Raw genomic sequence first — 111,751 nt, 5'->3', positions numbered from 1 at the left:
AGGTCGGCAGATGTGGTGGGATGTCCGGCCCTGTCCAGATAGGCGGGCGCGGCATAAAGGTGCAGACGATAGTCGCCCAGCCGCCGCACCGTCAGCCGCCCACGCTGCGGGCGCGCCAACATGACCGCCATGTCGGCCTCGCGATTGGACGGATTGAGGAAACCCGATGCCGTCACCAGGTCCAGCCTTATGCCGGGGTGACGCCGGTTGAACGCCCCCATGCCCGGCGCCAGCATCCAGGTCCCGAATCCTTCCGCGACCGACAGGCGCACCTGCCCGCTCAAGCGATGCTCCTGCCCCTTCACCTCCTCCATGGCTGCCAGCGCGGCACTTTCGGCCCCTTCGGCATGGCGCAGCAGCGTCAACCCACTGGCGGTCAGGGCGCGCTCGCCCCCGCCCATTTCGAACAGGTCGGCCCCCAGCGCCTTTTCCAGTCGCGACAGACGGCGCGCGATAGTCGTCGCGTCGATACCAAGCGCTCGTGCGGCAGGGGCGATTTTTCGTGCGCGCGCAACCGCCAGAAACACCCGCAGATCATCCCAGTCGAACATTTTCGCCCCTGCAAATTTGCAGCATATTGATGCACAACTTCCCCATTGCTGGCAAGGATGCGGCATTGCTAGAAGCGAGGAAGACGAAGATCATGGCGCGCAGACCGACATGACGGAACAGGCGCGGAGCTAGGAGAGCATGACCCAATTCGATCTGACAGACGACCAGCGCGCGATCCAGGACATGGCGCAGCGCTTTACGGCTGACGCCATCACACCATTCGCCGGCGAATGGGACGAAAAACATATCTTCCCGCGCGATACGATCAAATCCGCCGCAGAGCTCGGCTTTGGCGGCATCTATGTGTCGGAAGCGTCGGGCGGCATCGGCCTTGGCCGATTGGAGGCCGCGCTCATCATGGAAGCGATGGCCTATGGCTGCCCGTCGACCAGCGCCTTCATCTCGATCCACAACATGGCTGCATGGATGATCGACCGCTTCGGCAGCCAGGCGGTCAAGGACAAATATCTGCCCTCCATGATCCCGATGGACCGCATCGGCAGCTATTGCCTGACCGAAGCGGGATCGGGTTCTGACGCCGCCGCGCTCAAGACGCAGGCCGTGCGTGACGGCGATCATTATGTCGTCACTGGGTCCAAGCAGTTCATTTCGGGCGGCGGCGAGAACGAACTCTATGTCGTCATGGTGCGGACGGGTGAGGATGGCCCCAAGGGTATCAGCTGCCTCGTGATCGAAAAGGATATGGAAGGCGTCAGCTTCGGCGCGCCCGAGCGCAAGCTTGGCTGGCATTCCCAACCCACAGCGCAAGTGAATTTCGACGGCGTGCGCGTGCCTGTGGACAATCTGGTCGGGGCGGAAGGCGAAGGCTTTCGCATCGCCATGATGGGGCTGGACGGCGGGCGGCTCAATATCGGCGCCTGCTCGCTGGGCGGGGCGCAGCGCTGCATCGACGAAGCGGTGCGCTATACCAAGGACCGCAAGCAATTCGGGCAGGCGATCGCCGACTTCCAGAATACGCAATTCATGCTGGCCGACATGCTGACCGAGTTGGAGGCCGCGCGGACCCTGCTCTACGCGGCCGCCGTCAAAGTGACGGAAAATGCGCCAGACAAGACGCGTTTTGCCGCCATGGCCAAGCGGCTGGCGACCGACACCGGATCGTCGGTGGTCGACCGCGCGCTCCAGCTGCATGGCGGCTATGGCTATCTGATGGACTATCCGGTCGAACGCTTCTGGCGCGACCTGCGCGTCCATTCGATCCTGGAGGGCACCAACCAGGTCATGCGCATGATAGTCGCCCGCGACATGCTGCGGCAGGGATGATGGCTGCGCCCACCCACCAGCGGGAGATGGACATGACGGACCCGGTGCTGACCTTCATCGAAAATGGCGTCGGCCGCATCCGGCTAAACCGGCCCAAGGCGATCCATGCGCTCACGCCCGAAATGTGCGTCGCCATCATCGACGCGCTGCTCGGCTGGGCGAAGGACGACAGCGTAGTCGCGGTCATGATCGACCATCTGCCCGCGCCCGATGGCGACCCAAAATTGTCGCGCGGCTTCTGCGCCGGGGGCGACATCGCCCTCATCGCCAACAGCGCAAAGACGGATTGCGTGGAGGCCGAACGCTTCTTCAGCATCGAATATCGGATGAACCATCTGTTGTTCGTCTATGACAAGCCGATCGTCGCCTTCATGGACGGCATCGTCATGGGCGGCGGCGTCGGCCTGTCCCTGCCGGCGCGCTACCGTGTCGCGACCGAACGCACGACCTTTGCCATGCCCGAAACCGGCATCGGCCTGTTCCCTGATGTGGGTGGCGGCTGGTATCTGCCGCGGCTTCCGGGGCGCGTCGGCGCCTGGCTCGCCGCGACCGGGGCGCGGATCGATGGCGCCGATTGCGCCGCTATCGGCATCGCCACCCATTATATGCCGTCCGAAGCATTGGACGCGGTCAAGGCGCGCATCCTGACCAACCCATGGGACCTGACGCTCGTGCTCGACGCCGCCAGCGCCCAGCCGCCCGCGTCAAAGCTCGCCGCGTCGCGCACCGACATCGACCGGATGTTCGCGTCCGACACCGCCGAGGAGATCGTCGCGGCGCTGGAAGCCGACGGGGGCGAATGGGCGCAAAAGCAGCTGTCGACCCTGCGCACCAAATCACCCCAGACGATCAAGGTCGCGCTGCGCCAATTGGTCGAAGGCGCGGCCAAGTCCAGCTTCGCCGACAATATGGCAATGGAATATGGCATCGCCTGCGCCGTCATCCGCCGCCCCGATTTCGTCGAGGGCGTGCGCGCGGTGATCGTCGACAAGGACAATGCGCCGCGCTGGAACCCGGCCACGTTGGAAGAGGTGAGCGAAGCGATGATCGACGCGATCTTCGAACCGCTGCCGGCCGACAAGGGCTGGACGCCCCTGCCCGACTACGCCGACGCCTAACCCCAAGACCATAGAGAGCCATAACCGCAAAGAGGATGCCGACATGACCCAGACGATCGCCTTCATCGGCCTTGGCAATATGGGCGGTGGCATGGCCGCCAACCTGCTGAAAAACGGCTATGCCGTCCGCGCCTTCGACCTGTCGGACGAGGCGCTGGCGAGGGCCGAGGGCCATGGCGCGGTGCGCGCGGCCAGCGCTGCCGACGCCGCAACGGGGGCCGACGCCGTCGTCACCATGCTGCCGGCCGGAACCCATGTCGAGGCGGTCTATACCGGCGAGATATTCGGCGCAGCCACGCCCGGCGCGCTGTTCCTCGACTGCTCCACCATCGACGTCGCCACCGCGCGGCGCGTCAGCGAAGCGGCCGTCGCCGCCGGGTTCGCCATGGTGGACGCGCCGGTTTCGGGCGGCATTGCCGCGGCCAATGGCGGCACGCTAACCTTCATGGTGGGCGGCACGGATGCGGCCTTCGACAGCGCCAGGCCGATCCTGTCCGCCATGGGCAAGGCGGTGATCCACGCCGGCGGCGCGGGCAATGGCCAGGCAGCCAAAATCTGCAACAACATGCTGCTGGGCGCGACCATGGTGGCGACCTGCGAAACCTTTGCCATGGCGCGGAAGCTGGGGCTCGACCCGCAGACCTTCTACGACATCAGCAGCGTGTCGTCGGGTCAGAGCTGGTCGATGACCAGCTATTGCCCAGTGCCAGGCGTCGGCCCGCAAACACCCGCCGACAATGGCTATCAAGGTGGCTTTGCCGTGGGCCTGATGCTGAAAGACCTCAAGCTGGCGAGCGCGGCAGCTGCGTCGGTCGGCGCATCGGTGCCGATGGGCAATGCGGCCGAGGCGCTCTATCAGATGCTCGCCAACCAAGGAGAGGCCGCGCGCGACTTCTCCCTGATGATCGAGATGCTGGAGGGAAAATAGGCGCGAACACGCGCCTATTGGGCTTTCCCGGCCTCCGCCGCCGCCAGCACGCGCAGGACATTGCCCGACCAGATTTTCTGAACGTCCGCTTCGCTATAGCCGGCCTTGAGCAGGGCGGCGGTGATCTTGGGCAGGTCGACCACATCCTCCATGCCGACGACGCCGCCACCGCCATCCCAGTCCGCGCCGATCCCGACATGGTCTGGCCCCACCACCTCTAATGCATGAAGCATATGCGTCATGAAATCGTCAAAGGTCGCCCGGTCGGTCTCCGGGTAGAGCCGGTCGATCTCCCGCCGCTTGGCCAGCAGATCTGCGCGCTTCTCTGCCGTTATCTTCCCGCCCTCGCGCAATGACGCGAACAGCGCGCTCATCGCCTTCTGCCGCTCCGGGTTGGGTTTGGACGCTTTCAGATAGCTTCCATAGGCGTTCATCTGGATGACCCCGCCCTTTGCCGCGAGCGCCTTCAAATGCGCGTCGTCAACATTGCGCGGATGGTCATAGACCGCCTTGCAGCCCGAATGGGTGAGCAGCACCGGCGTCGTCGACAGGGCCAGCAGGTCGTCCAGCACCTGATCGCTGCTGTGTGAGGCGTCGGGCACCACGCCGATGCGGTTCATCTCCTTGAGCAATTCCTTGCCCAGCGGCGACAGCCCGCCAAAGCGCGGCTTGCCGGACGGGTCGGTCGAACTGTCGGCGAACTGGTTATGCGCGAAATGGGCAAACCCCACCACGCGGACCCCCATCGCGTAAAATGTGTCGAGCAACGACACGTCCTCGCCCAGCGGATAGGCGTTTTCGATCGACATATAGACGACGCGCTTGCCCTTTGCGGCGATCGGCGCGGCGTCCTTGGCTTCAAGCGCCAGCGCGAAATTGTCGGGATCGGCGGCGACCATATTGCGGATCGACAGGCCGCGCAGGATCGCAAAGTCGCGCGCCTTGCGGAACCCTTCGAACGTCAGCGGTCCCTGGCTCGTGTAAATCGCCCAGAAGCCGCCATCCAGCCCGCCCTTCTTCATGCGGGGCAGATCGACCTGCGTGAAATCATGCAGCACGTCATGCTCTTCCTCGATCGACCAGCCGGGCAGGTCGAGCGAGGCAGGCGTGTCGAGATGGCTATCGAGCGTCAGCAGCTTTTGATGCAGTTGGTAGGTCTGCTTCGACACCGCCGGCTCTTGCGCCATCGCGGCGGCCGGGAGCAGCGCAACGAGCGCCGCCCCCACCATCATCATCGCGCGCATCAGATTTCCCCCGTCAGCGTGAACTGGAAGGTGCGCGGGCTCAGCGGGCGGAAGAAACCGTCGCCCGTCACGGACGAGGAAATATAGGACAGCGTATCCTTGTCGAACAGATTGTCGATGTTGAACCGCGCCTTCACGCTCTTGATCGGGCCGAAGGTCCAGCCATCGCCAATATCGACATAGGCGCTGAACACGGTGAAGCCCGGCACGCTGGACCCTGCGGCATTGGTGAAGGTCGACCAGCGTTTCGACGTATATTTGCCCGAAATATTGGCCACCAGCCAGCTTGCCGGTTCGATGGTAATGCCGCCGCCGACGATCCATTTCGCGCTGTCGGGAATATATTTGCCCGCAATCTCGATTGGCGTGGCCGCAGGGATGTCATCCTTGAATTTGGCGTTGTTGTAGGTGACGTTGAGGTTGCCATAGGCCAGTCCATTGAGGAAGGCGGGCTTGTAGGTTCCGCTGAACTCGACGCCATAGGCGCGCACCCGGCCGACATTCTGGAAGAATGTTTCCGTCGCCGCCCCGCCGCTGCCCGGAAGGATGGAGGTGATCGACTGAATGCGGTTCTTGAACTTGGTGTAATAGCCCGCAAGACTTGCGTAGAGCTGGCCCTGGTTAGTGCGGATGCCAACTTCCATATTGGTCGACCGTTCGGGCGCGGGCTGTGGCACCAGCGCGCCGCCGGCGCGGATGGCGGAATAAATATCGTCCATCCCCTTGGGCAGCGCCATATTTTCGGCATAGGACGCAAAGACCTGGGTGCGGCCATCAATCTTGTAGAGCAGGCCCGCCATCGGCAGGAACATGTCGCGATATTGGGCGCGATTGACGCTGGGGCCATAGCCCGGCACCGGAACGCCGCCGACCGTCCGATAATAATCGTCGAAATCGCGATAGCCGGTATAGCGGTAATCCATCATCAGGCCCTTGAAGCCGAGATCGAGCACCAGTTGCTCATCGGCGAGCTTGATTGTGTCCTTCAGGAAAATCTGGAGCGTGTCGCGCTTCGAGCGATAATCGCGGCGCAGATAGACGAGTTCATCCAGCAACGGTGCGCCATCGGGGGCGCCATCGACGGTGTTATAGCGCGCCTGCGTGCGGTGATATTTATCGACTTCGGCCCACATGCCGGTTTCGACCGTGTTGACGCCCATTTCCCAGTGCAGTTTGGTGGTGATGCCATAGCGGTCGCCGCCCACGCCAGATCGACCGAACTCCACGCCTTTGGGCGCCGTGACGGGCAGGCCGACCGCGACCTGCCCGGTATAACGCGTCAGGGAATTGGCATAGGTATCGGGCGAAACACCATAACCGCTCTTGTCCTCCCAATAGAGGGTGGATTCGGCCCAGACGCCATCCGCGATCCCGGCATGGAATGTCGCGCCGTACAGCTTGTCCTTCCGCACGTTGATGGCAAGGTTGTAGACCTGCGCATAATTGCTGTTTGAATAATAGACGCCCGGAACGGTCGGTTCGAAGCCCGGCGTCGTGTTGGGGACATTTTCAATATAGGCATAATCGCGCCCGCATGCGCCCGTCAGGCTTTTGACCGTGCAATTATATTGCGCGCGGGTGAGCGTTGGCGAATCATAATCGAAAAAGTCGTTCGACACGAATTTGAACCGCGCCCAGCTGTCGCCGCCCAGGTCGGCGTGGATCTGCCCTTCCCAATGTTCGCGATCGACCGATCCTGGCCCGCGCCACAGGTCGGTGTCCAGCTTGGTGCGGCTGACATAGGCCTTGAACGGGCCGACGCGTCCCGTGCTGGCGCGGATGAAGGTGCGCTTCATGTCAAAATCGCCAAAGCTCTGCGACACGAACAGGCCCATCTCCTCCTGCGGCGCGATGCTGTTATATTGCACCACTGGCCCCAGCGTCGAATAGCTGGGCAAGGACACATCGCCTGCGCCCACGGCCGCTTCCACCACACCCAGATTTTCATTGTCGACATAGCGGAACACCGGGCTGCCGCCAAAGGCGTCGCTGCGACCGGTCGGGATGCCATCAACCACGAACCCGATCTGGTCGAGGTTGAAGGCGCGGGTCTGGACGCTGTTGCCAAACTCATACAGCCCCAGCGCGCCGTCAGTCTGCACATTGAAGCCGGGCAGTTGCTCCAGCATCTTGAGGCCCGAAATGCCCGACGGCGCGGACAGCAGCGCCTCGCGTGTGACCGCGACGACGTTGCTGATCTTGTCCTCGCCGATCGCCTCCGACGCCTGCGAGACGCGGCGGCCCGTCACGGTGATCAGATCTTCGTCGCCAGCGGCCGGCTCCTGCGCCTGGGCCGTGCTCAGTGCACCGGCGGCGCTCGCCAGCAGCAGGGCGGCGCGCGCGGAAAGACGAATGGGCAAACGGACGGACATGAAAAGGCTCCCCTGGCTAATGCGAGCCGATCAGGTGGCGCGGCGATCCGCACCCCCTCTCCATTGGTCGCTGGCCAGGTCTGGACGCACCCACCAGTCGTTTCAGTTGTCTGTTGAAACGAGGTTGGTGCGCCAAGCCGCTATCTGTCCGTCAACAATCTCCCTGTTGTTGCAATATGGCAACAAAAGCGCGTCAACGCCCCTTCCAGACGCCCGCGCGCTTTTCGACAAAGGCGGTCATGCCTTCCTTCTTGTCCTCGGTCGCGGTCAGGATCTGAAACAGGCGGCGTTCGGTAAGCAGGCCCTGCGCCAGCCCGGTTTCGAACGCGATATTGACCATTTCCTTGTTCACCATCGCGGCCATGGGCGGCATGGAGGCGATGAGCGCAGCGTCCTTGAGCGCTTCGTCCAGCAACGTCGCGGCCGGCACGATCCGGCTGACGAGGCCAACACGCTCGGCCTCTTCCGCGCCCATCATGCGGCCGGTGAGGCACATGTCCATCGCCTTTGCCTTGCCGACCGCGCGGGTCAACCGCTGCGATCCGCCCATGCCGGGCGCCACGCCCAGCTTGATTTCGGGCTGGCCGAACTTCGCGCTGTCAGCAGCGATGATATAGTCCGCCATCATCGCCAGTTCGCAGCCCCCGCCGAGCGCAAAGCCATTGACCGCCGCGATCCAGGGTTTGCGCGTGGCAACCACGCCGGTCTGCCAGCCGGAAAAGAAATCCTCCAGGAAGAAGTCGGCGGCGTCCTTGTCCACCATTTCCTTGATGTCGGCGCCGGCGGCGAAAGCCTTTTCCCCGCTGCCCGTCAGCACCGCGCAGCGCTGCGTCGGATCGGCATCATAGGCGCCGAACGCCGCGCTCAGATCAGCGAGCACCCGGCTGTTGAGCGCGTTGAGCGCCTGCGGCCGGTTAAGCGTGATCAACGTTACCGCGTCGCGCTGTTCGACCAGGATCGTTTCATAGGTCATCGCCATCTCCCTTATATCCATTGAGGACCGCTTTATGGCGATGCTCGGTGGATCGCCAGCCCTCCTGCCCTTGCAATTGTGCCAATGTCATCGGCACAGATGCATGAAATCGCGCTCATAGCTTTTGAGGTGCGCACCGCCATCGACGTAGAGCGTCTGACCGGTGACGGCGCTCGCGTCCGTCAGATAAAGGACGGCCTGAGCAATCTCTTCCGCCTGCGGCAGGCGCGCGAGCGGCATCATCTCGCCCAGTCGCTCCATTTGCGCTGCGTCATAATCGGGCGTCGCGATGGTAAGGCCCGGCGCGACCGCGTTGACGCGCACTTTGGGCGCCAGGCTGGCGGCACTCGTCCGGGTGAGACCGGCAAGCGCCAGTTTTGAAAGCGTGTAGGCCAGTTGATCTCCATGGGGATGGTCGATCCGCTGGTCGAGGATATTGATGATGCACCGGTCGACCGCGCCTGCCGGCACGGTCGCGAACGCCTTGGTCAGCATGACGGGCGCCGCGCAATTCACCGCATAATGGCGCATCAGATCATCGGCCGTCACTGTGTCCAGCCGATCCTGCCCAAACATCGCCGCGCTGTTCACCAAAATGTCGGGCGGTCGTCCGAAGCGCTCGGCGACCTTCGCCACCAGTTCCTCAGCGCCCTCGGGGTCAGCGAAATCGACGACGAAACCATCCCATTCCGTCCCTCCCTCCTCCAGCGCCAGCGCCAGGTGGGAATCAAGCCGCGTGTCATGACTGCCATGGATGGCCAGCGAATGGCCGGCGCGCGCCAAAGCGGCGGAAATAATGCCGCCCAGCCGCCGGTGCCCGCCCGTCACCAGCGCGAGCCGCTTGGCGGCCAGGGGCTTGCCCACCGGCTCTGCATCAGCCCGCGCACGCCCCAGCGGACGATATCCCGTCTCTTGCGGCTCGATCATGCGCTGATGAGCTTCAGCACTTCCTCGCGCGACTTTTCATCATCGCGGAACACGCCGAGCATGCGGCTAGTCTTCATGATGACGTTGGGCGTGCGCACGCCCCGGCCGGTCATGCACCCATGGGTCGCCTCGATAACGACGGCGACGCCCTGGGGTTTCAGATGCTCCTGGATGCAGTTGGCGACTTCGGACGTCAGCCTTTCCTGGACCTGCAACCGGTTGGCATAGGCATGGAGCACCCGCGCCAGTTTCGAGATACCCACGACATAATCGCCAGGCAGATAGGCGATATGCGCCTTGCCCACGATCGGCGCCATATGATGTTCGCAATGCGACTGGAACGGAATATCCTTCAGCAGGACGATGTCGTCATAGCCGCCCACTTCATGGAAGATGCGTGAAAGATGATAGGCCGGATCGTCGTCATAGCCGCGGCAATATTCCCGCCAGGCCCGCGCCACCCGCTCGGGCGTCTCCAGCAAGCCTTCCCGTTCGGGCGTATCGCCGGTCCAGCGGATCAACGTGCGGATGGCCTCGCTGACGTCCGCGGGCACCGGTTCCTTGCCGTCGCCAATGGTTTCCGCATCAATGTCACACGCCATGGGCCCTCGCCGCTCCTTTCCTGATCGGCCCCGCATATGGCGATTGGGGGGGACCCTGACCAGTCCTTTCCGCCATGCTGGACACAGCATCGCCCCGGTGGCACATCGCGAAGCAATCGGGATCGCCTCATAAACATGACATTCGCTTCTTCCTATGCGCACTGAACATATCGCCGCCGTCCTGCTTGCCGCCGGTACATCCTCCCGCTTTGGCGAGGAGGACAAGCTGATGGCCACCCTGCGCGGCAAGCCCATGGCGGCCCATGTGCTGGAAACCGTCGCCTCTATGGCCTTTGCCGAACTGGTCGCGGTGACGCGGCCGATTGATGACGCCCCGGTCCTCCATCGCAAGCTCGACCGGCGCGGCTACAGCATCATCGTCAACGACCGGCCACAGGACGGCATGTCGGGCAGCATCGTGCGCGCGGTGCGGCATGTCCTGCCCAACCGCGACGTGCGCGGCATTCTCATTTGCCTGGCCGACATGCCCGACGTGCCGCAGACCCACTATAACCATATCTGCCTTGCGGCCGAGGACATACGGTCCGTCGTGGCATCGACGGACGGCTTTTCCTCCTCACCCCCGGCCTTCATCGGGCGCAAGCATTTCCCCGAATTGCTGGCTCTGCGCGGTGATCAGGGCGCACGCGCGCTGCTGAGCCATGGATTGCAGATCGAAGCGCCCGCCGGCATTCTGCGCGACATCGACACGCCGGATGATCTGGCCACGGCAGGCTGATCAGCTCGATCGCGTCGGATCGATCCAGCCTTCCCCCATTTCCCGCGCGTCGGGCGATCGGCTGAGCGGCAAAGATCCCGTCTGCCGCTCCAGCCGGCGATGCACGACCGGGGGTTCCGGCCGGTCGTGCAGGGCATGAATGGCATCGCTATTGGCAATATCCGCCACGGTGCGCCGCTGATTGTGACGGACATAATCCAGCCATGTCGACACATGATAGCGTTCGACCCACAAATCGCTCTCGCCCAGGTCGCGCAACAATTGCCAGCCATGCGCGCCATCGCGCCTGCGAATCCGCCGCCGCTCGCTCATCGCGGCCAGGAAGGGCACGATCGACCCTGCCGGAATGCGATATTCGATCGTGACGACGATGGGTCCGCTGCGTGGTTCGACCGGTACGGCCGTGTCCGGCTCCTGCCAGTCGCCGCGCGGATCGAGATTGTCGTCGCCAATCTGCGGCAGCGGTCGCCACAGACCCAGCAGGGCCGCGACGAACTGGACCGCTGCTGCGGTATAAAGGGCCGTGACCACGCCATCCTGTTCGGCCACCCATCCAAAGAGCCAGGCCCCGCCCGCCATGCCGCCGAACGCGACCATCTGATACAGGGCGACCGCGCGCGCGACGACCCAGCGCGGCGCGGACATCTGTACCGACACGTTGAATGTCGATAGCGCCAGTACCCAGCCCGCGCCTGCCAGCATGTAGCCGGGAAGGGCCACCCACAGCCACGTGCTGGCGCCGGTCAGCGCCGTCCCGATCGCGAGCGCGAGCGCGGCCGACCGGACGATGGCCTCGACCGAATAGCGGGTGCGCAAACGGCGGCTGGACAACGCACCCAGCACAGCGCCAAATCCGAATGCACCGCTGGTCACGCCGAAGGTCAGGGCGCCACCGCCCAGCAGGTCGCGCGCGACCAGCGGCATCAATGCGGAAACCGCCGCGGCGCCAAGGCCGAATATGCCCGCACGCAGCAGCACCAGCTTGATCTTGGGCGACATGGCGACATAGCCGAGCCCGGCCAGCATCGCGACGCCCAGCCTTTCGCGCGGCAGCAGTTTCGGCGGCAGTTCGGGCCGCCAGCGTGCCAACACCACCAGCAGACCCAGATAGCTGACCGCATTGGTGACAAAAGCGGCCGCAGCCCCCGCCGCTGCGACGATCACGCCGCCCAGCGCGGGGCCGACGCTGCGCGCCAGGTTGAAGCCCATGCTGTTCATCGCAACCGCGCTGGGCAGGATGGAGCGTGGCACCATGTCTCCGACAGACGCCTGCCAGGCAGGCCCGTTGATCGCGGTGGCGCAGCCCAGAAGGAAGGTGAACCCCAGCAGCAGCCAGGGCGTCATCCAGCCTGCCCATGCAGTCGCGGCAAGCAGCGCCGACACCAACAGCATGAACGCCTGGCAGGCGATCATCACCTTGCGCCGCTCCAGATTGTCGGCGACAGCCCCCGCCCACAGCGACAAAAGCATGATCGGCAGGGTCGTCGCGGCGGGCACCAGCGCGATCAGCAAGGGCGACGCAGAAAGGGATGTCATCATCCATGCCGCGCCGACAGACTGGATCAGCCCGCCGAAATTGGACGCAAGACTGGCAAACCAGATCGCCCGAAATACCGGGATGGAAAAGGGCGATGCGGGGCTGGCGGAGGCTTGATCGGGCACAGACGTCATGAAGCGTAATCCGTTGGCGGCGTCAAACCCGGCATTCCTTGGCCTCCTCGTCCACGGGTCGGATAACGAGCCGGCACACATCCGGTTTCCGCGCGCCCACGCTGACGATTCTTTGGCCTAAGGGGTTCAAACGCGCCCCCAAAGGAGTCATTTTCGTCGCCTATCCCCGTTGCGCATCCTGCCGTTACGGCATGGCGGAGGGACGAAGCCACTGGCAATAGACACTTGCACTTTACGTAAACGTAAATACATTCAGGTCCAGATTTCGTTCGTCCAGTGCGACGCCGAGAGGACCCCCATGGAGAGGGAATGACAATGGAAGCCTATATTTACGATGCCGTCCGCACGCCCCGGGGCCGGGGGAAGGCTGACGGCTCGCTGCATGAAATCACACCCATTCAGCTGGCGACGCAGGTGCTGGAGGCTGTGCGCGATCGCAACCAGATCGACACGGCCGATGTCGATGACGTCATATTGGGCTGCGTCAGCCCCGTGGGCGAACAGGGCGCAGACATCGCGCGCGTTGCAGCGCTCAACGCCGATTATGCCCAGACCGTACCGGGCGTTCAGATCAATCGCTTCTGCGCGTCGGGGCTTGAAGCCGTCAACATGGCCGCAGCCAAGGTCTATTCGGGTGAAGCGATGTTCGCGATCGGCGGCGGCGTCGAATCGATGAGCCGCGTGCCGATGGCGTCGGACGGCGGCGCTTGGGCGATGGACCCGGCGGTCGCTTACAAAACCTATTTCGCGCCGCAAGGCATCGGCGCAGACGTGATCGCCACCAAGTTCGGGATCAGCCGGGACGATGCGGACGCCTACGCGGTGGAAAGCCAGAAGCGCGCCAAGCAGGCTTGGGACGAAGGCCGCTTCAAGAAATCGATCCTTCCTGTGAAGGACGTGATCGGCCAGGTCGTGCTTGACCATGACGAACATATGCGTCCCGATGCCACGATGCAGTCGCTGGGCAGCCTGAAGCCCAGTTTCGCCGCGTTGGGCGAGGAGATGCCCGGCTTCGATACGGTCGCGCTGCTGCGCTATCCTGAACTGGAAAAGGTCAATCATGTCCATCATGCTGGCAACAGCAGCGGCATTGTCGATGGCGCGGCGGCCGTTCTGGTCGGCAGCAAGGAAATGGGCGACAAATACGGGCTGACGCCTCGCGCCCGGATCAAGGCCATGGCCTCGATCGGGTCGGAACCGCTGATCATGCTGACCGGGCCGGAATTTGTCGCTGGCAAGCTGCTTGCGCGCGCCGGGATGACCAAGGACGACATCGACCTGTGGGAACTCAATGAAGCCTTCGCATCGGTTGTGCTGCGCTACATGCAGGCGATGGACCTCGATCATTCCAAGATCAATGTGAATGGCGGCGCGATCGCCATGGGCCATCCGCTGGGCGCAACGGGCGCAATGGTGCTGGGCACCGCGCTCGACGAACTGGAACGCTCGGGCAAGGGCACCGCGCTCGTCAACCTGTGCGTGGGCGCAGGAATGGGCACCGGCATCATCATCGAGCGTATTTAAGACCAAAATACCGTTCGCGCTGAGCCTGTCGAAGCCCTGTCCTTCATCAACAGACAGTGCAGCCCTTCGACAAGCTCAGGGCGAACGGATTTGAGAGGTAGCACCACTATGCAGACCATCAATTTCACCACCGACGCCGACGGCATCGCCACCTTGATGATCGACGTTCCGAACCAGTCGATGAACGTCATCGGGCCGGATTTCCTGGCTGACCTGGACGCCGCCATCACGCGCATCGCGTCGGAAGACGCGATCAAGGGCGCGGTCATCGCGTCGGGCAAGGACAGCGGCTTCATGGCCGGCATGGACCTTAAATATTTCGGGTCGATGCTGGTGAGTGGCGAGAGCAAGCGCCCTGCCCCGGCCGACATCTTCGACAAGGTGTTCGTGCTCAACCAGCTGTTCCGTCGCCTGGAGACCAGCGGCAAGCCGGTTGCCTGCGCGATTGAGGGCACCTGCGTTGGCGGCGGGTTCGAACTGGCGCTCGCCTGTCATCGTCGCTTCGTGGGCGACAGCCCCAAGACGCAGCTGGGCCTGCCCGAAATTCTGATCGGCCTCTTCCCCGGCGGCGGCGGGTCGCAGCGTCTGCCGCGCATCATGGGCGTACAGGCGTCGCTGATGTATATGCTTCAGGGCAAGATGTTCCGCCCGGCCGACGCGGCGATGATGAAGGTCGTCGATCAGGTCGTGCCGCAGGGCACCGCGCTCGACGCGGCGCGCGAATGGGTGAAGGCGAACCCCAACGCCCATACCCAGCCCTGGGACGTCAAGGGCTTCAAGGTGCCGGGCGGTGCGGGTGGTTTCAACCCCGCCTTCGTCCAGACCATGGCCGGCGCAGTGCCGATGACATTGAAGCAGACGCAGCGCAACATGAACGCGCCGATCGCGCTGCTGTCGGCCGTCTATGAAGGCATCACCCTGCCTATGGACCGGGCGATCGCGATCGAGAGCAAATATTTCGCCAAGGTCGCCGCCGACCCGCAGGCGAGCAACATGATCCGCACTCTCTTCGTGAACAAGCAGGCGGCCGAACGCGGTGCGCGTCGTCCCAAGGATGAGGCCAAGGCGCCGACGAAGAAGCTTGCCATGCTAGGCGCGGGCATGATGGGCGCTGGCATCGCCACCGTGGCCGCGCAGGCGGGCATGGATGTCGTGCTGTTCGATCGCGACCAGGCCTATGCGGAAAAGGGCAAGGCGCATGTCGAGGCGGTGCTCAAGAAGCGCTTGGGCCGCGGCATGACGCCCGAGAAGATGGCCGAGACGCTGGCCCGCGTCACCCCTACCACAGATTATGCCGACCTCGCCGGCGCGGACTTCGTGATCGAAGCCGTGTTCGAGGATGTCGGCATCAAGGCGGAGGTAACGAAGAAGGTCGAGGAAGTGCTGGGCGCCGACACCATCTTCGGCTCCAATACCTCCACCCTGCCGATCACCAGGCTGGCAAACGCCTGGTCCAAGCCGGAAAATTTCATCGGCGTCCATTTCTTCTCACCGGTTGAAAAAATGCCGCTGGTCGAAATCATCCTGGGCGAAAAGACTGGCCCGGCCGCCATCGCCAAGGCGTTGGATTTCGTGGCGCAGATCAAGAAGACCCCGATCGTCGTGCATGACAGCCGCGGTTTCTATACCTCGCGCAGCTTTGGCACCTATGTGCAGGAAGGCGCGGAACTGGTCGGCGAAGGCGTCAATCCTGCGCTCATCGAAAATGCCGGCAAGCAGCTCGGCATGCCGACCGGGCCTCTGGCGGTTAGCGACGAAGTGTCTATCGAACTGGGCGTCAAGATCATGACCGCGGCGAAGAAGGAACTGGGCGATGCCTATGTCCGCCAGGGATCCGACGACATCATGGTCAAGATGACCGATGCCGGACGGCTGGGCCGCAAGAATGGCAAGGGCTGGTATGATTATCCCGAAGGCGCGAAAAAGCACCTTTCGCCCGCGCTTGGCGAGATGTTCCCGCGCGCGGCCGAGCAGCCCGACGTGGAGGCGGTCAAGGAACGCCTCCTCTATCGCCAGCTCATCGAATGCGCCCGCTGCTTCGAGGAAGGCGTGCTGGAAACGCCAGAGGATGGCGACATCGGCGCGATCTTCGGCTGGGGCTTTGCGCCCTATACCGGCGGGCCGTTCAGCCATATGGACACGGTCGGCATCGCCAATGTCGTCGCGACACTTGATCGGCTGGCGGCGGCGCACGGCCCGCGCTTTGCCCCCACGCAACAGCTGCGCGACATGGCGGCGAGCGGTTCGACCTTCTACAAGGCCGCGTCGATGAAGGCCGCCGCCTGAACGGCCTATAAATCTTAACGCGGTTTCGCTAGGTCTCCCCGGCATCAGCTGGGGAGACCTTTTCTTTATGAGCGACAAGCCCACAGTCATGGTCACGGGGGGCGCGGGTTATATCGGCAGTCATGCCGTGCTGGCGCTAAAGGATGCCGGCTATGGCGTCGTCGTGATCGACAATCTCGTCACCGGCTTCGACTGGGCGGTGCCCGGAGACGTACCGCTGGTGCGCGGCGACATTGCCGACCAGCCGCTGGTGGAAGCGACGCTGCGCGACCATGATGTCCGCGCGATCATGCATTTCGCCGGTTCGGTTGTGGTGCCGGAGTCGGTTGATAACCCGCTCAAATATTACCATAATAATAGTGCCAAGACGCGCGACCTGATCGAAAGCGCGGTGCGCGTGGGCGTACCGCATTTCATCTTCTCCTCCACCGCCGCCACCTATGGCACGCCGGACGTGGAAGCTGTGCGGGAAGATACGCCGCAGCGCCCGATCAATCCCTATGGCATGTCGAAGCTGATGACCGAGCATATGCTGCGCGACGTGGCGGCGGCGCATCCGATGAACTTCTGCGCGCTACGCTACTTCAACGTCGCGGGCGCTGATCCGCAGGGACGCACCGGCCAGTCAACGGCGGGTGCCACCCACCTCATCAAGGTTGCAGTCGAAGCGGCGCTGGGCAAGCGCGAAAGCGTCAGCATCTTTGGCGATGATTTCGACACGCCGGACGGCACGGGCGTGCGCGACTATATCCATGTCAGTGACCTCGCCGCTGCCCATCTGCTGGCGCTAGAAGCATTGATGGCGCAGCCGGATCGCAACCATCTGCTCAATTGCGGCTATGGCCGGGGTTTTTCCGTGTTGGAAGTGCTGGACGCGGTCGATCGGGCGACCAACAATCCGATCAAGCGCATCATGACGGGCCGGCGCGCGGGCGATCCGGGCAAGCTGATTTCGGACAACAGCGCCATCCTGCGCACCTTTCCCTGGACGCCACGCCACGCCGATCTCGACCAGATCGTTGCCCATGCCCTGGCGTGGGAACGCCAGCTTGGGGACCGCCCATGAGCGAAGCGAGCGTCCGCGCCTACTTCGCCGCGCATGCGCCCGATGTGTCGATCATCGATCAGGGCGTCAGCACAGCAACCGTCATGGAAGCCGCCGCAGCGCTTGGCGTCGAGCCAGCGCGCATCGCCAAGACCCTATCGCTGCGCGTGGGGGATCAGGTCATACTCGTCTGCGCGCGCGGTGACGCCCGCCTGTCGAACGGCAAGGCCAAGGCTGCGCTGGGCGGAAAACCGCGCATGCTGGGCGCGCATGAGGTGGAGGAATTGACCGGGCACCCGGTGGGCGGGGTCTGCCCCTTCGGCTTGACGACGCCTCTGCCCGTCTATTGCGACCTGTCGCTCAAGGCGTTCGCCACCGTCTTTCCGGCCGCAGGATCACGCACCGCGTCCGTCGAATTGACACCCGATCGACTCGCGGCCTTGACCGGGGCAAGCTGGGTGGACATCTGCACCCTTCCTGATGACGCGGAGTGACCATGCCGACCGAACATCTATTCGCCACCGGGGCGCAGGCCGCCGCCGACATCGCCGATCGGATCGCCACCATCCTGTCGGACGCTATTGCCGTGCGCGGGATTGCGACCATCGCCCTGTCGGGTGGGCGCTCGCCCCGGCCGGTGCTGGAAGCGCTGAGCCTGGCCACACTCGACTGGAGCAAGCTGATCGTCACGCTGGTGGACGAACGCTGGGTCGATGCGGCCAGCGCGGACAGCAACGAACGACTGGTGCGCGACACGCTGTTGCGAGGGCCCGCCGCGCAGGCGCGCTTCGTGCCGATGAAGACGGATGCGGCGGACGCCTATGCAGGCCAGCCGGACGTGGAACGCGCTTTCGCCGCCCTGCCCTGGCCGCTCGACATCATCCTGCTGGGCATGGGCGATGACGGCCATACCGCCTCACTTTTCCCGGAGGGCAGGGAACTGGCTGAAGGTCTTGCCACCGATGCGCTGACCATCGCCGCCACCCCGCCGGCCGCGCCGCATCAACGCCTGTCGCTGACCGCCAGCGCGATCCTCAAAAGCCGCCATATTTTCCTCCAGATCAGCGGCGCTTCCAAGAAGGCAGTCTATGATCGCGCACTGGCGGGCGGACCGGTCGAGGAATTGCCGATCCGCCTCGCGCTTTTGCAGGACGATGTGCCGGTCGAGGTCTGGATCGCCGAAAACTGACGATTTTTCAGTCCGCCGGATCGTGGCCGGAAATCAGATAGCGCCATACCCCGGTCGCGTTGATGAAGAGCAGGGCGACATTCTGCCAGCCAATGCCTTCGCTATTTGTGTCCAGGAATCCCCAGGCAATCAGCGCGATGGAGCTTGTCACGAACAGCACGAAGGCCCATCCGGTGATGCGGCGGCCAAGGTTGAGCGAGACGATCAGCGCGGCGAGCGTGGCCGCCCCCGCGCCATAATATTGCAGGACGGTCAAGAAGGTCTGGCTCATGCCCTGCCCAACGCAGCAGTCAGGGCCATGTTGCCAAAATTAACGCAGGTGATTCATGCATAACGTCGCCGGTATCGACCCTTTCCACGCCATTGCCATCAGCCGGGAGGCGCACGCGCTGGAGGAACAGGGCCGCTCGATCCTGCACATGGAGTTTGGCCAGCCATCGACCGGCGCGCCGACGCGGGCCATCGCGGTCGCGCATCATGTGCTCGACACCGAACCCATGGGCTACTGGGAAAGCACCGCCTTGAAAGAAAGAATGGCCCGCGATTATCAGCATCGCTACGCCGTCACCGTCGATCCCGAACAGATAATCCTGACCTGCGGCGCCTCGCCCGCGCTGGTGCTGGCGCTCACCAGCCTGTTTGCGCCGGGCGCGCGCGTGGCGACGGCGCGGCCGGGTTATGTCGCCTATCGCAATACGTTGAAGGCGCTCTACCTGAACCCGGTCGAGGTCGCCTGCGGCCCGGCCGAACGCTACCAGATCAGCGCCGACGCGCTCGCCGCACTCGACCCCGCGCCCGATGGCCTGATCCTCGCCAGTCCCGCCAACCCGACCGGCACGATCATCCCGCCCGCTGAACTGGCGCGCATCGCTGCAGTCTGCGCCGACCGGGGTATCCGCACCATCTCCGATGAAATCTACCACGGCCTCAGCTTCGGTGAGCCGGCCCATTCGATGCTGCAATATGCGCCCGACGCCGTGATCGTGAACAGCTTTTCCAAATATTACAGCATGGCGGGATGGCGCCTGGGCTGGGTGGTCGTGCCGCCGGACCTTATCGACACAGCGCGCGCACGGATGGGCAATCTGTTCCTGACGCCCCCCGTGCTGGCGCAGCGCGCCGGCCTTGCCGCCTTCGACTGCGTCGAGGAACTGGACGGTCACGTCGCAAGCTACCGCCGCAACCGGCAATTGCTGCTCGATGCGCTGCCCGCCATGGGCCTTGCCCACATTGCCCCGCCCGATGGGGCTTTCTATATCTATGCGGATATCAGCCATCTGACCAACGACAGCCTGGGTTTTTGCCAGAAACTGCTGCGCGAAACCGGCGTGGCGACCGCGCCGGGGATCGACTTCGATCCCGTCGACGGCCACCGCTTCATCCGCTTCAGCTTTGCCGTGTCCACCGACCGTGTCGAGGATGCGATCGCGCGGATGGCCCCCTGGTTCCAGACGCAGGCAGCGCAGTAGGTCCCGAGCCTGTCCTACAGGGCCGGCCCCGTGCTAGGCCAAGCGATCGGCTCTTTCTCGCAGTCTAGCCCTCGCCCCGCGCGGCCCCTTGTCCGTCGCGGTCGATTTCGCAAAAAATCTCCTATTGCGAAATCGACGCTTCGGGTCTCAATCGACGCAAATGCGTCGGCGCACGACGGTGTGAACTTCGCACCCTTTCCCACCGTTGCAAAACACGCGCAACGCGGCCGCCTTTACCCCCGTGTCCGGTCGAACTCATTCATTTCATAAGCAATGGAAGCTTCGACCAGCCGGTCCCATAGGTCGGCGATGACATCACCGGGCGCGCCCAGCCGTTCCGCCTCCGCCCGGGCATTGGCAATTACCTGCGCCTTGCGCGCTTCGTCGCGCACCGCGCCGCGATCGGGCTTGATCCGGGCAGCAGCGCGCATATGGGCAAAACGCAGGTCGAGCAGCGCAACGATTTGCCGGTCGATTTCGTCCACGCCGGCGCGCACTTCACTCATGCTGGTATAGCTGTCGGGGTTCATGGTGCGAGCACTTAGGCCGCCCGCCCCTACCTGTCGAGGGCTTGACAGGCCAGCCCCTTGGCGTCATAGGCGCCGCTTCGCGATTGGCCCCGCATCCCGGTGAAGCGGCGGCCCTGTCCCTGAAATACGGAAAACAGGCGATACCGGGACCAACGTTGTTAGCATATCGTAAGGAAAGACATATGTCGAAGCGCTCCAGCGCCAAGTACAAGCTCGACCGCCGGATGGGCGAGAATATCTGGGGTCGTCCCAAGAGCCCGGTCAACAAGCGGGAATATGGCCCTGGCCAGCATGGTCAGCGCCGCAAGGGCAAGATGTCCGACTATGGCATTCAGCTGCGCGCCAAGCAGAAGCTGAAGGGCTATTATGGCGACATCACCGAAAAGCAGTTCAAGAAGAACTATGTCGAAGCCGCCCGGATGAAGGGTGACACCGGCCAGAACCTCATCGGTCTGCTGGAACGCCGCCTCGACGCGCTGGTCTACCGCGCCAAGTTCGCGCCCACCATCTGGTCGGCCCGTCAGCTCGTGAGCCACGGCCACATCTATGTGAATGGCGTCAAGTGCAACATCGCCTCGCGTCTGGTGAAGCCGGGCGACGAGATCACCCTGGGCAAGAAGGCGCAGGAAATGGCGCTGGTGTTGGAAGCGCAGAACCTGCCCGAGCGCGACATTCCTGACTATGTGTCGCCCGATGGCGCCGCCAAGGTCACCTATGTCCGCGTTCCCACGCTGGACGAAGTACCCTATCCCGTGAAGATGGAACCGAACCTGGTCGTCGAATTCTATTCGCGCTAAGTCTTCGGACCTGCGAGATACAAAAGGGGCGGCTCCTCACGGGGCCGCCCTTTTTCGTGGCACGATATGCTCTACTGGGCGCTCAGCCCCAGCATCACCGCGATGGCCATGAACAGGATCGTGGCCACCATGACCGCGGCGACCGCTTGCCCGAACCCGGCGAAGCGCCCGATGCGCAATCTGGACGAAAACCAGACTGTCTGCACGCCCAGATACCACAGCGCCGCACCCAGCATCACCACGGCCCCTGCCATTCGCCCGTGCGATGGATGGAAAGTCGGCAGCAGCGTTGCGACCCCCACCATCAGCGCCAGCGGAGCCGTCGTGAAACATTGCCCGTAAAAGGGGCGGCGCAAATTGGAATGGGTCAGCTTCAGCCCCTGCCGACGCAGCATGAACAACGACATCATCAGCGCGAACAGGCTGAACAGCACCAATCGCAGCGCCAGCAGCGCAAGATCCGAATCGACCAGCGCCGCCAGCCCCCTGGTGCCCGTCAGCAGGGGATTGCTTCCAGCAACCAAGGCCTCCAGCCCGTGGGAGATCAGCAGGGTCAGAAACAGGAAAAGCGGCGGGCGGATGGCGTCGTCATACTGCTCGTCAGGCGCATCCGACACCTCGCGGTCGGCATAGGCCATCATTGCCAACGGATGCACCAGCGCGCGCCACAATGTCATGGGGTAAAAGACCAGCCAGCCCATCACCGTGTAGAGCGCTTCGTCCAGCGACTCGATGATCTTCATGAAGTCCATGAACGACCTTCCTGCCCTGCGCCCGACCTGCCGGGCCGCCGTACCCATGGTCTATCGACAAGGCCATGGCAGGGATAGGCCAGATCGTGATAATCAGGGATCAGCCCGTGTTCGCCGCCGCCGCTACCTCGACTGCGCGCGCAAACACCGCGTCGAACATTTCGGCCGTCAGCCGCCCGGTATTCTGGTTGTAGCGCGAACAATGGTAGCTATCGATCAGGATGCGGCCATCGGGCATGCGATGTTCGGCCAGATGCGCGAAACGCGCTTTGGGCAGTTTGCCGCCCAGAACCTTAACCGCCGACTGATGCGCAATCTGGCCCAGCGCGATGAAGGTGCGCGCATTGGGCAGCGCCGCCACGCCATCGGCCAGAAACGGGCGGCAGTTGTGGATTTCCGCTGGCTCCGGCTTGTTTTGCGGCGGCAGGCATTTGACAGAATTGATGATGATCACGTCCCGCAGGACCAAGCCATCGTCCGGCCGCGCCTCATAGCTTCCTTCGGCCAGCCCATGGCGCGCCAGCGTCGCAAACAGCAGGTCGCCGGCATAATCGCCAGTGAACGGCCTGCCCGTGCGGTTCGCCCCCTGCCGGCCCGGCGCCAGTCCGATGATCGCAATCCGCGCCTTCGGGTCGCCGAAGGCGGGGACCGGTGCATTCCACCAGTCAGGATGCTCGGCCCGGCATTCTTCCCGCAAGGCGACAAGGCGGGGACAGCGCTGGCAGTCCTTCGGCGGCTCGGTCGAAGCAAGGGGGCTTTCCACGGTCACGCAGAGCAGATAGGCGCTGGGCCATGGCGGATACAAGGCCCGAAAGCCGCACCCATGTCTATGCGCTGGCGCTGGGATCGAACCGGCAGCTCTCGGCCCGCCGCACGCCGCCGAAACTGGTTGAGGAGGCTGCCGCGCTGATCGGCGCGCGGATGCCGGTGATCGCCATATCGCCAATTTTCGATACCCCGCCGCTGGGTCCATCGCTGCGCCGCTTCGCCAATGCCGCGATGCTGGTGGAAACCCCGCTGCCGCCCCCTGCCCTGCTGCGCATGCTTCAGGCGATCGAGACGCAGTTGGGCCGACGACGCCACCGTCGCTGGGGCGCGCGCAGCATGGATATCGACATCATCCTCTGGTCGGGCGGCACTTGGCGTGAGCGCCGGCTGACGGTGCCCCACGCCGCCTTTTGCACCCGCCCCTTCGTACTGACGCCCCTGTCCCTGATTGCACCCGGCTGGCGTGATCCCCGCAGCGGCCTTGCCATCCGCCATCTGAGCGCGCGGCTCAAAAAAGCGAAACCAAAGCGGCCGACAAGTGGTTGACCATCCGCGCCGCCCCCTTTAGGGCGTCGTCCACCGCTTCGGGGGTCCATAGCTCAGTCGGTAGAGCAACTGACTTTTAATCAGTAGGTCGCTGGTTCGAACCCAGCTGGACTCACCACTTCTTGTGGAGCGCGATGCAGATAATCTCCACTTCGACCCTCTATGAAGGCTGGCTCAACCTGCGGATGGTGCGGTTGCGCGCCGACGATGGCGTGGAGGTCGATCGGCATGTGGTGGAAATGCGCCGGGCGGTCGCCGTCCTGCCCTATGATCCTGATCGTCGCGTAGCCATCACAGTGTCGATGCCGCGCACACCCGTCATGCTGGCAGGCCTGCCCGACATGATGGAGGCAATCGCCGGCATATTGGAAGACAACCCTGCCGATTGCACGCGACGCGAAGCAATGGAGGAAGCGGGTGTTCGGCTGGGCGAGCTGGTCCATCTGGGCCAGATTTGGAGCATCCCCAGCGTCGTTACGGAAAAGATCGACTATTATCTGGCGCCCTACAGCGCACAGGATCGCGTTGCGGCTGGCGGCGGCCTGGTCGAGGAGCAGGAAAATATCAGCGTGCATGAACTGCCGCTGGACACACTCTGGACGATGATGGCGCGCAAGGAAATTGCCGATGGCAAGCTGGCGATCCTGCTGATGGCGCTGCGGCTGCGGCAACCGGCCTTGTTCAGCGTTCCGGTCGACTGACGACAATCGTGCGTGCGGCCACGTCAGCAGCGCCATGGGGCAGGCGAAAGCGACAGGGATCGGATGCGCCGTTGAGGCAGATCGCAAGTCCGCTCGCGCGATAACGCAGGACAAGCCGACGGCGGCCGGGATCTTCCCACTGCGCCACGGTCAGCAGGTTGCCCGCTTCATCAAGCCATTCGACATCGTCGTCCGTCAGTATGTCCGTGCCATGGAGGTCGGTTTCATCTGCCCGCAGCGCCGCCAGGGCAAAGACGTACCGCTCCAGTTCTTTGCTGCGGCCATCCCAGTCGATCCAGCTGATGGCATTATCCTGCGCATAGGCGTTGTTGTTGCCCCGCTGGGACCGGCCGAATTCGTCGCCGGCGCTGAGCATGATCGTCCCGCGTGAGCAGAAGAGCGTGGCAAGCAACGCCTTGGCGTCGCGACAGCGGGCGGCGCGGATAGCGGGGTCGTCGCTCGCTCCCTCGATGCCATTGTTCCAGCTGTAATTTTCGCCATGGCCGTCGCGATTCTGCTCGCCATTCGCTTGATTATGCCGCTCTTCATAGGCCGTCAGGTCAGCCAGAGTGAAACCATCATGCGCGGCGAGGAAATTGACCGTCCGGCTTCGGCCGTTCGGGAATATGTCGCTTGATCCGGCAAGGCGCGTCGCTACGGCCCCGATCATCCCCGCATCGCCGCGCCAGAAACGCCGCATGTCGTCACGATAGCGATCATTCCATTCCAGGCATCCGCCTGGGAATTGTCCAAGCTGATAGCCGCCCGGACCAATGTCCCACGGCTCGGCGATCATGATCCGGTTGGCAAGGACCGGATCGGCGCGCATCTCTTCCAGCAGTGGCGCGCGCGGATCAAAGCCATGGTCCATCCGCCCGAGCGCCGGACCAAGGTCGAAGCGGAAGCCATCGATGCCGGCCTGCTGCACGAAATGCCGCAATGACGCCAGAATAAGCGCACGCATCGTTGGAGCGTTGCAGGCAATGCTGTTGCCGGTGCCGGTATCGTTGATCAGGCTTCCGTCAGCCGCATGGCGGAATGCGCCACGCGGGTCGAGACCGCGCAGCGATAGGGTCGGGCCATGGCAGTCGCCTTCCCCGTCATGATTATAGACCATGTCCAGGATGACGCCGATCCCAGCGTCATGCAGGGCTGACACCGCATCCCTCAATTCCGCCATGCCACCGGGTGCCAGACGGGGGTCGATGGCGAACCAGCTGACCGGGTTATAGCCCCAATAATTTGTGAGGCCGAGCGGCCCCAAATGCCGTTCATCAATCCACGCGTTTATCGGCATGAGTTCAACGGCGGAGACCTGCAGGGCTTTCAGATGCGCGATCACGGCCGGATGACCGAGCGCGGCGATGGTCCCGCGCTGCGCCGGGGCCACTTCGGGATGACACATGGTGAAGCCGCGCACATGCAGTTCGTAGAGGAGGCCGCCGGGCGTAAAGAGCGGCGACCGCGCGGCCACGTGCGGCCGGGGCGCTTCGACGACGCCCTTGGGCAGGAGCGGGGCCGTGTCCCCCGCCTCCCCGCGTGGTGCGGCCAGCGCAGGATCATAGGTAAAAGGGCGGTCGATCGCAGTCGCATAAGGATCAAGCAACAGCTTGTCGGGATCGAACCACAGGCCCGCGGGCGGATCATAGGGACCATCGGCGCGCAGCCCATAACGCGCCCCAGCGCCAATACCCGGCGCCGCAAGCTGCCACACCCCATCGGCCCCTCGCTGCATCGGCAGGCGGGTTTCGCCAGCCAAGGGGTCGAACAGGCAGAGCCATAGTGCGTGGGCGTCGGGCGCATGGACTCGAAACAATGCGCCGCGTTCCGTTAACTGGGGCGCACCTGCGCCCGTGGTCACGCTGCCTCCGCCAGCAAATCGCGATAGAGCGCGGCATAGCGTGCTGCGCTGCTGTCCCATGACACGTTGGCGCGCATGGCGGCCCGCTGCATCGCCTGCCAAATGGGCCGGTTGCCATGCAGTTGAACGGCACGGGCGATCGCGCCATGCAGCGCCAGCGGGTCGGACGGTGCGAAGGCGATGCCGGTCGCCGCGCCAGCGCTTACCGCCGCTTCATTGGCGTCGATGACCGTATCGGCCAGCCCGCCGACCCGCGCCACGACCGGCAGGCAGCCATAGCGCAGCCCGTAAAGCTGGGTGAGACCACAGGGTTCAAAGCGGGACGGGATCAAGATGGCGTCGCCGCCCGCCTGCATCAGATGCGACAGGGGCTCATCATAGCCGATCCGTGCCGCGATCCGTCCGTGATGCCGGTCGGCCGCGGCCAGGAATGCGCCCTCCAGCGCCTGATCTCCCGATCCTAGCAACGCTAACTTGCCGCCCAGCCCGACCAGATGGTCGATGGCGTCGATCATCAGGTCCATGCCCTTTTGCCAGGTCAGGCGGCTGACGATGATGAAGAACGGCGCGTCGTCCTGGTCGAGGCCGAACGCCCTTTCGAGCGCCCGGCGATTGCCCGCCCGTGCGCCCAACGATCGGCCGCTGAACCTGCGGGGGATCAACGGATCGTCGGCCGGGTTCCAGATGTCGGTATCGACACCGTTCAATATGCCATGCAGTCGCGCGATGCGCCCGTTGATCAGCCCGTCCAGCCCCATGCCATGATCGGGCGATCGGATTTCCTGCGCATAGGTGGGACTGACCGTGGTAATCGCGTCGGCGGATATGAGTCCGGCCTTCAAATAACCGACTCCGCCATAATATTCGACGCCATCAACGCCCCAGGCTTCGGGTGGCAGGCCAAGCGCCGGAAAAATGTCCGCGGCAAAACGCCCCTGAAAGGCGAGATTGTGGATCGTCACCAGCTTTGGCACGGCAGCGGCTGAACCAAAGCGCATATAGGCGGCTGTCAAGGCCGCCTGCCAGTCGTGAACATGGACGATGTCCGGTCGCCAGCCCCTGAGCGCGCCTTCGGCAATATCCGCGCCGACACGAGCCAGCGCAGCAAAACGCCGCCAATTGTCGCTCCAGTCCGTGCCATCCGGGCCGCCATAGGGACCGCCGTCACGCGTGAAAAATGCGGGCGCGTCCAGCACCAGAAGATTCAGTCCATCAACTTTCGCCGCCAGCACGGCCCCGCGTTCGCCAAACAGCGCCTCATAGCGGCGTACTGTCTTCGCCTTACCCAGTTTCTTTAGGACTGACGGATATCCAGGGACCAGTGTACGGGTGGCGACACCATGTGCCGCCAGCGCGGCCGGCAATGCTCCGACCACGTCGGCCAGCCCACCGGTCTTGACGAGCGGATAGACTTCCGAGGCGACGGACAAAAGCTGCATCGTCATCGACCGGTCAAACCTCCAACCGGTCGATCATCGGCTGGGTCACCAGGCAGATGCCGCTGTCGGTCCTGCGAAAGCGCTGGGCGTCAAGCACCGAGTCTTCCCCGATGATGAGGCCTGGCGGAATAAGAATGCCCGAATCGACCACGCATTTATGCAGGCGCGCGCCGCGTCCGATCTCGCAGCCCGGCATGATGATGCTGTCCGTCACCGATGAAAAACTATGTGTACGCACCCCCGAAAAGAGCAGGCTGCGGTGCAGCGAAGATCCCGAAACAATGCAGCCGCCCGCCACCAGCGACGATGTCGCCGACCCGCGCCTGCCATCTTCATTATGAACGAATTTGGCGGGTGGCGTGACTTCCGAATAGGTCCAGAGCGGCCAGCTATGGTCATAAAGATCGAGCGAAGGGACAACGTCGGTCAGGTCGATATTCGCCTGCCAATAGGCGTCGATCGTGCCAACATCGCGCCAGTAAGGCTCCAGTTCGCTCTCGGCGCGCACGCAACTGCTGGAAAAGCGATGCGCCACCGCCTTTCCGTGCTTTACGATATAGGGAATGAGATCCCCGCCGAAATCCCGCTTGCTCGTCGGATCATCCGCGTCGCGCCACAACTGCTCTATCAGAAAACGGGTGCGGAAAACATAGATCCCCATGGACGCCAGCGCCGTATCAGGCTGCCCCGGAATGGCAGGCGGATCCTTCGGCTTTTCAACAAAGGCGGTGATGACGTCGGCCTCGTCGACGTGCATGACGCCGAAGCCGACAGCTTCCATGCGCGGCACTTCCAGACAGCCGACAGTGACGTCAGCGCCGCTGTCCACATGCTGCTGGAGCATCAGTTCATAGTCCATCTTATAAACATGGTCGCCAGCCAGAATGACCATATATTCCGGTGCATAGGCTTCGATGATGTCGATATTCTGGAAGACGGCGTCGGCGGTGCCTTCATACCATTGGCTTTCGGAAATGCGCTGACTGGCTGGCAATATGTCGAAACTTTCATTGCGTTCGGGACGCAGGAAATTCCAGCCGCGCTGAAGGTGCCGGATCAGCGAATGCGCCTTATACTGGGTCGCGACGCCAATGCGGCGAATACCGCTGTTAAGCGCGTTGGACAGCGCAAAGTCGATGATCCTGGCCTTGCCGCCGAAATGCACCGCCGGCTTTGCGCGCCGGTCGGTCAGTTCAGCCAGGCGGCTACCGCGCCCCCCGGCCAATACATAGGCCATCGCATCACGCGCTATGGGCTGATATTTCGTCTGCATCCGCCTCTCCATCCACCCGCCCACAAGTCGCCGGTCTGCCGCCCGCAGTTCGTTAAAATTCCAGTTCCAGCATCAGCGTGGCGAAGGGCGGGATTGTGATGTTCACCCATCCTTCTTCATCCGCTGTCACCGCGCCCATATTGCCCGCGCCGCTGCCGCCATAATCCTGCGCGTCGCTGTTCATCACTTCCCGCCAACGCCCGCCAGAGGGCAAGCGCATGCGATAACCGTGGCGCAGCACAGGCGTAAAATGACTGATGACGACAATGGGCAATGCGCTGGGCGCGCGCCGCACCCAGGCGAAGAGTGAATCCGCGCGCGCATCGACCAGCACCCATTCGAAGCCTTCCGCCTCGCAATCGCGGCCGTGAAGCGCCGGCCGGCTGCTATAAAGATGGTTGAGGTCCGCGACCAGCCGCTGCACGCCCAGATGCGGCCCATGGTCCAGCAGGTGCCAGTCGAGCGCCCGCGCCTCGCTCCATTCATCGCGCTGGGCAAACTCCTGCCCCATGAACAACAGCTTCTTGCCTGGATACCCCCACATCAAGCCGTAATAGGCGCGCAGCGTCGCGAACTTCTGCCAGTCATCGCCCGCCATCTTGTGCAGCAGTGACGATTTGCCATGCACCACTTCGTCATGGCTGAGCGGCAGGACGAAATTTTCGTCAAAGGCGTAGAGCAGCCCGAAGGTGATGTCGTCATGATGATGGGCGCGATATACCGGGTCGCGCTGCAAGTAGCGCAACGTGTCGTGCATGAAGCCCATATTCCATTTGAACCCGAAGCCCAGGCCGCCCGCATCGACCGGCCGCGAAACGCCGGGCCAGCTGGTCGATTCTTCCGCGATCGTCATGACACCGGGATGCGCGCCATAGAGCGCCTTGTTCATCTGCTGGAGGAAGTCCACGGCCTCCACATTCTCGCGACCGCCATGATCATTGGGAATCCATTCGCCCGGCTGCCGGGAATAATCGAGGTACAGCATGGAGGCGACAGCATCCACGCGCAGTCCATCGACATGATAACGCTCTGCCCAGAATAGCGCGTTATTGGAGAGGAACTGTGCCACTTCACGCCGGCCATAATTGTAGATGGCGGTGTTCCAATCAGGGTGGAAGCCCTTGCGCGGGTCGGCATGTTCATAAAGCGCGGTGCCGTCAAAATGCGCCAACCCATGTTCGTCGGTCGGGAAATGCGCCGGCACCCAGTCAAGGATGACGCCTATGCCAGCGCGATGGGCGCCATCGACGAACCGCGCAAATCCCTCCGCATCCCCAAAGCGCGCGCTAGGCGCATAGAGGCCGAGCGTTTGATAGCCCCAACTGGGATCATAGGGATGCTCGCTGATCGGCAGAAATTCGATATGGGTAAAGCCCATGCCCACGACATAGGGGATCAACCGATTGGCCAATTCATCCCAGGTCAGGAAATTGCCATCGGCATCGCGCTGCCATGACCCGGCATGGACTTCATAAATCGCAATCGCTTCGCGGCGCGGATCGGCATCGCGCCAATGTGCCCGGTGTCGATCGTCGCCCCATATGTGGCCGGGCGGCTGCGCAACGATAGATGCGGTCGAAGGACGCAATTCGGCCTGGAAGGCGAAAGGGTCTGACTTGAGCGGCAGAAGGTCGCCGTTCGCCCCGATGATTTCGAACTTGTAGGCGCCGCCCGCGCCGACTTCGGGCAGGAAGATTTCCCATATACCCGCATCGGTGCGGCGGCGCATCAGGCCCCGCCGCCCGTCCCACCGATTAAAGTCGCCCACCACTGAGACGCGCAACGCATTGGGTGCCCAGACCGCGAAATGGGTTCCGTCCATGCCTTCGTGATGGATGACATGGGCGCCCATCTTGTCGAACAGCCGCCCGTGCGATCCTTCCGCGAAATAATGATCGTCCATCGGCCCCAACACGGGGCCATAGCCATAGGGATCGACCAGCGCATAATCGCTACTGTCGGAATAGTGCGCAATATAGCGCAGCGGCTGGCGCTTTTTCACCGACACCTTGCCAAAAAACAGCCCGTCGGGATGGATGCAGGCCAATTGCCCTACGGCCTTGCCTTCCAGAGTGACGGCCGTGACGCCTGTCGCGTCCGGCAGCATGACACAAGCGGTGAAGCCCTTGTTCGCCGGATGGACGCCCAAAGTGGCAAAGGGATCATCCTCGCGTCCCGTAACCACCCGGTCGATCTGATCCGGCGTCAGCATCGCCTATCTGCCCCCTCTCATCATGCGGGCAGCTTCCAGATGTCGGTTGCATATTCGCGGATCGTACGATCGGACGAGAACCAGCCCATGCGCGCCACATTGTGGATAGCCTTCTTTGCCCAGAGCGCCTCATCCTTCCACAGGGCGTCGACGGACCGCTGTGCCGCGGAATAGCTGTCGAAGTCGGCCGCGACCATGAACCAGTCATGATCATGGATACCCTGGATCAGCGCCTTGTAGCGATCCGGATCGTCCGGCGAAAAGACGCCGCTGGCAATGGCATCGAGCGCCTGTCCCAGTTCGCGGCTCTGGCCGATCACCTCGCCAGGGTTATAGCCATTGGCACGCCTCTCATTCACCTCCTGCGCGGTGAGGCCGAAGATGATGATGTTATCCTCGCCCACATGATCGCGCATTTCGACATTGGCGCCGTCCAGCGTGCCGATGGTGAGCGCCCCATTGACCGCAAATTTCATGTTGCCGGTGCCCGACGCCTCCATGCCCGCGGTCGAAATCTGTTCGCTCAGGTCCGCCGCCGGGATCATCATTTCCGCCATGGAGACATTGTAATTTGGAACGAATTGCAGCTTGAGAAGCCCCTGCACTGCCGGATCGTGATTGACGGCGCGCGCCACGTCATTGGCCAGTTTGATGATCAGCTTGGCGTTATGATAGCTGGGCGCGGCCTTGCCGCCGAACAGCTTGACGCGCGGCGCCCAGTCGCGTTCGGGGTGAGAGCGAATCTGGTCGTAAAGCGACACCGCCTCAATGATGTTGAGCAGCTGGCGCTTATATTCATGGATGCGCTTGATCTGAATGTCGAACAAGGCGGCCGGGTCGATCCGGGCATTGACACGCTTGCGCAGCAGGTCAGAGAGCGCCACCTTGTTGGCGCGCTTGACCGTCAGGAAACGCTCCTGAAAGGCAGCATCGTCGGCGAAGCGATCCAGCTCGCGCAATGCTTCGGGATCGTCCAGGAAACGATCTCCGATGGCGTCGCGGATCAACGTGGTCAGACCCGGATTGCACTGCATCAGCCAGCGGCGGAAGGTGACGCCATTGGTCTTGTTGTTGATGCGCGCGGGGTAAAGGCGGTGCAGGTCGGCGAAGACCGTTTCCTTCATCAAATCGGTGTGCAGCGCCGACACGCCGTTGACGCTGTGCGATCCGGCAAAGGCGAGATTGCCCATTCGCACCCGGCGGCCGCCATGCTCGTCGATCAGGGAAATCGCGCCGATCGCGCCGTCATCAAAATGCCCGGACCGGCGCGCTTCCGCCAGCAGCCGGCTGTTCACCGCATAGACGATCTGCATGTGGCGCGGCAGCAGCCGCTCGAACAGCGGCACTGGCCAGCTCTCCAGCGCCTCGGGCAACAGGGTGTGGTTGGTATAGCTGAAGGTGCGGCGGGTAATGTCCCACCCTTCGTCAAAATCCAGCCCGTGATCGTCGAGCAAGATGCGCATCAGTTCAGCGACTGACACCGCCGGATGGGTGTCATTAAGCTGGATCGCCGCCTTGTCAGGCAGCGTCCGGATGTCGCCGAAATATTGAATATGCCGACGGACAATGTCCTGTAGCGAAGCGGAGGAGAAGAAATATTCCTGCCGCAACCGCAATTCCTGCCCGGCGGGTGAGGAGTCGGCCGGGTAGAGCACGCGGGTCAGCGCTTCCGCCCGATTGCTTTCTGATAGGGCGCCAAGATGGTCGCCGGCGTTGAACTTGTCGAGCAAAATGGGGTCGATGGGCTGGGCTTCCCACAGTCGCAGCGTATTGACCCGCTTGCCCCGCCAGCCCGCGATCGGCGTGTCATAGGGGGTGGCGATGACGCGTTCGCCCGGCCGCCAGTGCATCTGATGCGGTCCAGCCTCCTCCCCCTCCGCCGGATCGACGCGTCCGCCAAAGCCGACCTCGTAGCTCGCCTCGCGCCGCTCGAACTCCCAGGGATTGCCATGCGCCAGCCAGTTTTCGGGCAGTTCCACCTGCCAGCCATCGCTGATTTCCTGCCGGAACATGCCGTTCACATAGCGGATGCCATAGCCATAAGCAGGCACGTCCACCGTCGCCATGCTTTCCATGAAACAAGCCGCCAGCCGACCCAGGCCGCCATTGCCCAGCGCGGCGTCGGGCTCCAGCGCGGCGATGATGTCAATATCGACACCCAACGACGCCAGCGCAGCCTGAAGATCGTCCAGCATTTCCATGTTGGATGCAGCGTCGCGCATCAACCGGCCAATCAGGAATTCCAGGCTGAGATAATAAACCCGCCGCCCCTGCGCCTCGTAGGTTTTGTGTGTGGATTCGATCCAGGCGTCGATCACCCGGTCGCGGATCGCCAGGATGACGGCATGCAGCCAGTCATGGGGCTTGGCCGCAGCGGCATCCTTGCCGATGCGATAGGTCAGCCGCTCCACGATTTCGCGGGCCAGTAATTCGGGATCCACCTGCCGCGGTGCGGGCCTGGGCAGTTTGGTCTGGCCCTCAAGGTTCATGGCGTGACGTCCCCCTGCTGAATCACCCATGATGATGGCATAGGCGCAAGACCAGCGCCATCAGCATTTCGGCGGTGCAGCAAGAACTTGTCGCGCGGCCTTTTGATCCGTCAGCCGCGTCGCGATCGGACAATCGCCTCAGACACGGCCGCGCGCATTTGCGCCCGCACAGGATAGGCGCTGGATGGCAGAAGCTGGGTCATGAATATCCCGATCAGCCGTTCCACCGGGTCGATCCAGAAATAGGTCGAAAACACACCACCCCAATAATATTCGCCCCTCTCCAACCCCATGGCGAAGCCCAGGCCAAAACCCACATCCTGATAATCCGCCTCGCTGAACATCGCGCTCGACATGCCCGCCAGATCGCTGCCGCCGGGCAACTGGTTGGTCCGCATCGCCGCGACCGTCTCCTCCGACAGCAGACGCGTGCCATCGAGTTCGCCACCGCGCAGCAACATCCGGGCGAACCGATGATAGTCGGCGACGCTCGACACCAGCCCGCCGCCGCCCGAAAAGAAACATCCGGCCCGCCGCCAACCGCTGCGCGCCCCCAGGTCGGCAGGAACCCGCACCCCGCTTTCCTCCAGCCGCCAGGCGTCCGTCATGCGCGCCGTCTTGCTGTCGGGCAGCACAAAGCCGGTGTCTTCCATGCCCAGCGGCGTGAAGATGGCGCGCTCGAAATGGCTTTGCAGGTCCGTTCCCGTCAATCGCTCGATCACGACGCCCAGCGCGTCCGTAGACACCGAATAATTCCACCGCTCTCCTGGAGAAAATTCCAGCGGCAAGGTCGCAAGATCGGCAATGAACTGGTCGGAGGTACGCTTTTGCTGAAACTCGTCCAGCCCCATCTCCCGATAGCGCGCGTCTATCGCGGTCTGCCGCTGCAAACCATAGGTCAGGCCCGACGTATGGCGCAGAAGATCAATCATCCGCATTGACCGCGCTGGCCGGCTTTCGCCTGCGCTGCCAACGCGCAGGTCGGCAAATTCGGGGATGGCGTGCGTGACAGGCGTGTCCAGTGCCACCAGTCCCTGCTCCACCAGCATCATGAAGGCGACCGACGTGACCGGCTTCGTCATTGATGCGATGCGATAGAGGGCATCGGGGTGCAGCGGGGTCCCGTCGACCCGCGCCGCACCGCGCGTCACCGATAGCAGCGGCACCTCATCGCGCGACAGGAAAAACTGCATGTGGGGCAGCTTGCCGCTCTGGATATAGTGGTGGTCGAGAAACGTCACGAGCGCATCCAGTCGGTCCGCATCCATGCCCGCCGCTATCGCTGCCGCCCTGTCCAACCCGTCAAGCATCCGCATCCCTCATCGCCTGGCCTTAGCCTGCCGCGCTAAAGCACGCTCGCGGCAACGTAAACAGCTTGGCGATTGCCAACACCCCGTCGCCCCCTCTATGGCATCCGGCCTGATCGCACGCATTGGACCCAGAACAGGCATGGCCACCGGCCTTTCCGCGATATTCATGACGCACCGCGCCGCGCTGCTGCGCTTTTTGCGCGCGCGCGGCGCGGGCGACGACGCTGAAGACCTGTTGCAGGATATGTGGATGAAGCTGGAGGCCAAGGACCTCGGCCCGGTGGCCGATCCACTGCCCTATCTTTATCGCATGGCCAACAATCTGATGCTCGACCGATATCGATCATCGACACGCCGCGAGCGGCGCGAGCAGGATTGGGCCGGGGGCGCGGGCGGCGTCATGGCTGACCCCACCGATGACGTCCCGGTAGACGACCGGTTGATCCTGACCCAGCAACTGGACGAAGCGCGCAGCGTGCTGCGTGCACTGGGGCCTAGGGTCGAGTTGGTCTTCCGCCGCTTCCGGATCGAAGGAGTCGGGCAGAAAGTCATTGCCGATGAACTGGGGGTCAGCCTCACCACTGTGGAGAAGGACCTGCAAAAGGCCTATCGCGCAATGATCGCGCTCAAGCAGAAAATGGATACGGAATGAGCGGGTCGGCGGCGTCTGGCCTAGCAAGGGGCATAATAGGAACAGGGCTAAAGCCATGGTGAACGAGGAGGCGCTCGCGTGGGTGATCCGCACGCGCGATCCTGGATTTGACGACTGGGAGGCCTTCACCATCTGGCTGGAGAGCGATCCTGCGCGCGCGCTGGCCTATGACGCGCTGATGGCGCAGGACGCGGATTTGGACGCCATCATTCCGGCAGACCCGGTAACGATGCCCTTGGCCGCCAATGATGCTGCGCCGCCGCGCCGTGTGGCATGGCGCTGGGCGGCAGGCGGGGCGGTCGCCGCTGCCCTGGTCGCAACCGTGTCGATCGGTATGATGAATCGCGCTGACATTTACAGCGTCACCACGCGCCCCGGCGAAACCCGCCGCATTGCGCTCGACGACGGCACGATGATCGACCTGAACGGCGACACGCGGCTGCGCCTCGATCGAAACGATATGCGCTTTGCCGCGCTGGACCGCGGCGAGGCCGCCTTTACCGTCCGGCACGACGCCAGTGATCCCTTCCGCGTGAACGTCGGCGATGCCGTGTTCGAAGATGCAGGGACGGTGTTCAACATTGTTCATACGGCGAAGGCGACCCGGATCGGCGTGTCCGAAGGCAAGGTAATCTATAATCCGGAGGCGGAGGCGATCGCACTACCGGCTGGCCGGGCGCTTGCCGACGATGCACAAGGATTGCGCGTCATGGACGTCGCGCCCGCCGCGGTCGCCAGTTGGCGCGAAGGACGGCTGGTCTACAGCAACGCCGCGATCGACGACATCAGCCAGGACATCAGCCGATCGCTCGGCATTCCCGTGACGGCAACTGCCTCTGCCGGAGCGATGCGCTTTACAGGAACGATCCGGCTGGACAGGAATCCGGCACGCTTCTTTTCGGGCGCCGCGCCATTGATGGGGCTTTCGGCCGTTTCCAGGGACGGCGTTTGGGTTTTGAAGCCGGCATCGTCCAGGGAAGGGAATGCGCCGCAGGACTGACCTTCTTTTCGTCACCGCCGCCATTTTGGCGACTACGGCGCCCGCACATGCGGCGGACAGACACAGGATCAGCATCGCCCCCGGTCGGCTGGGCGAGGCCGCGATCGCGCTTGGCCGTCAGACCGGCGTCAGCATCGGCATGTCGGATCAGTCCTTGGCAGGACTGCCAACCAAAGGCCTGAGTGGGAAGATGTCGCTCGACGGGGCACTCAAACGACTGCTGGACGGAACGGGGGTCAAGGCACGCCGCATTGCGGCGAACACATGGCGTCTGGAGCGCGGGAGATCCCAATCACCCTACCGTCCACGCGCTTCGTCCTCCATCGCCGCCAAAGCTGCAACCCAGGCCGATCCGGTCGAGATCATCGTCACCGCGTCCAAGCGCGACACGCCCCTCCCCCGCTATGCAGGGATGGTCGAAGCCCTCGACAACAGTGTTTTCACCAGCGCGGAAGCCGCCAATGGCAGCGCAACGCTGCTCGCGCGGATCGCAAGCCTCAGCTCCACACACGCCGGCAATGGCCGCAACAAGCTATTCATCCGGGCCATCGCTGATTCAGGCGTTGCCGGCCCCACCCAGGCGACAACGGGCCAATATCTGGGCGATATGCGATTAAACTATGCGGCTCCTGACCCCGACCTCAAACTCTATGATGTCGGCCGGGTAGAGGTGCTGGAGGGCCCGCAAGGCACATTATACGGTGCCGGGTCTTTGGGCGGGGTCATCCGCATCATGCCCAACGCGCCCAATCTGGGCGACTATGGCGGCCAGATGTCTGCCGGCGTATCGGTTACCCAGCATGGCGATCTGGGGGGCGATCTTTCAGCGGCACTCAACATGCCGATCGTTGCAGAGAAATTGGCATTGAGGCTGGTGGGCTATGGCGTTCAGGAAGGCGGCTATATCGACGATGTCACTCGCGACATGGATGACGTCAACCGGGTGCGAACCTGGGGCGGCCGCGCGGCGCTGCGCTTCGCGCCGGATGAGAACTGGACCATCGACCTCAATGGCGTCTACCAGCATATTGCGGGCGACGATGCACAATATGCCGACCGATCTGTGGGCCGCCTGGACCGTGCGTCGGCCGTCACCCAGCCCTATTCCTCCGATTACGTGCTCGGCAATCTGCGGATCGAACACCAGTGGGACAGTTTGCGCTTTGTCTCTTCGACCGGCTTTGTCCGGCATGAACTGACAGAAAGCTACGACGCCACCCAACCCGAAGGCGCGCCGGCCCTGTTCCGCCAGAACAACAAGGTCGATATTTTCTCGACCGAGAACCGGCTGGTGCGTGACCTCGACAATGGACTGGGCTGGATTTTGGGCGCGTCCTATCTTCAAAGCACGTCGGACATCCAACGATCGCTGACCTCCTTCGGCACGGCCACGGTCCTGCCGGAAATCATCCCCAACGTGCCGGTATTCGGACGCGGCGTGCCTGCGCCGGCGACGGGGGTACGCAACAAAGTGAAAGAGGCGACCCTTTTCGGGGAAGCCTCGTTCGAGCCCGTTCAGGGCCTGATCGCCACCATCGGCGGGCGGCTGACCAATAGCCGCCTTTCAGGCGCGGCTCTGGACCCGATTGCCGCCCTGTCGTCGGCGGACCTCGCCCGCGCCGAAGCACAGGCGGATCGAAACGAGACAATCTTCCTGCCTTCCGCCTCCCTGCTGACCGACGCCATTCCTGACATTACCCTTTACGCCAGGTTTCAGCGGGGTTTTCGACCGGGTGGCCTTGCTGTCGATGACCAGAGGGTGCGTCGATACCAGAATGACCGCGTTTCCACCTTCGAACTCGGGTTTCGCAAGGGCGCGCCGGGCCGCGACCCGTTCGCGCTCAGCGCCAACGTGGCCTATACCGACTGGCGCGATATCCAGGCCGACGTCACCGACCGGATCGGATTGCCGACGACTGCAAATATCGGGGACGGTCGGATTTATACGATAGAAGGCAGGATCGTGCTGCGACCACTGCCCGCGCTGACCCTTGACGGCAGCTTCATCTACAATGACAGCAAACTCAGCCGGCCCGCGCAGTTTCTACGCGCCTTGTCCTTTGACGGCGAATCCCTTTCCCTGCCCAATGTTGCCAATCTGGGGGGGCGTCTGGCGGCCGATTATCGGATAGCCTTGGCCGGCGACACGGACCTTCATGTCAATAGCGCTGCGCGCTATGTCGGAAAATCCAGACTGGGCGTCGGACCGATATTGGGGCAGACGCAGGGCGATTATATCGACACCAGCCTGACCGCCAGTCTCCGGCGTGGGCCCCTGCAATATTCGCTATCGCTCACCAACCTGCTCGACAGCGATGGCAATCGCTTTTCGCTCGGCACGCCGTTCGATTTGCGGTCAGACTATTACACGCCGCTGCGGCCGCGCACCGTGCGTTTAGGGATCGATTTCGCCTTCTGACGATCGCCTGAATATCCATTCGTCGCAGCGCCGGACGGGAAGCACGGCCCGGCGACGTCCCATGCGCACGCGCGCCTTTCAAAATAATTGCAGCGCGGCACGCAGAGGAGACATCATGCGACATCTTTTGGCCTGTACGGCCATCGCCCCGGTTCTGGCGGCACTAGCCGGCACGGACGCGGCGGCAGAAACCCAGATTACGTCCGCAACCACCGCGCCTGCCCGGACATCGACCGTGGCTAGCGGATCGGCCGACGACATCACCATCACATCCGCCGGGTCGATTACGCTGACCAGCGGGACCGCGGTGACGGTGGACAGCAATAATGACGTTTCGAACGGGGGAACGATCACGATCAACGACGCGGATAACGTCACCGGTATCCTGGTCGCGCCCGGCACGACCGGCGATATCACCAATAGCGGCACGATCACGCTAACGGAGGACTATACCGCCAAGGACGATGATGACGACGGGGACACAGATGGCCCCTTTGCAAAAGGCAGCAACAAAAAGGGCATCTGGGTACAATCCGGCGCGGGCCATAGCGGCGATATCTCCCATAGCGGCACCATCTCCATTGAAGGGAATAATTCGGCCGGCATCCGCTTGGATGGCGCATTGACAGGCGACTGGGCGACCAGCGGCTCGATCACGGTTGTCGGCGACAATAGCTACGGCGTTGTCGCCAACGACGTGACCGGCGACGTGACCTTGCGCGGTGCCATCAGCGCGACGGGCGAAAACAGCATCGGCGCGGCCTTGCTGGGCGATGTGGATGGCGCTGTGAAGATTCAGGGATCGATCGTCAGCAACGGCTATCGCTACACCACCCGGCCCTCGGATACGGAAGATCTGGACGAGGACGACCTGCTTCAGGGCGGGTCGGCTGTCGTGATCGCCGGCAATGTCAGCGGTGGCGTTATCTTCGACGTGCCGCCGGTCGCAGGTGATGATGATGACGAAGATGACACCGACATCGACGATGACGGCCTGACCGATAGCACCGAAGGGTCGGCGTCGATCGTGACGTACGGATCATCCGCCGCCGTGCAGGTCGGCGCGGCTGATACGGACACGATGATCGGGGCTGTAGCTGCGGGCGGATCGGGCTACGGATTGATCGTTAACGGAACCATCGCCGGCTATGGCATCTATGACGGCGTCGACGCCAATGGCCTCGTCATCGGCGGACTGGGAGGCAATGTCGACATTGCGAAGGGCGTTTTGGTCAATGGCAGCATCGGCGCGGTTTCCTATGACAGCAACGCCACCGCCATACGCCTGGGTTCCGGCGCGCGCTCCGATACGATTCAGATCGGTGGGGTCGTCGGCGCCAGCGGATCGTCAAAGGAAGGCACGGCTGCTCGCGGTCTTGTCATCGATTCCGGCGCAACCGTCAGCAATCTTGTGGTCGGTGGGACGGTAGCGGCGGCTGCGCTCGACGATGAAAAGGGGACGGCTATCGCAATCCTGGATTCCTCGGGCACGGTGTCCAGCCTCAAGAATACTGGTGCGATTACCGCCAGCGGCGGCGCGACCAACATCGCAATCGACATGAGCGCCAATAGCAGTGGCGTCACATTGTCCCAGTCGCTTGCCAGCGAAACTGCCAAAGCGCCTCAAATCACCGGGGACATTCGCCTCGGCTCCGGTAACGATAACGTCACGGTCTCGGCTGGCACTATTACTGGCGACCTGGCACTAGGCGGCGGAAACGACGGTCTTTCCCTCTCCGGGGCGTCCAAGCTGACCGGCGACACCAGCTTCGGCACAGGTTCAGCCAGCCTTACCCTGTCTGACACCGCCGCTATTGTCGGCGCAATCGATTTCGGTGGAGGCAGCGGCACGCTGACGATGGAAGGCACATCCAGCCTGTCCGGTGCGATCAACAATGCCGGCGGCATCGACGTGGTGCTGAACGGCGGCACGCTGAACGCCACCAACGGCGGGACGATCGCGCTGAACTCGCTCGCTGCCAATGGCACATCGACCATCGGTGTTACCATTGATGCGGACAAGGGCACCAGCACGCTCTACGACGTATCAGGGGCCGCCAGCTTCGCCAGCGGATCGCAGGTCAAGGTCAACCTGGCGCAGGTCGGCGGGTCGGAGGGCGACTATGTCATCGTCCGGGCAGGATCGCTAAACGGCGCTCCGGCATTCGATACTGAAACCCTGCTGCCCTATATTTTCAAGGGCAGTGTGACTGGCGATAATTCTGCCGGCACCGTCACCCTGTCGATCGCGGCCAAAAGCGTGTCGGAACTGGGGCTGAGCGGCTCAACCGCCCGCGCCTATGACGCCATCTTCAACGCGCTCGATAATGACAGCGACATTGCCGACGCCTATCTCGGCATATCGGACGGCAGTACGCTGAACGCCAATTTGCGCCAGATGCTACCCGATCATGCCGGCGGCACGTTTGAAGCCGTCACGTCGGGATCGCGTGCGACCGCCCGCATTCTCTCCGATCCAAACGGCATCTACCGCACGAAGGACGGGCGGCTAGGCTTCTGGCTGCAACAGGTCGCCTTCGGCAGCGCAAAGAGCGTTGGCAGCACGGCATCCTATGACATCAATGGCTGGGGCGCTGGCGGCGGCGTCGAATATCTGACGGGTCTGGGCGCCTTCGGGGGATCCTTCGCCTATATTCACGGCAGCGATTCCAGCGGCAGTTCGAACAATGCCGTGGACTCCGATCAATATGAGTTGGCGGCGCACTGGCGGGGCCAATGGGGCCCGTTGCTGGCCTTTGCCCGCCTGTCCGCTGCGAAGATCAATTTTTCGGGCACCCGCCATTTCGAAAATGGTGACGTGACGCGCACCGCTGACGGTGAATGGGATGGCGACCTCTACTCGGCGACTGCCGGCCTGTCCTACCAGTTACAGTTCAACCGGTTCAGCCTGCGTCCGGCGGTAGGGATCGACTATTATCGCCTCAAGGAAGATGGCTATGCCGAAACCGGCGGCGGCGATGCCTTCAACTTGACGGTGCTCGATCGCACGAGCGACGAAACCACCGCCAATGGCACGATCACGGCCGGCTATGATTTCGGCAGCCTGAACCCTGCCGACGGCTGGGTCAGGCTGGAGCTGGAAGGCGGCCGGCGTCAGATTATTGGCGGATCCCTCGGCGATACCACGGCCTATTTCAAGGATGGCGACCAGTTCACGCTGGTGGCGGAAGATCGCACCAATGGCTGGACCGGCCGCGCGCGTCTCTATGGCGGCACGGACACGTTCCGCGTCGGCGGAGAATTTGGCGCGGAGGAACAACAAAATCACGTCGCCATCTCATTTCGAGCGACGGTTAATTTCGTCCTGTGACGTCTGACCATTGAAGCGGTGGGCCACACCCCACAGACCCTCCCGGTCCGCCGCTTCCGCTTCGGCAGCAAACCCTCCCCAAGGGCGCCGAACATAAAGAGGGGCGTCGCCGGTCCCCCCGGTGGCGCCCCTTCTTTTTTTGGCCATCCCTATGAACAAAAAAGGGGCGTTCGTCCGAACGCCCCTCTGCCGTCATTTTTTCGAGCGCGCGGGCTAGCCAGCCAGCCCCTTCTTCACCAGTTCGTTGACGACCTGGGGATTAGCCTTGCCCTGCATCGCTTTCATCGTCTGGCCGACGAAGAAGCCGAACAATGCTTCCTTGCCACCCTTATACTGGGCGACCTTGTCCGCATTGTCGGCCAGCACCTTGGCAACCGCGGCCTCGATCGCACCCGTGTCGGACGTCTGCTTGAGGCCCTTTTCCTCGACGATCGCCGGCGCGCGCGCGCCCGTTTCCAGCATGATCTCGAACACCTGCTTGGCGATGGTGCCGCTGATCGTGCCATCCGCCACCAGCGCCAGCAGTTCCGCGCCTTCCTCCGGCCCAACCGGGCTTTCGTCCAGCGACTTGCCCAGGCGATTGAGCGCACCATAAAGTTCCGACAAAAGCCAGTTGGCCGAAGCCTTAGCGACCTCGCCCTCGCTCTTCTTCTGGATGCGCGCGCCTTGCGCCAGCAGCGCCTCGAACCAGCGCGCAGTGTCGGCGTCGGCGGTCAGGGTCGTCGCATTATAGGCGGACAAGCCTAGATCGTTCACATAACGCGCGCGCTTGGCATCGGGCAGTTCCGGCAGCGACTGGCGGCATTCCTCCAGGAAGGCATCGTCCAGTTCCAGCGGCAGCAGGTCGGGATCGGGGAAGTAGCGATAGTCGTGCGCATCTTCCTTCGACCGCATCGAACGGGTCTCGTTGCGATCCGGATCATAGAGGCGCGTTTCCTGCACGATCTTGCCGCCGGCTTCCAGGACGTCGACCTGGCGGTTCGCCTCATGCTCGACCACGGCCATCACGAAACGGACCGAGTTCACATTCTTGGTCTCGGTACGGGTGCCGAATGCCTCGCCCGGACGACGCACGGAGACGTTGACGTCGGCGCGCATCGACCCCTGGTCCATATTGCCGTCGCACGAACCGACATAGCGAAGAATGGTTCGCAGCTTCGAGAGATAAGCCCCTGCTTCGGCAGGCGAACGCATATCCGGCTTCGACACGATTTCCATCAGCGCCACGCCCGACCGGTTGAGGTCGACATAGGAGCTGGTGGGATGCTGGTCGTGCATCAGCTTGCCGGCATCCTGCTCGACATGGATGCGCTCGACGCCGATCACCTTGGTGCTCGCCTCGGGGTTCTTCTCGTCCAGGACGATCTCGATCTGCCCCTCGCCCACGATCGGGTGATAGAGCTGGCTGATCTGATAGCCCTGCGGCAGATCCGCGTAGAAATAATTCTTGCGGTCGAAGCGCGACCATTTGTTGATCTGCGCGTCGATCGCCATGCCGGTGCGGACTGCCTGACGGATGCACTCGCGGTTGGGGACAGGCAACATGCCGGGCATCGCCGCATCGACCAGGCTAACCTGTGTATTCGGCTCTGCCCCGAACGCGGTTGCCGCGCCGGAAAACAGCTTCGCGTTCGACGTCACCTGCGCATGGACCTCCAGGCCGATCACGACCTCCCACTCGCCGGTTGCGCCCTGGATACGATAGGTTGATTCAGTCATTTCGCTTCTTGCCCATCAATTTCTGTCGGAGCGATCCGACCTCTGCTTCGGCGACCCTTGCCCCACAGACTGGTCCTGGGGCGATCCGTTGTCGCTTCCGCGGTAGCAATGACGATCTTCCGCCGCCTGGCTGGTCGATCATCCTTACGCTGATATCGCTGTTTCCCAGAAACAGTGAAGGAACTAAGCAAATCGACAAGTTCCCCCACCAGTTCTAGGAAGGTCATCTTACCACCACTTGTCCGGCCGCGCGGTGAAGCCGGCCCGTTCCTCGATGGCGAGGCTGGCGTTCAGCACGGTCTGTTCGTCCAGCGCCTTGCCGATCACCTGCAGGCCGATCGGCAGGCCCGCCGAATCCAGCCCGCCCGGAATCGCCATCGCCGGCAGACCGGCCAGCGAGGCCGGCACGGTGAAGACGTCGTTCAGATACATGGCCAGCGGGTCGGCCTGCTTCTCGCCCAGCGCGAAGGAGGCACTCGGCGCGGTCGGCGTCAGCAGCAGGTCGCACTTTTCGAACGCCAGCTCGAAATCGCGCGCGATCAGCGCCCGGACCTTCTGCGCCTGAGTGTAATAGGCGTCGTAGAAGCCGGCCGACAGCACATAGGTGCCGATCATGATGCGGCGCTTCACCTCCGGTCCGAAACCGGCGGCGCGGGTCGCGGCATACATGTCCTGCAAGCCCGCCCCGTCGGGCAAATCGCGCTGGCCATAGCGCACCCCGTCATAGCGGGCGAGATTGGACGACGCTTCGGCAGGCGCAATGATATAATAGGTCGGCAGCGCATATTTGGTATGCGGCAGCGACACTTCGACCACTTGCGCGCCTGCATCCTTCAGCCACTCGATGCCGCGATCCCACATGGCGGAGATTTCGGCGTTCAGGCCATCGGGACGATATTCCTTCGGGATGCCGACGGTCTTGCCTTTCAGGTCGCTCGACAGATTGGCTTCCCACTGCGGCACGGGCAGGTCGAGCGACGTCGAGTCCTTGGGATCGAAGCCCGACATCACCTCCAGCAAAATCGCATTGTCGCGCACCGTCCGCGCCATCGGCCCAGCTTGATCCAGCGATGACGCGAACGCCACGATGCCCCAGCGCGAGCAGCGACCATAGGTCGGCTTGATACCCGAAATACCGGTGAAGGCCGCCGGCTGGCGGATCGAACCGCCCGTGTCGGTGCCGGTTGCCGCCGGGCAAAGCCGCGCCGCGATCGCCGACGATGAACCGCCCGAAGAGCCACCGGGAGCCAGCGCCGCATTGTCGCCCCTGCCCCCATCTGTTTTGGCCCGCCGCCAGGGCGAGATGACATTGCCATAATAGCTCGTCTCGTTGGACGATCCCATGGCGAACTGGTCGAGGTTCAGCTTGCCCAGCATCCCCGCGCCCGCCGCCCACAGCTTGCCAGACACCGTCGACTCGTAGGTCGGCACGAAGCCTTCCAACATATGGCTCGCCGCCGTGGTCTGGACGCCCTGCGTGCAGAACAGGTCCTTCATGCCGATGGGCACGCCGGCCAACGCGCCCAGGGAGTCGCCCGCGGCCTTCGCCTTGTCGGCAGCATCGGCCGCCTCCAGCGCCTTTTCAGGCGTCTCGACGATGAATGCGTTCAACGCCTTGGCCGCGGTGACATTGGCATTGAACGCCTCCGCCACTTCGCGCGCCGAAAAATCGCCGCCACGAAAGCCGTTTCGGATTTCAGCTACGGTGAGATCAGTCAGATCAGTCAAAATTCTAACCCCGTTCGGGCTGAGCCTGTCGAAGCCCAGTCCTTCTTGTAGAAACGTGCAGCCCTTCGACAAGCTCAGGGCGGAGGGCAATTCAGGATTGTGCTATTCGATCACCTTGGGCACCGCGAAGAAGCCATGTTCGGCCTGCGGAGCATTAGCCAGCACCTTGTCGCGCACATTTCCGTCGGTGACGACGTCGTCGCGCAGGCGCTGGTGATTGGGGATGACGGCCGTCATCGGCTCGACGCCGGACACGTCCACCTCACCCAGCTGCTCCACCCAGCCAAGAATGTTGTTGAGTTCAGGCACCATCGCCTCCGCTTCGGTATCGGTCACCGAAATGCGCGACAGGCTGGCGATCTTTTTCACGGTCTGAAGGTCTATCGACATGGTCCGCCGCTACCATCGGCACCGCCCGCCATCAAGCGGCTTTCGCGCCTCTTGCGCGGGTGCCGCCATTGCGCCAGACATGAGGCGGCATGGGAACGGCACGTTCCCAAAGGGCGGAGAGAAAAAGGGTGGCGCGTAAATTCCTCTATGTCGTCGCGGCGTTGGTCGTGCTGGCGATCGGCGCGAGCGCGGTCTATGCGCTCTGGGGAAATGCGCTGATCCGCGCCGTCATGGTGCCGCGCGAACCGTTCGAACCGCTCAAGCCGCTGCCCGCCGATGCCTATGCCAACGCGACGATGTGGATCGCGCGCCCGGACATCGTGAAGGACAATCCGGCGCTCTGGACGCCTGCAGGCACCCCCGCCGTGAAAGACATGGGCCAGGCGGCAGTCTTTTTCATCCATCCTACCAGCTACATCACCACCTTCGGCAGCGCGCACTGGAACGCTGCGCTGGACAATGCGGAGGCCAACGCCACCGCCCGCCGCTTCGTCGCCAGCCAGGCCAGCGCCTTCAACGGTGCGGGCGAAATCTGGGCGCCGCGCTATCGCCAGGCCAATTATGGCGCCTTCCTGACCCAGGGGCCGGAAGGCGAAAAGGCGCTGGCGGCGGCCTATGGTGACGTGCGCCAGGCCTTCGCCGCCTTTCTCAAGGCCAATCCCCAAGGTCCGCTGATCCTCGCCGCGCACAGCCAGGGCTCACGTCACCTGCTGGAATTGCTGCGGAATGAAATCGCCGGCAGACCGACCGCAGACCGGATCGTCGCCGCCTATGTGGTGGGCTGGCCGGTTTCGGTGGAGGCGGACCTGCCCGCTCTCGGCCTGCCCGCCTGCGCCCGCCGCGACCAGGCGCATTGCATCGTCAGTTGGCAAAGCTATGCCGAACCGGCTGATCCGTCCGCCGTGGTCGAAAGTTTCGAGCGCAAGGACGGCTACACCGGCCGCCCGCGCAAGGGCACGCACATGCTCTGCACCAACCCCATTACCGGCGCCTTCAACGGACAAGCCCTGGCCAGCGCCAACAAGGGAACGCTCGACGCGCGCAAGGAAGGACAGCTGCCCAGATTGATACCCGGCATCGTGCCGGCACGATGCGACACCAGCGGCGTGCTCATGATCGGCGAACCTGTGGACATGGGGCCATTCACCCTGCCGGGGAATAATTACCATGTCTATGACTACAGCCTGTTCTGGAGCAATGTGCGGGAGGACGCCCGGAAAAGGCTGTCCGCCTTTCGGGGAGAGTGACATTCGCCGCGATCGGTGACACAGGCATCACCATGACCTTGGTGACGATTGATCGCGTGGCTTTCCGGCAGGCGCTGCCCCATGGCGGTCGGCTGATCGGGATGGATGTAGGGACCAAGACCATCGGCCTTGCGCTCTGCGACGCGGCATGGACGATTGCCAGCCCGGCCTACACCGTTACCCGCGGCAAATTCGGCAAGGACAAGATCGGCCTTGCCGCCTTCATCGACCAGCAGCAGGTGAAGGGTGTCGTCATCGGCCTGCCGCTCAACCTCGATGGCAGCTTTTCCCCGCGCGCGCAGGCCAGCCGCGCCTTCGCGCACAATATCGCCGATCTTGGGTTGCCTATCCTGCTTTGGGACGAACGCTGGTCAACACAGGCTGTCACCCGCACCCTGCTGGAAGCCGACGCCAGCCGCGCGCGGCGCGACGAATTGGTGGATAAACTTGCCGCCAGCTACATCCTTCAGGGCGCGATCGACGGGCTGGTCGCAGGACTGGAATAGCCGCCTTACGGGCCGCTCCCATTCCCTCATGCTTCGAACGCCGTGAGGATCGGGCACGGCCCCTCGTTCGTTTCGCGGCACTGCCTGGCAAGCCGCTCCAGCGCGGACCGCGCTTGCTGCAACGCCGTGATCCTGGCGTCCAGCGCAGCGATCCGCTCGGCGGCCAATTCGCGCGCGCGCGCCCGATCCTGCCCGGCGTCCAGTTCCAGCAATTCCGCTATTTCATCGAGCGTGAAACCAGCCGCCTGCGCGGACCGGATGAAGCCCAGTCGCCGTACATCCTCCGCGCCATAGCGCCGCACGCCCTCGCCGCGCGGCGGCGTCGCGATCAGGCCGCGGCGCTGATAATAGCGGACCGTCTCCACAGTGACGCCGGCCGATCGTGCAAGCCCGGAAATCGTTTCACTCATGCCTTGACTCCGTACCATGGTACGGACCCTATATGGGGAGCATCCATCCCCTCTCAATGCAAGGATGCGCCATGGCCCAGCACCAAGACAAAACCGCGAGCCTTTATCGCATGGTGATGCCCAGCCACATTTGCCCCTATGGCATCAAATCCCGCTGGTTGCTGAAACGTCATGGCTATCGGGTCGAGGATCATTGGCTCCAAACCCGCGAACAAACCGATGCCTTCAAGGCGAAGCACGGCGTCAAGACCACGCCCCAGACCTTCATCGACGGCCAGCGGATCGGCGGCCATGACGACCTGCGGCGTTACCTGGGCCTCAAAGTGCGTAGTCCCAATGCCTCAAGCTATGTGCCCGTGCTCGCCACTTTTGCGATAGCGGGACTGCTGACGCTGGCGGTCAATTGGCTGACCATCCTGCCCCTGCTGTCCTCGGTGACGGCCGAACGGTTCATCGCCATCGCCATGGTCCTGCTCGCCATGCTGAAACTTCAGGATGTGGACCGGTTCGCCACCATGTTCCTGAACTATGACCTGCTGGCACGCCGCCTGCCGCCCTATGGGCTGCTCTATCCGTTTCTTGAACTGGGCGCGGGGCTGCTGATGCTCACGCGCCTGCTGGACTGGCTGTCCATTCCGGTCGCGCTTTTCATCGGCGGGGTCGGCGCGCTATCGGTTTTCAAGGCTGTCTATATCGACAAGCGGGAACTCAAATGCGCCTGCGTCGGGGGCAGCAGCCCTGTGCCGCTGGGCTTTGTATCCCTAACCGAAAATCTGATGATGATTGCAATGGCGGTGTGGATGCTGTCCGGCTTGGGCCAATGACCGGCCCTCTTCGCCATTCCCCAAAGGCTGAGCCGCTTATGCGACCACCCAATGCTCCGACGCGATGCCTTGCGCATAGAGCAGCACCGACAAATCCCCATGGACGATTTCGGCCGCAGCGGCCTCCCGCGTCTTGGGCTTGGCATGATAGGCCACGCCCAATCCCGCGCCCTGTATCATCGGGATATCATTGGCGCCATCGCCCACCGCCAGAGTCAGCGCCCGCTCGACGCCCTGCGCAATGGCAGCATCCAGTTCCGCCCGCTTGCGCGCCGCATCGACGATTGGCGTCTCAACCGTCCCCAGCAAAGCCCCGTCGGCGATTTCCAGCACATTGGCGACATGCGCATCGAACCCGATCTCAGCCGCGACCGGGCCGGTAAAGCGCGTGAAGCCGCCCGACACCAGCAATGTCCGCGCCCCCCGCGCTTTCATCGTGCGCACCAGCGCCTTCGCACCGGGCATGACCCGCACGCGCTCCGCACGGCATTGATCGATGGCGCTGTCGGGCAGACCTTTCAGCAACGCCACCCGCTCATGCAGCGCGCCGGCAAAGTCCAGTTCGCCGCGCATCGCCCGCTCGGTAATGTCGGCAATCTGCGGCTTGATCCCCGCATAGTCGGCCAATTCGTCGATACACTCGACCGTGATCATGGTCGAATCCATGTCAGCGATCAGCAAGGCCTTGGCCCGCGTTTCGCTCGCCTGGACGATAAGGTCGATATGGGCGCCCATGCCGGCCAGCGCAGCGCGCGCAGCGGCTGGATCAGCTGCGAAGAACAGGTCGGCCGCCTTGTCCGTGTCTAGCCAGCAGCAATCGCTGGGCGCGCAGCCTGCATCGCGCAGCCGATCGGCAGCTTCGGCAATATCCCCCTGCCCCATCGAGCCACTAGCCACTAAGGTCGCGACGAACATGCTTACTCCCGAACCAAAAACAGGCAGCGGCGAATCCCGCCCACGGGTGGCGCTTATTGCCGGGCCGACCGCCAGCGGCAAGAGCGCGCTCGCCATTCGCCTCGCCCATAGCGCCGATGGCGTGGTCATCAATGCCGACGCCAGCCAGGTCTATGCCGACCTCTCCATCCTGTCCGCCCGCCCATCGCCAGAGGAAATGGCCGATGTGCCTCACCGCCTGTTCGGCCATATCGACGGCGGGGAGGCCTGCTCGGCGGCGCGCTGGGCAGCCGACGCGCGCGCGGAAATCGACGCGGCCCATGATCAGGGCAAACTCCCGATCCTCGTCGGCGGCACCGGCCTCTATCTGCGCACCCTGCTCGACGGGATCGCGCCCGTGCCGGACATTGATCCCGACATTCGCGCTACCGTCCGCGCCCTGCCCGTGGCGCAGGCGCATGAAGCGCTGCGCCAGGAAGACCCGCAGGCAGCAGCCCGTCTGGCGCCGGCAGACACAACGCGCGTCGCCCGTGCGCTTGAAGTGATCCGCTCGACCGGGCGCACGCTCAAGGCATGGCAGGCGCACAAAATCGGCGGCATCGGCGATCGTATCGCCCTCGCCCCTCTCATTCTCCTGCCACCTCGCCCGTGGCTGATCGACCGATGTGATCGGCGGTTCGTTCAGATGCTCGATCAGGGTGCCGTGGCGGAAGTGGAGGCGTTGCTCGCGCGCAACCTTGATCCTGCTTTGCCGGTGATGCGCGCGATCGGCGTGCCGGACATCGCAGCATGGCTGAACGGCGACATGGACCGCGGCACCATGATCGAGCGCGGCCAACGCGCCACGCGCCAATATGCCAAACGGCAATATACCTGGTTCGCGCACCAGCCACCGGGGGGCTGGCAACGTGAAGAACGATATTTAGATGACAATATAATCGATAAATTGGCAACTTTATTACGCAAATAACGCTTGACCGGCCATTTTATGTCCACTAGAGGCAGGCGCCTTGCCATCGCCCGTACCCCGGCGCAAACAGGCGGCTTGCAGCAACAAGAGGAGTTTCATCGTGGCCGAAAAGAGCGGCGCGGACATTTTGGTCGAATGCCTGGTTGATCTGGGCGTCGAAGTCGTGTTCGGCTATCCGGGCGGCGCGGTGCTGCCCATCTATGACGCGCTCTACAATCACCCCACGATCCGCCACGTCCTCGTCCGCCACGAACAAGGCGCGACGCATATGGCGGAGGGCTATGCGCGTTCGACCGGCAAGCCCGGCGTCGTGCTCGTCACCTCCGGCCCCGGCGCCACCAATGCCGTCACCGGCATAACCGATGCGCTGCTCGATTCCATCCCGATGGTCGTCATCACCGGCCAGGTTCCCACGCAACTGATCGGCACTGATGCCTTTCAGGAGGCGGATACGGTCGGCATCACGCGCCATTGCAGCAAGCATAATTATCTGGTGAAGGACCCGGCGAAGCTGGCTGGCGTCGTGCATGAAGCCTTCCACATCGCCACCACTGGCCGCCCCGGCCCGGTGGTCGTTGACATTCCCAAGAATGTGCAGATCGCGACCGCGCCCTATGCACGCCCGGAGCTCAAGGTCCACGCCAGCTATCGTCCGCAGACCAAGGCGGACGCCGCGGCGATCGACGCGGCTGTCGAAATGCTGGCCGCGGCCGAACGCCCCGTCCTCTATACCGGCGGCGGGGTCATCAATTCAGGCCCGCAGGCGAGCGCGCTGCTGCGCGAACTTGCTGCCTTGACCGGCGCGCCGGTCACGTCGACGCTGATGGGCCTGGGCGCATTCCCGGCTTCGTCGGACCAGTGGCTCGGCATGCTTGGCATGCACGGCACCTATGAAGCCAATTGGGCGATGAACCAGGCAGACCTTATCCTGTGCATCGGCGCGCGTTTCGACGATCGGGTGACAGGGCGGCTCGACGCCTTCGCCCCGAACAGCCGCAAGATCCATATCGACATTGACCGCAGTTCCATCAACAAGACGGTCGATGTCGACCTGCCCGTGGTCGCCGACGTCGGCAGCGCGCTCGACGACATGATCGCGCTCTGGAAACAGCGCGGGCATCAGCAGCAGGATCTGTCCGACTGGTGGTCCCGCATTGCGCAATGGCGCACCAAACGCAGCCTCTCCTACCCGGAAACCGGGCCGGAAATCATGCCGCAGCGCGCGATCGCCGACCTGTATCAGGCCTGTATGTCGACTGGCAGGGATGTCATCATCACGACCGAGGTTGGCCAGCATCAGATGTGGGCGGCCCAGCATTTCGGGTTCGAAGCCCCCAATAAATGGCTGACCTCCGGTGGCCTTGGTACCATGGGCTACGGCTTTCCGGCCGCGATCGGCGCGCAGATGGGCAATCCGGACAGCATCACCATCTGTATCGCGGGCGACGCCTCTATTCAAATGAATATACAGGAACTGGGCACCGCGACCCAATATCGCCTGCCGGTCAAGATATTCATCCTCAACAATGAATATATGGGGATGGTCCGCCAGTGGCAGGAACTGACCTATGAAAGCCGCTATTCCAACAGCTATTCCGACAGTCTGCCCGATTTCGTGAAGCTGGGCGAAGCCTATGGCTGGACCGGCATCCGTATCGAAGGGCCGGAGGATCTGGAAAGCGGCATTCGCCAGATGCTCGACACCGCCGGCCCGGTGATCGTTGATTGCCGCGTGGCCAAGCTGTCCAACTGTTTCCCGATGATCCCGTCGGGCGCGGCGCATACGGACATGCTGCTCGATCCCAACCAGATCGCGGGCATCATGTCCGACGAAGCCAAGGCGCTGGTGTAGGGACGGGCATGTGACGCAACATCTAAAGCTCCGCATCCATGTGACGGAGCCCTGGGATTTCGAGCGCCAGGCCGGCACGGCCGAACTGACCGGCTGGACCACCAATCATGCCGATCCCGACAATGAGGAATGGGAAGTGCATCTCGACCATGGCTTCGATTTCAACAAGCGGCATATCGGCACGCTGCTGGTCGGACCTCGCTATGTCGGGGAACGGCTGGAACGGATGTTCGATGCGGTATCGGGCTTTCCCGTACGTCTCGCCCATCGCCAGGACGGCGAGTGGCATTTCGCCTTCGTCGCCATGATTTCGCAGCGGCACGACAAGCCCGCCCCCGACGGGCAGGCCGACGACCATCAGGATCACGGAACCATCTGATGCATATCCAGGAAGAACTCAGCCAGCGGCACGTCCTGTCGCTGACCGTTTCGAACGAAGCGGGCATATTGGCGCGCATCGCCGGCCTGTTTACCGCGCGCGGCTATAATATCGACAGTCTGACCGTGGCCGACATCACCGACGATCATGCGATCAGCCGTATCACCATCGTCACCGGCGGGCCGCCCAAGGTGATCGACCAGATCATTGCCCAGCTCGACCGGCTGGTGCCGGTGCACAAGGTGACGGACCTGACCGACGCCGGCCCCTTCGTCGAACGTGAACTGGCGCTGGTCAAGGTCGCCGGCACGGGCGAGGACCGGATCGAGGCGCTGCGCCTGGCTGATGTGTTCCGCGCCAAGGTGGTCGACACGACAATCGAAAGCTTCATCTTCGAACTCACCGGCACGACCGAGAAGGTGGACAATTTCGTGGCGCTCATGCGCCAGATCGGGCTGGTCGAAGTCGGTCGCACCGGCGTCGTCGGCCTCATGCGCGGGAAAGAGGCGAATTAATTTCCCTCTCCCCATCGGGGGAGAGGGTTGCGAAGACCTGACGGCTTGCCCGCCTGGTCGTAGCTGGAAGAGGGGGCAGCGACGCCACGGTAGCCCGCCCCCTCCTCCTCCACCATCATCTAGGTCCGGCCTCGCCGAACCAAGATTTCATATCCTCTCGCCTGCGGGGCGAGGGCATTTGTTCGAGGGAAGAGACGAGACATGAAGGTTTATTATGATCGTGACGCGGACATCGGCCTGATCAAGGGCAAGAAGGTCGCCATATTGGGCTATGGCAGCCAGGGTCACGCCCATGCGCAGAACCTGCGCGACAGCGGCGTCGCCGAAGTCTGCATTGCGCTCCGCGCCGGCTCGCCCAGCGCCAAGAAGGCGGAAGGCGCGGGCTTCAAGGTGCTGCCCAACGCCGAAGCCGCCGCCTGGGCCGACGTCTTCATGATCCTCGCCCCCGACGAGCATCAGGCCGCCATCTATGCCGCCGATGTCCACGACAATCTGCGTCCCGGCGCGGCGCTCGCCTTCGCCCATGGCCTCAACGTCCATTTCGGCCTCATTGAACCGCGCGAGGACGTCGATGTCATCATGATCGCGCCCAAGGGCCCGGGCCACACCGTGCGCGGCGAATATCAGCGCGGCGGCGGCGTCCCCTGCCTCATCGCCATCCACCAGGACGCGACCGGCAATGCGCATGACATCGCCCTGTCCTATGCCTCGGGCGTGGGCGGCGGCCGCAGCGGCATCATCGAAACCAATTTCCGCGAGGAATGCGAAACCGACCTGTTCGGCGAACAGGCCGTGCTGTGCGGCGGCACCACCGCGCTGGTCCAAGCCGGCTTCGAAACGCTGGTTGAGGCCGGCTACTCGCCCGAAATGGCCTATTTCGAGTGCTTGCACGAATTGAAGCTGATCGTTGACCTCATGTATGAAGGCGGCATCGCCACCATGCGCTATTCGATCAGCAACACCGCGGAATATGGCGATATCAAAACCGGCCCGCGCATCATCACCGAAGAAACCAAGAAGGAAATGAAGCGCGTTCTCGCCGACATCCAGTCTGGCCGCTTCGTCAAGGACTTCGTGCTCGACAACCGCGCCGGCCAGCCCGAACTCAAGGCCAGCCGCATCGCCGCCCAGCGCCACCCGATCGAGGAAACCGGCGCGAAGCTGCGCGCGATGATGCCCTGGATCGGCGCCAACAAGCTGGTGGACAAGGACAAGAACTGAGGGCCACCTTGCTGTCTTAAGGGACGGATCGGCAAGTCAGGCCGGCCCGGAACGGAAACAATCCGTTCGCGGTTACGGCTCTGGAATAATCGGGGGGCGCGGCATATCATTGTCGCGCCCCTTGAGCATTTCGGAGAATCTGTTCCCATGAAAAAAATCCTGATCCCCGCTGCCGCCCTGATCGCGCTTGCCGGCGGCACGGCCCTCGTTGCGCAAATGCCCACCGCCGCGCCCGGCACCAAGGACGCCGCAAAAGTCACCGGCGGCAGCTACAAGGTCGACGGCGGCCATACCCAGGTCGTGTTCGCCTGGGACCATATGGGCTTCACCAACAATATGGGCACCATCGCCGAGCCGACCGGCACTCTGACCCTCGACAAGGCGAACCCCGCCAACAGCAAGGTGTCGGTGGAATTTCAGGTGGCCAACCTGCGCACCGGCGTCACCAAGCTCGACGAGCATCTGATGAAGCCCGACTTCTTCGATGCGGCGAAATTCCCGACCGCTTCCTTCGTGTCGACCAGCGTCAAGCCTGACGGCGCGACCGGTGCCGAAATCACCGGCAACCTCACCTTGCGCGGCGTGACCAAGCCTGTGACGCTCGACGCCGAATTCTATGGCGCCGGCATCCAGCCGATGAGCAAGAAGGAAAATGTCGGCTTCGTCGCCACGACGACGATCAAGCGCAGCGATTTCGGCATGGGCTATGCGGTCCCGATCGTCAGCGATGCGATCGAACTCAAGGTCATCGCTGGTTTCGAAAAACAGTAAGCGCACGACATAAAATGTCCAATAGACAGGGCCGGCTTGCATGCTGGCCCTGTTTTGCGTATGCACCGCGCATCATGCAGAGCGTCGCGCGCCTTCCCCTGCTACGACTTACACGCCCTTAGGCGTGGCTTTTGTGCTGCCTTCCGGCTAAGGGCAGCGTCGATCCGCCTAAGGGCATCCATCACAGTCAAGTCGTTCCACGGGCGCGGATTCGCGTCTGTCGCAGGAAATATATCATCCCATGATGCTGACCGATCCCTCGCTGAAATATCGCCCCTTCCCGCAGGTCGATCTGCCTGACCGCCAATGGCCCAGCCGCGTCATCACCGCGCCGCCCCGCTGGCTCTCGACTGACATGCGCGACGGCAACCAGTCACTGATCGACCCGATGAATGCGGAAAAGAAGCGCCGCTTCTTCGACCTGCTGGTCAAGGTTGGGGTCAAGGAAATCGAGGTAGGCTTCCCCTCCGCCGGCGCCACCGAATTCGATTTCATCTCCGGCCTGGTGCAAAATGGCGCCATTCCCGACGACGTGATGCCGCAGGTGCTGACCCAGGCCCGCGCCGACCTCATCGCCACGACCTTTGAATCCCTGCGGGGCGCCAAGCAGGCGATCGTCCATGTCTACAATGCCATTTCGCCCGCCTGGCGCGACATTGTGTTCCAGATGGAGCGCAGTCAGGTGCGCGAAATCGCCGTCAACGCCGCCAAGCTGCTGCGCGACCATGCCGCCGCCCAGCCCGACACTGACTGGCATTTCGAGTATTCGCCCGAAACCTTCTCCACCGCCGAACTGGATTTCAGCCTGGAATGCTGCGAGGCGGTGATGGAGATACTCCAGCTCACGCCGCAGCGGCCGCTGATCCTGAACCTGCCCGCCACGGTCGAATGCGCCACGCCCAATATCTATGCCGACCAGATTGAATGGATCTGCCGCAACATCTCGCGCCGCGACAGTGTCGTCATCTCGCTTCATACCCATAATGATCGCGGCACCGGCGTCGCGGCGGCGGAGCTGGGCATCATGGCCGGCGCGGATCGCGTCGAAGGCTGCTTGTTCGGCAATGGCGAGCGCACCGGAAACTGCGACCTCGTGACCGTCGCGCTCAACATGTATACGCAGGGGATCAACCCCGGCCTTGATTTTAGCGACATTGACGACGTCATCCAGACGGTTGAATATTGCAACCAGCTGCCGGTCCACCCCCGCCATCCTTATGCCGGCGAACTGGTCTTCACCGCCTTTTCCGGCAGTCATCAGGACGCGATCAAGAAGGGCTTTGCCGCCCAGGACGCCCGTAATGACCAGATTTGGAACGTGCCCTATCTGCCAATCGACCCCAAGGATCTGGGCCGTGACTATGAAGCGGTCATTCGCGTAAACAGCCAGTCGGGCAAGGGCGGCGTCGCCTGGGTGCTGCAACAGGACAAGGGCTACAAGCTGCCCAAGCGAATGCAGGCGGACTTTTCGCGCGTGGTTCAGGCCCTTGCCGACAGCTCCAGCCGCGAACTCAACGCCGCCGACATCAGCGAAGCCTTCGACGCCCATTATTGCCTGACCGGCGATCAGCCCTATGCCCTGATCGACTATCAGGAAGGCGGCCAGGCAGGCGACCGCATCTTTACCGGCAAGATCAGCCACAAGGGCGGCGAGCGTTCCATTTCCGGCCGCGGCAACGGCCTGCTCTCGTCCATCCTCGCCGCACTGCGTGACGAATTTGGCGTCCAACTGGAAATCGCGGATTATAGCGAACATGCCATCGGCGCGGGCAGCGATGTCAATGCCGCCGCCTATGTCGAATGCCGCACGCCCGACGGTCGCACCGTCTTCGGTATCGGCACCGACAGCGACGTGGCGACCGCTTCGGTCAAGGCGATCCTGTCAGCCGCCAACGGAATCGCGGTCCGGGGGTAAAGCAAAGCCTTTCCACATCCGTTCGGTTCGAGCTTGTCGAGAACTGTTCTCGACAAGCTAGAACCGAACGGGGGTAAGAGGATAAGCGCCTACTTTGCCAACGCCCGGACTACCCGGTCCCATTGCTCCAGCGATTCCCGGATGCCCGCGACCGGCACGCGCTCGTTCAGCCCATGGGCAAAGCCGTCCTCTGCGCGCATGAAGAGGCTGGACACGCCATAGCTCGGCACGCCCAGCGCGCGGAAATGAACGCTGTCTGTCGCTCCGGCCGACATGCCTGGCATGATCGCAATGCCCGGCGCGCGCGCCAGTACGGCATCGCGCACCGCCTGCATGACGTCCTCGCGCAGCGGCGACGCATCGCTGCCGGTCGGATCCCCCAATGTCGTGATCGTGGCGCTCGGGTCGTCGACAACCTTGGTCAGCTGCGCCTTCACGTCATCAATCGCCACGCCGGGGAAAATCCGACAATTGACGCTGACTTTCGCGCTTTGCGGCAAGGCGTTGAGCGCATGCCCCGCCTGCGCCATGGTCGCGACGCAGGTCGTGCGCACCTGCCCGACAAATTCCGGGTGGCCCGACAATATCTCCGCCGCCGTCGGATCGCCGGTCTCTGCAAAACGGCGCATGGCTTCGCCCACATCGCCCCCCATGCGGTCCGCCGATAGGGTCAGCGACGCCTTGGTCAATTCGTTGCGCATCGGGGGAAACGTGAAGGCCGCGATCCGGTCGATCGCCTTCGCCAGCCGATAGATGGGATTGCCCGGTGTCGGCGCGCTGGAATGACCGCCCGCATCGGTAAAGCCGATCTCGAAATCGGCATAGGTCTTCTCGCCGGCCTGCAACTGATAGAGGACGGGCTTCCCCTCCTCGCTCAGCAGCCCGCCGCCGCCGTCCCCGTTCAACAGCATTTCAGCGTCCTGATATTGGGACGCCAGCGCTCGCGTCGTTGCCATGTCGGTCTCCTCGTCACCCGACAAAAGCAGCGTCACCGTTCGGCGGGGCCGCCAGCCTTCCTTCTTCAGCTGCGCCAGAGTCGCGACCATCATCGCAACATCATATTTATTGTCCTCCGCGCCGCGGCCGAAGATATAGCCATTTTCCTCGACCGGGACGAACGGATCACGCGTCCAGTCCTTGGGATCGGCCTCCACCACATCCATATGCCCGATCATCAGCAAGGGCTTGAGTGCCGCATCCCGCCCCTTGATGGTCGCGGCGAATGTCGCCGTCTCGCCCATCGGCGTGATGACCACATCGGCGTCGGCAAAGCCCGCCTTCTTCAATATGTCGGCATAATAGGCCGCCAGCTTGGGCACCTGCCCCGCCCCCTGGACCGTGCGATAAGCGACGGACCGCATCAATATGTCCTTGGCCGCGCCGGCATCCGCCGCCGCCTGCGCCATCTGCGGCGCGATCGCCAGCGCCAGCCCCAGACACGCCTTACCCAATCCCATATATCTGCTCCCCGAAATGATCAGGCCTGTCTGGCACAGCCATCGGGTCCAGCCAATCACCCAGCTTCACCCCCCTGAAAGAATTGCTTGCGCGCAATCCCCCCGTCCCCGACCGATATAAGCGCCCGTTCGTCCCAAGGAATGCATGCGTCATGGCCCTCAATTTTCGCAGTTTCGGGTTTCAGGTTCTGGTCGGCATGGTTGTCGGCCTGCTGCTGGGCCTCGTCGCGCGTCAGATGGGGGTCGGCCCCGGCGGCGATCTCAACTGGCTGGCAACCGCGTTAAAGACGACCGGGTCCATCTTTGTCTCGCTGCTGAAAGCGGTGGTGCCGCCACTCGTCTTTGCCGCCATCGTGGCATCAATCGCCAATCTGCGCGCGCTGGACAATGCCGCCCGCCTGGCGGGACAGACGTTGCTCTGGTTCGCCATCACCAGCCTGATCGCCGTCAGCATCGGCCTCGCCATCGGGCTGCTGCTGGAACCGGGCGCGGGTCTGCGCGGCACCGCGCTCGCGGTTGGCAAGCCCGACAGCTATGGCGGCTGGCTGGATTTTCTCAAAGCCCTGGTGCCCGGCAACAGCCTGGCCCTGACCGGCAGCACCAGCATCACCGACGGCGCGGCGACCACCAGCCTGTCCTTCAACATCCTCCAACTGCTGGTCATCTCCATCGTCGTGGGGCTCGCCACGCTGAAGGTCGGGGACAAGGCTGATCCCTTCCTTGCCTTCGTGCGCTCGCTGCTCGCTGTCGTGCGCGCGATCCTGGGCTGGATCATCCGCCTGACGCCGATCGGTTCGGCCGCGCTGATCGGCACTGCGATCGCGACCTATGGCTGGAGCGCGCTGGCGCAGCTCGGCGTGTTTACCGCCGCCATCTATCTTGGCCTCGCCCTGGTACTGCTGGTCGTCTACCCGGCGTTGCTGCTCGCCAACGGCCTGCGCCCCGGCCCCTTCTTCGCCAAGGCGTGGCCAGCCATCCAGCTCGGCTTCGTCTCCCGCTCTTCGGTCGGCACCCTGCCCGTCACTGAAACCGTCACCGAACGGATGGGCGTGGACAAGGGCTATGCCGCCTTCGCGATTCCCCTCGCATCCACCACCAAGATGGATGGCTGTGCCTCCATCTATCCGGCGCTCGCCGCGATCTTCGTGGCGGGCTTCTACGGCATCCCGCTGCACTTCATCGACTATGTGCTGATCGTCTTCGTCTCTGTCCTGGGATCGGCTGCCACGGCGGGCCTGACCGGCGCGATCGTGATGCTCACCCTTACGCTCTCGACGCTTGGCCTTCCGCTCGAAGGCGCCGGCCTGTTGCTCGCCATCGATCCGATCCTCGACATGGGCCGCACCGCCGTCAATGTCGCAGGCCAGGTGCTCGTCGCGACCCTCGTCGCCAAGCGCGAAGGCATATTGGACGAAGCCGCCTATGACGGGAAAGCCACTCCCGTTACGGCTTGAGGCATTCGACGGCCGCATTTGTTCATTCAATTTCATAAGTACCGGAACGAGCCGTTTGCCGGACGGAATTGATGAGCGATGAAGATGATAGCCGCGCCCTGCCGCCAGAAAGCGTTAAGTTCGCGTCGCCTCTGCCGCGTTTGGCACGCCCGCTTTCTCGCTGCTTCCGCGCGTCGATACGGTGGGCGACCGACTATCAAACGCCGGCCGCAAAATGGGCCTTTTCACCCTGATGCTTACGCTCGGCGTCTTCATCGCCGTTGACGGGATTTGTCCCGTGCGGGGCAGTCGCAGCAGCCACGCGGACCACCTCCATTAACGCAGCCATGCTGACCGGATGAGCATGCCGCTCTCCAGCTTGCCTTGCCTGGGCCGACGAGCGTTTCGCACGAGCGGAACCCGCTTCACATGTCGGCTGAACGACATAGCCTGAACCAGGCAGGGCGTTTTCCCTCCGCTGCCGCACCCAACCCAGGTCCTTGCTTGGCCCTGCCGGCTAGAAATTGACGTCGGCTAGAAATGGACCGCAGGGCAGTCAAATCGGGCAGCACTCAAGGCCCATTCGCGCGCCACCAGTCGTGACGCCGCGCGCCTCGCCCCGTTTCGGCCAGCACGCTAAAATCGTTGCGATAACAAAAAAGGGCCGGTCTTTCGACCGGCCCCTCTTTTTGCCGTCCATCCCGAAGGAAGGACGATCCGATTACATGCCTGCGCCCGGACCGTAGGTGATTTCCACGCGACGGTTCTGGACTTCACGGACGCCGTCAGCGGTTTCAACGCGAGGACGCGATTCACCGAAGGCTTCGGTCGTCATCACGCCGTCAGGGATACCCTTCGACGCGAGGTAGGCCTTGACCGAGTCAGCGCGACGCTGCGACAGACCGACGTTGTACGACGCCGAACCCGACTTATCCGCGTGACCGGCGAGCATGACCTGGGCGCTGCCACAGCTGCTATAGGCCGAAACCGCGTTGTCCAGAATGGTGGCGGCATCAGGCGTGATGTCCGACTTGTCCCATTCGAAGAACACGATGTACGGTCCCGGCTGGCACTCTGCAACCGGCGGGGGCGGCGGAGGCGGCGGCGGGGGCGGCGGGGGCGGCGGAGGCGGAGGCGGCGGAGCCGCTTCTTCCGGCGCACCGAAGTTGTAGGTCAGGCCGAGCAGCAGGCTGTGCGTGCGCAGCTTGGTTTCGGCGTTCGACCCGGCCTGGCCGTAGATGCTCTGATAAGCCGGGATCAGCTTAATATCGTCCTGGTTGAAGAAGCGATACTTCAGCGAAACGTCGACATTGTTGGTGACCGGGTAACGAACACCCGCGATCGCCTGCCAGGCGAAACCGGTGTCGCTGTCGTTCACGATGTCCGAAGCGAGCTTGCCGCGCGAAACGCCGACACCGCCGCCGACGAAGCCCTGCAGGCCGTCATCGGGACCGAAGTCCAGCAAACCGTTCAGCATGAACGACAGGGCCGAAGCAGCGCCGCCGAAGCCGCCGCCGGTCTTGTCGAAATCGATCTTCGCACGCTTGTAGGCAGCTTCGGCTTCGAGGCGGAAGCCACCGAAGTCGTAACCGATGTTAGCGTCGAAGTCGTAGCCCTTGTGGTAGTCGATCGACGGGACCGCCGCACCACCGGGAGGGACGGCGTCGAAGGTCAGGTCCTGATCTTCAACGAGCAGCACGCCGGCGTCCACGCCAACATACCAGCTATTATCACGCGCCAAGGCCGGAGTGGCCAGGGCACTGGTCGCAAGCGCAGCCGCGAGGGCAAGCTTCCGCATATGGATTCCCCTTTCAAAAGTGTCACGAAGGACTGCTGAAACCCTGTAGCTACGGGAAGGTTTCATGGCAAGTCCACAATTAGTGAAACCGTTGCAAAAATAACGCACTAGCCTCTTTAACGCGAAGGGATCAGGCTAATGTGCAGAAATCCTAGACTATTGACGCACCCTTGCAACAAGAAATGAGCAGTTCAGTAATATTATGCAACAATCAGGCCGTGGGAACCCAGTCGGTCGAGAATGGCGGCGATGGTTGATCGCGCCTCGGCGTCAATCACGCTCCCGCCGGCCGGGGCGGCAATAGGCGGCTGGCGTTGCGCGACCACTCTTTCCTCGCCCAGATAAATGCCATCGGGGCGGATCGGTCCGGCGCGCCACTGACTCCCGTCATGCATACGCGTCAGCCCCTCGTCGGCCACGGCAACGGCGAAACCCGCATGGGGCGTCAGGAACCGCCAGCCGCCATCGGTCCAGCAAGCGACGGATCCGCTGCGGCCTTCCCACGCGCCTTGCCCTGCGTTCGCGACGATCCAGCATTGCCCGGGCGCCGGGTCTTCCGGCGGCGCGTTGATGGCCGCGCTTTCGACCCGGCCGTGCAACAGCGCATCGATCAGGACCAGGGCTTCATTATGGGCAAGTTCCTTGTGCGCCTGTCCCGCGAACAGCAGCGGCAAGCCCCATCTGGGCGTAGCATCCATGATTTATGTCCTTCCTCGTTCCGGCGTGATCGCCGTCCTTTGTCACAGGATCAGGGGCAGGCTCGCCGCCCGCCCCAACGCATAGGTGCCCCGCTGCCGCACGCAGATCGTCACGCTGCGTCCCGCCATGCCGTCCGCCGCGATCATGTCGGCGGTATAGGTCCAGCCGGGACTGGTCCTGTCCTGCGCCCGCACCAGAACGGTCCCGTCCATGACCTGCACCGCGTAGCTCTCGCTTTCCTCCGCCATCGGCACATCCGTTCCGCTCAGCCAGCGCCATCCGTCGCGGCTGCGCCGGGTCCATGCGATCGCCCAGCCCCCCGCGCCATCGCGACGCGCGCGCATATGCACCGGCGCCAGCGGCAACAGCGCCTCGCCGCTGATCGTCAGGGTCGCTTCAGCCGGTGCCACATCGCCAATGCCGACCGCCGAAAGCCGCAGCACGCTCCCGGCCTCTGCGTCCGCGCCCTGCATCGACAACGGCTCGACCAGCCGTCCTTCCTCGATCAGCAGGAACCGCTCGCCCGCGCCATGATCCGCCATCGCCCAGTCCGTGCCCCGCAGCCCCCGCCGCAGGCCTGTCAGCCGATAGGTCGCGGCGCCGGTCCGCTCCGCCGTCTCGAACTGGATCAGCTCGCGACCAAGCAACGCCAGGTTCCGCCCCTGGTCCAGCGCAGCCTCGTCCGCGCTCGGCAGCATCATATCCTCCGCCAGCAGCGTCACAGACACGGATTGCCGGCGATCCACCAGCTGCGCGCTTCCAGCGCTCAGCGCCGTGTCAGCCACGCCCATCACCGCGCGCCCGGCACTCCGGCCGATCGGCGACGCCTCACCGCTCGCGCCCGTGACGAACAGCGCCGCGCTGCGCCAGCCGGCCCCACCACTCGCCGCCGCCACGACCAAAGGCGCGTTCGCCACCCCGTCGGTGATGCGCGGCAGGTCCGCCAGCATCAGCGTCGTCGGCCCGTGCGGCGCATCCACCGGCCGCACGATCGCGCCTGACCCTGCCCCCGCTGGTGGTGCGCCGCCGCCGCCGGGCAATCGCCGCAGCGCCAGCCGCACCGCCATCGCTTCCCATTCGCACTCCTCAATCCGCCACAGCCCCGACGCCTGGTCCACCGCAACGACGTCGCCCGCCGCTAGCCCGAGCGCGCGCCAGTCGCAGCGCACCGTCATCCGCGCCCGCCCGGCCCATGCCGTGCGCAGGCGCTCGCTCGCCAACGCCCGCGCCGCATCGGGGTCCAGCACGGCGGGCAGGTCGATCCCGCTTTCGGCCCGCCCCGCTCCCGGCCGCGTCACCCGCTGCACCCCGGCCTGATAATCGCGCGCCGCATCATGATAGCGCAGGCTCAGCGCCACCGGCACGCCATCGGCGGACCCGCCACTATGCTCAATCGCGTCGATAGCGCGACCATTGATCCGCTGCGCCAGCATGTCGTGCAAAATGGTCCCGGCCGCCACCCCGGTATCCACCAGCGCCAGTCCCCCCGCGCCGGATCGCAAGCCTAATCCGTAGGCGCTGACCAGCGGCATCACCGCCTCGCGCATGTCGGCTCCGCTCGCGGCAAAGCCTCCAACGCTGATCTGTGCCGGCCCCGCCAGCCGCCCCGCGCTCAGGTCAGACGCAATCCGGTCCAGCGACACCGCCCCCTCATCCGCCTCCACCTCGAACGTCAGCGACGGGATGCGATTGCCATAATCAGCCAGCGCCAGATCCTCGAACACGACATAGGCCGTGCCGCGATGCGCCGGCGTCGCGCCGATGCCCTGCGCCGACGCGATCAGCGGATCGGGCGATTGCCCCTCATCGCCAGGATGCACCCGGAACGCGCCAACCTCGGTCTTGAAATCGCCCGCCACGCCGCGCAACAGGTTGCCGTCCGCCCATATCCGCCGGATCGCCCGGACCGGCCGCGACGAAAGCGCCACCGCGATGCTGGCCGAATAGCTGTAGCTGGTAACGCTAGGCCGTCCCTTGCCGCCGCCGCTGCGGCTCGACGTCTCCTGCAAGTCCGTCGCCCAGATGACCGTGCCCGCAACCCGCATGGTCCCGAACAGCGCGGGCACCTGCGTGCCATAGCTGGACGTCTGCACTTGCAGGTCGGTCAGGCGCGCACCCTGCCGCCCCTTGGGCTTGAACAGCACTTCATTGTCGAAAGCGTTACCGATCAGGCCGCCAATCGCCCCGCCGATCGGCCCGCCCAGCACAGTGCCCACCGCGCTCAGCACTATCGTCGCCATGCTCGCCCCTCCTTCATCCCCGCCACCAGCCGATGATCGGCCAGGGCGATTCCCCCGGCATTTCCACCACGCGCCGCAATCCGGCGTGGGCGTGGACGAAGCCCGCGCCGGTCCCGACCATCAGATGCAGCTGCAACGGCCCCGGCCGCACCAGCGTCAGGTCGCCCGCTCCGCCCTCCACCACCGGCCTCAGACCCGCCGCCTTCAGCCAATCCGCCGCCTTGGCCGTGTCTCCGCTGCGCAATCCGTAGCCGCGCGGCGCGGCCCGCCCCAGCGCCAGCGCCGCCACGCCGACGCAATCCAGCCCGTCCCGATCGCGCCCATGCAGCCGGAACGGCACGCCCACCAGCGCCCGCGCCGCCGCGACGACCTCCGCCGCGCGCTCCTCCCCGCTCATGCGCCGGGATAGCGGGTCAGAAGGTCCATGCCCGGCAGGAACGGCTCCCCCCGGAAATTGGCGATATTGCCAAAGCGCCCGCCACAGGTCGCGGCCTGCCGGTCACAGCCTTCGGTCAGCTGCGCCAGCGTCCCCACCTCCACCGCAAAGGCGGGCGCGTCCGCCAGCGTCAAGCCGGACGCATCATTATCCAGCACGGCCTGCGTCAGCCCCGCGTTACGCCCCGTCATCCATCGCAGCGCGCCAAAGGCATAGGCCCCCGCCACCAGCCCGGCGACGGCGACCTCCGCTCCCTCCACGCCGTCCACCGCCACGATCCGCCGCCGCCCTGCCATATCGACCCGGCATGCCCGGTCGCCCAGCCGCGCCCGGCAGTCGGGCGATGTGCTCGGGGCCACCGGCGCGCTCAATAGCGCCGCAGCGCCCACCAGTTCGGCGGAAAATTCCTGCCCCTTGCGCGACACCGCACCCATCTCGCCCCGCGCCAGCAGCAGCCACAGCGCGCCCGGCGCTTCCCATTGCGTCACCCGCAGCTCCAGCGCCGCACCGTCCCAGCGCCCCGCCATCAGGTCCGCCTCGCTGATCGCCTCGCTCGACAAGGCGCCCGCCACATCGCTGTCTTCGCCATCCAGCGTGATGCCGCTGCGCACCGCCGCCGGCGTCATGCCGGGCGCTGCGCGATAGAACAGCCCTCCAATCTCCAGGTCGCGGTCATGGCTGGTCAGCCCGATCGTCACCCCGTCGCGCCGCGCGATCCGCCAGCAAAAGGCCAGCGTGCACAGCGTCTGATCCAGCCCGCCGCTCATTCGCGTATCTCCACCAGCGGCACCGACACCGCTTCGCCCGCGGCAAAGGTCGCGCGGCTGATCTCCAGCCGATCCTCGGCAAAACGCACTGGCACATCGAACCGGTAACCGGCAGTCAGCACCACCCCCGCCCCCGGCGCCTCGTCGAACGCAATCACGCCCAGCCCTTCATGGCTCCAGCCGTCGATCATCTCGACCCCGTCTGCCGCGACGCGGATGCTGCCCGCAACAGGCCGGGTGATCCGCCGCACCTGCGCCTCCTCGCCCGCGCCATAATGGCGCATCAGTGGGAATTGCGACCGCACGCCATCGCCCACGCCCAGCCGCTGATCGATCGGCGACGGCGCCGCGCCCGCCGGACCGCTGCGGTCATCATAGGGGTCGGTAAAGCGAAAGCCCCGCGCCGCCCCCCGCCGCGCCCGGAAAAAGTCGATCAGCACCATTATGTCCGCATCCGATCGCACGCCCGGCCCGGCATCATAGGACAGCCGCGCATCGGCCCAATCGCTCGACCGCCGCTCATGCCCCGACGGGCTTTCGACAATCTGCGTGGAAAAGGCGGGGCTCAGGCTCGCCTCGCGCCCGATCGCCAGCGGAAAGCGTATATCGTCAAAGGCTTGCACCGCATCCTCCCCTTCTATGCTGAAACAGGTAAAGCCGTCGCGGCACACCTGCGGCAGCGCCCAGATAAAGGTCGCCGCCGTCCCGCGCGCGAGCGACGCGTGCGCCGCCGCCATGATCGCCCGCCATTGCCCGGATTGTTCGGGCAACAGGACGAAGCCGGCCAGATAATGCTGCTCTTCGACCGGATAGCCCAGCCGCGCGGTCGCCAAAGCGATCCCGCGCGCGGTCAGGTTGGGCCGCCCCTCCGTCACCCAGTCATAATCTTCCAGTTGCAGCACATCGAACGCCGGGGCGGCCCATCCGACCGGCATGTTCGCGCGCTTCGCTTCCGGCGCGCGCGGGTCCAATATGGTGGGCAGATAGGCCAGCAGATGCGTCACCGCGCCCGGCGCAGCCGCCTTCACCGCCTCGCACAGTGCCGCCGTCGACGCCGCCAGCAAAGCGCCCGCTGCATCCAGCAGCGCGCATTGCGCTGCGTCCAGTTCGCCCCACACACTCGGTATCGACACCGGCGCGCCGCCCAACGCCGCCCGCGCGGCATCATCATACAGGCAGATGCGCCCGTCGCCCGGCATCACCCACCACCATGGCTCGCCCACCTGAAACAGGATCGGCAAGTCCGCATCCAAGCCGATGGAAACAAAGGCCGTCGCTATCGCCTGCAAATAGGCCATCGCCCCGCCATGGGCGGGCGACAATAATGTCGATGGCGGCTCCCATCCGGTCAGCGCCGGGTCGCCATTGTCCGCCCGCTGCTTCCAGTCGTTCCAGCAATGGGCGTTGAACAATTCATAGGATAGCGACCAGATGACGCCGAACCCCAGCGCCTTGGCCCGCATCGCAAAATCCCGGTGCCATGCCGCGCAGGGCGCATTCAGCGCCCCACCCGCCAGGCTCACATACAGGTCGCTGCCCAACCGTTCGAGCCGGAAATAATGGCTCATGCCGACATAATGGTTGATCGCCCCGCGATAGCCCAGCGCATGGATCGCCGCGACCACCCGCTCGGGCGTCTGGTTGAAACAATCGTCATAGCCCGTCGCCATGCTCAGCCCATGTTCGGGCAGCATGACGTCACCCACCGCCAGCACCGATCCCGCGCCCTCGCACGCGATGGCGCTCAGCTCGGCCCAGCCTTCCTGCGCCTGCGGGAAAGGCGTATCCCCTTCGTCATAGCCGGGCGGCACCAGCGAAATGAACATCCGGTCGACATCGCCCGCCCATACCGGGTCCGCCTCCTCCGGCATGTCATATCCCGCCACCAACGCTGCAAAATCCAGCCGGATGACAGCATCTTCCGGCCCGCCGCTCGCATAATTCCACAAGCGCACATACCAGGCGCGCGGTTTGCCCGCCGCATCGCGCCCCTCGATCGTCAGCGTCGGCCCATGCGTTTCATCCAGCCGCCGGAGCCCGCCACTGCGCCAGCGAAAGGACAGGGTGCAGTGCCGAAAGTCCCGATCCGTCTCATACGCCAGCAGCGGATGGCTCCATCTGTCCTCCGCCTCCCAGATGAGGCCCGCCAGATCCCCCGACCCATAGAAAACCGTATCCACCCGCAGGCCCGGTCCCGAGCCTGTCGCAGCGGCGTCTGGGGCAATCGTAACCACGCTTGCCATCATCGGCCGGGGAAAGTTCACCGTCCAATGGGTCGCCGCGAAGCGCTTGAGGAACCCCGCCTCCTGCCCTTCCCGCGCGTCCGCCAGCCAATATCCCATGCTCATTGCTCCAGCGCCCCCCTGACCGCGCGCGCCACCTGCCGCGCGCTGCGCGCCAGCAATCGCGGCTCGCTCTCCCGGCCACGCCCATTGACCGCGATGCTCACCCGCACGTCGCGCCCGCCGCCGCCATGGGCGATCACCTGACCGCTCGTCGTGGGCACGAACATTTCCGGCCCGCGCTCGCCGACCATATAGGCCCGCCCCGGCGCCACCGGTCCGCCCGTCGCCCGCCCCGGCAACCCCAACACCGACGTCAGCAGGTTCGCGCCCAGGCCCACCAGCCCGCCACCGCTTGACCCTCCGCTCCCCAGCGCCGATCGCAGGCTGCTCGCGGCAATCTGGTCCAGCGTGCTCAGCGCCAGCCGCTTCAGATCCTCAAAGCCGAATTTCCCCGTCCGCACCGCGCGCAGCAGCCCCTGCTCGATGCGCAGTCCCGCCCGCTCCGCCCCGCTCGCCAGCGGCCCTTCCAGGCTCGCTCGCATCGCCTCGACATCGCGGCCCAGCCCTTGCGTATCGGCCCGCACCCGCACCACCAACGTCTCGACATCCTCGTCCATGTCGGCCACTCCTGACTAACTGTCTCCGTCATTCCCGCGACCCGAAGGGCAACCGCTCAGCGCACAGTCCGCGCCTGATCCGGCATCGCGCCCATCAGCCGCGCCAGTTCCGCGCCATCCACGCCGGCCGCGCCATCCGCCTCCTCGCCCTTCGCCGCCTTCAGCACGCTCACCAGTTCGGCCGGGGTCGCGCGCCAGAACTCGTCCGGCCGCCATCCCAGCAGCCAGCCGGCCAATCCCGCCAGCCGCCCGGCCCCGTCGGCAAAGCGCGTCATTTCCCCGCCAATATCTGTTGCAGCACCGCGCGCAGCACTGGCGTCACCCTGGCCAGGCCCAGCGCCAGCACCGCCTCGCCCAGCGCCTCGCGGCTCAATGCATCGCGATCGACCAGGCAGTGCCACAGCAACGCCACCAAATCGCCCAGCGACAATTTCCCGTCGGCCGCCCGCTCGACCAGATCGAACAGCGGCCCCAATTCCTGCTCGGCTTCCACCAGCGCGGCAAAGCTCGGCCGCAGCGCCAGATGTTCGCCGCCCACGACCAGCGCCGTTTCCCCACGCTCCGGGTTGGCGCCACCACTCACAGGCTTACCACCGCGCCGGAGCTTTCCAGGCTCAGCGCATAGTTGCGCTCGCCATTATAGTCGCCGGCATAGTCCAGCCGCGTGACCAGGAACCGCCCGCGCATCCGCTCGCCGCTCTCGAAACTCAGCTCATAATCCTCGATCGTGCCGCCCAGCGCATGATTGCGCACGCGCACCTCCGCGTCCGACCCGGTGAACAGCCCGGCCGCCGACACGCTGACCGACCGCACGCCCGCGCCCGACAGCAATTCGCGCCAGCCGCCCGAATCCTTGCTGGTGATGTTCACCGCCTCGCCATTCACGGACAATTGCGTGGTGCGCATGCCCGCCACCGTCGCATATGTTGCCGGCACATTGCCGTCGCCCACCTTCAGCAGAAACGCACTTCCCTTTTCGACGCCCATGGCGCATTCTCCCGACAAGCGACGCCCAGGATCGAAGCCCGCTGCTTCGGCCCGGAAAATCGCGGAAAAACAGATAGATTGGGCGGTGTCTGGCCGACCCGTCACAACAATGGCTCAGGGTTTCAAGGAGAGGTCCCGATGATTGTTGCCGCTTCGTTCATGATGATGCTCGCCGCCGCCCCATCCGCCGATCCTGTCGGCACGGGACGCCGCGACTTTTCAAAATGCCTCAGCGCCCAGATGCAGCCCGCGCTCGACAAGAAAATGCCGCTCGGCGACTTTGTGTCGATGATCAAACAGACCTGCGCCACCCAGCAATCCGCCTTCCGCGCCGCCATCATCGCGCAGGACAAGGCGGACGGCATGTCCGACGCGGAAGCCAGCGCCGACGCCGACGACCAGATCGCCGAATATGTCGACAAGATCACCAGCGAATATGAGGAAAACAGCCAACCCGGCTGAGTTGGGGAGCGCCCATCCACCCCCTATGCCCCGTCATCCTGCCCTCTTAAGGGGAGGTGGCAGCACGCGGTGCTGTGGGATGGGTGTCACCTATCGCCCGCCTCCTACTCACCCCGCTCGCACCACGCGCAGCCGATAATCCATCACCGCCCGCCACCCCGCGCCCGCGCCGCCTCCCGTCCGCGCGACGCGCGACCGCAGCAGCCGCGCGCTCACGATCCGCCAGCCATCGCGCCCGGCCGCCGCGCCCAGCGCCGGTTCGACCCGCGCCATCATCCCCGCCAGCCGCCCCGGCACCTCCTCCGCCACGGTCAGCCCGATGGTCAGCCGCAATTCGCGCCCCTCGACATCCTTGCCGCCCCAGTCTGAACCCAGGCATTCGCCCACATGCGCATAAGGGGCCGCCGCCCGCCCCGGCTCGCCATCATGCACGCCCTGCGCCACCGCCATCATCGCCGCATCCTCCCGCAGCGCCGCGATCACCGCCACCCGTATCGCTACTTCCGCGCTCATTGCCCGTTCCTCCCTCGCCCCGCCTCCCGCAGCGCCAGGTCGCGCCACCAGCGCGCGCGCAGCCCCGGCGCGGACAGTTCGACCGTCTCGCCCTCCACCCGCGCCGCCACGCCTTCCGCCCTGATCCGCGCCGCGATCCGCGCCCGCACCGTCGCCGCCCGCGCCGCCACGCGCCGTTCCAGCCCCGCCCTCATGCCAGCCCCCTCATGCCAGCCGCATCCGCCGATAGGGCCGCCACAGCGCGCTCACCACCGCGGGCGGCGCCGCATCCTCGCTGCCGCGCGCAAGATAATGGTCCGCCGCCAGCCGGATGATCCCCTGCCGCAGCGCTTCGGGCAGGCCGTTCATCTCCGCCGCCATGCCCGCGCGATAGTCGATCGCCAGCACGCGCCCGTCGCCCGGCCGCGTCGATCGCACCCATCCGTCGCCCGCCGCGTCGATGTCGATGGCATAGGCCTCGACCGGCAGCGCCGCGCTGGTCCCGTCCGCCTCGACCGCCCGCACCTGGCTCACCGCCAGCACCGGCCGCGCCGACAGCCGCTGCCACCCGCCGCCGCCCCCCACCGTCTCGCGCGCATCGCGTGCGATCAGCCATTGGCCGACAAATTGCTCGCACAGCGCGCTCGCCCCGCGCAGCAGCCCGGCCAGCACGGCGTCCTCGTCGTCATGCGCGATCCGCAGATAGGCCTTTAATTCCGCCAGTGGCGCCGCCAGTGCCCCGCTCTCCTGCTGCGCCAGCATCAGCGTTCCTCCACCCGCATCGTCACCGACCGCTCATCCGCCTGCCCATCGGACAGGGTCACGCGATTGGTCAGCCGATAGACCTGGCCCGCCCGCCCGCCGGCCACCCGCGCGCTGCTGCGCTGCGCCTCGAACGCGCTTTCCTCGACGACCATCCCGCCGGCTTCCTCCGGCTCGACCGTCCAGTCACTGGCGATCAAACTCTGCCCGGCCAGATAGGCGGACCAGTCGATCGCATGGTCGACCCGCGCCTGCGGGTCCTTCAACAACAGGCTCATCTGATCTTGCTCCCCATCCTCGCCGCGACCCGGATCGCCGGCGCGCGCGCGTCGACCCGCACGCCCAGCCCCGGCCGCACGCCCATGCCCCATGGCCCGCTCCATCCGGGCCGATCCGCGCCGCCATCCCCGATCGGCTGCGCCCCCAGCGCCTCGCCCTGCATCATGCGCTCGTCTCCAGCGCCGCGATCCGCGCCTCCAGCCGCGCGATACGCCGTCGCTGCGAGGCCGCCTCCAGCGCCAGACACTCCTCATAGCGCAGCCCCCAGCGGTCGCCCGCCGCGCGCGCCGGCGTCACCTCGCCATCATCGTCTGTTTCCGCGTCCCGCGCGTCCCAGCGGTCGTGGCACAACAGCCCCAGCCGCACCGCCGCGCCTGTGCCCAGCCGCGCGTCGATCGCATCGCGCACTTCCTGCGCCACCAGCCCTATATGCGTGCGCGCAGCGTCGCCCTTGGCCGCCACCGCGTCGCCAAAGCGATATTGCTGCCAGTCCACCGCCTCCCAAGCGTCGATCAACGCCTCGTCAATATCCGCCAGGTCCTGCTTCACCCGCGCGTCCGATGTGCTGATCGTCCCGCTCGCAGCGTAAATGGCTGACCATCGCGCCGCCCCGCTTCCCAGCGCAAAGCCATTGTCAGCCGATGGCGCGACCGCGCCGAATGCGGTGATCGCCTGATGCTCCAGCCGCAGCGTTTCCTGCATCGCCGATGATCCGGTCCGCCCGATATAGAAATTCATCCGCGACGCCAGATTATTGGTGGCGGGCGCCGCGCCGACATAGGTGGTGCGCACCCGCGACAGTTCGACGAAATCGCCGCCAATCTGCCCCCACACATTATAGTCGCCAATGACGTCGCCGCTTACAATATCGGCCCGCGCCGCCAGCGTGCCATTGGCGCGATAAAGCCGGTTGTTCGCCAGCGCGCCGGTGCCGACCACGCGAAAACTGCCCTGGCCGCCATCCATCACCACGGACACCGCCGGCCCCAGCACGCTGACCCGCCCCATCCAGCCTTCGGTGGGATAGGCCTCGCCCGTCATCGTATTGATGTGCAACTCGGCGTCACCCATGCGCTGCACGCCGCTCGCGCCCAGCGCGCCGATGCGTGCGCGCACGCTCCCCGCATCGCCCTGTTCCAGTAGCGACCGCCCGAACGCCGTGGTCGATAGCGCCGCGATGGCATCCAGCTGCCCGCTCGCCGCCTGCTTGCCCGCCAGCGCCCCGCTCAATCCATCGATCGCCCGGGCGGCCGCATCCACCGTAGCGCCCAGCTGCTCCATGTTCGCCAGCGCTTCGGCCAGCCCGGCAATTTCGGCCATGGCATGACCATGATCTTCGACCGCCGCGATCCAGCCGGCATGTGGGGTCAGCGTCACGCGCTTTTCACCCGGTCCGAAATCCACCGCCGCGCCGCCCGCCGAAGAGGCCAACGGCGTCCGCACCAGCCGCCCGCCCTCGTCCAGCAAACCGCGGCCCGCCTCCCATTGCGGCGCGTCGCCTGCGCCCACAATGACATAGGGAAAGGCCGCGCCCGCCCCCACTGCGTCGGCAAAGCGCCTATATCCCGCCGCCGCCCCGCTCAGCGCCAGCGGTCCTGTCCCCTCGTCATGGCACAGCTCGCGCACCAGCTCTGCCATTTCCAGCCCCGTGATCGCCACGCCCCGCTCCCCTGCCAGTCTCGACACAAAAAAGGGGGGAAGGCACATGCCTCCCCCCACCAAGTCATCCGCTTGCCGTCTCGCCGTTTACGACGCGGCGAACTTCATCAGCTTGATCGCCTCGCTATTGGCCACGCCGCCGCCGATCCGCTTGACCGCGTAGAAATGGACGAACGGCTTGTTGCTGAACGGATCGCGCAGGATGCTTGTCTCGCTGCGCTCCGCGATGACATAACCCATGGCGAAATTGCCGAAGGCGATGGACAGGCTGCCCGCGGCAATGTCGGGCATATCCTCGGCCTCGACCACCGGATAGCCCAGCAGGGTCGCCGGCTGCCCGGCGCTCAGGCCCGGCTGCCACAGAAACGCGCCATCGCTCGTCTTCATCTTGCGGATGACCGACAGCGTCGCCGAATTCATGACAAAACACGCCCCCTGGCGGTATGGCGCGCGCAGGCTCTGGATCAGGTCGATCAGCCGGTCCTGCGGGTTGCTCGCCGCAAAGCCGCCCGCCGCGCCCGACGCCACATATTGCAGCGATCCGAACGCGCGCACGCCATCGCCCTCGTTGGTGGTCGTATAGGTCAGGAAGCCCTTGGGCTTGTTCGTACCATTGCCGCTCACAAAGGCCGCGCCCTCGGCCACCGCGAACTCGCGGGCAATCTCGCTTGCCAGCCAGCCTTCGACATCGAACTGCGCGTCGTCCAGCATCGCCTGGGATGCCGCCGGGTTGGCGAACAGTTCCCCGCCCGGCGGCACGATCTCGTTGAAGCTCGGCGTCCCCGTCTCGCCCCGCGCGCCCGTCTCGCTCGCCCATCCCGACACGATGCCGCCGGCACTCACCAGCTTGCGGTATCCCGCGCTCCCCGTGCGGACCACATTGGCGATGGCGCGGATCGGCGACATGCCCTTGAGCGTCGATCCGATCAGCTGGTCGATCTCGCGCGGCACCGCATAGCCGCCCGCCGCGCCCGACGCGCCTGAAAAGCTCTTCAGTTCCACGCCCGCTTCCTGCCCATGGCGCAGATATCGCTCGACAAAGGCCGCCCGCGCCGGGTCCTCCATCCCACCTTTGACGCCATCCAGCGCCGGCCGCTGCGCGCTCAGCAACGCCCCTTTCAGCGCCGCCACCTCCTGCGCCAACCCTGCAATCCGCTCCCCCTGCGCCACCATGTCCAGGCTCGCTTCCAACTGATCCGTCATGCACATTCTCCCGCTTGAAAAACAAAAAAGGCGGCCCGGATTGGACCGCCTGAAAGCAACCGTCTTTGCCGCTGGCATTGATAATGCGCTTCGCTTATATTCGGGACTGGAGGTTGTTCACATGTCTCGAAAAGGTCAGCACGTCGTCCCGACGGAAAGAGGCTGGAGCGTCAAAAAGGCTGGATCAGCCAAATCCACCAGCGTCCATGCCACGCAGGCCGAAGCGATCGCCGCTGCAACACTCATTGCACGTAACCAAAAGACTGAATTATATATTCACGGCAGGGACGGCCGCATTCGCGAACGCAACTCCTACGGTTCAGATCCACATCCGCCAAAGGGCTGAGCTTGGCGATTCCCTTTGATCGCTCGGTTTTCGTCAATTGTCCTTTCGATGACGACTTTGCCCCGATCCTTCAGGCAATAGCATTCTGCATTACCGATCTCGGCTTTATTCCCCGACTTGCGCCCGAAAATTCCGACAATGCCACGCACCGTCTGGACCGGATTGTTCACCTTATCCATTCGTCCAGATATGGCATTCACGATCTCAGCCGCTGCAAATCGGCTGCGGCTGACGAATATGCTCGCATGAATATGCCATTCGAACTGGGCATGGATTATGCCACCCGCTTTGGTGCAGATCCCGATCATCAGTCCAAGTCAATCCTCGTGCTTGAACACAGCCGTTATGATTATCAGAAAAGTCTATCCGATATTTCCGGCTGGGACATATCCGCACATAATGGCGATCATATCGCGGCCGTTCGTATCGTAAGCGCATGGCTCATTCGGCAATCCGGCATCGCCCGCGTCGGACCTTCCCGCATCATGGGGAATTATGCAGCCTTTCAGGAATGGTATTGGGAACGAGAATTATCGCAAGGCGCGTCAGAAGACGATATCAAGGCCTACCCGACGATCGAGATGGTCGATGCCATGCGCGACTGGGTCAATATGGGTCGCCCAACCTAAATCACCCCTCCACCGCCACCACCCGCGCCAGATCCTGCATCGGGTGCGTCACCACGCTCACCTCCACCAGTTCCAGCGCCAGCAATTCGCGCGGCCTTGCCCCCCGAGCCGTCTTCACCCGATATCCGAAACTCAGCCCATCGACCGCGCCCTGCGCGATCGCCGCCGCCGCCTCGCGCCCGGCCGCGCTCGCGCGCGACACGCGGCCGATCACGCGCAGCCCGCGCGCATCCTCCCGCGCGCTTTCCACCATGCCGATGACGCTTGCCGGCCCATGCTGCCACAGCAGGGGCACGCCCGCCGCCGCCACATCGCCAAACGCCCCCGCCCGCACGACATCGCCGCCCCGGTCCACACGGTCGAAGATCGCTGCATAGCCCGCAAAGCGCAGGTCGCCTGTCGCCCCCCCTTCCGTTCGCTTCGAGCGAAGTCGAGAAGTCGCCAGCACCGCCTCGCCACTCATGCCTTCACCAACCCGACCAGCCCAACCTTCACCGCCACCCCCGGCAGCACCAGCGCCATGCCGATCCGCACGATCCAGCCGATCACCGCCCCGCGCGCCGCCTTCTTCGCGTCGCGCCAGGCGGACAGCAATTCGCGCAGTTCGCGCACATCCGTCTCCGCGCCCCGATCGCTCAGCCCCAGCCGCTCCAGCGCCCGCCCCGCGCCCAGATCGCTCGCCTCCTCGATCAGCGCGCGGATCGTCACCATGTCCGCGACCTGCCCCTGCGCCTGCGCGACCAGCCGCGCCAGCATCTCCTCCTTCATCGCCCCCTCCTTTTCATCGGCGCCCAACGCGCCTATCTCCCGCGCCATGAAGCGCCCCACCCGCAAAATCCTGATCGTTCTCGTCATCGCCGCGCTCGGCCTTGCCGGCTGGCATTTCGGCCTCGACCGCGCGGGCGACTGCCTGCTTCAGGGCGGCCGCTGGAACTGGGACGGCGGCTTCTGCCGCCTCGACAGCCTCGCCCACGCTGGCTAAACTTTGCATCCAGACCATGAGATGGTCGAGATTTGGCTCAGGCCGAGGCGAAAATGATGCATTTCGAGAACCTCGAAGCGAGCCACGTGTCTCGCTTCGACGCAGCGTGCTTAATGCACGTGAGCACCGGAAGCGCAGAAAGGTGTCATTTGCAGACCGGCTTGGGCCAAATATCGGCCATCACATCCCCAGCATCGCCTTCTTTTCCTCCGCACTCAGAAAATCCGCGCTCGCCACCCGCTCCCACAGCGCCGCACGCTCGTCCGACAGCGCCGGCACCGCGTCCAGATCCGGCTCCAGTTCCAGCCCCGGCCACCAGCCCGCCAGCCCCTGGGCCAGTGCCGCGCCGATCTTCGTCACCAGCGGCAAGATAGCCTGCCGCCACAACGCCTTGTTGGCCTCGCGATAATTGGCGTAGCTATTGTCGCCCGGCAGGCCCATCAGCATCGGCGGCACCCCGAACGCCAGCGCGATCTCGCGCGCCGCCGCCGCCTTCAATCCCACGAAGTCCATCTCGGCCGGCGTCAGGCTCATCGCCTTCCAGCTCAGCCCCCCTTCCAGCAGCATGGGCCGCCCGGCATTGGCCGCGCCGGCAAAGGCCGCCTCCATCTCGCGCTTCACCCGCTCAAACTGTTCGGGGCTCAGCACCGACCCGTCGCCCGGCTCATAGACCATCGCCCCGCTCGGCCGCGCCGCATTGTCGAGCAGCGCCTTGTTCCACACGCTCGCCGCATTGTGGACCGCCACCGCGCCCGCCGCCGCGCCGACGCAGCCCAGCCCATAATGATCGTCCAGCGGGTGCAGCGCCTTCATATGCAGCACGCTCGTCCGCCCGGCCGCGTCTTCGGGGCTTAGCCGTGTCACGCTTTCGCCCACGCGATACAGATAGGCCGCCGGCCATCCGCGCGCATCCGCCTCCACGCTGACCCGCTCGGGCCGCAGCGCAAACAGCTCGGCCGGCATGCCGTCCGCGCCCGCCATCACCTGCACATAGCCATTGCCGTGCAGCAGCAAATGGCAGGCCAGCGTCTCGATCAGGCCCTGACCCGCCGACGCCCGGCCGACCAGCGCCCGCACCCGCGCATCCTCCGCGATCCCCCGCACCTTGATCGCACAGGCCCCCGCGCCTTCGGACACCAGCCGCATCGCCCGCTGCGCCACCGGATTGCCCATGACGCCCGCGCGCAATTGCGCCTCATAACTGGCGGGCCACTCCCCCAGCGCCACCGCGCCCGTCCCCCAGGCACGCGCCAACACCGGCCGCGCATCCCCCTGCGCGGCCTTCGTCCCGAACCATTTCATGGATTGCTCTCCAAAAGCAAAACCCTCTCCCCACAAGGGGGGAGAGGGCTAGTGAAGATTAGCGGCCCCGCCGCTTACCGAAACTGGGAGAGGGGTCCTGCGCACCCGACCCGATATTCAGGGATTACGTGCCAGCACCCGGTCACATTCCGAATTGGTGCCCTCGCTCTTGCCGATCACTCGGCCAGCCACGGCACCCGCCGCGCCCGCCAGCAGGCTTTCGCCCAGGCTGCCGCCCGCCAGAGCGCCGACGCCGGCACCACCGGCCGCGCCGATCACCGTGCCCTTGTCGCGCCCTTCCTTGCCCTTGAGCAGGCAATAGCGCACATCGTCCCGATCGCGCGGAGCCGCCCGCGCGACCCGCGCCCGATCCTTGCTATTAAGGCTCGCCGCCATCACCGGACTCGCCACCACGCAAACGCCGACGATCGCCGCCAGCATCGAAACCTTCTTCATCGCACTAGCTCCATTGAAACAGACATGGATCAAGAACGACAGGCCCAGACACCAGTTCCGCACCTTCTCCCCACGGGGGAGAAGGATACGAAGCCTTGCCGCAAGGCGGCTAGGCGAACTTGGATGAGGGGGACAGCGCACCACCGCAGCTGCTCCCGTATTTCCCGTCGCGCCAGCCCCCGAGCCGAGATTCCGCTTTTCCAGGCAATCAGAAACAAGCCGGATGCCTGGTCAGGCCCAGCATGATGAAGGGGGTACTGAGATCGACTGATCGTCGCCATCCCTGCCTCAATGAGCTAGGCGCAAAACTGGACGCAAGGGCGGTCAGATACGATGCACCGATTCGCTGCACTTCGCGCGTTATCAGATGGTCATCGTTTCGAAGGAGAACAATATGGATAGGGAGAAATGCCCGTTTGGGCCTCCGCAAATCAGCTTATCACATGACGACCTTGCGGCAATCGGCCAAATCGCGATGTTGGAAGCCCGTGCCAAGGCTTCGACATTGGCCGCGCTAAAAGGCCTTGCTCGCCTGTCGTCCGATGAGTGGGAAGATTACCATAACCAGCAGTTCAAGCAGATAACGATCAAACTGATCGCCGCTGCCGAGAAGGTAGACGCGGACCTTCACAGCAAAGCCTTGCGACTTGAAAGGCTTCGCGGGATCTCTCAAGACGATCGGCACAAAATTGTTCACGCAGGATGGGGACAATCTCCCGACGGGAAGCCTGCCGCGTACGACGTAAAGAGAAAAAGCTGGCTAAGCCGCGCTGAAATTCAACGGGCGATCACATCAAATGAGCAAACCGATCGCCTCGCCTTCGTGTGCCTTTGGGATACTGCCAAGCTAGTAGAGGAAGGAATCATCCCTCAGCGAACAGTCGGAGCGGGACCTGCTATGCGGCTCAACTCCGGCCTTTGGAAATGGTGATCGCAATATTGCGCAGCTATCTGCCTGCTCGCCTTTACCCCGACAATGCCTTTCCCTCCAATCCAGTGTGATTCAAAGCCGCCATTCAACTCACCCCCTCACATCCCCCGAACCCGCGCCTCCCGCATCTTCCCCAGCATAAGCTCACTCATCGCCCACACCAGCGCGTCGGCGCGATCGGGCGATCGTCCCGGCCCGACATAGCCGCCGCCCGCCAGCAATCCGCACATCTCGTCCTCCAGCTCCGGGAAAGCCCCGCGATGCGCCACCCGGCCCGCTTCATACAGCGCCGCCACCGGCTCCGCCCGCGCCGCCTTCCCCCGGCTCGCATGGACCAGTTTCACCGGCAGCGTCTTTTCCGCCGCGCGCAGCACGCTTTCCACCATCGCGCCGCCATTATTCGCCTCGGCCACCACCCGGTCGGCGCCATGGACCATCGCGGCGGCCGCGACCGCGCGCGCCCAGCCTTCGGGCCGCGCGCCCGAAACGCTTGCGTCGGCGATCACATAGGCGCGCCCGTCTCCGCCCATGCCCGCCACCACGATGCCGCACGCGTCGCCGCCAACGCTCGCGGGCGGATCGACCGCCACCACCACGCGGGTCAGCACGCCCGGCACATGCACCACCCGGCATTGCTCGATCAGCGCCCGCGTCCACAGCGCGCCCTCCACCTCCTCGATCAGTTCGCCGTCCAGCTCCTGCCGCCCCAGCCGCGTGCCGCCATAGCCCGCCGTCATCGCTGCGACGAAGCCGGGCGCCAGATTGGCTTCATTGTCCGCCGTGCGCCCCCGCGTCACCACCACATCATCGCCGTCCCGCGCCACGAGGCTGCGCACCAGCGGCACCGGCCTTGGCGTCGTCGTGACCAGCACGCGCGGGTCACGCCCCAGCCGCATTCCCATCATCAGGTTATGCCAGGCCGCTTCCCCGCTCGCCCATTTGGCGATCTCGTCGGCCCAGCCATGGCTGAACTGCGGGCCGCGCAGCCCTTCGGGGTCGGCCGCGCCGAACAGCATCGCCACCGCGCCATTGGGCCAGGTCAGCCGCCGCAGCGCCGGGGCGTAGGCCGGCCGCGCCCAGTGCGGCGCGATGGCCAGCAGCCCGCTCTCTCCCTCCACCATCACGGATCGCGCCTCGCCCAGGCTCGCGCCAACCAGCGCGATCCGCGCCGCCGGGTCTGCCTCCGCAATACCACGCACCCATTCCGCCCCGGCCCGCGTCTTGCCGAATCCGCGCCCCGCCATCATCAGCCAGATGCGCCAGTCGCCCGCCGGCGCGCGCTGCCCCGGCCGCGCCAGAAAATCCCAGTCCGCCGCGATCCGCTCCGCTGCGCCCTGCGTCAGCAGCTTGAGCATCGCCCCCTGCTGCGCCGCGTCGGCGCGCGCCAGCCACTCCCGGTCCGAAAGCTGCATCGCGCCCCTCCATCCTGCACGCCACCGCGCTGCAACAAAATCTTACAGAAACGAGCGGGAACGCTCAGGCAGAATCGCCATTCTGACCTACGCATCCGCAGCAGAAAGGACAGATATGGAATCCCCTTCCCGTGAAAGCTCCGGCCAGCGATCGACCCAGCGACCGACACTGTTCGCGATCCTTGGCATCGCCGCCATCGTCGGCGGCGGCATGATCGCTGCCAGCGCACTCACTCACCGCCCGGCCACGGTCAAGCCCGCCACCGGTACGGCGAACGCCATGGCGCTGGCGGGCGCGAAACCCGTCAGGGACTGATCGCGTCCCGGCCGCCCCACATGGGGCGGCCATGCCCTGTTCTTATTTCCGCGGCGCCATCCCGCCAAAGGTGACGATGCTTTCCGCCCCGTCGCTGGCCACCGCCGCCACGCCGATGAAATGATCGTCGACGACGACATCCTTGAGCAGCGTTTCGGTCGCGCCCGTCACGACGCGGCTGTCGGTCCAATCCTGCGCGTCCGCGCGCCGCCAATAAACCTTATAGGCCGCAGCGCCCGGCACCGCGTCCCAGAACACCCGCGTATCCATGGAAAGCGCCCCGTCCAGCGATACGCTGGCGGGCGCGGCCGGCGCATCGGCCAGTTCGCGCAAAGCCGCGACATTGAGCGCCGTCACCTTCGCCAGATAGGGAAAGTCCATCGCGTTCACCGTATCGCCATAGACGCGGCCATTTTCGGTCCGCAAATCCTGATGCTGCCGATCGTAATTTTCGATCCCCACCGAAAAGCGCACCGCGGGAAAGCCCAGTTCCAGGAAGGGCGAATGGTCGCCGCCGCGCCCGAACCGGTCCAGCCGCCGCACCGCGAACACGTCCAGCCCGACCTGCGGATTGGCCTCGGCAATACCGTCGATCTTCTTGGCGAGCGCGCGCGAAGGCCCGTCATCCTCCCCGCCAATCGCCCGGCGGGTCCGCGCCGCCTTCTCATCCTCGGCAAAGCGGATGCCTTCGGAAAACACGCGCACCCGGTCGGCGACGATCTGGCCATTCTGGCCCAGCGTGTTGCCGACGATATCGTTGTTCAGCATCGCGCGCACCTGCCAGCCGCGCGCCTTGGCCGTGGCCGCCAGCAGCTTGCCGCCCCACAGCCCCTGCTCCTCGCCCGACAGCAGCGCATAGACGATCGTCCCGTCAAATTTTTCGCCCGCCAGCACCCGCGCCGCCTCGATCACCAAAGCCGTGCCCGACGCATTGTCATTCGCGCCCGGCGCATCGCTGGTGGCGTCCATCACGTCGCTCACCCGGCTGTCGATATGCCCGGCGACGATCACCACCTGGTTGGGGTCCCCCGTCCCCTTCTGGATCGCCAGCACGTCCACCACCTCGACCTCGTTCGGCGCGCGCGGCCCGGTGAAGCGATCCGCGATCGTCTCGACGGTCAGGCACCCGCCACAGCCCTTGGCAATCTTCTCGAACTCCGCCGCGCCCCAGCGCCGCGCCGCGCCGATCCCGCGCTTGGGATCGCTCGCCGAAGACAGCGTATGGCGCGTGCCGAAACGCACCAGCTTCTCGACCGTCGCCTTCAACCGCGCCGGATCGGGCGCGCGCGTCTGCGCGCTGGCGGACGTCGAGAGGGCGGAAGCGGCGGCAAGCAGGATCAATGTTTTCATGGGGCCAAACCTTATCGGCTATTTGACGACTGTAAAGCCACCCCGGCGCATGTCCGGGATACCGACCCATGTCCGTGCTTGTTTCACGCTGGCTACAAACCAAACATTCCCCCGCAGCATTGCCGCCCTCGTCATGCCCCTGTCAGCGGCACCACGCAGTCCCCCTCTGCGCCGCTGATCCTCCCTGAACCTCGACCCCCGGCGCCAAGCCGGGGGTTCTTTTTGGGCGGACCGCCTGCTTGAATACTCCCAAAATCATCCTCCCCTAAAAGGGGCAGGATTGTCTGGGAGCGACCATTTTCAGCCGTTCGCTGATGATTTACCCCACTCTAATAGCAGCTGTTCCCCAGCACCAGCTTAACAACTATCTCAACGTGCGACGTTCGCGCCGCACCGCTTACCGGCTGCCGCTGCCACCAAATCAACAGCGCTAATGCCTCGTGATGCCATAATGACTCCGTTGTTATCAAGCTGTCCCCAGCTGTATTCATCAGCAGATGGAGGATCGCCATCTGGGGGTGTCACCAACCACCATGCATCCTTCGCCCTGTAATGGATTGGCCGCATTAAGGTTTCATAGTTTGAAGGCGTAAAACCATCTTCTAAATATGATGTATCGAGGGGCGATGCTATCGGCCATACAAGCTTCCCTCTACGGTCATATACGAGCTGATAATTCATCTCCTGCAAAGAATATTTCCCGCCATTTTCCAACTTTAGAAAAAGTAGAAATTGCTTAATGGCAGGGTTGAACCGAGTATGCAGCGATGTTCGAACTTCGATATCAGAGGACTTGATTGCTCCTACAATCACCTGTTTGACTGCGAACCGAATTGAAACGGACGATCTGATAATAATTTCGTCAGGCTCGCTCTCCACCGGCTGCCACCGATAGCGAGGGCTTGTCGCAATCAAAGCGACGTCGAAACATGACTTATCGGCTTCGACGGTTTCGGCACTCGCTGTCGATATAGCTGTCATCGTCAATACAAGTGCCAAGCTATAGGTCCAGATTTTCGACATGCTGCAGAGAAGGCACGACGGCTTAATGTCGTCAAGATCGAAGTTTCACCCGAAGCGGACTGTCGCCTAACCACCCCTCTTCGTCATTCCCGCGAATGCGGGAACCCATTTCTCGACCATAGCCCATGTGCCGTGCTGGCAGACGGATCCCCGCCTTCGCGAAGATGACGATAGGAAACACATGGCGCGCAAACCACCCCATCCCGTCCTCCTCGCGCCCCGAAGGGCGGCCACAGGCCAACCAGAGCATCCCCCGTCTTCCGCTACCGCCCCCTCACGCCGCGACCGGCCGCGCCGTCACCTTGCGCACCAATGCCGTCATCGGCGACAGGATCATGTGGCGGTGCCAGTAGAGCGAAATCTGGTCGGGCCGGATGCAGATCTGACGCCGCGCAGCCATATGCCCCAGCGTCGTCGCCAGTTCGTCCGCGTCCACGCCCTCCAGCATCAACTGCCGTATCGGCCCTGCGCCAAGCTGTTGTAAAATCCGGCTTTCCAATGTCATGGCGGTCGAATGCCGCAACGGCTGGGTCCGTTCCGGTGAAAAAAGGGTTAACGCACCGCCCATCCCGCGCGCGGCCCGCTTCGTCGGCCCCGTCACAAACCCATGGCGCGCCCGCGTCATTCGCCCGCCGCCGCGCGCCGCCGCCGGATCTCCTCCAGCATCGCGCGCACCCGCGCCTTGGCATCGGCACTGTCCGGCCCGCTTCGCTTGCGCCCCTTGGCCGCGCGGATCTGCGTCACGCGGGCACGATGATGCTGCAACAGCCGCAGCCCGACGGCCAGGTTCGGTGCGCGCTTGACCTTGCGGCTTTTCACCACGCCATCGCCATCCATGACGATTTCCTCGCTCTCGCTGCCGAACAGCGACGCACGCATCAGCATCATCTCCAGCTCGCAATAGCCTTCCTCCAGCGCCGCGTCCTAGGCGCGGGCAAAGCCGATCCGGCGCTTGCGCCGCGCATAGGCGCCCTGCCGGCATTTGCCGATCGACCGCGCCGCCTCGCTGACATTGCAATATTCCGCCAAAGCCAACAGGAAGTCGCGCTCCTCTTCCAGCGTCCAGCTGTCCTTGCGCGCCTGTCGCTGCTGCACGCGCGCGCCGTCCGCCCTCGCCTGCCGCTGCGGCACCAGCCGCCTTTCCTGCCCCGCTTCCGTCGCCGTCCCCGTCATCGCCCGTTTCCCCCGCCCGGTTCGCCAGACACGAAAAAGGCCGGCCCCGCTTTCGGAACCGACCTGCCCTCGCGCCGCCTTGGCGACTCACATTTTCCCAATATCGACTTATCTGACAGATCAGCGTGACGATGTCAAGCAGAAAGTGCCATATGGGTTAATTTCCTGTCATGGCTTGAACCGCCGGCGCTTCTTCCTCCAACGCCGCCGCCATGCTCGGCCGCGCCTTCACCGCCGCCAGCCACGCCGCGACCCTGGGCCAGCGCGCCGCGTCCAGCCCGTCCGAACAATAGCCCACATTGATGATCGGGCACGCCGCCGCCAGGTCCGCCAGGGTGAAGCGATCTTCCACCAGCCAGCCGCTCTCCGGCAGCACCTTCTCCAGATAATCATAGATTTTCGGCATTTCCTCGGCCTCTGCCAAGTCCGCCGCCGCCAGGTCCGGCTCGCGCTTCAATCGCTTCGCCACCGCCCGGTTGAAGAATATCTTCTGCCCCGCCTGCTGCGCGATCGTGTCGCCGAATTCCTCGAACCAGATGGTGCGCGCCCGCGCTCTGGCTTCGGTCGGGATCAGATTGGGCTCAGGATGCAACGCATCCATATAGGTTATGATCGCAGTCGAATCGCACAGCAGAAAGTCGCCATCCTCCAGCGCCGGAATCTTGCCAAAGGGCGATCCTTCCAGATAGCCCGGATCGCCGCGCCCGAAACCGGCCATCCGGACCTCCGTCTCGATCCCCTTTTCGCTAGCGAAAACAAGCACTTTTCGCACGAAGGGCGATACTCTGGCGCCATGAATGATCATCGGTCCGACTCCTCTCTTGCCTGGAGCTGGACCATGTCACATCAGTAGCAGAATGCAACCCTGTTCAATGCGGCACGACGCCCATCTCCACCCCGGTCTTGTCGTGCAGCGCGAACCGGTCGATGAGGTCCGCGCTCGCCCGGTTATAGCCGACCACCTCCACCGCCATGCCTTGCGCGCGCAGCTTCGCCACCACCTTGTCCAGCGCGCCCACGCCCGAAATGTCCCAGAAATGCGCGGCTGACACGTCGATCAACACTGCTTGCGTCCCGCTCTCGTCCTGAAAGGCGCGGGTGAAGCGATCGACCGACGCGAAGAATATCTGCCCCGTCACCCGATAGGTCGCCCGGCCTGCATCCTCGCTCCGCTCCACGCCGAACATCCGCTGCACCTTGCCGGCAAAGAAAATGCCCGACAGCAGCACGCCCGCCAGCACGCCCAGCGACAGGTCGCGCGTCGCCACCACGACCACCACCGTCACCAGCATCACCACTGACGATGTCGGCGGATGCCGCCGCAAATTGGGAATCGAATTCCAGCTGAACGTGCCGATCGACACCATGATCATCACCGCGACCAGCGCGGGCATCGGCACCCGCCCGACCCACGGCCCCAGCACGGCCAGCAGGAACAGCAAAAACGCGCCCGCGACGAATGTGGACAGCCGCCCGCGCCCGCCAGACGTCACATTGATGACCGACTGGCCGATCATCGCGCACCCGCCCATGCCCCCCAGCATGGCCGACACGATGTTCGCGCCCCCCTGGCCGAAACATTCGCGCTTCTTGTCGCTGTCGCTGTCGGTCATGTCATCGACGATCTGCGCGGTCAGCAGCGATTCCAGCAGCCCCACCGCCGCCATCGTCACCGAATAGGGCGCGATGATGCGCAGCGTTTCCCAGGTCAGCGGGACTTGCGGCAGCGCCAGGCTCGGCAGCCCTTCGGGCAGCTTGCCCATGTCGCCGACCATGTTGACCGGCAGGCCCAGGGCAATGCTGATCGCGGTCAGCACCAGAATCGCGACCAGCGGCGACGGCACCGCCGTCGTGATCCGCGGAAACCCATAGATGATCGCCAGCCCGCCCGCGACCATGGCGTAGGTTTCCCAGCCGACATTGGTCAGCTGCGGCAGCTGCGCCAGGAATATCAGGATCGCCAGCGCATTGACGAAGCCGGTGATGACGGATCGCGAAACAAACTGCATCAGCAGGTCCAGCCGCAACAACCCGGCAACCGCCTGCACGATGCCCATCAGGATCGTCGCGGCAAACAGATATTGGACGCCATGCTCGCGCACCAACGGCGTCACCAGCACGGCGACGGCGGCGGTCGCGGCCGAAATCATGCCCGGCCGCCCGCCGATCAGCGCGATCGTCATCGCGATCGCGACCGAGGCATAGAGGCCGACGCGCGGATCGACGCCCGCGATGATGGAAAACCCGATGGCTTCGGGGATCAGCGCCAGCGCGACGACAATGCCCGCCAATATGTCGCGGCGCGCGCCCGCGCCGCTGCTGAACCACTCCTGCCGGTAGCGGATGAGATTATCTGTCATTTTGTCTGAATGTCCACAACAAGGCACATGACGCGGATCGCCCGCGCAGTCTGAAAAATCATGTGTGATGTTGTCCGGCGGATCGGCGGCCGGAATAGCCACCCGGAATTGCACCGGGTCCATGCGAATGCGCGCCCCTTAACCCAGCGCCCCGCCGCAGGCAAGCCCGCCTTATCGCGCGTAACGCCCTTCCTCGATCCACTTGGCCGTCAGCGCCTGCGCCGCTTCCACATCCTGGGGAAAATCGACCTCCTGCCACTCCAACCCCTCGATCGACACGGTGCCCACGCGATTGCCCTTGGCGATGATGTCGATCGCGCGCAGATACCAGCGTTCGACGCCCTCGGGCGTGCGCATCATCTGGTCGATCTGGTTGCGGAATATCGCCGGGCCTTCGCCGGTGAAGGCCAGCATGCCGATCGATTCCGCATTGGTGTCGGGTGGCAGCAACCGCTTGCCGATGGCGTGCAGCCGCCCATCCGCGTCGCGGCTGACCTTCATGTCATCGTCGTCATAGTCGCCCTGCGGCTTCACATCGACGGTGACGGTGATCGCGTCCTTCGCGCCGGTGACCAGCTTTGCGACGATCTCGTCCGACACGATGGTGTCGCCATTCAGGATGATGAAGTCCCGGTCCATCTCCTCCCGCACGATCCAGCAGGTGCCCAGATTATCGGCCACCTGGAAAAAGGGGTTGAACACGGTGCGAATGCGCGCGCCTGTGTCGCGATACAGCTGCAACGCATGGTCCTCGACACGCTCGGTGCGGAACCCTGTCACCACCACGATATCGGTGACGCCATTGGCGACCAGCGCGGCGACCTGCCAGCTGATGAGGCTGCGGCCATTGAAATCGATCATGCATTTGGGCACGTCGCGCGTCAGCGGCAACAGGCGCGATCCCTGGCCGGCGGAAAGGATGATGGCTTTGCTGATCGTCATGGCGCGCGGCTTTAGCCCGCAATTGGGCCGAAAAAAAGGCGGCTTCAAACCGGCCGCCTCAGCCCCTAGATAGGCTCCGCCGGACGACCGGCTGGGGACAGGAAGGGCCGGCACTCAAGTGATATTCAAGCGCGGATCAGGCGCGGCGGCCGACGCCTTCGCCCGCATCCTGGCCAATACCGGCTGGCTGCTGGGCGGCAAGGGCGTGGGCGCGGTCTTGAGCCTCGCCTATCTCGCCATCGTCACCCGCACGCTGGGCGTCGCCGATTTCGGCCGTTTCGCCCTGGTCTTGAGCGCTGCCAACGTCATCAAGACGCTGGTCAGCTTCGACAGCTGGCAGATCGTCGTGCGCTATGGCCAGCCGCATCTGGCCGCGGGCGATGGCGACGCACTCAACCGCGTGCTGCGCTTCTGCATCCTCATCGACCTGGCCTCGGCGGCGGCGGGCGCGGCCATCGCGGCGGGCGTCATCCTCTTTGCCGGCCCGCTGCTGGGGCTGGAGCCGGACATGGGGCTTCAGGTCTGGCTGTTCGCACTTTTGATGATGATCACCATCCGCTCCAGCCCGACGGGCGTGCTGCGCCTGTTCGACCGCTTCGATTCCGCCGCCTTTGCCGAAACCATGATCCCGGTCGGTCGCATGGTCGGCGCATTGGTCGCCTGGGCGGTCGCACCCGGCATCACCGCCTTCCTGCTGGCCTGGGCTTTTGCCGAACTGCTTTGCGCGGCAAGCTACTGGTTCCTTGCCCTGCGCGTGGGGGGAGCCCAAATCGGAAGCTGGCGCGCCGGCCGGGCGCTGGACGCGCGCGCGGAAAATCCCGGCATCGTCGGCTTTCTCACCGCCACCAATCTCCAGACGAGCCTGTCCTCGGTCGGGCAGCAGGTGGCGGTGCTGATCGTCGGTGCCTTTGTCGGCCCGGCGGGCGCGGGCCTTTATCGACTCGCCAACCAGCTCGCCAATTCCCTGACGAAGATTTCCAGCCTTCTCTCGCGCAGCATCTTCGTCGAACTCTCGCGCACCACGGCGCAGGGGACCGAAGCGCTGGGCGCGCTGTTCCGCCGCACCAACCGGCTGGCGCTGATCGCAGGCGCGGTGATCATCGCCATCATCCTCACCATCGGCCGCCCGTTGCTCGGCCTCATCGCGGGCGAAGAATTCCTGCCCGCCTATCCGCTGCTGCTGATGCTGGGCGTTGCGGCCTGTATCGATCTTGCCGGGGTCAGCTACCGCCCGCTGCTCATGGCCACCGACCGCACCGGCCTATCGCTGCGGATCAGCGTCGTCGCGACATTGCTTCTCCTTGGCCTGCAATCGGCGCTCCTGCCCCTCTACGGCACGCAGGGTGCGGCGATGGCGAACATCCTCTCCTCGCTCGCCGCCTTCACGATGATGAGCCTCGCCAGCCGCCGCGCAGTCGCTACCAAAGATTAGCGCGCGGCCAGGATCGCCTCGATCAGCGTCACATCCTCGGCCTTGTCCGCGTCGATGCACGCCTCCGGGCTCGTCATCGCCACCAGCCGCGCCTCCAGCCCCAGCCGGCGGCCCGCCCGCGCCATGCCGCCGCGCAGCGTCGATATCCGCAGCAATGCGCCGATCAGCGCCAGCGGTCCGAACGCCGCCAGGATCTTCCACCCCTTCTTGCGGTCCTGCTCCACCTCCTGCCACAGCGCGATCGCGCGGCGCGCCCGATCGCTGCCGATCCAGAAGAGGTTCGCGCCCGACCATCCGCCATCCCGGAATTTGAGCCAGGTTCGCCGCGACTGCGGATAGCGCGCCACCAATGTCGCCCGCTCGACCATGGCGACGGCGATGTCCGCCCCCTGCGCCTCCCCGACAAACTGGTCCAGCATCGCCCGGTCCAGCAGCACATGGTCCGCCGTCGTCAACAACGCGGGAAAGGCCAGCGCCCCTGCATCCATCATCGCCAGCAACGACGATGCGATCCCCTGACCGCCCGTCTCGAACCGCACGCGCGGATGATCCGCCAGCCACGCGGTCGCCGGCTCTGCGGCATAGGCATCGGGCCGCTGCGTCAGGATGATGACCTCGCCGATCGTAGGATGGTCCAGCAAAGCCCGCGCTGGGCGATTGATCATCGGTTCGCCCGCCACCGGGACCAGCGGCTTCACCGCAACACCCGCGGCCTTGGCCAGCGGATCGGGAATGGGACGCGCGCCTGCAAGCAGGATGGCGCTAACGGTGCCTGTCATCCCCGCCCGTTAGCGGAAGGACGCATCGGCGAAAAGATCAGATTACCGGCCCCTGCCCACTGGCGCGGCAGCCTCCGTTGCGGCCTGCGACGCACCTTGCGCGAAGCGTTGATGCGCACCGACCGCCAGCTCCTTATAGGCCGCCAGCTGCGCCCGGAACGCCGTCAGCTCGCGGCCCGCCAGCTGCGCCGTCGTCGTGAACTTCACCGACAGTGGATTGACCGTCTGGCCATTGCGATACAGCTCATAATGCAGATGCGGCCCGGTCGACAGGCCGGTCGATCCGACATAGCCGATCACCTGCCCTCGCCGCACCCGCTGCCCGGATGCCGCCGCGATCCGGCTCATATGCGCATAGCCGGTCGCCAGGCCGCCGCCATGCTGGATGCGCACATAATTGCCATGCCCGCCATGCCGCCCGGCAAAGGATACGACGCCATCGGTCACGGCATAGATAGGCGATCCGTAGCGCGCAGCGAAATCAACGCCGGCATGCATCCTTGTATAGCCCAATATCGGATGCCGCCGCTGGCCATAGCCCGACGACATGCGCCCGGCGACCGGCGCCGACAACACGCCGCGCCGCTCGCCAACGCCCGACGCCTCATACCATTCGGTGCGGCCGTTGGTCGTCCATCTCACCATATCGACATCCTTGCCCCGCGCGCGCTTCAGACCCGCATAGAGCAATTCGCCCACTTCCACGTCGCCGGTTTCGGCCTGCCGATATTCGGTGACGATATCATAGCGGTCGCCCGCCGCGATGGAGCCGAGATCGACCTGCTTGGCGATCACGCGCAGGAACGCCTGCACCGCCTTGGGCGGCGCGCCGGCCGCGCGGGCAGAACGATAGATGCTGTCCCCCACCACGCCCTGAATGCGCAGCGGCGTATTGTCGACGCGAATCGGCACGCGCTGCACCGACAGCACGCCGCCCAGCCGCTCGAACGTCATGTCCAGGTCCAGCCGCGCGCGAAACGCCAGTTTGTCCAGCGGTCGCGGCCGATCCCGGCTCGCGCGGCGGCCCAGCACGATATTGAGCCGCGTCCCCGGCTTTACCCCGCCCGCAATATCCGCGCCCGCCATCCCGACGACGGCGGCGACATCGGCGCTGCTGACGCCCGCGCGCGACAAGGCGCGCGCCAGCGTATCGCTGCTGCCGACCTGGGCGCTCAGCTCAATCTGGGGTCGTTCGGGCGTCTCGCGCAGCGGCTGCACCGCGTCCGTCGATCCCATGCGATGGCCGCTGTCGCCGCCCAGCGCCAGCGGCGTGATCATCTGGCTGCGCACCTCATCATATTGCGCATCGCTCAGCGTCGGGCCGGGTGCGCCGGGCACGGGCTGGAAACCGGGCGAGAGGTATAGCGCGCTGGCGCAAAGCCCGAAACAGGTCGCAAGGCCGCGAAACCAGGTGCGGCTCCCGATCCGCTGGCCAAGGTCGGGGACCAGTTCCACATCCTCGGCCCAGTCGCGCAGGCGCATGCGCCAGTCGCGCGTCGGGATGGGCACGCCGCGCCGCAGCGATTCCGCCATCCACAGCGACATGGGCGCGCCGCCCTGCTGAAACCCGACCTGGTTATCCTGAAACAAACCCGCGACCCCCAAGGGCATCTGTCCGCCGCGACGCCCGCCAACCGCATATGCGCCCGCACCGCCCTTGTGAAGCAAGTGAGGTTAAAGCCGCCTTAAGATGCCATGACCCGGCCCGCATCCGCGACGAACGGCGCTTGAAACGGTCTTTTCCGGTTAGTCAACGCTCGGGCGTGATCGCCTGCTCATAGGGCGGCTGGCCATCGATGCTGATCCTCAGGCGCGCCGTTCGAAACTGGTTGACCCGCAACGTCACGAATGTCGCGGGCCTGTTCGCGGCCAGGTAAATACGCCCCTTCTGCACGGCATGATTGCCCGACCGGGCGCCTGACACCACGTCCAGTTCATACGAGCCCGAAACCGCGACCGCCGACAGGCCGCGCACCGTCAGCACGTCCGCACCATCCGCCGCCGTCAGCACCGCTTCGACCGGGTGATCGGCCATGTCCTGCGCCTGCATCGGCGTCCCTCCCATCGCAGCCAGCATCATCATCAGGCTTCCTGGCATCACCACCCCCGTCATCGCGGCGTCAGGATGTCGACGACCGCGCCGATCGCCGCATTCTGCAATGCCTCGGCCTGCGCGTCCTTTTCCTCATCCACCGGCTTTTGCGCAGCACTGGCGGGCGCGTTCTGCAAGGCAGCGGCGGCGGCAATCCGCTGATAGTCGGGATCGTCTGCGTCGGATCGCGTCGCGATCCGGCGATCCGCAGCGACCGGCTCGCCACGAATGCGCCCGTCGACCAGCAATTTCTGCTCGGGCGACAAGGCGGTGGGGGACGGCTTGGCAAATTCGGCCGATCGCGTCTCGATCACCTGCGCGCAGCGCCCCGGCGTCTCCCTATCGGCCGCGCCAGGATCGCAACGGTCCTGCCCATCAACCGCCTCGACCGCCCCGGTTCGACCTTGCGCCGGCGAAGACAAAGGCGCGCTGGGCTGGGCTGTCCGCCCGCCGCGATACAATTGCACCACCGGCTCATCATCCTGCACTGGGGCGAGCTGGCGTACGGATTGCACCGAATCCCGGCGGTCCTCCGTCCGCACCGGGTCCGCCAGCACGCCCGCCCCCTCATCACGCCATGTCACGATATCGTCGGGCGGCAGCAGCGGCCCCGCCCGCGCATCCTTGTCCCCGATCTGCTCGACGTCTCCGGCCGCCCGCGCGGGTTCGCCATCGATCACGCTCACCTGCGCGGCCACGCCAGACCCAAGCAGCATCAGCGGCGCGATCAGCATCCCGGTTCTTATTCGACAGCCCGTCATCGCCGCCTCTCCATGGCGTTATTTGCCGCCGACGCCACCGCTTTGATGGATGGCGATGGCGCTGCCGCCTTGTTGCTGAACGCCCAGGTCCGCATTGTAATTGCCCTCCTGCGTCCAGGTCAATTGATTGCCCGCGCCGTTCTGGCTGGCGGTCATCGCATTATTGTCGCCGGTCTGCGCCAGCGTAGCCTGATTGTCGCCGCCATCCTGCGTCAGCGCCACCTGATTGCCATTGCCCGTCTGCGCGATCGTCGCCTGATTGCTGCTCGCCGCCACCGCACGCTGCTGCACCACAGCGCTGTTGCCATGGCCGATCTGCGCCAGCGCCAGCATATTCTGTCCTGCGCCCTGCTGCGTCACCCGCGTAGCATTGTCGTCGCCCCGCTGCGTCACGGCTGCGGCGGCCGCTTCGCCGCGCTGCTCGACATGGGCGATATTACGTGCGCCATCCTGCGCGATCCGGGCCGCCGCGCGCGGCGCGCTCTGCACGGCCGTGACGCGATTATAGGAGCCAACCTGCTCGATATAGACGTTGCGGCCACTCGTTGCCGGCACCTCCAGCATATAGGGCAGGCTGGGGGCAGGGATGCCGGGTTGCGCTTCGCTGGCCTGCGCGGCCATCGCGCCTGCTAAAGCCAGCGCCAGCAGCGCCGCCATGCCGAATTTGCCCATCATCGCCTCCTTCACACAAAAAGATACCCGCCGGCCCGCCCGTCTGGGGCGGGCCGGCGGGCCGTGCGCTTACATCGCGCCGGTCGAACCCTGGACGACCGTGGCGCTGTGGCCATTGCCGCTCTGGTTGACGAAGCTGTTGTTGAGGTCGCTCGTCTGGGTGACGGTCGCGCTGCTGCCGCTGCCCGACTGGATCACCGACGAATAATTGTCGGCGCCATCCTGCGTCACTTCAGCCAGATGATCCGATCCCGACTGGTCGATGAACGACTCGTTGGACAGACCGCCCTGCGTCAGCTCGGCCCGCTGATCCTGGCCGCGCTGGGTGATGGTCGACATGCCATCGTCGCCATTCTGCGCCACCGACGCATATTGGTCCGATCCATTGAGCGCGGTGCCCTGGTCGATCGAGGACGTGTTGCCATCGCCCACCTGGTCGACATAGGCGGCCTGGCTCCAGCCATATTGCGTCACGGTCGAGCTGTTGTCGTTCCCGCTCTGATCGACATCGGCCAGATGCGATCCCAGCACGCCCTGCGTGACCGTCGAACCATTGTCATTGCCGCTCTGATCGACCAGCGCGTCGGACAGCGCGCCCGCCTGGCTGATGACCGATCCGTTGCCATTGCCGCTCTGGTCGACATCGGCATAATGCGCCGCGCCCAGCGATCCGCCCTGGGTGATCTGCGAATCATTGTCGTCGCCGGTCTGGCGCACCGCCGCATCCTGCAAGCCGCCCGACTGGCTGATCTGCGAACTGTTGCGGTCGCCGCTCTGGAACACGCCGCGCACGGTCGCATCATCGCCCGCGTCATTCGCGATCCCGCCCTGCGTGATCTGCGAATCGTTATCCTCACCGGTCTGCTCGACATTGGCGGTGTTGAGGCCAAGGCCGTTCTGCAAAATCGACGATTCGTTAAGCGATCCTTCCTGCGTCACGATCGCGACGTTGGCGCCGGAACTCTGGATGATGCCCGACTGGTTGGTATCGCCGCTCTGGCTGACATTGGCGTCATTGCTGTTGCCCGACTGCGCGATGGTGGACGTCAGGTCGCTGCCCTGCTGGTCCACGAATGCGTCGTCATTGTCGCCGGTCTGCAAGATGTCGGAGCTGTTGCCATCGCCATTCTGCGTCACCTGAGCGTCGGCATTGTCATTATACTGGCGGACGCGCGACCAGGAGTCGCCGGTCTGGTCGACGGTGGCGCTGTTATTGTCGTCGCTGGCATTGCTGCCGCCGCCGGTGCCATTGTCCTGCAGGACAATGGATTCAGCGCCATTGCCCGACTGGGTCACGGTCGCGGCATTATTGTCGCCGCCCTGGGTCACGGTGGAGGCCGCGGCGGAACCGGATTGGGTCACGGTCGCGACGGCGTCCGTGCCGGTCTGCGTGACGGTGGAGTCATTGTCCTGAGCCAGGGCCGGAACCGCGGCCAGGAAGGCAAGCGCCGACGCGCTCGCAAGAAGGATGCGCTGCATGATCTTATCCCTTTATTGTGTGCGAAAGGGGGACCAGCGCCGCCGTGAAGCAGCGCTGATCCCCTTTCCAATCACATGCCCTGCGTGACAGTAGCCGTGTTGTTCATGCCGGTCTGGTTGACGACCGAATTGTTCATGTCGCTGCTCTGCGTGACGGTGGCGGAGTGACCCGAACCGGCCTGCGAGACCCAGGACTCGTTGCCGTTACCGCTCTGGTCGACCATGGCCTCGTTCAGCGCGCCGTCCTGCATCACCGTCGAGATGTTGTCGTTACCACCCTGGTCGACGCTGGCGAAGTTACCCGAGCTTGCACCCGTAACCAGCGTATTGGTCTGCGAAATCGTGCTCTGGTTGTTGTCGCCGCCCTGGCTGCTGCTCGCTTCCATCAGACGCGCGCTGATGGTGGCGCTGCCGCCGAATTGGTCGATTGTGCTGCTGTTGTTGCTACCATCCTGCGAGATGGAAGCGGTGGCAACGCGCGGATCGGGACCGCCCGGAGGGTTGGGCGCATTGCCGACGCTCTGATCGATCGACGCATAGTTGTCGTCGCCGATCTGGTCGATCATGGCATCGGACAGCTGGCCCGCCTGGGTCACATAGGCTTCGTTGCTGTTGCCCTCCTGATTGACGCCGACCATGCCGGTATTGTCACCGGCCGAATTGTCAAAGCCCGACTGGACCACATCCGACAGGTTGTTGTCGCCTGACTGATTGACATTCAGGTCGCCCGACGAGCCGCTTTGGGTCGCATAGGACTGGTTATTGTCACCGCCCTGCGTGATCAGCGCCTGCTGGCCATTGGTCTGGAACGGATTGCCGTCATTCCGGCCCTGGTTCAGCACCGACAGATTGTCCGAACCGCTCTGGTCGACGGTCGCGATCGAACCGTTCGACGTCTGATTGACGGTCGAATCATTGCTGTCGCCGCTCTGCGTGACGGTTGCCGTGCCACCAGCGTCGTCAAGCTGAGACACATCCGACGTGTTGAGATTGCCGCTCTGCGTCACATCGGCAATGCTGTCGGCGCCTTGCTGATTTACCGACGAATAGTTGACATAGCCGCTCTGAGTAACGGTGGCGTCATTGCCGCCGGTGCCGCCCTGCGTGACATAGGAGGTATTTTCATAAGTGGTGCCGGCCGAACCGCCTTCAGGCGCGCCGTCGACGCCCTGGCTCACATTGGCGATATTGTTGTCCGACGTCTGGTAGAGGCTGGAAAACTGGCCATCATCCGCCTGCGACACCGCCGCGACGTTGCTGCTGCCCGACTGGACGACCGTCGAATCGTTGGTCGTGCCCAGGAAGGACGAGGTCTGCGTCTGCGTGACGGTCGCATCATTGTCGCTGCCGGTCTGCTGGACTTCTGACGTCTGCGTCGGCGCTACGCCAGTGCCATCGTCATCCTGCGTCACCGAAGCGGTGTTGCCCGCGCCGGTCTGTAGGACGTTTGAATAGCTGCCGGTCGCCCCGGCCTGCGACACGGTGGCGTCGTTATCCGCGTTTTCCTGCGTCACGAACGACACGTCGTTGGCGCCGCTCTGCGTCACCGATGCGGTCTGGCTGTCACCCGACTGGGTCACGGTCGAATCGTTGCTTTGCGCGAAAGCCGGGGCTGCTGCCAGCAGCGCCAGGGCCGAAACCGAAGTATAGATGGTCCGTTTCATGGTTGTCATTCCTTTTGAAAAGGGCGATAACCATGCTGTCCCGAAGTAAGCTTACTTCAGGGCCGCATGATTGGTGGCACATTCATTCACTCATGCTCGCCCGTCGGAGCTTCCACCTCCGGCGGGCGACTGTTCGCCTGGTTCTTATCACGGGTCCGGGGAACACCAGGCGGTCCTCCGAACCTTTTGAAACGCTGACTGCCTGATGGCGGTCAATCGTTTCGTTTAACGACCCACGCCCGGCCCTCCCTGCTTGGCTTTGCTGGAGGATTTGGGCATTTCCGTCATTGGCACCGCGCGTGGCTTCATCTTCATGGGCGCAGCCTTGCGCGCGGTATCCATTGCCGCTTCCACCTGCTTGGGCGTGAAGACGCCATCGCGCTCCTGACGGTAGCGCCACAGCATCGGCCAGCCCGCCTGGGTGTCCGCGAAATTCCACAGGTTCAGGTCAATGCCCTCCATCACGAGGCCATAGACCGCCTTCTCAATCGCCTGTTGCAGGGCGATATGATCCGGCTCGTTCGTCGTCATGCCGACTTCCGCCTCCAGCAGCTCCTTGAAGCCGACAAAGCGGAAGGCCGACGCGCCCAGCGACTGGGACGCGATCGTCTTGGACGCAGTGACGGTGGTCAGCACCTCGCCGGTGCGCACCGAAATGGCGCGCAAATAGACCGTCACCGTATCCTGCCGATATTGCGTGCTGGCGCCGATCCCCAGGAAGGATGCACCCGCACCGCCCGTCACCGTATTGGTGTCGAAACTGATGATCCCGCCTTCCAGCAGAACGCCGGCAAACAGCATCGCCGGCAAAGCCTGCGGGTTGACGTTATTTTCGCCCAGATAGCGTTCGCGCATTTCGCGGATGATCTGCCGTTCGTTCAGCAGGTTGCGCAGCTGCTCGCGCTCGACGATCGTGAACCATTTGCGGTTGCCCGCATCCTGCAACGCCCGCACCAGGATCGACGCCGCGCCCTGCGTCACCGCGCGCGACAGCGTCTGCGTTCCCCCTTCGCCAACGCGATACTGGCCGGTCTGGTCGGAGAAATTATAGACGGCGATCGCCACCGGCCGCTGCGGCGGCGGCAAGTCCATCAACTGCCGCTGGGCCTGCGTATAGCGGGGATAGACCGCCATCGGGTTCATCGAGGGGATATCGTCCCGCCCCGTCGTCGCCAGCGAATTGCATCCGCCCAGCAGCAGCGCCGCGCCCGAAGCCAGGAAAATCTGCCGTATCATGCAAAGAGCCCCCGCCCCTTCTTCAATTCACATCGACGAAGGTCGGCACCACGATCGTCGTGGTTTCGCCTGTCGCCTCGGTGAAGATGTTGATCGTCACCTCTTCCAGCCCGCGCACGAAATCGATCGTCTGCCCGCCAAAGCTGATCGTCCCGCTTTCCTGCGGGTTTTCGCCAAAGATCGCATCGACCAGTTGCGAAGACAGGGCCGACAACAGCCGGGACTGCAACTGGCGCGCGAAAATATCCGCCTGTGACGAGGATGATGTCGCCTTTGGATCGCGATAGTCATTCTGCGCGTTGGCCGTGCCCAATATATGAGCCGAATTGAACGGATTACCCCCGAAGGTTGGGCTGATGGGCGAATGAACCAGATCCTGTGCGAAAGACACACAAGGATACCCCAGGCACAATAGTGCCAGTGTCGAGACTACTACCTTATACACGCCCCACTCCCACGAAAGGCTATGAAGTAACTCGACCCTGTTATTAAGGCTTCGTTAAGCCTCTGCGGCGCGAGTCGCATCTCCCATTTGGTATATCCCCCTCGAAATGTGGCTGGCTGTTTCAGCTTGGGGCAGTTTGTTCCCAGATATTTAACTTTTCTCGGTTTTGCGGGGCGGGCAGATGATCGGGATGGACAGAATGCGCCGGACGATGTCGATCTGCCGCGTGCAATCCATCTTGGCGGCGATCGACTTCACCTGATTACGGACCGTCCCGATGCTGGTGACGCGAAGCTCGGCAATGGCTTCCAGATCCAGGCCCTTCGCCAGCGCGACAGCAATCTCCGCCTCCGCCCGGCCCAAGCCATATAATTCGCGCAGCATGTCGCCGGCGACCGTCACGCGCTGGTCAGGATCGCTCACCAGCGCAACCAGCGCCTCGTTGCGTCCCAGCAGACATCGCGTCAGCACCATCACATAGGCCGACCCACCCTGCCGCTCGATGCGCGTCATGCCGACGGATTGCACATCCGCCGACGCCATACGCGCGAAGAGATGGCTGATGCGCGCGACATTATCGGGCCGACTGGCCGACAATTTGCCGCCTCCGATCTGCAAGTCGCCGCCTTCCGCCAGCATGTCCTCCCCATAGCGATTGGCGAAGACCAGATGGGCGTCGATATCAAATATGAACATGCCCACGCACGTCATGTCGAGTATGCCCAGCAATGCCTCATGGCCTTGGCAGATCGCCTCAAGGCCCTCCAGGACCGGTGCCCAGTCTTCATGACCCGGTGCCATGCGCCCCCCAGTGTCCTCAGCCCCGCCATCCTCGATCGGCATCGCCAGGGGCAAGGCCATCGGATCGGGTGGCACGCGACCGAAGAAAAGCCGGTTGATGCCGCGCGGTTCGCTTACATATTTGCTGTCGACCGAAGGCCTGTCGGCGGCGGTGTTCCCACGCCGAGCCGAAAATTGATGCTCCAGCAAATCTGTCAGATCGCCAATACCAAAATGCGCCTTGTTCGCAGACGCCGCGCGCGCAGACGCGTCCGCCAAAAGGCGCCCGACCCTCGACATGTCAGGCACGCCCACTTCTCCCCTATATCCGGATCAAGACTTGTCTGCCACCTGCGCCCACAGCGGAAAGTCTTGACGAGAACCGACCCCACCGGCCCCTCTACTGTCGAAATCTTCTACATCGCCAAGACGAATCGTCAATTGTTCCTTTCGACAGCACGATTTTACTGATCGGGAACCATTGTCGCTCATCCGTTTGCGGCCACGGCCATATTGCCGGCCGCACCTGCATCTATCAGGACGCCGCGCCGGTGCGTGATCCCAGCAGGCGGTGTCGGATCCCTGTCAGCAGCAGGGATGGCAAAAAACGGAAACGGCTTTCCCTATTTCTCGGGCAGCAGCAGGCTCGAATCGCCATAGCTGTAGAAACGATAGCCCTGCGCGATCGCATGGGCGTAGATCGCCTGCATCCGCTCGCGGCCCATCAGCGCGCTGACCAGCATGAACAGGGTCGACTTGGGCAGGTGGAAATTGGTCATCAGCCCATCGACGGCCCGGAACCGATAGCCCGGCGTGATGAAGATACGGGTTTCGTCGGCAAAGGGGCGGATCACCCCATCCTCCCCCGCCGCGCTTTCCAGCAGCCGCAGCGACGTGGTGCCCACCGCGATCAGCCGCCCACCCGCCGCGCGCGCGGCGTTCAGCCGATCGGCCGCCGCCGCGTCGATCCTTCCCCATTCGGCGTGCATGCGATGATCGTCGGTATCCTGCGCCTTGACCGGCAGGAATGTGCCCGCCCCGACATGCAGCGTCAGCGTCTGAGTCAGCACGCCGGCCGCCGCGATCGCGTCCATCAGCTCTGGCGTGAAGTGCAAAGCCGCGGTCGGCGCCGCCACCGCCCCATCCTCGCGCGCGAACATCGTCTGATAATCGCTGCGATCCTGCTCGTCGGTCGGTCGCTTGCTGGCGATATAAGGCGGCAACGGCATGGTCCCTGCGCGTTCGAGCAGGATTTCGACGGGCTCATCGCCTTCGAATTCCAGCGTCACGCCGCCATCCTCGTCGCGCGCGCCGGCGATCGCCGTGACGCCAGCGCCAAATTCGATCCGGTCGCCTTCCCGCACCCGCTTGGCGTTGCGCAAAAAGGCCTGCCATTGCCGCAGCCCGATTCGCTTGTGCAACGTCGCGCCGATCCGCGCCTCGCCCCGGCGCCCTTCCAGCTGCGCCGGGATCACGCGCGTGTCGTTGAACACCAGCATGTCGCCAGCCCGCAACAGCGACGGCAGGTCGCGCACGGTGCGATCCTCAATGCCGCTCGGTCCCGCCGCCGCCAGCAATCGCGCCGAATCGCGCGGCGACGCGGGCCGCAGAGCGATATTGTCCGGCGGCAAATCGAAATCGAACAGGTCTACGCGCATGGGAACGCCTCAGGCGAAGGCGTCGCTTATTGCGCCGGCGGCGTCAGCGCGCCGGACGGCAGCGCGTCGGGTGCTGCTGGCGCGGCTGGCGCAACCGGCGCCGTCACCGGCGGCTTGCCGTCGCTCTCAATCGACGCCTGCAGGATCACTGTTGGATTGGCGGGCGGTTCGCCCTGCGCGATCGCATCGACATATTGCATGCCTTCGATCACCCGGCCGAAGACGGTATATTTCTTGTCCAGCTGCATGCGCGGCAACAGCACGATGAAGAACTGGCTGTTGGCGCTGTCCTCACTCTGCGCGCGCGCCATCGACACGGTGCCACGCAGATGCGGCATCGGATTGAACTCGGCCTTCAGGTCGGGCAATTGCGATCCGCCGGTGCCATCGCCCTTGGGGTCGCCGCCCTGCGCCATGAAGCCGGGGATGACACGATGGAATTTCAGGCCATTGTAAAAGCCCTCCCGCGTCAGCGTCTTGATCCGTTCGACATGGTTGGGCGCGATATCGGGGCGCAGCTGAATGCGCACCCGCCCGCCGCTCGACAGGTCCAGGTCCCACACATTCTGCGGGTCCACCGGCACGGTCGCGGGCGGCAATTGCGGCGTGTCCGACCCTTCCAACGACTTGGCATTTTCCTGCGCGCGCGCAGCGGTTTCGGCCTTCTTGAAATCCTCGCCCTGGCCCCCGCCGCCGCCTTGGGCAAAGGCCACGCCGGACGCGGTCAGTGCGACAGTGATCGCCACGGTCTTGAGCGCGCAAGTGAAACGCATGAGGCAGAACTTCCTTGATCGTGTGAGCCGAAACGGGGCTGTCATTTCCCGCCCTGATAGCGCGCTGATCGCGATTGGCAACTGAACCCAGGCTGAAACGACGCCGGGATGGCCGCGTCAGCCCGCGCCCTTGCGGCCATTGCGCGCCACGCGCGCCTCCACTTCGTCGCGGACGCAAGGGCTGACGAATTTATGGATCGGCCCGCCATAAAGCGCGATTTCCTTGACCAGCCGCGATGCGATCGGCTGCAGGGACACGTCTGCCATCAGGAAGACGGTTTCGACCCTGCTGTTGATCTGCTGGTTCATCCCCGCCATCTGATATTCATATTCGAAGTCCGCGACCGCGCGCAGCCCGCGGATGATGACGCTGGCGCCCTGCGATTCGGCGAAATCCATCAACAACGAATTGAACCCCACCACGCGGATGTCGCTGTCGATGTCGGCGCATTCGCGGCGCACCATCTCCAACCGTTCCTCGTCGGAAAACATCGGCGACTTGGCGATATTGGTGGTGACGCCGATGACCAGCGTATCCACCAGCGTCGCGCCGCGCCGGATGATGTCCATATGCCCCAGCGTGATGGGATCGAACGTGCCGGGATAGACGCCGATGCGCTGCTTGCTCATGATATTAGCGGTCCCTCTCCACGATATAGTCGGCGATCGCGCGCAACAGGTCGGCCTCCGCCCCATGGCTGCGCAAATGGTCCTTCGCCTGATCGACCAGCATATGCGCCCGTTCGCGCGCGGCCTCGACGCCCAGCAAAGACACGAACGTTTCCTTGCCCGCCGCCGCATCCTTGCCCAGCGCCTTGCCCGCCAGCGCCACGTCGCCCTCTACGTCCAGCAGATCGTCGGCAATCTGGAAGGCCAGGCCGATGTCGCGGGCATAGCCGTGCAGACCCGTGCGCGCCTCCTGCGGCAGCCGCGCCATGATCGCCGCGGCCTCGACGCAGAAACAGATTAGCGCCCCGGTCTTGAGATTCTGCAATCGCGTGACCGTCGCCAGGTCGAACCTTGTGCGTTCGGCTTCCAGGTCCATCATCTGTCCGCCGGCCATGCCCGCCGGCCCGCTGCATGTTGCCAGCGCCTTCACCAGTTCGATGCGCACGAACGGATCGGGATGCGTTTCCGCGTCCGCCAGCACCTCGAACGCCAGGTCATGCAGGCAATCGCCCGCCAGGATCGCCGTTGCCTCGTCGAACGCCTTGTGCACCGTGGGCTTGCCCCGGCGCATATCATCGTCGTCCATCGCCGGCAGATCGTCGTGAATCAGCGAATAGACATGGATGCATTCGATGGCGAGCCCGACGCGCAGCGCCGATTCGCGCGAAATGTGGAACAGATCGCATGCCGCCTGCACCAGCAACGGGCGCAATCGCTTGCCCCCGCCGATCGCCGCATGACGCATCGCGTCATACAGCCGCGCGCGCGCATCGTCGGGCACGGCCAGCAACCGGTCGAAGCCCATATCTATATGCGCCGCAACATCGCGCGCCCGCGCCAGCATGTCCGTGACCGCGCCCCCGCTTCCGGTCATCAATCTCAGTCCGCGCCGAACGGCTGGGCGCCGGTGACGGCGCCATTGGCGTCAACCGTCAGCTTGGCGATGCGCGCTTCGGCCGCCTGCAATCGGTCGGCGCAGCGCTTGCGCAATTCCTCGCCCTTGGCATAGAGCGCGATCGATTCGTCCAGCGGAACGTCCCCGCTTTCCAGCCGGCGCACAATCTGCTCCAGCGCGCGCAGGGCATCCTCGAAGGACAAAGACGACGGATCGGGGGACATTTCCTCAGCCATGGCCCTGCATTGGCCGCGCCTAACGCCCCGGTCAAGTGCGCAAGGGCCTGCGGGCTGCACAGCACCGCTTTCGACATCCTTGTCATCACCGCGTCATGACGTCATTTCAGGGCACATGGCGGTTATCCCGCGCTTTTGCGTTGACGGGACATGTTGCACATGCACATAAAAGGATCGCTATGAAACTTCATCTCCCCATGATCGCCCTGGCCGGCGTCGCCCTGCTGTCGGCCTGCAACAAGAATGACGAACCCGAAGTCGTGGGCGGCCCCGCCGACCCGATGGCTGACCAGCTCGCCAACGCCGCGCCGGTCGAACTGCCGCCTTCGGTCAAGGCGACCAAGCAGTATCGGTGCAAGGACAACAGCCTCTATTTCGTCGACTTCATGACCGACGACAAGACCGCCAATTTCCGCACGAAGAAGGGCGGCGAACCGACCCAGCTGAAGGTGGCCGAAGCGGGCCAGGCTTTCACTGCCGAGGGCGGCTATGAAGTGTCGGGTCAGGGCGACGAAGTGCAGATTGCCGTTCCCGGCAAGAAGGCGCAGAGCTGCCACGTCTGATCGCCTGACGATCCAGTTTCGAAAAATTCAGGGCCGGTCCTCGCAAGAGGCCGGCCTTTTCCTTGTCTGGCTTCGCCTAGCCCTATGTGGTGCCTTCGCCCACTTCGACCGGGTCGAGACCAAAGCGGTTCGGCCCGCGCGTGCCGCCGATGATGAAGAAGATCAGCAGCACCAGGCCGCCCAGCAGCGGCAGCAATCCCAGCAGCAGCCACCAACCGCTGCGATCGGTGTCATGCAGCCGCCGCACCATCACCGCCAGATGGGGAATGAGGATGCCCAGCGCAAACAGGCCGGTCAGCGGCCCGCCATGGGTGCGATAGATCGCACTTGCGCCCCATGGCCCGGTGCGCACCCATTGTTCCGTCACAGCAAGACCCAATGCCGTCTCCAGGATCGACAGCGCGACAAGTGCCAACACCACCAACAGCACGAACATCCAATATTCGCGTGGCCGCGCCCGCCCGTTGAACCGCGCATAGCGACGCAGCGGTAATATCATCCAGTCCAATATGGTCATGGGCGCTCCTCTTTGCGGCCTCCGCCGCGACCCTAGCATGAAATGCAACCGGCGCAGCCTTCCCATTGTGAATCCGCGACGCCCTCGCTAAAGGCGCGGGCATGTCCAGCACCGCCACCCAGATCACCCCGGAAGTCGTCGCCGAACATGGCCTCAGCCCGGAAGAATATGACCGCGTGTTAAAGGCGATCGGCCGCGAGCCGAACCTGACCGAACTCGGCATCTTCTCGGTGATGTGGTCGGAACATTGCAGCTATAAAAGCTCCAAGATCCACCTGATGAAGCTGCCGACCAAAGGCCCGCAGGTCATCTGTGGCCCCGGCGAAAATGCGGGCGTCGTCGATATCGGCGATGGTCAGGCCGCCATCTTCAAGATGGAAAGCCATAATCACCCCAGCTACATCGAACCCTATCAGGGCGCGGCGACGGGCGTGGGCGGCATCTTGCGCGACGTCTTCACCATGGGCGCGCGTCCGGTCGCGAACATGAACGCGCTGCGCTTCGGCCGGCCCGACCACCCGAAGATGAAGCATCTCATCGCCGGCGTCGTTCATGGCATTGGCGGTTATGGCAATTGCGTGGGCGTGCCCACCGTGGGCGGCGAGGTGAATTTTCACGCCGCCTATGACGGCAATATCCTGGTCAACGCGATGACCGTGGGCGTCGCCGATACCGACAAGATTTTCTACAGCGCGGCTTCGGGCGTCGGCAATCCGATCGTCTATGTCGGGTCCAAGACTGGCCGCGACGGCATCCATGGCGCGACCATGGCCTCGGCCGATTTCGGCGAGGACAGCGAGGAAAAGCGCCCCACCGTCCAGGTCGGCGACCCCTTCACCGAAAAGCTGCTGATCGAGGCTTGCCTTGAGCTGATGGCGTCGGACGCCATCGTCGCCATTCAGGACATGGGCGCGGCCGGTCTCACCTCCTCCTCGGTCGAAATGGCGTCCAAGGGCGGCGTCGGCCTCCACCTCAAGATGGACGATGTGCCGCAGCGCGAAACCGGCATGACCACCTATGAAATGATGCTGTCGGAAAGCCAGGAGCGCATGCTCATGGTATTGAAGCCCGGGCGCGAAGCCTTTGCCGAAGCGATCTTCAAAAAGTGGGAACTCGACTTCGCCGTCATCGGCCATGTCACCGACACTGGCCGCATGGTGCTGGAGCATAAGGGGGAGGTCGTTTGCGACATCCCGCTCGCCCCGCTGGCCGATGACGCGCCGCTCTATGATCGCCCGTCCATGCCGAAGGACGACTATAAGGCATGGGCGAAGGTCGAACCGCTCGGCGACCTGCCGACAAGCGCCGACCTCGGCGCGGACCTCGTCACGCTGATGGGCAGCCCCGACATCGCCAGCCGCCGCTGGATCTGGGAACAATATGACCATATGGTCGGCGCCGACACGGTGCAGCGCCCCGGCGGCGACGCGGCCGTCGTGCGCGTCCATGGCACGCAAAAGGGCATCGCGATCAGCACCGACTGCACGCCGCGCTATTGCTATGCCGACCCCTATGAAGGCGGCAAGCAGGCGATAGCAGAATGCTATCGCAACCTCTCCGCCGTCGGCGCCACCCCGCTCGCCGTCACCAACTGCCTCAATTTCGCCAATCCGCAACGCCCCGAAATCATGGCACAGCTGACCGGCTGTCTGGAGGGGATGGGCGACGCCTGCCGCGCGCTCGACTTCCCGATCGTCTCAGGCAATGTCAGCCTCTATAATGAATCGAAGGCGACGGGTGGCGGCTCCGCCATCCTGCCTACGCCTGCCATCGGCGGCATCGGCCTGCTCGCTGATGTGGACGTCATGGCGACCGTTGCGTTCAAAAATGAAGGCGACGCGATCTGGCTGATCGGCGGCGAAGGCACGCATCTGGGCCAGTCCATCTGGCTGCGTGAAGTCGCTGGCCGGGAAGCCGGGGACGCGCCTGTCGTCGATCTCGCCGCCGAACGCGCCAATGCCGACGCCGTGCGCGGCCTCGTCGCTGCCGGCACGATCAACGCCGTCCACGACATTTCCGATGGTGGCCTGCTCGTCACGCTCGCCGAAATGGCGCTCGCCGGCAACACGGGCGCGGCGCTCGACATCACCCTCACCACCGCCTCGGCCTTCGGCGAGGACCAGGCCCGCTACGTCGTCACCGCGCCTGCCGGGACCGACATCCCCGGCGCGACGCGGATCGGCACGGTCGGCGGTGACACTGTCGCAAACGTCGCCCTCGACATGCTCCGCAAAGCCCATGAAGGCTTCTTCCCCGCCCTCATGAACAACGAACTTTAACCATCGTCACTGCCGTGACGAATAACGCACCCTGACCCGATCCGTCGTCCCCGCGCAGGCGGGGACCCAAGCCCGCGCCAGGCGCCTTTCCCGCGAAATCGCGCGACGCGACCGCCGCCAACTACCCCCGCCGATAGATGAACTCCGCATCTGTCCAGTCGCCGACCTTGAAGCCATAGTCGCCGACCTTCTCAAAGCCGCGCTTGGCATAGACTGCCTGCGCTTGGCTATTGCCGGACCACACGCCCAGCCATTGCGGGCCGGGAAAGGTCTGCGCCAGCCAATCGAGCGCCGCATCCATCAGCGCCCGGCCAACGCCCTGCCCTTGCGCAGCCTTCAGCGCATAAAGCTGATATAACTCCCCCTGCGCCGCCGACGCCTGCGGATGCGGCAATTTGCACGGTCCAGCATGGGCATAGGCGACCAGCCGCCCGTCCCCCTCTACCGCCACCCAGCTCGCATGATCGGGCGCGGCCAGTTCCGCCGCCACCGTCGCTTCGCCATAGCTTTCGACCTCGAACCGCGCCAGGTCGGCGGGCGGATAGGGAATGGCGAACCCATCGAGAAACGTCTCGCGAAACGCGGCGAGCTTGAGCGCGGACAGGGCGGCGGCATCGGCCGGCCCAGCGCGCCTGATCGTCAGATTATCATGCACCATGGCCCGTGGATGGCATCCCCCGCGTCGCCGCGCAACCTCAGCGCTTATCACCCGCGCGCGTGATCCGCCCGAACAGGATCTGATAGGCATCCGCGCCGCCGGTCGCCTCGAACACCGCCATCACGCTGCGCAATTGCGCAGGCGTCAGCGGCCTGCGCCCCGCCCCCGGAACCACGGCGCCAATGCCCTTCAAATGCGTGGTCAACCCACGCGCACCGCCACTGTCCAGCGCCACCGTCTCGTCAAAGGCGAAACTGTCGTCATACGCCGCCAGCATCGCCCGAACCGCCGCCAGCGAGGGATAATCCGGCACGCCGACCTCCAGCCCGCACGCAGCATGCGCCGCGCGCCATTGGCCAAAACTCCCCTCCCCCATGGTCGAGAAAATGAGGCTGCCGCCCGGCGTCAGCAGATTCACCAGCTTTCGGATCGCACCGGGCAAATCATCGAACCACTGAAAAGCGAGACTCGACAGGATAAGGTCGAACCATGCGCCTTCGAACGGCGGCGACTCCCCGTCCATCGCCAGGAATGTGCCGCCGACCAGCCCCTGCGCCGCCGCCCGGTCCAGCATTGCAGGCGACAAGTCGGTCACGACCAGTTGCGCGCCCGGCCAGCGCACCTGAATGTCGCGCGTCAGCAACCCGGTGCCGCAGCCAATCTCCAATATGCGCGCAGCATCGCCCGGCCCCTGCCGCTGCGCCAGGTCCGCGACCAGCCGCGCGGCGAAGCGCTGCGGCCCGGCATGATCGTCATAATGCGCCGCCGCCGCGCCGAATGCGTCGCTTATCCGTTGCTTGCGGCCCTCGTTCATGGCTAGGCCCCTTGGCAGAGCCGTTCGCCGCTGGCCAGCATCTTCAAGGATTTTCCCATGCCCCCCTCCTCCCGCATTCCCGCCATGGACGTTCTGCGCGGCTGCGCGGTCATGGGCATATTGTGGATGAACATCACCGCCTTCGCCCAGCCGCAAAGCGCCTATATCAATCCGGCCGCCGCTGGGCCGCTCGCGACAGGCGACATCGCTTTCTGGGCGATCAGCCTCATCCTGGTCGATGGCAAGATGCGCGGGCTGTTCGCGATGCTGTTCGGCGCGTCGATGCTGCTGCTGATCGACCGGGAGGAAATGGCGGGGCGCGATGGCACCCGCACCCAGATGGTCCGCGCCGGCTGGCTGTTCGCCATCGGCGCGGCGCATTATCTGCTGCTCTGGTGGGGCGACATATTGACGCTCTATGCGCTGGTCGGACTGGCCGCGCTGCGCTTTGCCCATCGCGATCCGATGCAGCTGGTCAAGGCGGCCTTCCTGTTCTTCCTGCTGCATTTCCTGCTGGTCGCCGGCTATGTCGCGTCCTTCTACGCCTGGAGCCACGCCAGTGGCGGGGCACAGGGTTTCGCATCCTTCGCGGCCAGCCTGTCCGATCCCGCCAGTCCCGCCATCCAGCGTGAAATCGCCCTCTATCGCAGCGACTTCCTCTCCATCCTGCTGCACAAGATCGTCGATCTGCCGCGCAACTGGTTTCTGGGCTTCACGCTCAGCGCGCTCGAATCGCTCGGCTTCATGCTGCTCGGCATGGCGATGCTCAAAAGCGGCTTTCTGACCGGGCGGTGGGATGCGGAGCAATATCGCCGCACCGCCCGCCATTGCTTCCTGATTGGTGTGCCGCCGATGGGCGCGCTGGCGATCTGGGTCTGGGCCAGCGGCTTTGCGGCTCTCCCCGCGCTGGGCACCGCACTTGCCTGGTCCTTCCCCTTCCGCGTGCCACTAAGCGTGGGCTGGGCCGCGCTCATCCTCTGGCTCTTCAACCGCAATCCGGGCCACCCGCTGGCGTCGCGCCTTGGCGCTGCGGGCCGCCTCGCGCTCAGCAACTATCTGGGCACCAGCCTTGTCATGACCGCCATCTTCTACGGCTGGGGTCTTGGCAATTTCGCGCATGTCCCGCTCGGCGCACTGCCGCTGTTCGTCGCTGTGGGCTGGGCGGCCATGCTGCTCTGGTCACAGCCCTATGCCGATCGATTCGCGACTGGCCCGGCCGAATGGGTCTGGCGCAGCCTCGTCCGGGCAAAGCCGCAAAAGATTCGCAAGAGCAGCTGATTACTATTGCGACCTATTATCATATCGACTATCTCTGCAAGGGACAGGAGAGCGTCGCATATGGTCGTCTGCGTTTGTAATGCCATTCGGGAAAAGGACGTGCGGGAAGCCGCGCGCAACGGTGCGGATACGCCCTGCAGCGCCTATGCCCATTATGGTCGCCGCCCCAAATGCGGCCAGTGCGTGTCCTTCGCGCGCACGATTATCGCGGCCGAACGCGCCTCCGCCTGACAAGATTGCAAATCATGCGCAGCCCCTGCGCGCGACCCCGAAGCAATAGCAGAGCTATAAATGGCTGATTTCAAGGGTTTTCGCGCTTAACAGCCGCCGCCCTCGTCGCTATACTCCGCCCGTTCCCGCAATCCGGAGTATAACGCCATGAAGGGCGACCCAAAGGTCATCGATTATCTGAACGAGGTCCTCAAGAACGAGTTGACCGCGATCAACCAATATTTCCTCCATTATCGCATGCTCGACCATTGGGGCGTCAAGAAGCTCGCCAAGTTCGAATATGAAGAATCCATCGACGAGATGAAGCATGCCGACAAGCTGGCGGAACGCATCCTGTTCCTCGACGGCCTGCCCAATTTCCAGCTGCTCGGCCGCCTCAAGATCGGCGAAACGGTAGAGGAAATCCTCAAGTCCGACCTTGAACTCGAATATGAAGCGCTACCGGTCCTGCGTGACGCGATCGCCTATTGCGAATCGATCCGCGACTTCGTCAGCCGCGACCTGTTCGACTATATCCTCAAGAGCGAGGAAGAGCATGTCGACACGCTGGAAACCCAGTTCGAAATGATCGAGCGGATGGGCATCCAGAATTATATCCAGCTGCAAAGCCAGCCCGCGCAGGACTGACGACACGCAGTGGCGCATGGACAAGGGGGCGTTCCTGATGAAGGAGCGCCCCCTTGTTCGTCATAGCAGCGCGTCGAGCAGTCCGATCAGCGGCAAATCAGCGGGCGGCATGTCAAGCGCATACATTTGCGCGGGCCGCTTCCAAGCCAGCGCGGTTGCATGGCGCGCTTCCGGCACCCCGCGCCATTTGCGGCAGACATAAAGCAGCAGCAGCAAATGCCTATCGCCCAGCGCTTCGCTGGCGAAACTCGCCGGTGCCAGGCAGCTTTCCTGCGTGGCAATGCCCAGTTCCTCTTCCAGCTCGCGCACCAGCGCCGCTTCGGGCGTTTCCCCCGCCTCAACCTTGCCACCGGGAAATTCCCACAGTCCCGCCATCGGCTTTCCCGGCGGGCGCTGCTGCAACAACACCCGCCCCTCGGCGTCCACCAGAGCGACCGCGACCACCAGCAGGGGAGAAAAAGACGTCATTTCAGAAGGCACCGAGGGCTATTTGTTAACCCTCCCCGCTTTACACATCTGCCCGGGACTGTCTGTAGCGAACTGGGGAAGCGCATGCGCGGGCTTATCGACATCATCGCCCGACAGGGGCTTATCAAATGCGAACGCGGGGCAACGGCGGTCGAATATGGCCTCATCCTCGCGATGATCGTGCTCGCCATGCTGGTCGCCTTATCGAACGTGGCTGAACGCACCATCCATATGTGGGACGATGTCGATAATAAGGTTACCAATGCTTAACCATAAGTTTTTTACAGTCGGTTCGACCATTAAGCAAATTTCAACCGAACGACGGTAAATCCATTTTCGCTGACCACGAACAAGTCAAACGGGGGCGGCGGGGTAGTTTTAGTGCGTATGTCCATCAAGGAGACATGAAATGCAGTTCGTCCGTAAGATGCTGAAGAATGAAAAGGGTGCCACCGCGATCGAATACGGCCTGATCGCCGCGCTCATCGCTGTCGCCGCCATCGGCGCCATGACCAGCCTGGGTGGCAATCTGAAGAACACCTTCAACAGCGTTAGCGACAATCTGGACCAGTAAGTCGCGACACTGACCGATTGAAAAAAGGG

General features: G+C 64.3%; 115 protein-coding genes, 1 tRNA gene and 1 other annotated feature (1 of these 117 running past the window's edge). Of the genes, 43 read left to right on the top strand and 73 right to left on the bottom strand.

Going from position 1 to position 111,751, the window contains the following annotated elements:
- Positions 1–551, bottom strand: the 5' portion of a protein-coding gene (locus SKA58_RS05040; RefSeq protein ID WP_009821287.1) for a LysR family transcriptional regulator. Its footprint begins 343 nt before the window's first position; only the first 551 of its 894 coding nucleotides appear in the window; the start codon lies at positions 549–551; its stop codon lies beyond the left edge, outside the window.
- A 139-nt stretch (positions 552–690) separates the two neighbouring features.
- Here SKA58_RS05040 and SKA58_RS05035 point away from each other — a divergent pair, with 139 nt between their 5' ends.
- Genes SKA58_RS05035 through mmsB form a run of 3 tightly spaced genes read left to right on the top strand, consistent with a single transcriptional unit; the run spans position 691 to position 3,882 of the window.
- Positions 691–1,836 carry an acyl-CoA dehydrogenase family protein gene (locus SKA58_RS05035; protein WP_009821285.1) on the top strand — a complete coding sequence of 382 codons (1,146 nt, stop codon included), beginning with the start codon at positions 691–693 and terminating at the stop codon, positions 1,834–1,836.
- A 32-nt stretch (positions 1,837–1,868) separates the two neighbouring features.
- Positions 1,869–2,954 carry an enoyl-CoA hydratase/isomerase family protein gene (locus SKA58_RS05030; RefSeq protein WP_083784877.1) on the top strand — a complete coding sequence of 362 codons (1,086 nt, stop codon included), beginning with the start codon at positions 1,869–1,871 and terminating at the stop codon, positions 2,952–2,954.
- Between the two features lie 43 nt (positions 2,955–2,997).
- Positions 2,998–3,882, top strand: coding sequence for a 3-hydroxyisobutyrate dehydrogenase (mmsB, locus tag SKA58_RS05025; protein ID WP_009821283.1), 885 nt, complete (start codon positions 2,998–3,000; stop codon positions 3,880–3,882).
- Positions 3,883–3,896: 14 nt separating this feature from the next.
- On the opposite strand, the gene SKA58_RS05020 is transcribed toward mmsB, so the two are convergent.
- The 5 genes from SKA58_RS05020 to folE all read right to left on the bottom strand — a co-directional run bounded on the left by SKA58_RS05020 (position 3,897) and on the right by folE (position 10,000).
- Positions 3,897–5,126, bottom strand: coding sequence for a dipeptidase (locus SKA58_RS05020; protein ID WP_009821282.1), 1,230 nt, complete (start codon positions 5,124–5,126; stop codon positions 3,897–3,899).
- Positions 5,126–7,498: a TonB-dependent receptor gene (locus SKA58_RS05015; protein WP_037542144.1), complete on the bottom strand. Its 2,373-nt coding sequence runs from the start codon at positions 7,496–7,498 to the stop codon at positions 5,126–5,128. The genes SKA58_RS05020 and SKA58_RS05015 overlap by 1 nt, the downstream gene beginning before the upstream one ends.
- Positions 7,499–7,691: 193 nt before the next feature.
- Complete coding sequence (locus SKA58_RS05010; protein WP_037542601.1) at positions 7,692–8,471, bottom strand: enoyl-CoA hydratase-related protein; 780 nt, start codon at positions 8,469–8,471, stop codon at positions 7,692–7,694.
- Between the two features lie 87 nt (positions 8,472–8,558).
- The gene (locus tag SKA58_RS05005; RefSeq protein WP_009821279.1) at positions 8,559–9,398 is read right to left on the bottom strand and encodes an SDR family oxidoreductase; all 840 of its coding nucleotides are present in this window, start codon (positions 9,396–9,398) and stop codon (positions 8,559–8,561) included.
- The gene (gene folE / locus SKA58_RS05000) at positions 9,395–10,000 is read right to left on the bottom strand and encodes a GTP cyclohydrolase I FolE (RefSeq protein ID WP_009821278.1); all 606 of its coding nucleotides are present in this window, start codon (positions 9,998–10,000) and stop codon (positions 9,395–9,397) included. The genes SKA58_RS05005 and folE overlap by 4 nt, the downstream gene beginning before the upstream one ends.
- 154 nt (positions 10,001–10,154) lie before the next feature.
- Between folE and SKA58_RS04995 the strand changes: the two genes are divergently transcribed.
- Positions 10,155–10,739: a nucleotidyltransferase family protein gene (locus SKA58_RS04995; RefSeq protein WP_009821277.1), complete on the top strand. Its 585-nt coding sequence runs from the start codon at positions 10,155–10,157 to the stop codon at positions 10,737–10,739.
- Here SKA58_RS04995 and SKA58_RS04990 read toward each other — a convergent pair whose 3' ends face one another.
- Complete coding sequence (locus tag SKA58_RS04990) at positions 10,740–12,410, bottom strand: MFS transporter (RefSeq protein WP_037542142.1); 1,671 nt, start codon at positions 12,408–12,410, stop codon at positions 10,740–10,742.
- A gap of 315 nt (positions 12,411–12,725) precedes the next feature.
- Between SKA58_RS04990 and SKA58_RS04985 the strand changes: the two genes are divergently transcribed.
- The 5 genes from SKA58_RS04985 (at position 12,726) to pgl (ending at position 18,454) form a co-directional block, all read left to right on the top strand.
- Positions 12,726–13,934 carry an acetyl-CoA C-acetyltransferase gene (locus SKA58_RS04985; protein WP_037542140.1) on the top strand — a complete coding sequence of 403 codons (1,209 nt, stop codon included), beginning with the start codon at positions 12,726–12,728 and terminating at the stop codon, positions 13,932–13,934.
- Positions 13,935–14,042: 108 nt separating this feature from the next.
- A complete protein-coding gene (locus SKA58_RS04980; protein ID WP_009821273.1) occupies positions 14,043–16,220 on the top strand; it encodes a 3-hydroxyacyl-CoA dehydrogenase NAD-binding domain-containing protein in 2,178 nt (725 codons plus the stop codon).
- A 67-nt stretch (positions 16,221–16,287) separates the two neighbouring features.
- Positions 16,288–17,286: a UDP-glucose 4-epimerase GalE gene (galE, locus tag SKA58_RS04975; RefSeq protein WP_009821272.1), complete on the top strand. Its 999-nt coding sequence runs from the start codon at positions 16,288–16,290 to the stop codon at positions 17,284–17,286.
- Entirely contained in the window at positions 17,283–17,759 is a 477-nt protein-coding gene (locus SKA58_RS04970; protein WP_009821271.1) for a YbaK/EbsC family protein, read from the top strand. The genes galE and SKA58_RS04970 overlap by 4 nt, the downstream gene beginning before the upstream one ends.
- A gap of 2 nt (positions 17,760–17,761) precedes the next feature.
- A complete protein-coding gene (gene pgl / locus SKA58_RS04965; RefSeq protein WP_009821270.1) occupies positions 17,762–18,454 on the top strand; it encodes a 6-phosphogluconolactonase in 693 nt (230 codons plus the stop codon).
- Positions 18,455–18,461: 7 nt separating this feature from the next.
- Here the strand turns inward: pgl and SKA58_RS04960 are convergent, their stop codons facing one another.
- Complete coding sequence (locus SKA58_RS04960; RefSeq protein ID WP_009821269.1) at positions 18,462–18,725, bottom strand: hypothetical protein; 264 nt, start codon at positions 18,723–18,725, stop codon at positions 18,462–18,464.
- A gap of 55 nt (positions 18,726–18,780) precedes the next feature.
- Here SKA58_RS04960 and SKA58_RS04955 point away from each other — a divergent pair, with 55 nt between their 5' ends.
- Complete coding sequence (locus tag SKA58_RS04955; protein ID WP_009821268.1) at positions 18,781–19,923, top strand: pyridoxal phosphate-dependent aminotransferase; 1,143 nt, start codon at positions 18,781–18,783, stop codon at positions 19,921–19,923.
- Positions 19,924–20,156: 233 nt separating this feature from the next.
- On the opposite strand, the gene SKA58_RS04950 is transcribed toward SKA58_RS04955, so the two are convergent.
- Entirely contained in the window at positions 20,157–20,453 is a 297-nt protein-coding gene (locus SKA58_RS04950) for a chorismate mutase (protein ID WP_009821267.1), read from the bottom strand.
- Positions 20,454–20,635: 182 nt separating this feature from the next.
- Between SKA58_RS04950 and rpsD the strand changes: the two genes are divergently transcribed.
- The gene (gene rpsD / locus SKA58_RS04945) at positions 20,636–21,250 is read left to right on the top strand and encodes a 30S ribosomal protein S4 (RefSeq protein WP_009821266.1); all 615 of its coding nucleotides are present in this window, start codon (positions 20,636–20,638) and stop codon (positions 21,248–21,250) included.
- 71 nt (positions 21,251–21,321) lie between these two features.
- Here the strand turns inward: rpsD and SKA58_RS04940 are convergent, their stop codons facing one another.
- Positions 21,322–22,002, bottom strand: a complete 681-nt coding sequence (locus SKA58_RS04940; RefSeq protein ID WP_009821265.1) for a hypothetical protein — start codon at positions 22,000–22,002, stop codon at positions 21,322–21,324.
- Between the two features lie 100 nt (positions 22,003–22,102).
- Positions 22,103–22,771 carry a uracil-DNA glycosylase gene (locus SKA58_RS04935; RefSeq protein ID WP_009821264.1) on the bottom strand — a complete coding sequence of 223 codons (669 nt, stop codon included), beginning with the start codon at positions 22,769–22,771 and terminating at the stop codon, positions 22,103–22,105.
- A gap of 23 nt (positions 22,772–22,794) precedes the next feature.
- Between SKA58_RS04935 and folK the strand changes: the two genes are divergently transcribed.
- The 3 genes from folK to SKA58_RS04920 all read left to right on the top strand — a co-directional run bounded on the left by folK (position 22,795) and on the right by SKA58_RS04920 (position 24,017).
- Positions 22,795–23,316 (top strand): 2-amino-4-hydroxy-6-hydroxymethyldihydropteridine diphosphokinase, encoded by a 522-nt coding sequence (gene folK / locus SKA58_RS04930; RefSeq protein ID WP_009821263.1) that lies wholly within the window; start codon positions 22,795–22,797, stop codon positions 23,314–23,316.
- A gap of 42 nt (positions 23,317–23,358) precedes the next feature.
- A tRNA-Lys gene (locus SKA58_RS04925) sits at positions 23,359–23,434 on the top strand.
- A gap of 16 nt (positions 23,435–23,450) precedes the next feature.
- On the top strand, positions 23,451–24,017 hold the full coding sequence (locus tag SKA58_RS04920; protein ID WP_037542139.1) for an NUDIX domain-containing protein: 567 nt from the start codon (positions 23,451–23,453) through the stop codon (positions 24,015–24,017).
- On the opposite strand, the gene glgX is transcribed toward SKA58_RS04920, so the two are convergent.
- The 6 genes from glgX to SKA58_RS04890 form a co-directional block, all read right to left on the bottom strand.
- Complete coding sequence (gene glgX / locus SKA58_RS04915) at positions 23,998–25,878, bottom strand: glycogen debranching protein GlgX (protein ID WP_009821261.1); 1,881 nt, start codon at positions 25,876–25,878, stop codon at positions 23,998–24,000. The two genes, SKA58_RS04920 and glgX, sit on opposite strands and share 20 nt — an antisense overlap.
- Positions 25,875–27,323 carry a glycogen synthase GlgA gene (gene glgA / locus SKA58_RS04910; RefSeq protein ID WP_009821260.1) on the bottom strand — a complete coding sequence of 483 codons (1,449 nt, stop codon included), beginning with the start codon at positions 27,321–27,323 and terminating at the stop codon, positions 25,875–25,877. The genes glgX and glgA overlap by 4 nt, the downstream gene beginning before the upstream one ends.
- A 7-nt stretch (positions 27,324–27,330) precedes the next feature.
- Positions 27,331–28,590, bottom strand: a complete 1,260-nt coding sequence (glgC, locus tag SKA58_RS04905) for a glucose-1-phosphate adenylyltransferase (RefSeq protein WP_037542138.1) — start codon at positions 28,588–28,590, stop codon at positions 27,331–27,333.
- 52 nt (positions 28,591–28,642) lie between these two features.
- The gene (gene glgB, locus SKA58_RS04900; protein WP_009821258.1) at positions 28,643–30,802 is read right to left on the bottom strand and encodes a 1,4-alpha-glucan branching protein GlgB; all 2,160 of its coding nucleotides are present in this window, start codon (positions 30,800–30,802) and stop codon (positions 28,643–28,645) included.
- 20 nt (positions 30,803–30,822) lie between these two features.
- Positions 30,823–33,291, bottom strand: a complete 2,469-nt coding sequence (locus SKA58_RS04895) for a glycogen/starch/alpha-glucan phosphorylase (RefSeq protein ID WP_009821257.1) — start codon at positions 33,289–33,291, stop codon at positions 30,823–30,825.
- A gap of 110 nt (positions 33,292–33,401) precedes the next feature.
- Entirely contained in the window at positions 33,402–34,607 is a 1,206-nt protein-coding gene (locus SKA58_RS04890) for a serine hydrolase domain-containing protein (protein WP_009821256.1), read from the bottom strand.
- 133 nt (positions 34,608–34,740) lie between these two features.
- Here SKA58_RS04890 and SKA58_RS04885 point away from each other — a divergent pair, with 133 nt between their 5' ends.
- The 4 genes from SKA58_RS04885 (at position 34,741) to SKA58_RS04870 (ending at position 42,003) form a co-directional block, all read left to right on the top strand.
- Positions 34,741–35,253, top strand: a complete 513-nt coding sequence (locus SKA58_RS04885) for an RNA polymerase sigma factor (protein ID WP_037542137.1) — start codon at positions 34,741–34,743, stop codon at positions 35,251–35,253.
- A 55-nt stretch (positions 35,254–35,308) separates the two neighbouring features.
- Positions 35,309–36,253 carry a FecR family protein gene (locus SKA58_RS04880; protein WP_009821254.1) on the top strand — a complete coding sequence of 315 codons (945 nt, stop codon included), beginning with the start codon at positions 35,309–35,311 and terminating at the stop codon, positions 36,251–36,253.
- The gene (locus SKA58_RS04875) at positions 36,237–38,672 is read left to right on the top strand and encodes a TonB-dependent receptor domain-containing protein (RefSeq protein ID WP_009821253.1); all 2,436 of its coding nucleotides are present in this window, start codon (positions 36,237–36,239) and stop codon (positions 38,670–38,672) included. Before SKA58_RS04880 ends, SKA58_RS04875 begins: the two co-directional genes overlap by 17 nt.
- A 115-nt stretch (positions 38,673–38,787) precedes the next feature.
- Positions 38,788–42,003, top strand: coding sequence for an autotransporter outer membrane beta-barrel domain-containing protein (locus SKA58_RS04870; protein WP_009821252.1), 3,216 nt, complete (start codon positions 38,788–38,790; stop codon positions 42,001–42,003).
- Positions 42,004–42,216: 213 nt separating this feature from the next.
- Here SKA58_RS04870 and gatB read toward each other — a convergent pair whose 3' ends face one another.
- The 3 genes from gatB to gatC form a co-directional block, all read right to left on the bottom strand.
- The gene (gene gatB, locus SKA58_RS04865; RefSeq protein ID WP_009821251.1) at positions 42,217–43,722 is read right to left on the bottom strand and encodes an Asp-tRNA(Asn)/Glu-tRNA(Gln) amidotransferase subunit GatB; all 1,506 of its coding nucleotides are present in this window, start codon (positions 43,720–43,722) and stop codon (positions 42,217–42,219) included.
- Between the two features lie 228 nt (positions 43,723–43,950).
- The gene (gene gatA / locus SKA58_RS04860) at positions 43,951–45,450 is read right to left on the bottom strand and encodes an Asp-tRNA(Asn)/Glu-tRNA(Gln) amidotransferase subunit GatA (RefSeq protein WP_009821250.1); all 1,500 of its coding nucleotides are present in this window, start codon (positions 45,448–45,450) and stop codon (positions 43,951–43,953) included.
- Between the two features lie 102 nt (positions 45,451–45,552).
- Complete coding sequence (gene gatC / locus SKA58_RS04855) at positions 45,553–45,840, bottom strand: Asp-tRNA(Asn)/Glu-tRNA(Gln) amidotransferase subunit GatC (RefSeq protein WP_009821249.1); 288 nt, start codon at positions 45,838–45,840, stop codon at positions 45,553–45,555.
- Between the two features lie 128 nt (positions 45,841–45,968).
- On the opposite strand from gatC, the gene SKA58_RS04850 reads away from it, so the two are divergent.
- Entirely contained in the window at positions 45,969–47,087 is a 1,119-nt protein-coding gene (locus tag SKA58_RS04850) for a DUF3089 domain-containing protein (RefSeq protein WP_009821248.1), read from the top strand.
- 38 nt (positions 47,088–47,125) lie between these two features.
- Positions 47,126–47,593 carry a Holliday junction resolvase RuvX gene (gene ruvX / locus SKA58_RS04845; RefSeq protein WP_198005942.1) on the top strand — a complete coding sequence of 156 codons (468 nt, stop codon included), beginning with the start codon at positions 47,126–47,128 and terminating at the stop codon, positions 47,591–47,593.
- Between the two features lie 26 nt (positions 47,594–47,619).
- Here ruvX and SKA58_RS04840 read toward each other — a convergent pair whose 3' ends face one another.
- The gene (locus SKA58_RS04840) at positions 47,620–48,003 is read right to left on the bottom strand and encodes a MerR family transcriptional regulator (RefSeq protein ID WP_037542135.1); all 384 of its coding nucleotides are present in this window, start codon (positions 48,001–48,003) and stop codon (positions 47,620–47,622) included.
- Positions 48,004–48,074: 71 nt separating this feature from the next.
- Between SKA58_RS04840 and SKA58_RS04835 the strand changes: the two genes are divergently transcribed.
- A complete protein-coding gene (locus SKA58_RS04835) occupies positions 48,075–48,827 on the top strand; it encodes a MauE/DoxX family redox-associated membrane protein (RefSeq protein ID WP_009821245.1) in 753 nt (250 codons plus the stop codon).
- 36 nt (positions 48,828–48,863) lie between these two features.
- Here the strand turns inward: SKA58_RS04835 and serB are convergent, their stop codons facing one another.
- Positions 48,864–49,742, bottom strand: a complete 879-nt coding sequence (serB, locus tag SKA58_RS04830; protein ID WP_009821244.1) for a phosphoserine phosphatase SerB — start codon at positions 49,740–49,742, stop codon at positions 48,864–48,866.
- Between serB and miaA the strand changes: the two genes are divergently transcribed.
- From miaA to leuA, 7 genes are all read left to right on the top strand, one after another.
- On the top strand, positions 49,741–50,691 hold the full coding sequence (miaA, locus tag SKA58_RS04825) for a tRNA (adenosine(37)-N6)-dimethylallyltransferase MiaA (protein ID WP_009821243.1): 951 nt from the start codon (positions 49,741–49,743) through the stop codon (positions 50,689–50,691). The genes serB and miaA overlap by 2 nt on opposite strands.
- A 100-nt stretch (positions 50,692–50,791) precedes the next feature.
- Positions 50,792–52,543, top strand: coding sequence for an acetolactate synthase 3 large subunit (locus SKA58_RS04820; protein WP_009821242.1), 1,752 nt, complete (start codon positions 50,792–50,794; stop codon positions 52,541–52,543).
- 10 nt (positions 52,544–52,553) lie between these two features.
- On the top strand, positions 52,554–52,922 hold the full coding sequence (locus SKA58_RS04815) for a hypothetical protein (protein ID WP_009821241.1): 369 nt from the start codon (positions 52,554–52,556) through the stop codon (positions 52,920–52,922).
- Positions 52,922–53,437, top strand: coding sequence for an acetolactate synthase small subunit (gene ilvN / locus SKA58_RS04810; RefSeq protein WP_009821240.1), 516 nt, complete (start codon positions 52,922–52,924; stop codon positions 53,435–53,437). Before SKA58_RS04815 ends, ilvN begins: the two co-directional genes overlap by 1 nt.
- 201 nt (positions 53,438–53,638) lie before the next feature.
- Positions 53,639–54,658, top strand: a complete 1,020-nt coding sequence (gene ilvC, locus SKA58_RS04805; RefSeq protein ID WP_009821239.1) for a ketol-acid reductoisomerase — start codon at positions 53,639–53,641, stop codon at positions 54,656–54,658.
- Positions 54,659–54,805: 147 nt separating this feature from the next.
- On the top strand, positions 54,806–55,429 hold the full coding sequence (locus SKA58_RS04800; protein ID WP_009821238.1) for a YceI family protein: 624 nt from the start codon (positions 54,806–54,808) through the stop codon (positions 55,427–55,429).
- 241 nt (positions 55,430–55,670) lie between these two features.
- The gene (leuA, locus tag SKA58_RS04795) at positions 55,671–57,344 is read left to right on the top strand and encodes a 2-isopropylmalate synthase (RefSeq protein ID WP_009821237.1); all 1,674 of its coding nucleotides are present in this window, start codon (positions 55,671–55,673) and stop codon (positions 57,342–57,344) included.
- Between the two features lie 89 nt (positions 57,345–57,433).
- Here the strand turns inward: leuA and SKA58_RS04790 are convergent, their stop codons facing one another.
- Entirely contained in the window at positions 57,434–58,801 is a 1,368-nt protein-coding gene (locus SKA58_RS04790; RefSeq protein ID WP_009821236.1) for a M20/M25/M40 family metallo-hydrolase, read from the bottom strand.
- A 152-nt stretch (positions 58,802–58,953) separates the two neighbouring features.
- Here SKA58_RS04790 and SKA58_RS04785 point away from each other — a divergent pair, with 152 nt between their 5' ends.
- Positions 58,954–60,255: a dicarboxylate/amino acid:cation symporter gene (locus SKA58_RS04785; RefSeq protein ID WP_009821235.1), complete on the top strand. Its 1,302-nt coding sequence runs from the start codon at positions 58,954–58,956 to the stop codon at positions 60,253–60,255.
- A 196-nt stretch (positions 60,256–60,451) separates the two neighbouring features.
- On the opposite strand, the gene SKA58_RS20470 is transcribed toward SKA58_RS04785, so the two are convergent.
- The 11 genes from SKA58_RS20470 to SKA58_RS04735 form a co-directional block, all read right to left on the bottom strand.
- Positions 60,452–60,583, bottom strand: a complete 132-nt coding sequence (locus SKA58_RS20470) for a hypothetical protein (RefSeq protein ID WP_269572085.1) — start codon at positions 60,581–60,583, stop codon at positions 60,452–60,454.
- Between the two features lie 372 nt (positions 60,584–60,955).
- On the bottom strand, positions 60,956–62,032 hold the full coding sequence (locus SKA58_RS04780; RefSeq protein ID WP_009821233.1) for an OmpA family protein: 1,077 nt from the start codon (positions 62,030–62,032) through the stop codon (positions 60,956–60,958).
- 200 nt (positions 62,033–62,232) lie between these two features.
- Positions 62,233–62,730, bottom strand: coding sequence for a DUF2793 domain-containing protein (locus SKA58_RS04775; RefSeq protein ID WP_009821232.1), 498 nt, complete (start codon positions 62,728–62,730; stop codon positions 62,233–62,235).
- 42 nt (positions 62,731–62,772) lie between these two features.
- Positions 62,773–64,971: a phage tail protein gene (locus tag SKA58_RS04770; RefSeq protein WP_009821231.1), complete on the bottom strand. Its 2,199-nt coding sequence runs from the start codon at positions 64,969–64,971 to the stop codon at positions 62,773–62,775.
- Positions 64,972–64,984: 13 nt separating this feature from the next.
- Positions 64,985–65,368, bottom strand: coding sequence for a hypothetical protein (locus tag SKA58_RS04765; RefSeq protein WP_009821230.1), 384 nt, complete (start codon positions 65,366–65,368; stop codon positions 64,985–64,987).
- On the bottom strand, positions 65,365–66,174 hold the full coding sequence (locus SKA58_RS04760) for a DUF2163 domain-containing protein (RefSeq protein WP_009821229.1): 810 nt from the start codon (positions 66,172–66,174) through the stop codon (positions 65,365–65,367). Before SKA58_RS04760 ends, SKA58_RS04765 begins: the two co-directional genes overlap by 4 nt.
- Positions 66,171–68,516, bottom strand: a complete 2,346-nt coding sequence (locus SKA58_RS04755; protein ID WP_037542133.1) for a DUF2460 domain-containing protein — start codon at positions 68,514–68,516, stop codon at positions 66,171–66,173. Before SKA58_RS04755 ends, SKA58_RS04760 begins: the two co-directional genes overlap by 4 nt.
- Before the next feature lie 2 nt (positions 68,517–68,518).
- The gene (locus tag SKA58_RS04750) at positions 68,519–69,076 is read right to left on the bottom strand and encodes a hypothetical protein (protein WP_009821227.1); all 558 of its coding nucleotides are present in this window, start codon (positions 69,074–69,076) and stop codon (positions 68,519–68,521) included.
- 56 nt (positions 69,077–69,132) lie between these two features.
- Complete coding sequence (locus SKA58_RS04745) at positions 69,133–69,351, bottom strand: phage tail assembly chaperone (RefSeq protein WP_009821226.1); 219 nt, start codon at positions 69,349–69,351, stop codon at positions 69,133–69,135.
- Complete coding sequence (locus tag SKA58_RS04740) at positions 69,348–69,659, bottom strand: gene transfer agent family protein (protein WP_009821225.1); 312 nt, start codon at positions 69,657–69,659, stop codon at positions 69,348–69,350. Before SKA58_RS04740 ends, SKA58_RS04745 begins: the two co-directional genes overlap by 4 nt.
- Positions 69,656–70,063, bottom strand: a complete 408-nt coding sequence (locus SKA58_RS04735; RefSeq protein ID WP_009821224.1) for a phage tail tube protein — start codon at positions 70,061–70,063, stop codon at positions 69,656–69,658. The genes SKA58_RS04740 and SKA58_RS04735 overlap by 4 nt, the downstream gene beginning before the upstream one ends.
- Positions 70,064–70,201: 138 nt before the next feature.
- Here SKA58_RS04735 and SKA58_RS04730 point away from each other — a divergent pair, with 138 nt between their 5' ends.
- Positions 70,202–70,525, top strand: coding sequence for a hypothetical protein (locus SKA58_RS04730; RefSeq protein WP_009821223.1), 324 nt, complete (start codon positions 70,202–70,204; stop codon positions 70,523–70,525).
- Between the two features lie 108 nt (positions 70,526–70,633).
- Here SKA58_RS04730 and gp17 read toward each other — a convergent pair whose 3' ends face one another.
- From gp17 to SKA58_RS04700, 7 genes are read right to left on the bottom strand one after another with little or no spacing between them, the layout of a single operon-like run.
- Positions 70,634–71,038, bottom strand: coding sequence for a tail completion protein gp17 (gene gp17 / locus SKA58_RS04725; protein WP_009821222.1), 405 nt, complete (start codon positions 71,036–71,038; stop codon positions 70,634–70,636).
- Positions 71,035–71,232 (bottom strand): hypothetical protein, encoded by a 198-nt coding sequence (locus tag SKA58_RS04720; protein WP_009821221.1) that lies wholly within the window; start codon positions 71,230–71,232, stop codon positions 71,035–71,037. Before SKA58_RS04720 ends, gp17 begins: the two co-directional genes overlap by 4 nt.
- A 10-nt stretch (positions 71,233–71,242) precedes the next feature.
- The gene (locus tag SKA58_RS04715; protein WP_009821220.1) at positions 71,243–71,779 is read right to left on the bottom strand and encodes a head-tail connector protein; all 537 of its coding nucleotides are present in this window, start codon (positions 71,777–71,779) and stop codon (positions 71,243–71,245) included.
- On the bottom strand, positions 71,779–72,057 hold the full coding sequence (locus SKA58_RS04710) for a phage fiber-tail adaptor protein (protein ID WP_009821219.1): 279 nt from the start codon (positions 72,055–72,057) through the stop codon (positions 71,779–71,781). The genes SKA58_RS04715 and SKA58_RS04710 overlap by 1 nt, the downstream gene beginning before the upstream one ends.
- Positions 72,054–72,224 (bottom strand): hypothetical protein, encoded by a 171-nt coding sequence (locus SKA58_RS19805; protein WP_009821218.1) that lies wholly within the window; start codon positions 72,222–72,224, stop codon positions 72,054–72,056. Before SKA58_RS19805 ends, SKA58_RS04710 begins: the two co-directional genes overlap by 4 nt.
- Positions 72,221–73,744, bottom strand: a complete 1,524-nt coding sequence (locus SKA58_RS19105) for a tail fiber domain-containing protein (RefSeq protein ID WP_232209366.1) — start codon at positions 73,742–73,744, stop codon at positions 72,221–72,223. Before SKA58_RS19105 ends, SKA58_RS19805 begins: the two co-directional genes overlap by 4 nt.
- A 60-nt stretch (positions 73,745–73,804) precedes the next feature.
- On the bottom strand, positions 73,805–74,920 hold the full coding sequence (locus tag SKA58_RS04700; RefSeq protein ID WP_009821216.1) for a phage major capsid protein: 1,116 nt from the start codon (positions 74,918–74,920) through the stop codon (positions 73,805–73,807).
- Between SKA58_RS04700 and SKA58_RS20265 the strand changes: the two genes are divergently transcribed.
- Both SKA58_RS20265 and SKA58_RS04695 read left to right on the top strand, forming a co-directional pair.
- Complete coding sequence (locus SKA58_RS20265) at positions 74,919–75,266, top strand: DUF2188 domain-containing protein (protein WP_232209365.1); 348 nt, start codon at positions 74,919–74,921, stop codon at positions 75,264–75,266. The two genes, SKA58_RS04700 and SKA58_RS20265, sit on opposite strands and share 2 nt — an antisense overlap.
- A gap of 2 nt (positions 75,267–75,268) precedes the next feature.
- Positions 75,269–75,895 carry a hypothetical protein gene (locus SKA58_RS04695; RefSeq protein WP_009821214.1) on the top strand — a complete coding sequence of 209 codons (627 nt, stop codon included), beginning with the start codon at positions 75,269–75,271 and terminating at the stop codon, positions 75,893–75,895.
- A 1-nt stretch (position 75,896) separates the two neighbouring features.
- Here SKA58_RS04695 and SKA58_RS04690 read toward each other — a convergent pair whose 3' ends face one another.
- Both SKA58_RS04690 and SKA58_RS04685 read right to left on the bottom strand, forming a co-directional pair.
- Entirely contained in the window at positions 75,897–76,358 is a 462-nt protein-coding gene (locus tag SKA58_RS04690; RefSeq protein WP_009821213.1) for an HK97 family phage prohead protease, read from the bottom strand.
- Positions 76,355–76,663, bottom strand: a complete 309-nt coding sequence (locus SKA58_RS04685) for a DUF6127 family protein (RefSeq protein WP_037542592.1) — start codon at positions 76,661–76,663, stop codon at positions 76,355–76,357. The genes SKA58_RS04690 and SKA58_RS04685 overlap by 4 nt, the downstream gene beginning before the upstream one ends.
- A gap of 46 nt (positions 76,664–76,709) precedes the next feature.
- Between SKA58_RS04685 and SKA58_RS20010 the strand changes: the two genes are divergently transcribed.
- The gene (locus SKA58_RS20010) at positions 76,710–76,877 is read left to right on the top strand and encodes a hypothetical protein (protein ID WP_009821211.1); all 168 of its coding nucleotides are present in this window, start codon (positions 76,710–76,712) and stop codon (positions 76,875–76,877) included.
- A gap of 180 nt (positions 76,878–77,057) precedes the next feature.
- On the opposite strand, the gene SKA58_RS04680 is transcribed toward SKA58_RS20010, so the two are convergent.
- A complete protein-coding gene (locus SKA58_RS04680) occupies positions 77,058–78,179 on the bottom strand; it encodes a phage portal protein (RefSeq protein ID WP_009821210.1) in 1,122 nt (373 codons plus the stop codon).
- A 117-nt stretch (positions 78,180–78,296) separates the two neighbouring features.
- The gene (locus tag SKA58_RS04675) at positions 78,297–78,635 is read right to left on the bottom strand and encodes a hypothetical protein (protein ID WP_009821209.1); all 339 of its coding nucleotides are present in this window, start codon (positions 78,633–78,635) and stop codon (positions 78,297–78,299) included.
- 367 nt (positions 78,636–79,002) lie between these two features.
- Here SKA58_RS04675 and SKA58_RS04670 point away from each other — a divergent pair, with 367 nt between their 5' ends.
- The gene (locus tag SKA58_RS04670; protein WP_009821208.1) at positions 79,003–79,566 is read left to right on the top strand and encodes a hypothetical protein; all 564 of its coding nucleotides are present in this window, start codon (positions 79,003–79,005) and stop codon (positions 79,564–79,566) included.
- Between the two features lie 98 nt (positions 79,567–79,664).
- On the opposite strand, the gene SKA58_RS04665 is transcribed toward SKA58_RS04670, so the two are convergent.
- Complete coding sequence (locus SKA58_RS04665) at positions 79,665–80,978, bottom strand: DNA-packaging protein (protein WP_009821207.1); 1,314 nt, start codon at positions 80,976–80,978, stop codon at positions 79,665–79,667.
- Between the two features lie 115 nt (positions 80,979–81,093).
- On the opposite strand from SKA58_RS04665, the gene SKA58_RS04660 reads away from it, so the two are divergent.
- Complete coding sequence (locus SKA58_RS04660; protein WP_009821206.1) at positions 81,094–81,294, top strand: hypothetical protein; 201 nt, start codon at positions 81,094–81,096, stop codon at positions 81,292–81,294.
- Positions 81,295–81,336: 42 nt separating this feature from the next.
- Here the strand turns inward: SKA58_RS04660 and SKA58_RS04655 are convergent, their stop codons facing one another.
- From SKA58_RS04655 to SKA58_RS04620, 8 genes are all read right to left on the bottom strand, one after another.
- Complete coding sequence (locus SKA58_RS04655) at positions 81,337–82,644, bottom strand: M28 family peptidase (protein ID WP_009821205.1); 1,308 nt, start codon at positions 82,642–82,644, stop codon at positions 81,337–81,339.
- Positions 82,645–83,013: 369 nt separating this feature from the next.
- Complete coding sequence (locus SKA58_RS19800; protein ID WP_232209364.1) at positions 83,014–83,667, bottom strand: hypothetical protein; 654 nt, start codon at positions 83,665–83,667, stop codon at positions 83,014–83,016.
- Between the two features lie 274 nt (positions 83,668–83,941).
- On the bottom strand, positions 83,942–84,292 hold the full coding sequence (locus tag SKA58_RS04645; RefSeq protein ID WP_037542128.1) for a hypothetical protein: 351 nt from the start codon (positions 84,290–84,292) through the stop codon (positions 83,942–83,944).
- A complete protein-coding gene (locus SKA58_RS20260) occupies positions 84,289–84,555 on the bottom strand; it encodes a hypothetical protein (RefSeq protein ID WP_009821203.1) in 267 nt (88 codons plus the stop codon). The genes SKA58_RS04645 and SKA58_RS20260 overlap by 4 nt, the downstream gene beginning before the upstream one ends.
- 36 nt (positions 84,556–84,591) lie before the next feature.
- On the bottom strand, positions 84,592–84,840 hold the full coding sequence (locus SKA58_RS20255) for a hypothetical protein (protein WP_009821202.1): 249 nt from the start codon (positions 84,838–84,840) through the stop codon (positions 84,592–84,594).
- 157 nt (positions 84,841–84,997) lie between these two features.
- Entirely contained in the window at positions 84,998–85,645 is a 648-nt protein-coding gene (locus tag SKA58_RS04630) for a glutathione S-transferase family protein (RefSeq protein ID WP_009821201.1), read from the bottom strand.
- Between the two features lie 64 nt (positions 85,646–85,709).
- The gene (locus SKA58_RS04625; protein WP_037542590.1) at positions 85,710–87,200 is read right to left on the bottom strand and encodes a SulP family inorganic anion transporter; all 1,491 of its coding nucleotides are present in this window, start codon (positions 87,198–87,200) and stop codon (positions 85,710–85,712) included.
- A gap of 68 nt (positions 87,201–87,268) precedes the next feature.
- Positions 87,269–87,324, bottom strand: a sequence feature (sul1 is cis-regulatory element that is thought to sense ions involved in sulfur or methionine metabolism; They are found in Alphaproteobacteria).
- Positions 87,325–87,371: 47 nt separating this feature from the next.
- Positions 87,372–88,142 carry a phosphocholine cytidylyltransferase family protein gene (locus tag SKA58_RS04620; RefSeq protein WP_009821199.1) on the bottom strand — a complete coding sequence of 257 codons (771 nt, stop codon included), beginning with the start codon at positions 88,140–88,142 and terminating at the stop codon, positions 87,372–87,374.
- Between the two features lie 118 nt (positions 88,143–88,260).
- Between SKA58_RS04620 and SKA58_RS04615 the strand changes: the two genes are divergently transcribed.
- Positions 88,261–89,574, top strand: coding sequence for a lipopolysaccharide biosynthesis protein (locus SKA58_RS04615; RefSeq protein WP_009821198.1), 1,314 nt, complete (start codon positions 88,261–88,263; stop codon positions 89,572–89,574).
- Here the strand turns inward: SKA58_RS04615 and SKA58_RS04610 are convergent.
- The 15 genes from SKA58_RS04610 to SKA58_RS04540 form a co-directional block, all read right to left on the bottom strand.
- On the bottom strand, positions 89,571–90,353 hold the full coding sequence (locus SKA58_RS04610) for a nucleotidyltransferase family protein (protein ID WP_009821197.1): 783 nt from the start codon (positions 90,351–90,353) through the stop codon (positions 89,571–89,573). The two genes, SKA58_RS04615 and SKA58_RS04610, sit on opposite strands and share 4 nt — an antisense overlap.
- Before the next feature lie 42 nt (positions 90,354–90,395).
- Positions 90,396–91,964 (bottom strand): M23 family metallopeptidase, encoded by a 1,569-nt coding sequence (locus SKA58_RS04605; RefSeq protein ID WP_009821196.1) that lies wholly within the window; start codon positions 91,962–91,964, stop codon positions 90,396–90,398.
- 139 nt (positions 91,965–92,103) lie between these two features.
- Positions 92,104–92,436, bottom strand: a complete 333-nt coding sequence (locus tag SKA58_RS04600; RefSeq protein WP_156784136.1) for a hypothetical protein — start codon at positions 92,434–92,436, stop codon at positions 92,104–92,106.
- Between the two features lie 26 nt (positions 92,437–92,462).
- Complete coding sequence (locus tag SKA58_RS04595) at positions 92,463–93,206, bottom strand: hypothetical protein (RefSeq protein WP_232209363.1); 744 nt, start codon at positions 93,204–93,206, stop codon at positions 92,463–92,465.
- Between the two features lie 18 nt (positions 93,207–93,224).
- Positions 93,225–93,881, bottom strand: coding sequence for a hypothetical protein (locus SKA58_RS04590; RefSeq protein ID WP_009821193.1), 657 nt, complete (start codon positions 93,879–93,881; stop codon positions 93,225–93,227).
- Positions 93,882–93,947: 66 nt separating this feature from the next.
- Positions 93,948–95,357, bottom strand: a complete 1,410-nt coding sequence (locus tag SKA58_RS04585) for a hypothetical protein (protein ID WP_009821192.1) — start codon at positions 95,355–95,357, stop codon at positions 93,948–93,950.
- 71 nt (positions 95,358–95,428) lie between these two features.
- A complete protein-coding gene (locus SKA58_RS04580) occupies positions 95,429–97,021 on the bottom strand; it encodes a beta strand repeat-containing protein (protein WP_009821191.1) in 1,593 nt (530 codons plus the stop codon).
- A 225-nt stretch (positions 97,022–97,246) separates the two neighbouring features.
- Positions 97,247–98,257 (bottom strand): CsgG/HfaB family protein, encoded by a 1,011-nt coding sequence (locus SKA58_RS04575; protein ID WP_009821190.1) that lies wholly within the window; start codon positions 98,255–98,257, stop codon positions 97,247–97,249.
- Positions 98,258–98,279: 22 nt separating this feature from the next.
- The gene (locus SKA58_RS04570; protein ID WP_269572084.1) at positions 98,280–98,702 is read right to left on the bottom strand and encodes a curli assembly protein CsgF; all 423 of its coding nucleotides are present in this window, start codon (positions 98,700–98,702) and stop codon (positions 98,280–98,282) included.
- Between the two features lie 150 nt (positions 98,703–98,852).
- A complete protein-coding gene (locus tag SKA58_RS04565) occupies positions 98,853–99,791 on the bottom strand; it encodes a helix-turn-helix transcriptional regulator (RefSeq protein WP_156784135.1) in 939 nt (312 codons plus the stop codon).
- Between the two features lie 314 nt (positions 99,792–100,105).
- Positions 100,106–101,140, bottom strand: a complete 1,035-nt coding sequence (queA, locus tag SKA58_RS04560) for a tRNA preQ1(34) S-adenosylmethionine ribosyltransferase-isomerase QueA (RefSeq protein WP_009821187.1) — start codon at positions 101,138–101,140, stop codon at positions 100,106–100,108.
- A gap of 26 nt (positions 101,141–101,166) precedes the next feature.
- The gene (locus SKA58_RS04555; protein ID WP_009821186.1) at positions 101,167–101,913 is read right to left on the bottom strand and encodes a peptidylprolyl isomerase; all 747 of its coding nucleotides are present in this window, start codon (positions 101,911–101,913) and stop codon (positions 101,167–101,169) included.
- Positions 101,914–102,030: 117 nt separating this feature from the next.
- Positions 102,031–102,543: a pantetheine-phosphate adenylyltransferase gene (gene coaD, locus SKA58_RS04550; protein ID WP_009821185.1), complete on the bottom strand. Its 513-nt coding sequence runs from the start codon at positions 102,541–102,543 to the stop codon at positions 102,031–102,033.
- A gap of 4 nt (positions 102,544–102,547) precedes the next feature.
- A complete protein-coding gene (locus SKA58_RS04545) occupies positions 102,548–103,456 on the bottom strand; it encodes a polyprenyl synthetase family protein (protein WP_009821184.1) in 909 nt (302 codons plus the stop codon).
- Between the two features lie 5 nt (positions 103,457–103,461).
- Positions 103,462–103,713 carry an exodeoxyribonuclease VII small subunit gene (locus tag SKA58_RS04540; protein ID WP_009821183.1) on the bottom strand — a complete coding sequence of 84 codons (252 nt, stop codon included), beginning with the start codon at positions 103,711–103,713 and terminating at the stop codon, positions 103,462–103,464.
- A gap of 179 nt (positions 103,714–103,892) precedes the next feature.
- On the opposite strand from SKA58_RS04540, the gene SKA58_RS04535 reads away from it, so the two are divergent.
- Positions 103,893–104,276, top strand: a complete 384-nt coding sequence (locus tag SKA58_RS04535) for a hypothetical protein (protein WP_009821182.1) — start codon at positions 103,893–103,895, stop codon at positions 104,274–104,276.
- A gap of 82 nt (positions 104,277–104,358) precedes the next feature.
- Here the strand turns inward: SKA58_RS04535 and SKA58_RS04530 are convergent, their stop codons facing one another.
- Positions 104,359–104,793, bottom strand: coding sequence for a DUF805 domain-containing protein (locus SKA58_RS04530; RefSeq protein WP_009821181.1), 435 nt, complete (start codon positions 104,791–104,793; stop codon positions 104,359–104,361).
- A gap of 101 nt (positions 104,794–104,894) precedes the next feature.
- On the opposite strand from SKA58_RS04530, the gene purL reads away from it, so the two are divergent.
- Positions 104,895–107,072 carry a phosphoribosylformylglycinamidine synthase subunit PurL gene (gene purL / locus SKA58_RS04525; RefSeq protein ID WP_009821180.1) on the top strand — a complete coding sequence of 726 codons (2,178 nt, stop codon included), beginning with the start codon at positions 104,895–104,897 and terminating at the stop codon, positions 107,070–107,072.
- A gap of 121 nt (positions 107,073–107,193) precedes the next feature.
- Here purL and SKA58_RS04520 read toward each other — a convergent pair whose 3' ends face one another.
- Both SKA58_RS04520 and SKA58_RS04515 read right to left on the bottom strand, forming a co-directional pair.
- Positions 107,194–107,730 (bottom strand): GNAT family N-acetyltransferase, encoded by a 537-nt coding sequence (locus SKA58_RS04520; protein WP_009821179.1) that lies wholly within the window; start codon positions 107,728–107,730, stop codon positions 107,194–107,196.
- Between the two features lie 37 nt (positions 107,731–107,767).
- Positions 107,768–108,544, bottom strand: a complete 777-nt coding sequence (locus tag SKA58_RS04515; protein WP_009821178.1) for a methyltransferase domain-containing protein — start codon at positions 108,542–108,544, stop codon at positions 107,768–107,770.
- A 57-nt stretch (positions 108,545–108,601) separates the two neighbouring features.
- Here SKA58_RS04515 and SKA58_RS04510 point away from each other — a divergent pair, with 57 nt between their 5' ends.
- The 3 genes from SKA58_RS04510 (at position 108,602) to bfr (ending at position 110,680) form a co-directional block, all read left to right on the top strand.
- A complete protein-coding gene (locus tag SKA58_RS04510) occupies positions 108,602–109,822 on the top strand; it encodes a DUF418 domain-containing protein (RefSeq protein WP_232209362.1) in 1,221 nt (406 codons plus the stop codon).
- A gap of 60 nt (positions 109,823–109,882) precedes the next feature.
- Positions 109,883–110,053, top strand: a complete 171-nt coding sequence (locus tag SKA58_RS04505; protein WP_009821176.1) for a (2Fe-2S)-binding protein — start codon at positions 109,883–109,885, stop codon at positions 110,051–110,053.
- A 147-nt stretch (positions 110,054–110,200) separates the two neighbouring features.
- On the top strand, positions 110,201–110,680 hold the full coding sequence (gene bfr, locus SKA58_RS04500; protein ID WP_009821175.1) for a bacterioferritin: 480 nt from the start codon (positions 110,201–110,203) through the stop codon (positions 110,678–110,680).
- A 60-nt stretch (positions 110,681–110,740) separates the two neighbouring features.
- Here bfr and SKA58_RS04495 read toward each other — a convergent pair whose 3' ends face one another.
- Positions 110,741–111,148 (bottom strand): (deoxy)nucleoside triphosphate pyrophosphohydrolase, encoded by a 408-nt coding sequence (locus SKA58_RS04495; RefSeq protein ID WP_037542120.1) that lies wholly within the window; start codon positions 111,146–111,148, stop codon positions 110,741–110,743.
- Positions 111,149–111,232: 84 nt separating this feature from the next.
- Here SKA58_RS04495 and SKA58_RS04490 point away from each other — a divergent pair, with 84 nt between their 5' ends.
- Positions 111,233–111,418 carry a Flp family type IVb pilin gene (locus tag SKA58_RS04490; RefSeq protein ID WP_009821173.1) on the top strand — a complete coding sequence of 62 codons (186 nt, stop codon included), beginning with the start codon at positions 111,233–111,235 and terminating at the stop codon, positions 111,416–111,418.
- Positions 111,419–111,557: 139 nt separating this feature from the next.
- A complete protein-coding gene (locus SKA58_RS04485; RefSeq protein WP_009821172.1) occupies positions 111,558–111,722 on the top strand; it encodes a Flp family type IVb pilin in 165 nt (54 codons plus the stop codon).
- Positions 111,723–111,751: the final 29 nt, after the last annotated feature.

The organism is Sphingomonas sp. SKA58 (genome assembly GCF_000153545.1).
GTDB lineage: Bacteria > Pseudomonadota > Alphaproteobacteria > Sphingomonadales > Sphingomonadaceae > Sphingobium > Sphingobium soli.
This window is presented reverse-complemented; position numbering and strand designations above follow the sequence as displayed.

Excerpts from the sequence above, each read along its gene's own strand:
- coaD (WP_009821185.1), bottom strand. The coding sequence starts at position 102,543 with ATGAGCAAGCAGCGCATCGGCGTCTATCCCGGCACGTTCGATCCCATC.
- SKA58_RS05030 (WP_083784877.1), top strand. The coding sequence starts at position 1,869 with ATGACGGACCCGGTGCTGACCTTCATCGAAAATGGCGTCGGCCGCATC.
- SKA58_RS04890 (WP_009821256.1), bottom strand. The coding sequence starts at position 34,607 with ATGCGGATGCTTGACGGGTTGGACAGGGCGGCAGCGATAGCGGCGGGC.
- SKA58_RS04700 (WP_009821216.1), bottom strand. The coding sequence starts at position 74,920 with ATGACGGATCAGTTGGAAGCGAGCCTGGACATGGTGGCGCAGGGGGAG.
- SKA58_RS04505 (WP_009821176.1), top strand. The coding sequence starts at position 109,883 with ATGGTCGTCTGCGTTTGTAATGCCATTCGGGAAAAGGACGTGCGGGAA.
- rpsD (WP_009821266.1), top strand. The coding sequence starts at position 20,636 with ATGTCGAAGCGCTCCAGCGCCAAGTACAAGCTCGACCGCCGGATGGGC.
- SKA58_RS04545 (WP_009821184.1), bottom strand. The coding sequence starts at position 103,456 with ATGACCGGAAGCGGGGGCGCGGTCACGGACATGCTGGCGCGGGCGCGC.
- SKA58_RS04770 (WP_009821231.1), bottom strand. The coding sequence starts at position 64,971 with ATGGCGACGATAGTGCTGAGCGCGGTGGGCACTGTGCTGGGCGGGCCG.
- SKA58_RS05005 (WP_009821279.1), bottom strand. The coding sequence starts at position 9,398 with ATGATCGAGCCGCAAGAGACGGGATATCGTCCGCTGGGGCGTGCGCGG.
- SKA58_RS04950 (WP_009821267.1), bottom strand. The coding sequence starts at position 20,453 with ATGAACCCCGACAGCTATACCAGCATGAGTGAAGTGCGCGCCGGCGTG.
- SKA58_RS04515 (WP_009821178.1), bottom strand. The coding sequence starts at position 108,544 with ATGAACGAGGGCCGCAAGCAACGGATAAGCGACGCATTCGGCGCGGCG.
- SKA58_RS04630 (WP_009821201.1), bottom strand. The coding sequence starts at position 85,645 with ATGATCATTCATGGCGCCAGAGTATCGCCCTTCGTGCGAAAAGTGCTT.
- SKA58_RS20265 (WP_232209365.1), top strand. The coding sequence starts at position 74,919 with ATGCACATTCTCCCGCTTGAAAAACAAAAAAGGCGGCCCGGATTGGAC.
- SKA58_RS04920 (WP_037542139.1), top strand. The coding sequence starts at position 23,451 with ATGCAGATAATCTCCACTTCGACCCTCTATGAAGGCTGGCTCAACCTG.
- gatB (WP_009821251.1), bottom strand. The coding sequence starts at position 43,722 with ATGACTGAATCAACCTATCGTATCCAGGGCGCAACCGGCGAGTGGGAG.
- glgC (WP_037542138.1), bottom strand. The coding sequence starts at position 28,590 with ATGCAGACGAAATATCAGCCCATAGCGCGTGATGCGATGGCCTATGTA.
- SKA58_RS20255 (WP_009821202.1), bottom strand. The coding sequence starts at position 84,840 with ATGACGGGGACGGCGACGGAAGCGGGGCAGGAAAGGCGGCTGGTGCCG.
- SKA58_RS05010 (WP_037542601.1), bottom strand. The coding sequence starts at position 8,471 with ATGACCTATGAAACGATCCTGGTCGAACAGCGCGACGCGGTAACGTTG.
- SKA58_RS20010 (WP_009821211.1), top strand. The coding sequence starts at position 76,710 with ATGAAGCGCCCCACCCGCAAAATCCTGATCGTTCTCGTCATCGCCGCG.
- SKA58_RS04955 (WP_009821268.1), top strand. The coding sequence starts at position 18,781 with ATGCATAACGTCGCCGGTATCGACCCTTTCCACGCCATTGCCATCAGC.
- SKA58_RS04600 (WP_156784136.1), bottom strand. The coding sequence starts at position 92,436 with ATGATGATGCTGGCTGCGATGGGAGGGACGCCGATGCAGGCGCAGGAC.
- SKA58_RS04610 (WP_009821197.1), bottom strand. The coding sequence starts at position 90,353 with ATGACAGGCACCGTTAGCGCCATCCTGCTTGCAGGCGCGCGTCCCATT.
- queA (WP_009821187.1), bottom strand. The coding sequence starts at position 101,140 with ATGCGCGTAGACCTGTTCGATTTCGATTTGCCGCCGGACAATATCGCT.
- SKA58_RS04880 (WP_009821254.1), top strand. The coding sequence starts at position 35,309 with ATGGTGAACGAGGAGGCGCTCGCGTGGGTGATCCGCACGCGCGATCCT.
- SKA58_RS04755 (WP_037542133.1), bottom strand. The coding sequence starts at position 68,516 with ATGGGATATTGGCTGGCGGACGCGCGGGAAGGGCAGGAGGCGGGGTTC.
- SKA58_RS20260 (WP_009821203.1), bottom strand. The coding sequence starts at position 84,555 with ATGATGCTGATGCGTGCGTCGCTGTTCGGCAGCGAGAGCGAGGAAATC.
- SKA58_RS04760 (WP_009821229.1), bottom strand. The coding sequence starts at position 66,174 with ATGAGCGGCGGGCTGGATCAGACGCTGTGCACGCTGGCCTTTTGCTGG.
- SKA58_RS04580 (WP_009821191.1), bottom strand. The coding sequence starts at position 97,021 with ATGAAACGGACCATCTATACTTCGGTTTCGGCCCTGGCGCTGCTGGCA.
- SKA58_RS04745 (WP_009821226.1), bottom strand. The coding sequence starts at position 69,351 with ATGACGCGCTTTGCCGACGGGGCCGGGCGGCTGGCGGGATTGGCCGGC.
- SKA58_RS04510 (WP_232209362.1), top strand. The coding sequence starts at position 108,602 with ATGCCCCCCTCCTCCCGCATTCCCGCCATGGACGTTCTGCGCGGCTGC.
- SKA58_RS04595 (WP_232209363.1), bottom strand. The coding sequence starts at position 93,206 with ATGACGGGCTGTCGAATAAGAACCGGGATGCTGATCGCGCCGCTGATG.
- SKA58_RS04495 (WP_037542120.1), bottom strand. The coding sequence starts at position 111,148 with ATGACGTCTTTTTCTCCCCTGCTGGTGGTCGCGGTCGCTCTGGTGGAC.
- SKA58_RS04840 (WP_037542135.1), bottom strand. The coding sequence starts at position 48,003 with ATGAGTGAAACGATTTCCGGGCTTGCACGATCGGCCGGCGTCACTGTG.
- bfr (WP_009821175.1), top strand. The coding sequence starts at position 110,201 with ATGAAGGGCGACCCAAAGGTCATCGATTATCTGAACGAGGTCCTCAAG.
- SKA58_RS04675 (WP_009821209.1), bottom strand. The coding sequence starts at position 78,635 with ATGAAGAAGGTTTCGATGCTGGCGGCGATCGTCGGCGTTTGCGTGGTG.
- SKA58_RS04780 (WP_009821233.1), bottom strand. The coding sequence starts at position 62,032 with ATGCGGAAGCTTGCCCTCGCGGCTGCGCTTGCGACCAGTGCCCTGGCC.
- SKA58_RS04800 (WP_009821238.1), top strand. The coding sequence starts at position 54,806 with ATGAAAAAAATCCTGATCCCCGCTGCCGCCCTGATCGCGCTTGCCGGC.
- SKA58_RS04895 (WP_009821257.1), bottom strand. The coding sequence starts at position 33,291 with ATGAACCTTGAGGGCCAGACCAAACTGCCCAGGCCCGCACCGCGGCAG.
- SKA58_RS04720 (WP_009821221.1), bottom strand. The coding sequence starts at position 71,232 with ATGAGGGCGGGGCTGGAACGGCGCGTGGCGGCGCGGGCGGCGACGGTG.
- SKA58_RS04685 (WP_037542592.1), bottom strand. The coding sequence starts at position 76,663 with ATGAAGGAGGAGATGCTGGCGCGGCTGGTCGCGCAGGCGCAGGGGCAG.
- SKA58_RS04730 (WP_009821223.1), top strand. The coding sequence starts at position 70,202 with ATGATTGTTGCCGCTTCGTTCATGATGATGCTCGCCGCCGCCCCATCC.
- SKA58_RS04710 (WP_009821219.1), bottom strand. The coding sequence starts at position 72,057 with ATGAGCCTGTTGTTGAAGGACCCGCAGGCGCGGGTCGACCATGCGATC.
- galE (WP_009821272.1), top strand. The coding sequence starts at position 16,288 with ATGAGCGACAAGCCCACAGTCATGGTCACGGGGGGCGCGGGTTATATC.
- SKA58_RS04655 (WP_009821205.1), bottom strand. The coding sequence starts at position 82,644 with ATGAAAACATTGATCCTGCTTGCCGCCGCTTCCGCCCTCTCGACGTCC.
- miaA (WP_009821243.1), top strand. The coding sequence starts at position 49,741 with ATGCTTACTCCCGAACCAAAAACAGGCAGCGGCGAATCCCGCCCACGG.
- folE (WP_009821278.1), bottom strand. The coding sequence starts at position 10,000 with ATGGCGTGTGACATTGATGCGGAAACCATTGGCGACGGCAAGGAACCG.
- gp17 (WP_009821222.1), bottom strand. The coding sequence starts at position 71,038 with ATGAGCGCGGAAGTAGCGATACGGGTGGCGGTGATCGCGGCGCTGCGG.
- SKA58_RS04660 (WP_009821206.1), top strand. The coding sequence starts at position 81,094 with ATGGAATCCCCTTCCCGTGAAAGCTCCGGCCAGCGATCGACCCAGCGA.
- SKA58_RS04785 (WP_009821235.1), top strand. The coding sequence starts at position 58,954 with ATGGCCCTCAATTTTCGCAGTTTCGGGTTTCAGGTTCTGGTCGGCATG.
- SKA58_RS04485 (WP_009821172.1), top strand. The coding sequence starts at position 111,558 with ATGCAGTTCGTCCGTAAGATGCTGAAGAATGAAAAGGGTGCCACCGCG.
- SKA58_RS04490 (WP_009821173.1), top strand. The coding sequence starts at position 111,233 with ATGCGCGGGCTTATCGACATCATCGCCCGACAGGGGCTTATCAAATGC.
- serB (WP_009821244.1), bottom strand. The coding sequence starts at position 49,742 with ATGTTCGTCGCGACCTTAGTGGCTAGTGGCTCGATGGGGCAGGGGGAT.
- SKA58_RS04885 (WP_037542137.1), top strand. The coding sequence starts at position 34,741 with ATGGCCACCGGCCTTTCCGCGATATTCATGACGCACCGCGCCGCGCTG.
- SKA58_RS04665 (WP_009821207.1), bottom strand. The coding sequence starts at position 80,978 with ATGCAGCTTTCGGACCGGGAGTGGCTGGCGCGCGCCGACGCGGCGCAG.
- SKA58_RS04680 (WP_009821210.1), bottom strand. The coding sequence starts at position 78,179 with ATGAAATGGTTCGGGACGAAGGCCGCGCAGGGGGATGCGCGGCCGGTG.
- pgl (WP_009821270.1), top strand. The coding sequence starts at position 17,762 with ATGCCGACCGAACATCTATTCGCCACCGGGGCGCAGGCCGCCGCCGAC.
- SKA58_RS04605 (WP_009821196.1), bottom strand. The coding sequence starts at position 91,964 with ATGCCCTTGGGGGTCGCGGGTTTGTTTCAGGATAACCAGGTCGGGTTT.
- folK (WP_009821263.1), top strand. The coding sequence starts at position 22,795 with ATGGCGGATACAAGGCCCGAAAGCCGCACCCATGTCTATGCGCTGGCG.
- SKA58_RS04530 (WP_009821181.1), bottom strand. The coding sequence starts at position 104,793 with ATGACCATATTGGACTGGATGATATTACCGCTGCGTCGCTATGCGCGG.
- SKA58_RS04735 (WP_009821224.1), bottom strand. The coding sequence starts at position 70,063 with ATGGGCGTCGAAAAGGGAAGTGCGTTTCTGCTGAAGGTGGGCGACGGC.
- gatC (WP_009821249.1), bottom strand. The coding sequence starts at position 45,840 with ATGTCGATAGACCTTCAGACCGTGAAAAAGATCGCCAGCCTGTCGCGC.
- SKA58_RS04585 (WP_009821192.1), bottom strand. The coding sequence starts at position 95,357 with ATGCAGCGCATCCTTCTTGCGAGCGCGTCGGCGCTTGCCTTCCTGGCC.
- ilvN (WP_009821240.1), top strand. The coding sequence starts at position 52,922 with ATGCATATCCAGGAAGAACTCAGCCAGCGGCACGTCCTGTCGCTGACC.
- SKA58_RS04875 (WP_009821253.1), top strand. The coding sequence starts at position 36,237 with ATGCGCCGCAGGACTGACCTTCTTTTCGTCACCGCCGCCATTTTGGCG.
- SKA58_RS04990 (WP_037542142.1), bottom strand. The coding sequence starts at position 12,410 with ATGACGTCTGTGCCCGATCAAGCCTCCGCCAGCCCCGCATCGCCCTTT.
- SKA58_RS04765 (WP_009821230.1), bottom strand. The coding sequence starts at position 65,368 with ATGAGCGGGGAGGAGCGCGCGGCGGAGGTCGTCGCGGCGGCGCGGGCG.
- SKA58_RS04985 (WP_037542140.1), top strand. The coding sequence starts at position 12,726 with ATGGAAGCCTATATTTACGATGCCGTCCGCACGCCCCGGGGCCGGGGG.
- glgA (WP_009821260.1), bottom strand. The coding sequence starts at position 27,323 with ATGACGATGCAGCTTTTGTCCGTCGCCTCGGAAGTCTATCCGCTCGTC.
- SKA58_RS04995 (WP_009821277.1), top strand. The coding sequence starts at position 10,155 with ATGCGCACTGAACATATCGCCGCCGTCCTGCTTGCCGCCGGTACATCC.
- mmsB (WP_009821283.1), top strand. The coding sequence starts at position 2,998 with ATGACCCAGACGATCGCCTTCATCGGCCTTGGCAATATGGGCGGTGGC.
- SKA58_RS04575 (WP_009821190.1), bottom strand. The coding sequence starts at position 98,257 with ATGATACGGCAGATTTTCCTGGCTTCGGGCGCGGCGCTGCTGCTGGGC.
- SKA58_RS04620 (WP_009821199.1), bottom strand. The coding sequence starts at position 88,142 with ATGACGATCAGCAAAGCCATCATCCTTTCCGCCGGCCAGGGATCGCGC.
- SKA58_RS04535 (WP_009821182.1), top strand. The coding sequence starts at position 103,893 with ATGAAACTTCATCTCCCCATGATCGCCCTGGCCGGCGTCGCCCTGCTG.
- SKA58_RS04960 (WP_009821269.1), bottom strand. The coding sequence starts at position 18,725 with ATGAGCCAGACCTTCTTGACCGTCCTGCAATATTATGGCGCGGGGGCG.
- SKA58_RS04625 (WP_037542590.1), bottom strand. The coding sequence starts at position 87,200 with ATGACAGATAATCTCATCCGCTACCGGCAGGAGTGGTTCAGCAGCGGC.
- SKA58_RS04590 (WP_009821193.1), bottom strand. The coding sequence starts at position 93,881 with ATGATGGGCAAATTCGGCATGGCGGCGCTGCTGGCGCTGGCTTTAGCA.
- ilvC (WP_009821239.1), top strand. The coding sequence starts at position 53,639 with ATGAAGGTTTATTATGATCGTGACGCGGACATCGGCCTGATCAAGGGC.
- SKA58_RS04645 (WP_037542128.1), bottom strand. The coding sequence starts at position 84,292 with ATGACGCGGGCGCGCCATGGGTTTGTGACGGGGCCGACGAAGCGGGCC.
- leuA (WP_009821237.1), top strand. The coding sequence starts at position 55,671 with ATGATGCTGACCGATCCCTCGCTGAAATATCGCCCCTTCCCGCAGGTC.
- SKA58_RS04870 (WP_009821252.1), top strand. The coding sequence starts at position 38,788 with ATGCGACATCTTTTGGCCTGTACGGCCATCGCCCCGGTTCTGGCGGCA.
- SKA58_RS04520 (WP_009821179.1), bottom strand. The coding sequence starts at position 107,730 with ATGGTGCATGATAATCTGACGATCAGGCGCGCTGGGCCGGCCGATGCC.
- SKA58_RS05020 (WP_009821282.1), bottom strand. The coding sequence starts at position 5,126 with ATGCGCGCGATGATGATGGTGGGGGCGGCGCTCGTTGCGCTGCTCCCG.
- SKA58_RS04970 (WP_009821271.1), top strand. The coding sequence starts at position 17,283 with ATGAGCGAAGCGAGCGTCCGCGCCTACTTCGCCGCGCATGCGCCCGAT.
- SKA58_RS04940 (WP_009821265.1), bottom strand. The coding sequence starts at position 22,002 with ATGGACTTCATGAAGATCATCGAGTCGCTGGACGAAGCGCTCTACACG.
- SKA58_RS04540 (WP_009821183.1), bottom strand. The coding sequence starts at position 103,713 with ATGGCTGAGGAAATGTCCCCCGATCCGTCGTCTTTGTCCTTCGAGGAT.
- SKA58_RS04555 (WP_009821186.1), bottom strand. The coding sequence starts at position 101,913 with ATGCGTTTCACTTGCGCGCTCAAGACCGTGGCGATCACTGTCGCACTG.
- SKA58_RS04835 (WP_009821245.1), top strand. The coding sequence starts at position 48,075 with ATGGCCCAGCACCAAGACAAAACCGCGAGCCTTTATCGCATGGTGATG.
- purL (WP_009821180.1), top strand. The coding sequence starts at position 104,895 with ATGTCCAGCACCGCCACCCAGATCACCCCGGAAGTCGTCGCCGAACAT.
- SKA58_RS04715 (WP_009821220.1), bottom strand. The coding sequence starts at position 71,779 with ATGCTGGCGCAGCAGGAGAGCGGGGCACTGGCGGCGCCACTGGCGGAA.
- SKA58_RS05015 (WP_037542144.1), bottom strand. The coding sequence starts at position 7,498 with ATGTCCGTCCGTTTGCCCATTCGTCTTTCCGCGCGCGCCGCCCTGCTG.
- glgB (WP_009821258.1), bottom strand. The coding sequence starts at position 30,802 with ATGCTGACGCCGGATCAGATCGACCGGGTGGTTACGGGACGCGAGGAT.
- SKA58_RS04790 (WP_009821236.1), bottom strand. The coding sequence starts at position 58,801 with ATGGGATTGGGTAAGGCGTGTCTGGGGCTGGCGCTGGCGATCGCGCCG.
- SKA58_RS19800 (WP_232209364.1), bottom strand. The coding sequence starts at position 83,667 with ATGTCGAAAATCTGGACCTATAGCTTGGCACTTGTATTGACGATGACA.
- SKA58_RS04750 (WP_009821227.1), bottom strand. The coding sequence starts at position 69,076 with ATGGACGAGGATGTCGAGACGTTGGTGGTGCGGGTGCGGGCCGATACG.
- SKA58_RS04690 (WP_009821213.1), bottom strand. The coding sequence starts at position 76,358 with ATGAGTGGCGAGGCGGTGCTGGCGACTTCTCGACTTCGCTCGAAGCGA.
- SKA58_RS04670 (WP_009821208.1), top strand. The coding sequence starts at position 79,003 with ATGGTCATCGTTTCGAAGGAGAACAATATGGATAGGGAGAAATGCCCG.
- SKA58_RS04980 (WP_009821273.1), top strand. The coding sequence starts at position 14,043 with ATGCAGACCATCAATTTCACCACCGACGCCGACGGCATCGCCACCTTG.
- SKA58_RS04775 (WP_009821232.1), bottom strand. The coding sequence starts at position 62,730 with ATGGATGCTACGCCCAGATGGGGCTTGCCGCTGCTGTTCGCGGGACAG.
- SKA58_RS05035 (WP_009821285.1), top strand. The coding sequence starts at position 691 with ATGACCCAATTCGATCTGACAGACGACCAGCGCGCGATCCAGGACATG.
- SKA58_RS19805 (WP_009821218.1), bottom strand. The coding sequence starts at position 72,224 with ATGATGCAGGGCGAGGCGCTGGGGGCGCAGCCGATCGGGGATGGCGGC.
- SKA58_RS20470 (WP_269572085.1), bottom strand. The coding sequence starts at position 60,583 with ATGGCTGCGTTAATGGAGGTGGTCCGCGTGGCTGCTGCGACTGCCCCG.